The 114,669-nt window shown below is 61.3% G+C and carries 114 protein-coding genes, 1 tRNA gene and 2 riboswitches (1 of these 117 only partly in view); of the genes, 104 read left to right on the top strand and 11 right to left on the bottom strand.

The genetic code is table 11. The features are described 5' to 3' along the window. From pknB to spoVM, 4 genes are all read left to right on the top strand, one after another. Positions 1-1,716: the 3' portion of a Stk1 family PASTA domain-containing Ser/Thr kinase gene (gene pknB / locus H7C18_RS33555; protein ID WP_185133494.1), read on the top strand. 417 nt of this gene lie to the left of the window's left edge; the window shows 1,716 of its 2,133 coding nt (coding positions 418-2,133); its start codon lies beyond the left edge, outside the window; the stop codon is at positions 1,714-1,716. 16 nt (positions 1,717-1,732) lie between these two features. Next, positions 1,733-2,635 (top strand): ribosome small subunit-dependent GTPase A, encoded by a 903-nt coding sequence (rsgA, locus tag H7C18_RS33550; protein WP_185133493.1) that lies wholly within the window; start codon positions 1,733-1,735, stop codon positions 2,633-2,635. A 3-nt stretch (positions 2,636-2,638) separates the two neighbouring features. Further along, positions 2,639-3,298 (top strand): ribulose-phosphate 3-epimerase, encoded by a 660-nt coding sequence (gene rpe / locus H7C18_RS33545; RefSeq protein ID WP_185133492.1) that lies wholly within the window; start codon positions 2,639-2,641, stop codon positions 3,296-3,298. A 133-nt stretch (positions 3,299-3,431) separates the two neighbouring features. Further along, positions 3,432-3,512: a stage V sporulation protein SpoVM gene (gene spoVM / locus H7C18_RS33540; protein ID WP_019424875.1), complete on the top strand. Its 81-nt coding sequence runs from the start codon at positions 3,432-3,434 to the stop codon at positions 3,510-3,512. Between the two features lie 258 nt (positions 3,513-3,770). Here the strand turns inward: spoVM and rpmB are convergent, their stop codons facing one another. Then, on the bottom strand, positions 3,771-3,959 hold the full coding sequence (gene rpmB, locus H7C18_RS33535; protein WP_185133491.1) for a 50S ribosomal protein L28: 189 nt from the start codon (positions 3,957-3,959) through the stop codon (positions 3,771-3,773). 155 nt (positions 3,960-4,114) lie between these two features. On the opposite strand from rpmB, the gene H7C18_RS33530 reads away from it, so the two are divergent. The 5 genes from H7C18_RS33530 to H7C18_RS33510 all read left to right on the top strand — a co-directional run bounded on the left by H7C18_RS33530 (position 4,115) and on the right by H7C18_RS33510 (position 9,737). Then, positions 4,115-4,474, top strand: a complete 360-nt coding sequence (locus H7C18_RS33530) for an Asp23/Gls24 family envelope stress response protein (protein WP_185133490.1) — start codon at positions 4,115-4,117, stop codon at positions 4,472-4,474. A 66-nt stretch (positions 4,475-4,540) separates the two neighbouring features. Next, positions 4,541-6,400 (top strand): DAK2 domain-containing protein, encoded by a 1,860-nt coding sequence (locus tag H7C18_RS33525; RefSeq protein ID WP_185133489.1) that lies wholly within the window; start codon positions 4,541-4,543, stop codon positions 6,398-6,400. Positions 6,401-6,433: 33 nt separating this feature from the next. After that, positions 6,434-7,294 carry a DegV family protein gene (locus H7C18_RS33520; protein WP_185133488.1) on the top strand — a complete coding sequence of 287 codons (861 nt, stop codon included), beginning with the start codon at positions 6,434-6,436 and terminating at the stop codon, positions 7,292-7,294. A gap of 27 nt (positions 7,295-7,321) precedes the next feature. Further along, positions 7,322-9,373 (top strand): ATP-dependent DNA helicase RecG, encoded by a 2,052-nt coding sequence (gene recG, locus H7C18_RS33515; RefSeq protein ID WP_185133487.1) that lies wholly within the window; start codon positions 7,322-7,324, stop codon positions 9,371-9,373. Positions 9,374-9,449: 76 nt separating this feature from the next. Continuing rightward, positions 9,450-9,737, top strand: coding sequence for a stage VI sporulation protein F (locus H7C18_RS33510; protein WP_185133486.1), 288 nt, complete (start codon positions 9,450-9,452; stop codon positions 9,735-9,737). Between the two features lie 21 nt (positions 9,738-9,758). On the opposite strand, the gene H7C18_RS33505 is transcribed toward H7C18_RS33510, so the two are convergent. The 6 genes from H7C18_RS33505 to H7C18_RS33480 form a co-directional block, all read right to left on the bottom strand. Beyond that, entirely contained in the window at positions 9,759-10,442 is a 684-nt protein-coding gene (locus H7C18_RS33505; protein ID WP_185133485.1) for an SOS response-associated peptidase, read from the bottom strand. Positions 10,443-10,648: 206 nt separating this feature from the next. Continuing rightward, positions 10,649-11,494, bottom strand: coding sequence for a class I SAM-dependent methyltransferase (locus H7C18_RS33500; protein ID WP_185133484.1), 846 nt, complete (start codon positions 11,492-11,494; stop codon positions 10,649-10,651). After that, complete coding sequence (locus H7C18_RS33495; RefSeq protein WP_185133483.1) at positions 11,478-12,191, bottom strand: glycosyltransferase family protein; 714 nt, start codon at positions 12,189-12,191, stop codon at positions 11,478-11,480. The genes H7C18_RS33500 and H7C18_RS33495 overlap by 17 nt, the downstream gene beginning before the upstream one ends. After that, a complete protein-coding gene (locus H7C18_RS33490) occupies positions 12,184-13,818 on the bottom strand; it encodes a glycosyltransferase (RefSeq protein WP_185133482.1) in 1,635 nt (544 codons plus the stop codon). The genes H7C18_RS33495 and H7C18_RS33490 overlap by 8 nt, the downstream gene beginning before the upstream one ends. Continuing rightward, positions 13,815-14,930: a glycosyltransferase gene (locus H7C18_RS33485; RefSeq protein WP_185133481.1), complete on the bottom strand. Its 1,116-nt coding sequence runs from the start codon at positions 14,928-14,930 to the stop codon at positions 13,815-13,817. Before H7C18_RS33485 ends, H7C18_RS33490 begins: the two co-directional genes overlap by 4 nt. 95 nt (positions 14,931-15,025) lie before the next feature. Further along, positions 15,026-15,463 (bottom strand): hypothetical protein, encoded by a 438-nt coding sequence (locus tag H7C18_RS33480; RefSeq protein ID WP_185133480.1) that lies wholly within the window; start codon positions 15,461-15,463, stop codon positions 15,026-15,028. A gap of 161 nt (positions 15,464-15,624) precedes the next feature. Continuing rightward, positions 15,625-15,738, top strand: a riboswitch (TPP riboswitch). Positions 15,739-15,865: 127 nt separating this feature from the next. On the opposite strand from H7C18_RS33480, the gene H7C18_RS33475 reads away from it, so the two are divergent. The 5 genes from H7C18_RS33475 to H7C18_RS33455 all read left to right on the top strand — a co-directional run bounded on the left by H7C18_RS33475 (position 15,866) and on the right by H7C18_RS33455 (position 19,928). Continuing rightward, positions 15,866-16,966, top strand: a complete 1,101-nt coding sequence (locus H7C18_RS33475) for an ABC transporter substrate-binding protein (protein ID WP_185133479.1) — start codon at positions 15,866-15,868, stop codon at positions 16,964-16,966. Positions 16,967-17,275: 309 nt separating this feature from the next. Next, on the top strand, positions 17,276-17,581 hold the full coding sequence (locus tag H7C18_RS33470; protein ID WP_185133478.1) for a thiamine-binding protein: 306 nt from the start codon (positions 17,276-17,278) through the stop codon (positions 17,579-17,581). After that, positions 17,571-18,359, top strand: coding sequence for an ABC transporter permease (locus tag H7C18_RS33465; protein WP_185133477.1), 789 nt, complete (start codon positions 17,571-17,573; stop codon positions 18,357-18,359). The genes H7C18_RS33470 and H7C18_RS33465 overlap by 11 nt, the downstream gene beginning before the upstream one ends. Then, the gene (locus tag H7C18_RS33460; protein ID WP_185133476.1) at positions 18,356-19,150 is read left to right on the top strand and encodes an ABC transporter ATP-binding protein; all 795 of its coding nucleotides are present in this window, start codon (positions 18,356-18,358) and stop codon (positions 19,148-19,150) included. Before H7C18_RS33465 ends, H7C18_RS33460 begins: the two co-directional genes overlap by 4 nt. Beyond that, positions 19,140-19,928, top strand: a complete 789-nt coding sequence (locus H7C18_RS33455; protein WP_185133475.1) for a TatD family hydrolase — start codon at positions 19,140-19,142, stop codon at positions 19,926-19,928. The genes H7C18_RS33460 and H7C18_RS33455 overlap by 11 nt, the downstream gene beginning before the upstream one ends. Here the strand turns inward: H7C18_RS33455 and H7C18_RS33450 are convergent. Beyond that, positions 19,910-20,107 (bottom strand): hypothetical protein, encoded by a 198-nt coding sequence (locus H7C18_RS33450; RefSeq protein ID WP_185133474.1) that lies wholly within the window; start codon positions 20,105-20,107, stop codon positions 19,910-19,912. The two genes, H7C18_RS33455 and H7C18_RS33450, sit on opposite strands and share 19 nt — an antisense overlap. Positions 20,108-20,208: 101 nt before the next feature. Here H7C18_RS33450 and H7C18_RS33445 point away from each other — a divergent pair, with 101 nt between their 5' ends. The 37 genes from H7C18_RS33445 to H7C18_RS33265 all read left to right on the top strand — a co-directional run bounded on the left by H7C18_RS33445 (position 20,209) and on the right by H7C18_RS33265 (position 66,597). After that, the gene (locus H7C18_RS33445) at positions 20,209-20,874 is read left to right on the top strand and encodes an MgtC/SapB family protein (RefSeq protein ID WP_185133473.1); all 666 of its coding nucleotides are present in this window, start codon (positions 20,209-20,211) and stop codon (positions 20,872-20,874) included. A gap of 349 nt (positions 20,875-21,223) precedes the next feature. Continuing rightward, a riboswitch (FMN riboswitch) is annotated at positions 21,224-21,411 on the top strand. A gap of 352 nt (positions 21,412-21,763) precedes the next feature. Beyond that, positions 21,764-22,858, top strand: a complete 1,095-nt coding sequence (gene ribD, locus H7C18_RS33440) for a bifunctional diaminohydroxyphosphoribosylaminopyrimidine deaminase/5-amino-6-(5-phosphoribosylamino)uracil reductase RibD (RefSeq protein ID WP_238358130.1) — start codon at positions 21,764-21,766, stop codon at positions 22,856-22,858. Between the two features lie 29 nt (positions 22,859-22,887). Then, complete coding sequence (locus H7C18_RS33435) at positions 22,888-23,553, top strand: riboflavin synthase (RefSeq protein ID WP_185133472.1); 666 nt, start codon at positions 22,888-22,890, stop codon at positions 23,551-23,553. Positions 23,554-23,573: 20 nt separating this feature from the next. Next, positions 23,574-24,875, top strand: a complete 1,302-nt coding sequence (locus H7C18_RS33430) for a bifunctional 3,4-dihydroxy-2-butanone-4-phosphate synthase/GTP cyclohydrolase II (RefSeq protein WP_273388682.1) — start codon at positions 23,574-23,576, stop codon at positions 24,873-24,875. Positions 24,876-24,881: 6 nt separating this feature from the next. After that, positions 24,882-25,352: a 6,7-dimethyl-8-ribityllumazine synthase gene (gene ribH / locus H7C18_RS33425; protein WP_185133471.1), complete on the top strand. Its 471-nt coding sequence runs from the start codon at positions 24,882-24,884 to the stop codon at positions 25,350-25,352. An 87-nt stretch (positions 25,353-25,439) separates the two neighbouring features. Then, a complete protein-coding gene (locus H7C18_RS33420; protein ID WP_185133470.1) occupies positions 25,440-26,240 on the top strand; it encodes a segregation/condensation protein A in 801 nt (266 codons plus the stop codon). Beyond that, complete coding sequence (scpB, locus tag H7C18_RS33415; RefSeq protein ID WP_185133469.1) at positions 26,209-26,823, top strand: SMC-Scp complex subunit ScpB; 615 nt, start codon at positions 26,209-26,211, stop codon at positions 26,821-26,823. Before H7C18_RS33420 ends, scpB begins: the two co-directional genes overlap by 32 nt. A 68-nt stretch (positions 26,824-26,891) precedes the next feature. Continuing rightward, positions 26,892-27,584 (top strand): DUF2953 domain-containing protein, encoded by a 693-nt coding sequence (locus tag H7C18_RS33410; RefSeq protein WP_185133468.1) that lies wholly within the window; start codon positions 26,892-26,894, stop codon positions 27,582-27,584. 111 nt (positions 27,585-27,695) lie between these two features. Next, positions 27,696-30,365 carry a tetratricopeptide repeat protein gene (locus tag H7C18_RS33405; RefSeq protein WP_185133467.1) on the top strand — a complete coding sequence of 890 codons (2,670 nt, stop codon included), beginning with the start codon at positions 27,696-27,698 and terminating at the stop codon, positions 30,363-30,365. 104 nt (positions 30,366-30,469) lie between these two features. Further along, on the top strand, positions 30,470-30,976 hold the full coding sequence (gene ytfJ, locus H7C18_RS33400) for a GerW family sporulation protein (RefSeq protein ID WP_185133466.1): 507 nt from the start codon (positions 30,470-30,472) through the stop codon (positions 30,974-30,976). 234 nt (positions 30,977-31,210) lie between these two features. Next, positions 31,211-32,473 carry a D-alanyl-D-alanine carboxypeptidase family protein gene (locus H7C18_RS33395; RefSeq protein WP_185133465.1) on the top strand — a complete coding sequence of 421 codons (1,263 nt, stop codon included), beginning with the start codon at positions 31,211-31,213 and terminating at the stop codon, positions 32,471-32,473. Between the two features lie 53 nt (positions 32,474-32,526). After that, positions 32,527-33,159 carry a nucleoside recognition domain-containing protein gene (locus H7C18_RS33390; RefSeq protein WP_185133464.1) on the top strand — a complete coding sequence of 211 codons (633 nt, stop codon included), beginning with the start codon at positions 32,527-32,529 and terminating at the stop codon, positions 33,157-33,159. A 3-nt stretch (positions 33,160-33,162) separates the two neighbouring features. Beyond that, positions 33,163-33,693, top strand: coding sequence for a spore maturation protein (locus H7C18_RS33385; RefSeq protein ID WP_185133463.1), 531 nt, complete (start codon positions 33,163-33,165; stop codon positions 33,691-33,693). Positions 33,694-33,733: 40 nt separating this feature from the next. After that, complete coding sequence (locus H7C18_RS33380; RefSeq protein WP_185133462.1) at positions 33,734-34,468, top strand: pseudouridine synthase; 735 nt, start codon at positions 33,734-33,736, stop codon at positions 34,466-34,468. Positions 34,469-34,615: 147 nt separating this feature from the next. Next, positions 34,616-35,155 (top strand): redoxin domain-containing protein, encoded by a 540-nt coding sequence (locus H7C18_RS33375; protein ID WP_337914052.1) that lies wholly within the window; start codon positions 34,616-34,618, stop codon positions 35,153-35,155. Between the two features lie 132 nt (positions 35,156-35,287). Beyond that, entirely contained in the window at positions 35,288-36,973 is a 1,686-nt protein-coding gene (gene resB, locus H7C18_RS33370; protein ID WP_185133460.1) for a cytochrome c biogenesis protein ResB, read from the top strand. After that, the gene (ccsA, locus tag H7C18_RS33365) at positions 36,970-38,229 is read left to right on the top strand and encodes a cytochrome c biogenesis protein CcsA (RefSeq protein WP_185133459.1); all 1,260 of its coding nucleotides are present in this window, start codon (positions 36,970-36,972) and stop codon (positions 38,227-38,229) included. Before resB ends, ccsA begins: the two co-directional genes overlap by 4 nt. 41 nt (positions 38,230-38,270) lie before the next feature. Beyond that, entirely contained in the window at positions 38,271-38,984 is a 714-nt protein-coding gene (locus H7C18_RS33360) for a response regulator transcription factor (protein WP_337914050.1), read from the top strand. A 3-nt stretch (positions 38,985-38,987) separates the two neighbouring features. Then, the gene (locus tag H7C18_RS33355) at positions 38,988-40,409 is read left to right on the top strand and encodes a HAMP domain-containing sensor histidine kinase (protein WP_185133458.1); all 1,422 of its coding nucleotides are present in this window, start codon (positions 38,988-38,990) and stop codon (positions 40,407-40,409) included. 377 nt (positions 40,410-40,786) lie between these two features. Beyond that, positions 40,787-41,803: a LacI family DNA-binding transcriptional regulator gene (locus H7C18_RS33350; protein WP_185133457.1), complete on the top strand. Its 1,017-nt coding sequence runs from the start codon at positions 40,787-40,789 to the stop codon at positions 41,801-41,803. A 4-nt stretch (positions 41,804-41,807) separates the two neighbouring features. Continuing rightward, positions 41,808-42,680, top strand: a complete 873-nt coding sequence (locus H7C18_RS33345; RefSeq protein WP_185133456.1) for a carbohydrate ABC transporter permease — start codon at positions 41,808-41,810, stop codon at positions 42,678-42,680. A gap of 13 nt (positions 42,681-42,693) precedes the next feature. Next, a complete protein-coding gene (locus H7C18_RS33340; RefSeq protein WP_185133455.1) occupies positions 42,694-43,515 on the top strand; it encodes a carbohydrate ABC transporter permease in 822 nt (273 codons plus the stop codon). A 115-nt stretch (positions 43,516-43,630) separates the two neighbouring features. After that, positions 43,631-44,983 (top strand): ABC transporter substrate-binding protein, encoded by a 1,353-nt coding sequence (locus H7C18_RS33335; protein ID WP_185133454.1) that lies wholly within the window; start codon positions 43,631-43,633, stop codon positions 44,981-44,983. 69 nt (positions 44,984-45,052) lie between these two features. Further along, positions 45,053-46,324: an amidohydrolase family protein gene (locus H7C18_RS33330; protein WP_185133453.1), complete on the top strand. Its 1,272-nt coding sequence runs from the start codon at positions 45,053-45,055 to the stop codon at positions 46,322-46,324. Positions 46,325-46,352: 28 nt separating this feature from the next. Then, a complete protein-coding gene (locus H7C18_RS33325; protein ID WP_185133452.1) occupies positions 46,353-48,386 on the top strand; it encodes a hypothetical protein in 2,034 nt (677 codons plus the stop codon). Between the two features lie 55 nt (positions 48,387-48,441). Beyond that, a complete protein-coding gene (locus H7C18_RS33320) occupies positions 48,442-49,779 on the top strand; it encodes a sedoheptulokinase (RefSeq protein WP_185133451.1) in 1,338 nt (445 codons plus the stop codon). Between the two features lie 184 nt (positions 49,780-49,963). Further along, entirely contained in the window at positions 49,964-50,644 is a 681-nt protein-coding gene (locus H7C18_RS33315; RefSeq protein WP_185133450.1) for an aspartate/glutamate racemase family protein, read from the top strand. Positions 50,645-50,692: 48 nt separating this feature from the next. Further along, the gene (locus tag H7C18_RS33310) at positions 50,693-51,607 is read left to right on the top strand and encodes a class II fructose-bisphosphate aldolase (RefSeq protein ID WP_185133449.1); all 915 of its coding nucleotides are present in this window, start codon (positions 50,693-50,695) and stop codon (positions 51,605-51,607) included. A 56-nt stretch (positions 51,608-51,663) separates the two neighbouring features. Beyond that, complete coding sequence (locus H7C18_RS33305; RefSeq protein WP_185133448.1) at positions 51,664-54,096, top strand: alpha-mannosidase; 2,433 nt, start codon at positions 51,664-51,666, stop codon at positions 54,094-54,096. A gap of 1 nt (position 54,097) precedes the next feature. Next, on the top strand, positions 54,098-54,769 hold the full coding sequence (locus H7C18_RS33300) for a class II aldolase/adducin family protein (protein ID WP_185133447.1): 672 nt from the start codon (positions 54,098-54,100) through the stop codon (positions 54,767-54,769). Further along, positions 54,766-56,049, top strand: a complete 1,284-nt coding sequence (locus tag H7C18_RS35905) for a four-carbon acid sugar kinase family protein (RefSeq protein ID WP_185133446.1) — start codon at positions 54,766-54,768, stop codon at positions 56,047-56,049. The genes H7C18_RS33300 and H7C18_RS35905 overlap by 4 nt, the downstream gene beginning before the upstream one ends. A 37-nt stretch (positions 56,050-56,086) precedes the next feature. Next, the gene (locus tag H7C18_RS33290; protein ID WP_185133445.1) at positions 56,087-56,716 is read left to right on the top strand and encodes a D-sedoheptulose-7-phosphate isomerase; all 630 of its coding nucleotides are present in this window, start codon (positions 56,087-56,089) and stop codon (positions 56,714-56,716) included. Next, positions 56,713-57,702 (top strand): ROK family protein, encoded by a 990-nt coding sequence (locus H7C18_RS33285; RefSeq protein WP_185133444.1) that lies wholly within the window; start codon positions 56,713-56,715, stop codon positions 57,700-57,702. Before H7C18_RS33290 ends, H7C18_RS33285 begins: the two co-directional genes overlap by 4 nt. A gap of 33 nt (positions 57,703-57,735) precedes the next feature. Then, complete coding sequence (locus tag H7C18_RS33280; RefSeq protein ID WP_185133443.1) at positions 57,736-59,862, top strand: Sip1-related alpha-galactosidase; 2,127 nt, start codon at positions 57,736-57,738, stop codon at positions 59,860-59,862. A gap of 29 nt (positions 59,863-59,891) precedes the next feature. Then, a complete protein-coding gene (locus H7C18_RS33275; protein WP_185133442.1) occupies positions 59,892-63,173 on the top strand; it encodes an FAD-dependent oxidoreductase in 3,282 nt (1,093 codons plus the stop codon). Between the two features lie 9 nt (positions 63,174-63,182). After that, entirely contained in the window at positions 63,183-65,069 is a 1,887-nt protein-coding gene (locus H7C18_RS33270) for a beta-N-acetylhexosaminidase (protein ID WP_185133441.1), read from the top strand. Between the two features lie 34 nt (positions 65,070-65,103). Next, positions 65,104-66,597, top strand: a complete 1,494-nt coding sequence (locus H7C18_RS33265; protein WP_185133440.1) for an FGGY-family carbohydrate kinase — start codon at positions 65,104-65,106, stop codon at positions 66,595-66,597. A gap of 457 nt (positions 66,598-67,054) precedes the next feature. Here the strand turns inward: H7C18_RS33265 and serA are convergent, their stop codons facing one another. Next, entirely contained in the window at positions 67,055-68,647 is a 1,593-nt protein-coding gene (gene serA / locus H7C18_RS33260) for a phosphoglycerate dehydrogenase (protein ID WP_185133439.1), read from the bottom strand. Positions 68,648-68,849: 202 nt separating this feature from the next. After that, the gene (locus H7C18_RS33255) at positions 68,850-69,776 is read right to left on the bottom strand and encodes a hypothetical protein (RefSeq protein ID WP_185133438.1); all 927 of its coding nucleotides are present in this window, start codon (positions 69,774-69,776) and stop codon (positions 68,850-68,852) included. A 94-nt stretch (positions 69,777-69,870) separates the two neighbouring features. Between H7C18_RS33255 and H7C18_RS33250 the strand changes: the two genes are divergently transcribed. Together H7C18_RS33250 and H7C18_RS33245 are read left to right on the top strand one after the other, a co-directional pair. After that, entirely contained in the window at positions 69,871-70,470 is a 600-nt protein-coding gene (locus tag H7C18_RS33250; RefSeq protein WP_185133437.1) for a CPBP family intramembrane glutamic endopeptidase, read from the top strand. After that, entirely contained in the window at positions 70,467-70,772 is a 306-nt protein-coding gene (locus tag H7C18_RS33245) for a hypothetical protein (RefSeq protein WP_185133436.1), read from the top strand. Before H7C18_RS33250 ends, H7C18_RS33245 begins: the two co-directional genes overlap by 4 nt. An 83-nt stretch (positions 70,773-70,855) precedes the next feature. Here H7C18_RS33245 and H7C18_RS33240 read toward each other — a convergent pair whose 3' ends face one another. Continuing rightward, positions 70,856-71,716, bottom strand: coding sequence for a polysaccharide deacetylase family protein (locus H7C18_RS33240; protein ID WP_185133435.1), 861 nt, complete (start codon positions 71,714-71,716; stop codon positions 70,856-70,858). Positions 71,717-71,905: 189 nt separating this feature from the next. On the opposite strand from H7C18_RS33240, the gene H7C18_RS33235 reads away from it, so the two are divergent. From H7C18_RS33235 to H7C18_RS32985, 51 genes are all read left to right on the top strand, one after another. Next, positions 71,906-72,259 (top strand): hypothetical protein, encoded by a 354-nt coding sequence (locus H7C18_RS33235; protein ID WP_185133434.1) that lies wholly within the window; start codon positions 71,906-71,908, stop codon positions 72,257-72,259. 219 nt (positions 72,260-72,478) lie between these two features. Further along, a complete protein-coding gene (locus H7C18_RS33230; protein WP_185133433.1) occupies positions 72,479-73,081 on the top strand; it encodes a genetic competence negative regulator in 603 nt (200 codons plus the stop codon). A gap of 176 nt (positions 73,082-73,257) precedes the next feature. Beyond that, the gene (gene prsW / locus H7C18_RS33225) at positions 73,258-73,953 is read left to right on the top strand and encodes a glutamic-type intramembrane protease PrsW (protein WP_185133432.1); all 696 of its coding nucleotides are present in this window, start codon (positions 73,258-73,260) and stop codon (positions 73,951-73,953) included. Positions 73,954-74,037: 84 nt separating this feature from the next. Next, entirely contained in the window at positions 74,038-74,196 is a 159-nt protein-coding gene (locus tag H7C18_RS33220) for a hypothetical protein (RefSeq protein WP_185133431.1), read from the top strand. Between the two features lie 112 nt (positions 74,197-74,308). Continuing rightward, positions 74,309-75,649 (top strand): germination protein YpeB, encoded by a 1,341-nt coding sequence (gene ypeB, locus H7C18_RS33215; protein WP_337914066.1) that lies wholly within the window; start codon positions 74,309-74,311, stop codon positions 75,647-75,649. Between the two features lie 182 nt (positions 75,650-75,831). After that, positions 75,832-76,494: a PilZ domain-containing protein gene (locus tag H7C18_RS33210; protein WP_185133429.1), complete on the top strand. Its 663-nt coding sequence runs from the start codon at positions 75,832-75,834 to the stop codon at positions 76,492-76,494. 5 nt (positions 76,495-76,499) lie between these two features. Then, complete coding sequence (locus tag H7C18_RS33205; RefSeq protein ID WP_185133428.1) at positions 76,500-76,688, top strand: hypothetical protein; 189 nt, start codon at positions 76,500-76,502, stop codon at positions 76,686-76,688. Between the two features lie 124 nt (positions 76,689-76,812). After that, positions 76,813-77,517 (top strand): (d)CMP kinase, encoded by a 705-nt coding sequence (cmk, locus tag H7C18_RS33200; protein ID WP_185133501.1) that lies wholly within the window; start codon positions 76,813-76,815, stop codon positions 77,515-77,517. Between the two features lie 3 nt (positions 77,518-77,520). Further along, complete coding sequence (locus tag H7C18_RS33195; RefSeq protein ID WP_185133427.1) at positions 77,521-78,138, top strand: lysophospholipid acyltransferase family protein; 618 nt, start codon at positions 77,521-77,523, stop codon at positions 78,136-78,138. A 123-nt stretch (positions 78,139-78,261) separates the two neighbouring features. Further along, complete coding sequence (gene rpsA, locus H7C18_RS33190) at positions 78,262-79,479, top strand: 30S ribosomal protein S1 (protein WP_185133426.1); 1,218 nt, start codon at positions 78,262-78,264, stop codon at positions 79,477-79,479. A gap of 150 nt (positions 79,480-79,629) precedes the next feature. Further along, positions 79,630-80,247: a hypothetical protein gene (locus H7C18_RS33185; RefSeq protein ID WP_185133425.1), complete on the top strand. Its 618-nt coding sequence runs from the start codon at positions 79,630-79,632 to the stop codon at positions 80,245-80,247. Positions 80,248-80,334: 87 nt separating this feature from the next. After that, complete coding sequence (gene der, locus H7C18_RS33180; protein ID WP_185133424.1) at positions 80,335-81,657, top strand: ribosome biogenesis GTPase Der; 1,323 nt, start codon at positions 80,335-80,337, stop codon at positions 81,655-81,657. Between the two features lie 14 nt (positions 81,658-81,671). After that, positions 81,672-82,289 (top strand): glycerol-3-phosphate 1-O-acyltransferase PlsY, encoded by a 618-nt coding sequence (plsY, locus tag H7C18_RS33175; protein WP_185133423.1) that lies wholly within the window; start codon positions 81,672-81,674, stop codon positions 82,287-82,289. Then, on the top strand, positions 82,279-83,316 hold the full coding sequence (locus H7C18_RS33170; RefSeq protein WP_185133422.1) for an NAD(P)H-dependent glycerol-3-phosphate dehydrogenase: 1,038 nt from the start codon (positions 82,279-82,281) through the stop codon (positions 83,314-83,316). Before plsY ends, H7C18_RS33170 begins: the two co-directional genes overlap by 11 nt. Before the next feature lie 67 nt (positions 83,317-83,383). Next, positions 83,384-83,659 carry a stage VI sporulation protein F gene (locus tag H7C18_RS33165; protein ID WP_185133421.1) on the top strand — a complete coding sequence of 92 codons (276 nt, stop codon included), beginning with the start codon at positions 83,384-83,386 and terminating at the stop codon, positions 83,657-83,659. Positions 83,660-83,804: 145 nt separating this feature from the next. Beyond that, positions 83,805-84,425 carry a nitroreductase family protein gene (locus H7C18_RS33160; protein ID WP_185133420.1) on the top strand — a complete coding sequence of 207 codons (621 nt, stop codon included), beginning with the start codon at positions 83,805-83,807 and terminating at the stop codon, positions 84,423-84,425. A gap of 114 nt (positions 84,426-84,539) precedes the next feature. Then, a complete protein-coding gene (locus tag H7C18_RS33155; RefSeq protein ID WP_337914044.1) occupies positions 84,540-84,722 on the top strand; it encodes a DUF2768 family protein in 183 nt (60 codons plus the stop codon). Between the two features lie 31 nt (positions 84,723-84,753). After that, positions 84,754-85,047 (top strand): 2Fe-2S iron-sulfur cluster-binding protein, encoded by a 294-nt coding sequence (locus tag H7C18_RS33150; RefSeq protein WP_185133419.1) that lies wholly within the window; start codon positions 84,754-84,756, stop codon positions 85,045-85,047. A gap of 26 nt (positions 85,048-85,073) precedes the next feature. Next, positions 85,074-85,436 carry a 2Fe-2S iron-sulfur cluster-binding protein gene (locus H7C18_RS33145; protein ID WP_185133418.1) on the top strand — a complete coding sequence of 121 codons (363 nt, stop codon included), beginning with the start codon at positions 85,074-85,076 and terminating at the stop codon, positions 85,434-85,436. Positions 85,437-85,440: 4 nt separating this feature from the next. Then, a complete protein-coding gene (locus tag H7C18_RS33140) occupies positions 85,441-86,223 on the top strand; it encodes a hypothetical protein (protein ID WP_185133417.1) in 783 nt (260 codons plus the stop codon). 269 nt (positions 86,224-86,492) lie between these two features. Next, entirely contained in the window at positions 86,493-87,971 is a 1,479-nt protein-coding gene (spoIVA, locus tag H7C18_RS33135; protein WP_185133416.1) for a stage IV sporulation protein A, read from the top strand. Between the two features lie 368 nt (positions 87,972-88,339). Further along, complete coding sequence (locus H7C18_RS33130; protein ID WP_185133415.1) at positions 88,340-89,500, top strand: sugar ABC transporter substrate-binding protein; 1,161 nt, start codon at positions 88,340-88,342, stop codon at positions 89,498-89,500. A gap of 101 nt (positions 89,501-89,601) precedes the next feature. Continuing rightward, complete coding sequence (locus H7C18_RS33125; RefSeq protein WP_238358129.1) at positions 89,602-91,113, top strand: sugar ABC transporter ATP-binding protein; 1,512 nt, start codon at positions 89,602-89,604, stop codon at positions 91,111-91,113. After that, entirely contained in the window at positions 91,110-92,096 is a 987-nt protein-coding gene (locus H7C18_RS33120; protein WP_185133414.1) for an ABC transporter permease, read from the top strand. Before H7C18_RS33125 ends, H7C18_RS33120 begins: the two co-directional genes overlap by 4 nt. Positions 92,097-92,213: 117 nt before the next feature. Further along, positions 92,214-92,486, top strand: a complete 273-nt coding sequence (locus tag H7C18_RS33115; RefSeq protein WP_126958199.1) for an HU family DNA-binding protein — start codon at positions 92,214-92,216, stop codon at positions 92,484-92,486. 87 nt (positions 92,487-92,573) lie between these two features. Further along, positions 92,574-92,650 (top strand) — tRNA-Pro (locus H7C18_RS33110). Between the two features lie 143 nt (positions 92,651-92,793). Then, entirely contained in the window at positions 92,794-93,021 is a 228-nt protein-coding gene (gene mtrB / locus H7C18_RS33105) for a trp RNA-binding attenuation protein MtrB (protein WP_185133413.1), read from the top strand. A 124-nt stretch (positions 93,022-93,145) separates the two neighbouring features. Next, positions 93,146-93,691, top strand: a complete 546-nt coding sequence (locus tag H7C18_RS33100) for a hypothetical protein (protein ID WP_185133412.1) — start codon at positions 93,146-93,148, stop codon at positions 93,689-93,691. 98 nt (positions 93,692-93,789) lie between these two features. Next, entirely contained in the window at positions 93,790-94,668 is an 879-nt protein-coding gene (locus H7C18_RS33095) for a heptaprenyl diphosphate synthase component 1 (protein WP_185133411.1), read from the top strand. Positions 94,669-94,672: 4 nt separating this feature from the next. Next, positions 94,673-95,392 carry a demethylmenaquinone methyltransferase gene (locus H7C18_RS33090; RefSeq protein WP_185133410.1) on the top strand — a complete coding sequence of 240 codons (720 nt, stop codon included), beginning with the start codon at positions 94,673-94,675 and terminating at the stop codon, positions 95,390-95,392. Beyond that, on the top strand, positions 95,389-96,264 hold the full coding sequence (locus H7C18_RS33085; RefSeq protein ID WP_185133409.1) for a UbiA-like polyprenyltransferase: 876 nt from the start codon (positions 95,389-95,391) through the stop codon (positions 96,262-96,264). Before H7C18_RS33090 ends, H7C18_RS33085 begins: the two co-directional genes overlap by 4 nt. Next, positions 96,258-96,887 (top strand): UbiX family flavin prenyltransferase, encoded by a 630-nt coding sequence (locus H7C18_RS33080; protein WP_185133408.1) that lies wholly within the window; start codon positions 96,258-96,260, stop codon positions 96,885-96,887. The genes H7C18_RS33085 and H7C18_RS33080 overlap by 7 nt, the downstream gene beginning before the upstream one ends. Next, positions 96,874-97,725, top strand: coding sequence for a menaquinone biosynthesis protein (locus H7C18_RS33075; protein ID WP_337914040.1), 852 nt, complete (start codon positions 96,874-96,876; stop codon positions 97,723-97,725). Before H7C18_RS33080 ends, H7C18_RS33075 begins: the two co-directional genes overlap by 14 nt. 72 nt (positions 97,726-97,797) lie before the next feature. Next, complete coding sequence (locus H7C18_RS33070) at positions 97,798-98,772, top strand: polyprenyl synthetase family protein (RefSeq protein ID WP_185133406.1); 975 nt, start codon at positions 97,798-97,800, stop codon at positions 98,770-98,772. A gap of 108 nt (positions 98,773-98,880) precedes the next feature. Beyond that, entirely contained in the window at positions 98,881-99,324 is a 444-nt protein-coding gene (gene ndk / locus H7C18_RS33065; RefSeq protein WP_185133405.1) for a nucleoside-diphosphate kinase, read from the top strand. 29 nt (positions 99,325-99,353) lie between these two features. Continuing rightward, complete coding sequence (locus H7C18_RS33060) at positions 99,354-100,175, top strand: CheR family methyltransferase (RefSeq protein WP_185133404.1); 822 nt, start codon at positions 99,354-99,356, stop codon at positions 100,173-100,175. A 54-nt stretch (positions 100,176-100,229) separates the two neighbouring features. Further along, complete coding sequence (locus H7C18_RS33055) at positions 100,230-100,391, top strand: hypothetical protein (RefSeq protein ID WP_185133403.1); 162 nt, start codon at positions 100,230-100,232, stop codon at positions 100,389-100,391. Positions 100,392-100,487: 96 nt separating this feature from the next. Beyond that, entirely contained in the window at positions 100,488-101,657 is a 1,170-nt protein-coding gene (gene aroC, locus H7C18_RS33050) for a chorismate synthase (RefSeq protein WP_185133402.1), read from the top strand. Next, positions 101,657-102,772 (top strand): 3-dehydroquinate synthase, encoded by a 1,116-nt coding sequence (gene aroB, locus H7C18_RS33045; RefSeq protein WP_185133401.1) that lies wholly within the window; start codon positions 101,657-101,659, stop codon positions 102,770-102,772. The genes aroC and aroB overlap by 1 nt, the downstream gene beginning before the upstream one ends. Positions 102,773-102,774: 2 nt before the next feature. After that, positions 102,775-103,146 carry a chorismate mutase gene (gene aroH, locus H7C18_RS33040; RefSeq protein ID WP_185133400.1) on the top strand — a complete coding sequence of 124 codons (372 nt, stop codon included), beginning with the start codon at positions 102,775-102,777 and terminating at the stop codon, positions 103,144-103,146. A 405-nt stretch (positions 103,147-103,551) separates the two neighbouring features. Continuing rightward, complete coding sequence (gene trpE, locus H7C18_RS33035) at positions 103,552-105,117, top strand: anthranilate synthase component I (protein WP_185133399.1); 1,566 nt, start codon at positions 103,552-103,554, stop codon at positions 105,115-105,117. A 13-nt stretch (positions 105,118-105,130) separates the two neighbouring features. Next, positions 105,131-106,177: an anthranilate phosphoribosyltransferase gene (gene trpD / locus H7C18_RS33030; protein WP_185133398.1), complete on the top strand. Its 1,047-nt coding sequence runs from the start codon at positions 105,131-105,133 to the stop codon at positions 106,175-106,177. Further along, positions 106,167-106,979 (top strand): indole-3-glycerol phosphate synthase TrpC, encoded by an 813-nt coding sequence (gene trpC / locus H7C18_RS33025; protein WP_185133397.1) that lies wholly within the window; start codon positions 106,167-106,169, stop codon positions 106,977-106,979. The genes trpD and trpC overlap by 11 nt, the downstream gene beginning before the upstream one ends. Continuing rightward, on the top strand, positions 106,976-107,671 hold the full coding sequence (locus tag H7C18_RS33020; protein WP_238358128.1) for a phosphoribosylanthranilate isomerase: 696 nt from the start codon (positions 106,976-106,978) through the stop codon (positions 107,669-107,671). The genes trpC and H7C18_RS33020 overlap by 4 nt, the downstream gene beginning before the upstream one ends. Beyond that, a complete protein-coding gene (trpB, locus tag H7C18_RS33015) occupies positions 107,668-108,870 on the top strand; it encodes a tryptophan synthase subunit beta (protein WP_185133396.1) in 1,203 nt (400 codons plus the stop codon). The genes H7C18_RS33020 and trpB overlap by 4 nt, the downstream gene beginning before the upstream one ends. Beyond that, positions 108,867-109,703: a tryptophan synthase subunit alpha gene (gene trpA / locus H7C18_RS33010; protein ID WP_185133395.1), complete on the top strand. Its 837-nt coding sequence runs from the start codon at positions 108,867-108,869 to the stop codon at positions 109,701-109,703. The genes trpB and trpA overlap by 4 nt, the downstream gene beginning before the upstream one ends. A gap of 165 nt (positions 109,704-109,868) precedes the next feature. Next, complete coding sequence (gene hisC, locus H7C18_RS33005) at positions 109,869-110,966, top strand: histidinol-phosphate transaminase (protein ID WP_185133394.1); 1,098 nt, start codon at positions 109,869-109,871, stop codon at positions 110,964-110,966. Positions 110,967-110,969: 3 nt separating this feature from the next. Next, the gene (locus tag H7C18_RS33000) at positions 110,970-112,121 is read left to right on the top strand and encodes a prephenate dehydrogenase (protein ID WP_185133393.1); all 1,152 of its coding nucleotides are present in this window, start codon (positions 110,970-110,972) and stop codon (positions 112,119-112,121) included. 495 nt (positions 112,122-112,616) lie between these two features. Further along, on the top strand, positions 112,617-113,213 hold the full coding sequence (locus H7C18_RS32995) for an RNA polymerase sigma factor (RefSeq protein ID WP_185133392.1): 597 nt from the start codon (positions 112,617-112,619) through the stop codon (positions 113,211-113,213). After that, complete coding sequence (locus H7C18_RS32990) at positions 113,210-113,818, top strand: zf-HC2 domain-containing protein (protein ID WP_185133391.1); 609 nt, start codon at positions 113,210-113,212, stop codon at positions 113,816-113,818. The genes H7C18_RS32995 and H7C18_RS32990 overlap by 4 nt, the downstream gene beginning before the upstream one ends. Next, a complete protein-coding gene (locus H7C18_RS32985; protein ID WP_238358127.1) occupies positions 113,815-114,405 on the top strand; it encodes a histidine phosphatase family protein in 591 nt (196 codons plus the stop codon). Before H7C18_RS32990 ends, H7C18_RS32985 begins: the two co-directional genes overlap by 4 nt. Positions 114,406-114,669 lie beyond the last annotated feature (264 nt).

Here is a 114,669-nt window from a genome sequence, read left to right as displayed (position 1 = left end):
CTGATCGGCAACAACGGCCGCGTGAAGGTGACCGACTTCGGCATCGCCAGAGCGGTTACGTCTTCGACGATCACCCAGACCGGCTCGGTGGTCGGCTCGGTTCACTACTTCTCGCCGGAGCATGCCAAAGGCGTCGCGACGGGGGAGAAGTCGGACATCTACTCGCTCGGCATCGTGCTGTACCAGATGCTGACGGGAAGGCTGCCGTTCCTCGGCGAGAGCCCGATCAGCGTAGCGCTCAAGCATCTGCAGGAGCCGTTCGAGGAGCCTCGCCTCGTCAACCCGCATATTCCGCAGAGCGTGGAGAACATCATCCTGCGCGCCATGCGCAAAAACCCGCAGGAGCGCTATCCTTCGGCGAAGCGAATGCTGGACGACCTGGAGACGTGCCTGCAGCCGGAGCGGCTTCGCGAGCCGCGGGTCGAGTTCGGGTCCGAAGACGAGGAAGACGAGAAAACGCGGGTAATCCCGGCTTTGAAGCCGGATATGCGGATGTCGGGACAGGAGACGATCGCCAAGGGCGACGAAGCCAAGCGCGGGGAGGAAGACGAGGAGGAGTACGAGGACGAGCCGCGACGGCGGCGTTGGGTGCTTCCGACCGTGCTGTCCGTGCTCGCCGTCATTCTGATCGGCATCCTGATCTGGGCGGTCATGTCGCTCAAAGGCTCTCTCAGCCCGAAGGACGTTCCGGTTCCGACCGTCGAGGGCGAAATGCTGGCCGACGCCAAAGCCGATCTGACCAAAGTGGGGCTTCTGGTCGCCGATCCGCCTCTGACGGAACCGAGCGACTCCGTGGACGAAGGCAAGGTCATCCGCCAGGACAAGAAAGACATGACGGTCAAGGAAGGCGCGACGATTACGCTCACCGTCAGCACCGGGCCGGAGCTGGCCACGATGAAGTCGTTCAAAGACATGTCTTACGACGACGCCGTGCAGCAGCTTACCGATCTGGGCGTCAGCCAAGATCGCATCAAAAAGGCAGACGCGCACGACGAGAGCGACGCCGGAACGGTGATCGAGCAGGATCCGCCCGCGGACACCCAGTTCGATCCGAAGAAGGATACGGTGACGCTGACCGTCAGCCAAGGGCCGGAGAAGGTCCAAATGCCGAATCTGATCGGGATGACGCTGGATCAAGCGAAGGAAGAGCTGCAGAAGGATAACCTGGTGCTCGACGAGGCCAACCTGAGCTATGAGCCGAGCTACACGGTGCAAAATCAAGTCTTCAAGCAGTTCCCTAACGAGCCCGGCGAACAGGTGGATCCCGGTACGAAGGTCAAGCTCTGGATCAGCAGCGGCTATCCCGACAATGCGAAGAAAATAAATCCGAGCGTGACGGTCTACCCGAAGGAGGACGGCAAAGACACCTCCATTCGCATCACCGTCGACGACGCAAGGGGTCAAGACATCGAAGCCGTCAAATCGACGAAGATCAAGTCTGCGACCACTTTCTATCCGGAGCTGGTGCTGGCGCCCGGACAGGAAGGGAAAATTAAGGTTTATCAGGATAACGCTCTTCAAAGCGAGATTCCCGTACCTTATGAGGGAGACATCCCCGCCTCGACCGAGCCCGATACCGGAGCGACGGTTTCGCCGCCGCCCGATCCGAACGGCCAAACGACCGACGGAACGGGAGCTCAGACGGGCGACGGAACGGACGGCCAGCCGATCGATCCGAACAACCCGGATAACGGCGGACAGGATCAGGGAAATTGACCAAAGGAGACTTCGGATGCCCGAAGGCACGATTTATAAGGCGTTAAGCGGATATTACTACGTGGCGGACGATGCGGGCGCTTCGGTGCAATGCCGCGCTCGCGGAATTTTCAAAAAGCGCGGGGAGTCGCCTCTCGTCGGCGATCGCGTCGTTTACAGCGAGACGGAAAACGGCGAGGGCGCGGTGGAACAGATTCTCCCGCGCCGTTCGGAACTGGTTCGTCCTCCGGTGGCCAACGCGGAGCTCGCCGTGCTCGTTTTCTCGGTCGTCCGGCCGGAGCTGAACCTGCAGCTGCTCGACAAGTTCCTCGTCCATACCGAGCACGCGGGGCTGGACGCGCTGATCGTCCTGACGAAGCTGGATGCGGCGGAGGAAGCGGAAGACGGGGAGCGGCACCTTCGGGAAGCGGACGACGCGGGGAAGCTGTACGCTTCGATCGGCTACGAGACGGTGGCGACCAGCGCGCGGCGAGGAGAAGGCATCGACGAGCTGCGAAGCAAGCTTGGCGGCCGCGTCAGCGTCTTCGCCGGACAATCGGGCGTCGGCAAGTCGTCGCTGCTCAACGCGCTCGTGCCGGGTCTGGCGCTCGAAACGAGCGAGATCAGCGAAAAGCTCGGCCGCGGACGCCATACGACCCGCCACGTCGAGCTGATGCCGCTGCCCGGCGGCGGTTTCGTCGCGGATACGCCGGGGTTCAGCCAGCTGGACTTCGCCGAGCTCGGCATCGAGCAGATCGGCGATTGCTTCCGGGAATTCGCGAAGCTGGCCCCCGGCTGCAAATTTCGCGGCTGCACCCACATTCACGAGCCCGGATGCGCCGTTCTGGAAGCCAGGGAAAAGGGAGAAGTGGCGGAGAGCCGCTACCAGCACTACGTCGGCTTCATGGCGGAGTGGAAAGAGAATCGACGGAGGTACTAATCAATGACGATCATCGCACCATCCATCCTGTCGGCTGACTTCGCCCGTCTGGGCGAGGAAGTCCGCGAAGTCGAAGCGGGCGGCGCCGACTGGATTCATATCGATATCATGGACGGGCAATACGTTCCGAACCTGACGTTCGGCCCGCCGGTCGTATCGGCCATCCGTCCGTACACCAAGCTTCCGTTCGACGTGCATCTGATGGTGCATACGCCGGACCGCCTTTTCGCCGATCTGGCCAAGGCTGGAGCCGACCGCATCACCGTTCACGCCGAAGCGTGCGTGCATCTGCACCGGACGATTCACGCCATCCGCGATCTGGGGCTGAAAGCCGGGGTCGCGCTGAATCCGCACACGCCGCTGGACACCCTCGATTACGTGCTGGAGGATCTCGATCTGGTGCTGATCATGACCGTCAATCCCGGCTTTGGCGGGCAGTCGTTCATTCCGGCGATGCTGGACAAGATCCGCAAGCTCCGCGAACGGCTTCGCAGCCGAGGTCTGAACGGCGTCCATATCGAAGTCGACGGCGGCATTCAGGCGGATACGGCAGATCAGGTCGCGGAAGCGGGCGCGAACGCGCTCGTCGCCGGCCAGTTCATCTTCGGCCAGAGCGACCGTGCCGCGGCCATCGCGGCGCTCCGGTCTGCAGCCCAATCCTAAAAAGTCGCATCCCGTCCGGTATAGGGTCAAGCCTCCTCCGCATACAAATGAACCAATAGCGTACTTTCAGGCGGTCGATTCGCGTCCAGCGCTTCATTCGCGGCGCCGCCGGGGACCGGAGGAGGGTGTGGGGATGAAGTTTTATACGTTCAAACTGCCGAAGTTTCTGGGTGGATTCGTGAAGGCGATCCTGAACACGTTCCAGAAGAACTGAAGCCTCCGCGGATCCGGCGATTCCCGGAGGCTCCGGCTCAGCCGGGAACACGCATGCACGCATAGAACTTCCCCGGATGAAGCGGGATGCTTCAGCGACGGTTCCGAACGTTCCGGCGGGGACCCTTCATCGGGGCTTCGCCGCGCCTGGCTCGGCGCCTTCGGACGATCCGCGCCATGGCGGGGCAAGCCCCGGAATACGAAAAAGCACCTGGATCCCCAGGTGCTTTTGTCATCGATAGCCGTATATCGGCCGCGATTATACGCGTACGACTTTGCCGGACTTCAGGGCGCGAGCGCTCACGTACACCCGTTTCGGTTTGCCGTTCACCAAAATACGCACCTTCTGGACGTTAACCCCCCAAGAACGGCGGTTATGGTTATTGGCGTGAGAAACGTGGTTGCCGGAACCCGGTTTCTTACCCGTAATATAACATTTGCGAGCCATTCTATCCACCTCCCTACCGAAGCCTTGCAGACACTTTCACTATCATAGCACAGCCCCGGAACCGTTGCAATCGCCGTTTTCGGCTTCAATCCGCCGTTTATTTATAGTACAATGGGTTATGGTCCATAATATCAGCATAAAAGGAGTGAATTTCCATGCCTATGCAGCTCGCGACCGAAAACGGGAAAATCGACATCGCAGATCAAGTCGTCGCCGTCATCGCCGGTTCGGCGGCCGTGGAATGCTACGGACTGGTCGGCATGGTATCCCGCAAACAGCTGAAGGACGGCATCGCCGATTTGCTCGGCCGCGAGAATATGTCCCGGGGCGTGGAAGTTCGGCGAGAAGGGGAACGGACTTATCTCGATCTATACGTCGTCGTAAGCTACGGAGTCAAAATCTCCGAAGTCGCTCACAACATCCAAACGAAGGTTAAGTATGTCTTGGGAGATGTGGTCGGGCTGCGCGTCGACGAAGTCAATATTTACGTTCAAGGCGTACGCGTGTCTCGCTAGGCAACGACCGGATGCCAACTTAGAACCGACATCAACCGATCGTACCTTTCGGAAGGGGAATTCCACTTGATCAAACGCAGCTTGAACGGAACGGAATGGACGGCCATGGTTCTGGCCGGAGCGGCGTCGCTCGCGCAGCGGGCGGACCGCGTGAACGAACTGAACGTTTTCCCGGTGCCGGACGGAGACACGGGAACGAATATGGACATGACGATGAAGGCCGGGGCGGCCGAACTGGCGGCGAAGCCTTCCGACGACGTCGGGCGCGCCGCGGAGACGCTGGCCAAAGGCCTGCTGATGGGCGCGAGAGGCAACTCCGGCGTCATTCTGTCCCAATTGTTTCGCGGTTTCTCCCGCGCGGTCTCCGGCCAGCGCGAATTGACCGTGCCATTATATGCGACTGCGTTGCAACAAGGAGTTGACACCGCTTACAAGTCGGTTGCCAAGCCGGTGGAAGGAACGATTCTGACCGTGGCGCGCGAAGCGGCGCGCCACGGGATGAGCCTGTCCCGCAGAACGGCGGACATCGCCGAATGGATGGACGAGGTGTACAGGAAAGCCGTCGAGACGCTGAACCGGACGCCCGACATGCTGCCGGTGCTGAAGCAGGTCGGCGTCGTCGATTCGGGGGGGCAAGGGCTCGTTTATTTGTATGAAGGCTTTGTCCGCTACTTGACGGAGAACGGCGGAGATCACGGCGCGGGCCTCTCCGGCGCCTCTTTCGCGGCGGAACCGGTCCGCGCCGTTCCGCCGCGCAGTCCGGCGGGAATCGGGGCATCGGCCGAGACGGCCGCCGCCGGACGAACGGCGCAAGCCCGGCTTGCGACCGAGTCGATCGCATTCCCGTACGACATGGAGTTTTTTATCCGGCGTCCCCGCGTCGGCAGATCTCCCTTTCCGGAGGCGGCGTTCCGCAGAACGCTCGAGAAAGACGGAGATTCGGTCATTCTGATCGACGACGGCGACATCGTCAAGGTGCACGTTCATTCCCGCCGGCCCGGCGACGTGCTGAACGCCGCGCTGCTGCACGGCGAATTGACCGAGCTTCGCATCCTGAACATGAAGGACCAGCATCGGGAGCTGCTGTCGTCTCGCGATCACGGCCGGCCGGCCTTGAACGGCGCGCGGCAGCCGCGGCTTGACGAGCCGGAAACGCTCGGTTGGGAGGCCGCTTCCGGCTTGCCCGCGGCCGGCGGCGGACTTGCCGATCCGGCCGGGTCCGATTGGGCGGAAGAGGCGCCGAATCCCGCCGCCGACGAGCTGGCGCCATACGGCATCGTGGCGGTCAGCGTCGGAGCCGGCAACGAGGAGCTGCTGCGCAGCCTGGGCGTGGACACGGTGATCTCCGGCGGCACCAGCATGAATCCGAGCACCGAGGATCTGGTCCAGGCCGTCTCTTCGCTGGCGGCGGGGCACGTGTTCCTGCTGCCGAACCATCCGAACGTATGGATGGCGGCGAAGCAGGCCGCCGAGCTGGCGGGCCGGCCGGTGACCGTTCTTCCGTCGACCAGCGTTCCCCAGGGGATGGCGGCGATGCTGGCGTTTCGCGAAGAGGACACCGCCGAGGCCAACGAGGACCGCATGATCAAAGCGATCGGCAACGTGCTGGCCGGCCAGCTGACGAAGGCGGTTCGCGACACGAGCATGGACGGCGTGGACATTCGGTGCGGCCAATACATCGGCATCCTGAACAAGACGATCGTGACGGCGGAGGACGGCGTCGTGGAAGCGGCGCGTTCGCTTCTCGGCCGAATGCTCGCCTCGGGCGACGAGGCTGTGATGATCCTGACCGGCGAGGATGCCGACCCGGCCTGCACCGACGCGCTGCTCGGCTGGCTGGGCGAACGGTATCCGCAAGCGGAGATCGAAGTCCACGAGGGCGGTCAGCCTTTGTATCCTTACTGGTTCATGGTAGAGACGGTGTGACCGTTGCAAGGTTCTGAAGATAGGAGGAACGCGATGAGACCGATTGCGCTCGTGACCGACAGCACGGCCGACATTCCGCCGGAGATCGTCCGGGAGCTGGATATCCGCGTCGTGCCGCTCGGCGTGCATTTCGGAGAACAATCGTATTTGGACAACGTAAACCTGCAGCCGGCGGAATTTTACGAGAAGCTCGCCTCGTTCGGCGGCCTGCCGAAGACAAGTCAGCCTTCGCCGGGCGAATATTACAACGTGTACAAGCAGCTGACGGACGAAGGGAAAGCGGTGATCTCGATTCACCTGTCTTCGGCGTTCAGCGGCACGTACCAATCGGCGCTGCTGGGGCAATCGATGCTCGAAGGGGAAGGCGACGTGACGGTCGTCGATTCGAAAACGGCGTCGTACGGCTACGGCATGATGGTCGTCCAGGCGGCGGAGCTTGCGAGCCAAGGCTTGTCCAAGGAAGAGATCGTGGAGCGGGTGCTGCGCCTGAAGGCGGAGACGAAGCTTTATTTTCTGGTGGAGACGCTCGAATACTTGCAAAAGGGCGGCCGGATCGGCAAGGCGGCGGCCTTATTCGGCTCGCTGCTGAACATCAAGCCGATTCTGACGATCGACGAGGAAGGCTACGTGACCGCGTTCGATAAGGTGCGAGGCCAGAAAAAAGCGTTCATGCGCATCGTCGAGCTGCTGGAGTCGGCGTTCCCGGACGGGCCGGTCGACCTGGCGGCGGTCGTCACGCCGGGACGGACGGAGATGGCGGAGGAGTTGATCGCGCTGCTGCGGGAGAAATTCCCGATTCGGAAGTTCAGCCGCTCGGCGATCGGCCCGGTGATCGGGACGCATGCCGGTCCGGGCACGGTCGGCATCTTCATGTCGCCGGCATCCTTGTCGTAAGCGGCTTTTTGGAGAGGTTGGTTGGCCATGCTGCAAAATTTGTTCGACATTCCCGTTCAGAAACTTCGAGGCGTGAGTTCCCAGAAAGCGGGGGAGCTTCACGCCTTGGGCGTCTCTTCGGTCGGGGATCTGCTGGAATATTATCCGTTCCGCTATGAAGACTATCGGATTCGCACGCTGCAGGAGATGAAGGACGGAGAGAAGGTTACCGTACAGGGCACGGTGACGACGCTCGCTTCGCTGCAGCGCTACGGACGGACGGCCCGGCTGCTCTGCCGGGTCACGGTGGAAGGGATGCTCATTACCGCCGTCTGGTTCAATCGCGCCTTTCTCAAGGACCAGCTGACGATCGGGCGGGAGATCACGCTGACGGGCAAGTGGGACCAGCGGCGGCGGCAGCTGACGGTTGCGGAGTCGGAATTTCCCGACCGCGGCGCGGCGAAGACGGGAACGCTGCAGCCCGTCTATTCCGTCGGAGGCAGTCTGACCCAGGCGTGGATGCGCAAGAAGATCGGCGAAGCGCTGGACCAGTACGGGGACCGAATTCCGGAACTGCTGCCGGAGGAACTGCTCGAGCGGCATCGCCTCGTCCCGCGGCGAGAAGCGGTGCTTCGGCTGCACCGTCCCGAGAACACGACGGCGGGACAGGAAGGAAGGCGCCGAATGGTATACGAGGAGCTGTTCCTGTTCGAGCTGAAGCTTCAGGCGTACCGGGCCGCCAGCCGCAAGCAGCCGGACGGCATCGCGCACCCGATCAGCAGCGATGAGATCCGGTCGTTCGTCGCCGCGCTGCCGTTCGAGCTGACCGAATCGCAGAAGAAGGTGATCAACGAGATCGCCTATGACATGAAACGGCCGTATGCGATGAATCGGCTGCTGCAGGGCGACGTCGGTTCGGGCAAAACGGTCGTCTCCGCCGTCGCGCTTTATGCGTCGGTCCGCGCCGGCTATCAGGGCGCGCTGATGGTGCCGACCGAGATTCTGGCGGAGCAGCATGCGCGTTCGCTCGGCAAGCTGTTCGAGCCCTACGGCATTCAAGTGGGGCTGCTCACCGGCAGCTTGACCGACCGCAAGCGCAAGGACATCCTGGCTTCGCTGCAGATGGGGCTTACCGATATCGTCATCGGGACGCACGCGCTTATTCAGGACGACGTGGTGTTCCGGAAGCTGGGCCTTGTCGTAACGGACGAGCAGCACCGGTTCGGCGTCAACCAGCGCAGCATTCTGCGCAAGAAGGGGCTGCACCCCGACGTGCTGGCGATGACGGCGACGCCGATTCCGCGGACGCTGGCCATTACGGTATTCGGAGACATGGACGTGTCGACGATCCGGGAGCGGCCCAAAGGCCGTCAGCCGGTCAAGACGTACTGGGTGAAGCACGACATGATGGACCGGGTGCTGAGCCTCATTCGCAAGGAAGCGGAGCTCGGCCGCCAGACGTTCTTCATCTGCCCGCTGATCGAGGAATCGGAGAAGCTGGACGTGCAGAACGCGATCGACCTGCACGCGCAGCTTCGCCAGGCGCTGCCGGAGCTCGCGATCGGACTGCTGCACGGACGAATGTCGTCGGCGGAGAAAGAAGAGGCGATGGCGACGTTTGCCGCGGGTTCGACGAACGTGCTCGTGTCGACGACGGTGATCGAGGTCGGCGTCGACGTCCCGAATGCGACGCTGATGATCGTGATGGACGCGGAGCGGTTCGGCCTGTCGCAGCTGCACCAGCTTCGCGGCCGCGTCGGAAGAAGCGATCTGCCTTCTTATTGCGTGCTGATCGCCGATCCGAAGTCCGAGAACGGGCAGGAGCGGATGAAGGCGATGACGGATACCGACGACGGATTCGAGATTGCGCGGCGGGATTTGGAGCTCAGAGGACCGGGCGAGTTTTTCGGAACGAAGCAAAGCGGGGTTCCCGAATTCCGGGTGGCGAACCTGATGGAGGATTTCGAGACGCTGGAACAGGCCAGAGACGACGCGGCCGAGCTGACCGCCAAGCCGGAATTTTGGACGTCGTCTTCGTACGCCGGCCTGCGCGATTACTTGCACCGGGAAGCTTTATTCGCCGGAGAGCCGCTGGATTAGGCGGCTCTCCCGTCATTTCGCGCCAAGCTTCGGCATAGGATAATCCAGACTTTGCCGAGAGGAAGTGACGTAAAAGGTGAGCTGGCAGAAGTTCGGCATCCGGCCGGACCTGGTCGAGCGCGTCAAATTCAAACTCAAAAATCCGGCCGTCAAGGAGAAATTCAAGCAGCTGCTGGACGGAGCCACGAAATACGATCTGCAGGACCGGATCAAAGTCCGCAAGTGGGTCAAGCAGGCTTCGCGCATTCTGAACGAACCGATGACCGACATTCAGGAAGAGCAGATCGTCAACTTCGTGCTGTCGCAGAGGATCGATCCGAAGAACACGCTGCACTTGATTCGCTTATGGGCGATGTTCCGCTAACGACCGCAAGCGGGAAGCGGCTTACGGCGCTCCGCCGATCCGCTCGATATTGCCGGGGTCGTCGATCGCGACCGAGCCGACCCGGGAAGGCACCTCGTACGCCTCCATCTCCTCCGCCGGATAAGGCGCGAGCAGCTTCCGCAGCTTTCCGGGATCGCGGACTCCGCGATCGAGCCACAACGGCTCGTCCTCCCGCCGCAGGATGACCGGCATCCGATCGTGGATGCCGGCCATAAGCCGGTTCGGCTCTGTCGTCAGCACGGCGCACGTATGCAGCTTCGTGCCGTCCGGCGCCGTCCACGTCTCGTACAAGCCCGCCATGCTGAACAATCCGCCCTCCCGGAGTAGGATCCGATAAGGACGGCCTTTCTCCCCGGGCGTTTTCTTCCACTCATAGAAGCCGTCGGCCGGAATCAAACAGCGCTTGGAGCGGTAAGCTTCGCGGTAGGCCGGACGCTCCGCGGCCGTCTCCGCCCTCGCGTTGATCATCTTATTGCCGATCTTCGGGTCGTCGGCCCAAGGCGGGACAAGCCCCCACTTCAGCAAGCCGAGCCGGTTCCGGCTTCCGCCTTGGATCACGGCGGGGACCGGCTGCCCGGGCGCCACATTATACCTCGGCTCCCAGGCCGGGATGGCCGCCTGTTCCGCGAAATAATAGGCCATCAGTTCCTCGAGCGTTACCGTAATCGTGTATCTGCCGCACATTCCCGATTCCCCCCGATCGCATCTGGTTCATCCCGATTGTACCAGTTCGAGACGGCGGCGTGAAAGGGCGCAACCACAGAAAGATTCGCCGCGTCCGGCTCCGGAACGCTGCCGAGGGGATCTGCGGGCAAAGGAGGTGTTCCAAGCCGGCATCGAAAGCCGCCGCCCCCAAGCGGCGGGGACCGGCAGCGATTCTCTTTCGTCGGCTAGCTTTTTTTGCGGCACAGCGCCACGACGAACATCGGCTGAGCGTTCTTGATCTGACCGTACGGCACGAGCTCGTGGCCGCGCGCGTCGGGAGCCGGATTCGGCCGCCAAACCAGATTTCGCGCATACTGGTGCCGCAGCATGCGGTGCGCGGCGTCGTCGGCGTCCCGGACCAGGGTTTGGCCGTAAACTTCGAGCACATCGTATTCCTGCAGCAGCTCCCCGACGAATTCGGAGAAGTCGTACTCATAGAAGTGATAAGGATTTGACGGAGCTTCTTCATAATACAGGCCCGGATTGCAAGTCCGCCGGTTGGGGGTGGAGACGAGAAACAATCCGCCGGGCTTCAGCACCCGGGCGGATTCGCGGATCCAGTCCGAGCCTTGCGGGATGTGCTCGATCGTCTCGAAGGAGACGACCGCATCGAACGTTTCGTTCGCGAAGGGCAGATTCTGAATATCTGCCTGAAGATGGCGAATCCGCTCGCCCCCGTAAGCGGATCGGGCGTGCGCCAGGCACTCTTCGTCCACGTCGACGGCGGTTATCTCTTTCGAGCCGGCCATCTCCATCATTTTGGAGCCGTAGCCGGCCCCGCAGGCGGCGTCCAGCACGCTCAAGCCGCCGACGAAGCGGCAAGCCCAGTCGTAACGGAGGAGATGCTCCGCGAAGGTGGGTATCGACTTGACCTTGGAATTGATGATCAGCCGCTCTCCGGAGAAGGGGACGTAATCGTGACTGGGAGCGGCCACGGGGTGGGACAACCCCCGGGTTCCTTCAGACGACCAGCGTTCCCGATAATGCCGGACGGCTTCGTTGACGGAAGCGGGATCAAGACGGTTTGCCAATGGTCATCCTCCCTCTCAGTCGGTCCAGCAAGGGGCCGTATTCTTTGAAAAACAGCAGCTTCGCGTCCATGAACGAGCGATCGACGTAGGACACGCCGCAATCGTGCAAAACCCAGGGCTGCTTCTGCCTTGGAACGGCGACCCGATATCCCGCTTTCAGAAATTCCAGGCATTGCGAAATATCGTAATAATGCCACCCGGCCAGTACGTCCTCCCTCCACGGCAAATCGTACTGAGTGGCCATCAGCAGGCCGTCCACGGTTTCGACGAACGTGAAGTCCCCTTCGAAATCGCCGAAATTCATCAAATGAACCAGGCCGTTAATCGTGCCGTATACCTTGCCCGCCGTATCGCCGCTTTCCCACCATTTGCCGTGCATCGGAAACGTTATCGCCCCGGTCATTCCGATCAGTCCGATCTCCGGCGCGGCTTCGAACCGTTTTATCAATTCCCGGATGAACGCGCGGTTGATGATAAAGACATCTTGGTGCAAATAGACTTTGTATTTGGCATCGGTACGCTTCATTCCTTCGTTATAACCCAGGGTCATGCCGGATGCTCCCCTGACGGGAACGATGTCGATCGTAAATCCGTCGGGAACGTCCAGCGAACGAATATACAACGAGATCTCCTCGAACGCTTCCTCGTCGTTCGTGCAGCAGATGAACGCCACTTTGCGGGCGTCGGGCTCAAGCATCGGGTTGGCCTCCCAGCAGCGCGCGAATCGTTTGTTGTTCCGAGGCGGCAACGCCGCGCTCGCATAAAATCCGGGCCAGCTTGCCGGCCATTGCGGCTTTGTCCGCCACCGCCCGCTCCAGGATGCGGGCGGCATCCAGCAGGCGCGCTTCTTCCGCGAGGAAGAGGTCGGCGAGTTCCGCGGTTGTCCGGCTCGGGTCGATCTCCCATTCTAATCGGCGAACGAGCCGTTTCAGCCGGGAGTAGCCGGGGGAGTTCGGGGCGCCGGGCGAGAGGCACGTCAAGTGGCCTCTCACGATAAAATGGGAAGACATCCAATGGTCGACCATGGAGCTGCCTTCTTTTCGGGCCATCTCCCGGATCCAGTGCTCGTCTCGCGGAGATGGTTTGCCGTTCGTTTGGCCCCTGCATTCCAAGTGGTGCAGACCGGCCATCTGGAACATGCGCGTCAAGCTCGCGAGCGTGTAGAAGCGCAGCTGCGAACGGTCTTCGGAGCCGGACCACTCCCCGCGAAGCAGGTTCCGGATGACGGAGAAGTGGGCCACGTTCGACACGCGGGCGATCAGCTTGCCGTCGTCCTTCAGATAGGGAACGTATTGGCGCAGCAGGTCGACCGGATTGCCGTGATGTTCCAAGGCATCCCCGAACAGAATGTAGTCGAACGATCCGGGAGGCACCGGAACCCGAACGAATTCGGGCTCTCCCGTGATGACGGAAGCGACGAGAGAAGCGAGTTCGGCGGCGTGACCGTCCCGTTCGATGCCGAACAGCTCGGCGTTCGGATAGCGGTCCTTCAGTTCCAGCAGCGTGGCCCCGCCGGCGCATTCGAGTTCGAGGATGCGCAGCGGCCTCTCCCTCGGCTCGTCGATCCAGCCGATCATGTCATGGCGGATATGGAACACGTTCGGATTGTAGCCCCATTTTTCCGTAAAATGAACCGCGCTTCGCTGGTAGGATTGCTGATAACGATCCATATCTTGGCGGAACGTGGCGCTTCCTTCATGGTGGATGAACGTATCGGTGCACAGCATCAGGCGGTAGCCGGCCAAGCGCAGCCGGATGCAATAGTCGTCGTCCTCGAAGTTGCCCGGAGAATATCGTACGTCCAATTCGCCGACCGTTTCGTAGGCCGCCCGCTTCAGGAGCAGGCAGTAGCCGATCAACTTGGTCCGTTCTTCCCATCCGGAGGGATTCGAACGGTTGTAATCTTCCGCGAACGCAAACATCTCCTCCCGGTCGCGGTAGGAGACCTGTACGGCCGTATAATAGGACGCGCTGTTGGTGACCGGGCCGACGGCGCCGATGGTTTCGTCGCTCTCCAGGCAGGCGATCAGCTGCTCCAGCCACCGCGGGGTGACGACGGTGTCGTTGTTGAGGAGCAGCAGCCGATCGCCTGTCGCCTGCCTCATGCCTTGGTTGCATCCGCGAGGAAAGCCGACGTTCTCGCGGTTTGCGATCAGGCGAACGTCCGGCTGCTTCTTCAGCCATTCGACCGTGCCGTCGTTCGAAGCGTTGTCGACGACGATCAGTTCGTAGGGCTCAGGCGGCGTATAGCGGCGGATGCTCTCGATGCAGGCTTGGGTAAGCGCAAGCTGGTTGCGGGTGAGAATGACGATGCTCGTCGTCATGGCGCATCCCCCGCGGCTTTTGCCGATTGCTGCCGTTGTTGCTTCATGATGGCCTCCAGCTTTCCTTTGTTTGCCTGCAAGTTCGGATCGTCCGGGAAATATTCTAGCGCCTTCTCGTTATGCTCCAAAGCTTTGCTCAATTCCCCGAGCTTCCCGTAGCAGAGCGTCAGCTGCACATGGGGAACCCAGGTCCAGCAGACGAAATTCATCAGGCCGAAATAGTCGACCGGAATGTCTTGCCCTGCGGCCACTTCGTACCAGAAGGCCGCCTGCCGGTACTCGCCTTTCTGTTCGAACCAAAGCCCGATCTGGCAGCAGTAGTCCGCCCTCGGCACGTCGTATTCGAACGTTTTGAACAGGTAGCGGAGCTCTCTGTCCGTTTCTCCGCGTTCATGATACAAATGAGCAAGCATCCCGCATGCCGCGATATGGTCTTCGAAGTTCTCGACGCTTCCTTCAAGGAACGATTCGTATGCGGCGAGAGCTTCGTCATGGCGCTCGTTGTCGAACAGCTCGTTGGCCAAGTAAAATTCGGTTCGCCGCGACGGTCCGTCTTTGCGGATGTGCTCCTGCAGGATGGCCAAATTACGCGTACGGTTTCTTTTCTCCAATATCGGCGCGTGGGTGATCTCGACGGGAGAAAACAGGAGGCTGCCCCGAACGACCAGGATTTCGTGAATCGGATAGATCCATCTGGGACCGATCGAGCGCTTGACGAGCCGATTGTGGCGGGTCACGTTGTGCGGGTTGCCGGACGCATCGCGGGAGAGCACATAGTTCATGATCACGGAATCGATCCGGGGGTCCAGCGTATCCTTGAGCTCGAGAAACCGTTCCCGGTCCGGTTCAAGCAGAACGTCGTCGGCGTCCAGCCAGAAGACGTACTCTTGCGTCGCCTGATCGAACGAATAGTTGCGGGCCGCGGCGAAGTCCCGGATCCATTCGAAGTCGTAAATCCGGTCCGTGTATCGGGATACGATTTCCTTGGTACGGTCCGTGGAACCCGTATCGACGATATTGATCTCGTCCACCAAGTCGCGGACGGAATCGAGACAGCGTCCGATCGTCTCTTCCTCGTTCTTGACGATCATGCACAAGCTGACGGTGATCACGGCTTCCATCCTTTCGCGTAAAGAAAATGCTTGATTATGGAAAGAGGAAGCTGTGCGAACGAGAAAACGAACCCGTTCGCAAGCTCCCTTGACGATTAGCCTTGGGAAGCGATACCCCAGAAAGCCTCGGGTCCGACACGCGTACCCAACGGCGATCCTCCAGTAGCGACGCTGCTGACGAAGGCCGTATACTGCGTTTGCAGAGCGGCGGGAGCGAGCAGGTCCTGCGCGGAGAAGGAGACGATCTCGCCGAAGCCGGCAAGGAAAGGAATTACGGCAGTGTAAATAATCGTGCCCCCGGCAATGCTGGGGCCGCGAACGACGTTGATCGTCACCGTGGCTGCGGCGGCGAAGTTAAATCCGATTGTGCCGGTCACGTCGACGACCAGAGAGCCGTTGTTACCGAGTCCGTTGCCGGCAATTCCTTGGGTCTGCAAACCGATGTCGCCGAACAGCGCCGGAGTCGTCGTCAAGGGGACAGAGATCGTCGTGCCGGCGTTCATCGAGCTTCTTTGATCAAGGAAGCGTCCCATATGGTTCACCTCCTTTCGTTGTGCGATGCTGTAGCTTATGACGCTCTGTCCGGCCGCGAATGGACGAACCGTACAAGGAGATCGCACATTTTGCGCCGCGATGGACAATCCGCCCCGCTTTGCTATAATGAATGAAGAACGAACGAGGCTAGAAGCAATTCGAATAGTCCCGGGGGAGCTGGAGATTCGGCCGGCTGAGAGTGCATCCCGTGAAGATGCAGACCCTTTTACCTGATCTGGTTAATGCCAGCGTAGGGAGGTGGAAAGCGCGCTGTCGCCGGACAGACGCGCTCTGTCGTCCGATCTTGAGTCGGTACGCCCTCCGTATGGGGGGCTTTTTTGATTTGCTCTCGATCCTTGCGTCGTCTCGCATTCGAATGGGGAGAGGAAAGGGAGAGAAACATGGGGACAAAGCAAGCAGGCAGAAAAGTAACGGGATTGGCGGTTGTCGCCGCACTGGCCATCCTGAGCGGGTGCGGCGGCGGGAACGGAGGCAACGGAAGCGCGGCGCCGTCTTCGGCAGGCGCTTCCGCCTCCGCTTCGGCTTCGCAGCCTGCGGCGCCGTCCGGGTCGTCCGCGGCGTCGGCAAGCGGGTCGCCGAAGTCTCTCGGAGAAGCGAAAGTCGTGCTGGATTGGACGCCGAACACGAACCATACCGGGCTGTACGTCGCCGCCGCCAAAGGCTACTGGGACGAGCTCGGGCTGAAGGTGGACATCGTCCAGCCTCCGGAGAGCGGAGCGGACGCGATGGTGGCGAGCGGAGCGGCCGATTTCGGCGTCGGCGCCCAGGAGTCGCTGACGCTGGCGCGGGAGCAGAACGTGCCGCTCGTCTCGCTTGCGGCGATCATCCAGCACAACACGTCCGGCTTCGCATCGCCGGAGGAGAAGAACATCAAGGAGCCGAAAGATTTCGAGGGCCGCACGTACGGCGGCTGGGGCTCGCCGGCCGAAGAAGCGGTTATCGGTTCGATGATGAAGCAGCAGGGCGCGGACGTCTCCAAAGTGAAGATCGTCAACGCCGGGACGGCCGACTTCTTTACCGCGGTGAAGAAGGACATCGACTTCGAGTGGATTTTCTACGGATGGACGGGCATTGAAGCCGAACAGCGGGGAATGAAGCTGAACATGATCTATCTGTCCGATTTCGACAAGAAGCTGGACTACTACACCCCGGTGCTGGAGACGAGCGAGAAGATGATCCAGGGCAAGCCGGACGTCGTCCGGGCGTTTATGAAGGGCGCGTCGGAAGGCTACCAATACGCGATCCAGCATCCGGACGAAGCCGCCGACATTCTGTTGAAGGCGGAGCCGGACCTGAACGCCGATCTCGTCAAGGCGAGCCAGGAGTGGCTGAGCCCGAAATACCAGGACGACGCTCCGCGCTGGGGCGAGCAGAAGCGGGACGTATGGGCCGGGTACGGCGATTTCCTGAAAGAGCACGGCGTGCTCAAGTCCGATCTCGATTACGACGCGATGTTCACGAACGATTTCCTGCCGCAATAAACGGGTTCCGTCTCAGTGAGCGGTACGAATTCACGGCTCCTGAGCGAATTCATGCCCGAATACGGCGAATTTCCGCCCTGCTTGGAGCGAATAGGCGGAATGGCTCCTCTTACTTCTTCGGCTACCGGGTTGGCGAGCGGAAGAATGGGAGAAGCTCCCTCTATTTTTTGAGATTCTGATGGACGGAGCAGAGCTCCGGCCGCTTACGAGGAGTTTTTCCCGGTAAATGTTCGGATCGCCGGGCATGAGTCAAAATAATGGGACAGATTCCCGCTGCGAATTTGGGATGAATCAAGGGAGGAACCGACCATGGCGCAAGCGCTGCTGAGCATTCAAATTTTGCCGAGGCTGAAGGCTGGAGACAACGACATCATCCCGTACGTCGACAAGGCGATCGACATCATCAAGGCGTCCGGCGTGCCGTACCGCGTCGGCCCGCTGGAGACGACGATGGAAGGAGACCTGGACCGGCTGCTCGACATCGTGAAAGAGATGAACGCCGCGATGTTCTCGCTGGGAAGCCCTTCGGTGCTGTCGCAGATCAAGCTGTCCGTCGATGCGGCGGATGGAGCCTCGATGGCGCGGCTGCTGCAAAAATATCCCGATGGACAGTAAAACGAAGCTGAAAAAGGCGGCGCTGTCGGGCGGCACGATGATCGGCTTCGTTCTCGTTTGGCAGCTTATCTGCTCTTTCCTGCGGGTCGACCCGTGGATTCTGCCGTCGCCCGTCCGCATCGCGCAAGCGATGTGGGAGGACGGCCCGAGACTGGCCGATCAGTTGGGGTTCACCTTGCGGCTGGCGCTGGAAGGCGTCGCCCTCGGCGTCGCGTTCGGCGTGGCGGCGGCGCTTCTGTTCCATCTCATTCCGGGCGTCCGAACGGCGCTGGCTCCGCTCGTGATCGTGACGCAGAACGTCCCGCTCATCGCGCTCGGGCCGCTGCTGATCGTCTGGTTCGGCTTCGGGCTGATGCCCAAGCTCATTCTGCTCGTGCTCGTCTGCTTCTTCCCGGTCGCGTGGTCCATGCTGGCCGGCCTCGGCCAGGCAGAGCCGCACTTGCGCGAATATATGGCGATGATCGGCGCGAGCCGGTGGGAGGTGCTGCGGCGGCTGGAGCTTCCCGCTTCGCTGCCCTCTTTCTTTACCGGGCTGAAGCTGACCGCGGCCTACAGCGTCTCCGCCGTCATCGTGGCGGAATGGCTCGGAGGGAGCGACGGGATCGGACACTACCTGGTATTGAAGGAAAAGGGCTTCGACACGGCCGGCGTCTTCTCGGCGATCGTCTGCATCGTGGCGTTGGCTCTCGTCTTCTACGGGGCCGCCGTCTGGCTGGAGCGGCTGGCGATCCGTTGGCGACCTCCCCGGGCGGAAGCGAAGGGAGGGCAAGAAGCATGAGCGGAGAGACGGAGAACGCCAAGCTGGAGCTGTCGGGCATCTCCATGAGCTATTCGCGCGGCGGCCGGCGCCATCCGGCGCTGGACGGCGTCTCCCTGCGCGTGAACGAAGGAGAATTCGTCACCTTGATCGGTCCTTCCGGAAGCGGCAAGTCGACGCTGTTCCGGCTGATCGGCGGCGTCGAAAGGCCGGACGCCGGAAGCATCCGGTTCGACGGGCGCGACGCGACCGGCCGGCGGGGACTGATCAGCTATATGCCTCAGCAGCCTTCGCTGTTCCCCTGGCTGTCGGTCGAAGCGAACATCTCCTCGGCGCTGGAGTCGGCGGGGATCGGGAAGAAGGAGGCGGCGGAGCAAGCCTCGGGCTGGCTGCGCCGCATCGGGCTTGGCGACGCGGCGCGGGAATACCCGCATGTGCTGTCGGGCGGTATGCAGCAGCGGGTGTCCTTCCTGCGCGCGCTGCTTATGCCCCGCGGCGTCATGTGCCTGGACGAGCCGTTCGCGGCGCTGGACGCGCTGACGAGAGCGGACATGCAGGCCTGGCTGCTCGGCATCTGGGAGGCGGAGCGCCGGAGCGTGCTGTTCGTCACGCACAGCATCGAAGAAGCGCTCACGCTGTCGGACCGCATCTATGTGCTGTCTCCGGCTCCGGCACGGGTGCTGAGCGAGCTGACCGTGCCGTTCTCCCGGCCGCGGAGAGCCGACGTATGGAAAGAGCCCGAGTTCGTTCTTCTCAAGGAGCGGGTTTTGGCGCTTCTGCAGAAGGGAGCGGAGGAACGCCATGCTTTATGACGCGCATATTCATCTGGACGGCTATCCGCCCGAAGAACGGGACGACATGCTGAGGAAAGCTTTCGCCGGCGATGTCGGCGGGGCGGTCGCCGTCTCGACGGGGAGGGCTTCCTGCGTCGAGACGCGCGAACTCGCGCGGAAATATCCGGGACGCGTGCTGCCGGCTTACGGGCATCATCCCGAACAGCCCGCGCTGGAAGCCGGGGAGCTGGAAGAGCTGTGCGGGTGGATTCGAGAACGCCGGCACGAGCCGTTCGCCATCGGCGAGGTGGGCCTGCCTTACTACCTCCGCAAAGAGAAGGGGGCGGCTGGAGAGCCGTTTGACGAAGCGCCTTATGTTCGGCAGTTGGATCGGTTCGCCGCGCTGGCGGCGGAGCTGGACCGGCCGATCGTGCTGCACGCCGTCTACGAGGATGCGGACAAGGCGTTGGAGCTGCTGGAGCGGCATCGCGTCCGGAAGGCCCATTTTCACTGGTTCAAAGGGTCTCCCGAGTCGCAGCGACGGATGGCGGACCGCGGCTGCATGATCTCCTTCGCGCCGGACATCGTCTACGAGGACGAAATACGAGAGCTGGCTGTCGCCTATCCGCTCGGGCTGATCATGGCCGAGACGGACGGTCCCTGGCCGTTCGAAGGGCCGTTCGCCGGGCGCCGGACGGGGCCGGAGATGACGCGCGACGTCGTTCGGGCGTTGGCGGCGCTCAAAGGTCTGGATCCTCGGGAGATGGAGCGGATCGTGGAGCGAAACACGAAACATTTTTACGAATGGCCGTGGTAGCTTCCCAGCGGCTCGTTCAATACCCATTCGAGCAGCAGCATCTGCTCGTCGATTCTGCCGATCCGTTCACGGATCGCGCCGCTGCCGTCCCCTTCGGACTTTTCGAGCCGGGACTGCAGCTCTTTTTTTTGAGCGGCCAATTCGTTGAATTTCCGCTTGATCTGATCGGCTGTTCTCATCGATTCGCTCCTTCGAAGGCTTGAATAAAGGGCTTTCAAGTATTATGGTGTTAATTGTACTGCAAAAAAGCCGCGCAATCACGACGGACGGAGGTGTTGGAATGGAATTCGAATGGCTGCTTAGAGTGGTCATAGCGGGAATCTGCGGCGCATGCATCGGGTACGAGCGCAAAAACCGGATGAAGGAAGCCGGCATCAAAACGCATTTTATCGTAGCGGTGGGCGCCTCGCTCATGATGGTCATCTCCAAGTACGGCTTTCGCGACCAGCTGGGCTGGGACAATCTGACGCTGGATCCTTCGCGGATCGCGGCGCAGGTCGTCAGCGGCGTCAGTTTTCTCGGCGCGGGGATGATCTTTTTGCAAAAGATGACGGTGAAAGGGCTTACGACGGCCGCGGGCGTATGGGCGACGGCCGGAACCGGCATGGCGACGGGAGCCGGGCTGTACGCGATCGGAATCGGCGTCACGGTGATCATCCTGGTCGCGCAGACGGCGCTGCACAGTCCTCTGCGGTGGTTCTCTTCTTCGAACAAGCAGGAGCATCTGGTGTTGAAGGCCGCGAACGATCCGGGCGTAACGGAGCGAATACTCGGCTTGCTTAAGGAACGTCAGATCGCGGTCGAGCGCTTTCTGGCGGAGATGTCGGACGAGGGAGAGTGGACGCTGGAACTGTTCGTGAAGTGGCCTCCCGGCGGCGATGCCGGCGAACTGCTGGCGCTGCTGCAGCGCGCCGGCTCGGTAACTTCGGTCGAGCTGAAAGGGTAACGCCTAGCGGCCGGGCGGACGAATCGGGCGCCTGGACGCTTCGGCTTCCATGGTCATCGCGACTTCCGACACGAGCAAGGTGAGGTAGGTTCGAAGCGGGATCCGACGAATCCGGGTCATCAAGTTCGCCTCCTTCTCATCTATGCTTTCTTACCCTTCATTTACACTTATTCCCAATGGGCGAAACACCTGCCTGCCGTTTATGTTTGTCCGATTCGATCCATGAGCCTGTTTTATCTTGGCGGAAGTATTGCTTTTTTCGGCTTGGAGTGGTACGATTCCCATCAACGATGGTGTATCTTCTCGGGGAATCCCGAAGATCCCCGTCGAAATGACAAGTGAATCAGCGACTTACCTTCGGGGCGAGGTGCAATTCCTCACCGGCGGTGATCGGGGGCTCAGGGGCGGCAAGCGCCGTCCGGCTTCCGTCAGTCCGTGACCCGTCATCGTTGCTACCGGACGACCGGTGTGCGTGATGCGGTGGACCTGGTGCGAGTCCGGGACCGACAGTAACAGTCTGGATGGGAGAAGGAAGCGCAGCGCGGCCGTGCCGCGCGTGATTCGGCAATGGATCGGACGTTTCGATTCCGCGCAGGATCCGCATTATTTTGTGAACGCATCTGTATGTTCCTTTTTTCACAAAATAAAGCGGTATAGGTTCGGAGACGGAACGCCTTGGAAGATGCGAATGATGAGACCGGGATCGGCCGGCCTCGGCGGCCTTGCGCTGCCGGGCGGCTTGACGTCCTGTCGCCTCGATTTTTCGCCGTCCATGCCCGATGAACGCGCCGCATACGGTCTGTTCGATGCTGTGTGACCGCCAACCCCCGGGGAGCTTGAACCCGGGGGTTTGTTGCGTTTGTCGCGGGCTAGGGGGGAACAGCGGCGATTGGAAATTTTGAACGATGAGTATTACATGCGTCTTGCTTTGAATACGGCGAAGGGAGCCGCCGGCCAGACGGGCATCAACCCGGCGGTAGGCTGCGTCGTCGTGAACGACGGCCGGATCGTCGGCATCGGGGCTCATCTTCGGCGAGGGGAAGCGCACGCGGAAGTGCACGCCCTGGATATGGCCGGCGAGCGGGCCCGCGGCGGAACGGCTTACGTGACGCTGGAGCCGTGCAGCCACCACGGCCGCACGCCGCCCTGCTGCGAGCGGCTGATCCGCGAGGGAGTGGCCCGCGTCGTCGTGGCGACGCTCGATCCGAATCCGGTCGTCGCCGGCCGGGGCGTCGCCCGTTTGCGGGAAGCCGGCATCGCGGCGGAAGTCGGGCTGCTGGGCGACGAATCGACGCGGCTGAACGAAGCGTTCAACAAATACATTCAGACCGGGCTGCCGTTCGTGACGATCAAGACGGCGCTGACGCTTGACGGCAAGCTTGCCGCCCGTACCGGGCACAGCAAGTGGATCACCGGACCGGCGGCACGCGAGGCGGTGCACACGCTCCGCCATCGTCACGACGCGATCATGGTCGGCGTCGGAACGGTTCTGGCGGACGATCCGGAACTGACGACCCGGCTGTCGGTCCCGGGCCTGCACCCGGTCCGGATCGTGGTCGATTCGGCGCTGCGCTTGCCGGACTCGGCGCGCGTGCTCGGCGCGGAGGCGCCGACTCTCGTGCTGACGACGGCGGCAGCGCCGGCCGAACGGGCGGAACGGATTCGCGGCTTGGGAGCCGAAGTGATCGTCTGCGGAGACGGCCCGCGCGTCGATCTGGCCGCCGCGTTCGCGGAGCTTGGACGGCGGGAGATCGGCTCGGTGCTGGTTGAAGGAGGCGGACGGTTGAACGGCGCTTTGATCGAGGCCGGTTTGGCCGACAAGCTGATGCTGTTTTACGCTCCGAAGATCGTCGGAGGAGAGGCGCCGTCCGCGTTCGCGCATGAGGGGCCGGCCTCGATGGACGAGGCGCTGCGCCTTCGGGACGTAGAGATCGAGCGCTTCGGCGACGATTGGTGCGTGACGGGGTACCCGGCATGGACGTAAACCGGGTTTTCGAAGGGAGGGATGACCGTATGTTTACGGGATTGATCGAAGAAATCGGCTCGCTGCGGCGGGCGGTGCGCCAGGGCGAGGCGATGGTGCTGACCGTCGCGGCGGACAAGGTGCTGGAGGACGTCAAGCTGGGGGACAGCATCGCGGTGAACGGCGTCTGCCTGACCGTCATCTCGTTCGGCGGGGACTCCTTCGCCGTCGACGTCATGCCGGAGACCTACCGCCATACGAACTTAAGCGGCCTGCAGCCGGGGGCGCCGGTCAACCTGGAGCGGGCGATGCGGGCGGGCGACCGGTTCGGCGGCCATATCGTGCAGGGGCACGTGGACGGCACCGGCGTTATCGTCCGCCGTCAGGCGGAAGCGAACGCGGTCGTGTTCACCGTGAAGCCAAGCGACGAAGATCTGCTGCGGCTCGCGGTGCCCCAAGGCTCGGTGACGCTGGACGGCATCAGCCTGACGATCGTCTCGATCGACGCGGCGGCCGGCACGCTGACCGTCTCCATCATACCGCACACGCTGCGGGAGACGGCGCTGCAATATAAGCGTCCGGGGGATACGATCAATATCGAGAACGACATTCTCGGCAAGTACGTCGCCCGTCTGCTCGGCCGGCCGGAAGGCTCCGCCGCGCCGGTACGATTCGGCGGCCTGACCGAGTCGAAGCTTCGGGAATTCGGATTTTGAGAGAAAAGGAGAGAGACCCCATGCAAAACGACAACCCAATGGATCATGCTCTTCCGGCAGCGCAATTCGATTCGGTCGAGGCTGCCATTCAGGATTTGAAGCAGGGCAAGCTTGTCGTCGTCGTGGACGACGAGGACCGGGAGAACGAAGGAGATCTGATCGTCCTCGCGGATTACGCGACGCCGGAAGCGATCAACTTCATGATCTCGGAGGCGAGAGGCCTCGTCTGCGTTCCGATCACGCAGGAGCGGGCGGAACAGCTTGACCTCCCGCCGATGGTAAGCCACAATACGGATTATCACGGCACCGCGTTCACCGTGTCGGTCGACCATGCGTCGACGTCGACCGGCATCTCCGCTCACGAGCGCGCGGCCACCGTTCGCGGCTTGATCGATCCCGCGGCGGGCGCTTCCGACTTTCGCCGGCCGGGCCATATTTTCCCGCTGATCGCCAAGGACGGCGGCGTGCTCCGCCGGGCAGGGCATACGGAAGCGGCGATCGACCTGGCCCGTCTGTGCGGCGGCACGCCGGCGGCCGTCATCTGCGAGATCATCAAGGAAGACGGCACGATGGCCCGCCTGCCCGACCTGCTCGAATTCACGAAGCAGCACGGCCTCAAGCTGATCACGATCAAGGACCTGATCCGTTACCGGAACGAGACGGAGAAGCTCGTGAAGCGCGAAGTGGAAGCGAGGATGCCGACCGACTTCGGCGAGTTCCGGGCGATCGCCTATACGAACGCGCTCGACTCCAAGGAGCATGTGGCTTTCGTCAAGGGCGACATCGACGGAGAACAACCGGTGCTCGTGCGGGTTCATTCCGAATGCCTGACCGGCGACGTGTTCCATTCCCACCGCTGCGACTGCGGTCCTCAGCTGGAAGCGGCCTTGAGACAGATCGACGAAGCGGGCAGCGGCGTGTTATTGTATATGCGTCAGGAAGGACGGGGTATCGGCCTGATCAACAAGCTGCGCGCTTACGTGCTGCAGGAGCAAGGGCTGGATACGGTCGACGCCAACCTGAAGCTAGGCTTCGCGCCCGACCTCCGCGATTACGGCATCGGCGCGCAGATCCTGAAGGATCTCGGCATTCGCCGGATGAGGCTGCTCACGAACAACCCCCGCAAAATCAAGGGACTCGAAGGCTACGGCCTGAGCGTCGTCGAGCGGGTGCCGCTGCAGATGGCCGAGAACGAAGACAACACCCGGTATCTTCATACGAAGAAAGCGAAGCTGGGACACCTGCTTTCTTTCCAGGACGACGTCCCGCTTCAAGCGGTCGAACAAAACGAACAACCGGCTGCAGGGCCGAGGAGAGGATGACGATTCATGGCAGTTGTATATGAAGGCAAGCTCGTCTCGCAAGGATTCAAGTACGGCATCGTCGTTGGAAGATTCAACGAGTTTATCTCCTCCCGTCTGCTTGGAGGAGCGCTCGACGCGTTCAAGCGCCACGGGGCGGAGGAAGACGACGTCGAGATCGCGTGGGTGCCCGGCGCGTTCGAAATTCCGCTGATCACCCAGAAGATGGCGGAGAGCGGCAAGTACGACGCCGTCGTGACGCTCGGCGCGGTCATTCGCGGTTCGACGCCGCACTTTGACTACGTGTGCAACGAGGCGGCCAAAGGAGTGGCGGCGATCGGCCTGAAGACCGGCGTGCCGACGATCTTCGGCGTGCTGACCGTCGACAGCATCGAGCAGGCGGTGGAGCGGGCCGGCACGAAGGCCGGCAACAAAGGCTGGGAAGCCGCCGTGAGCGCCATCGAGATGGCGAATTTGACGCAGGCGCTGAAGGGCTGACCTTCGGAGCCAAGGCGGGGCGATGCAGGCCCATAGGCGCGCCGGCGCGCCTCGCGTGAACTCCGAATGGGAAGGTGACGATTCGCCGTGACGGTGCTTTACAAGCTTGAGACGTTCGAGGGACCTCTGGATTTGCTGCTCCACCTGATCGACAAGGCGGAGATCGACATCCAGGACATCTCGATCAGCGAGATAACGGATCAATACATCAGCTATCTGGAGGCCATGCAGGAGCTGGAACTGGACGTGACCAGCGAATTTCTGGTGATGGCGGCTACGCTTCTCTCTATGAAAAGCCGGCAGCTGCTGCCGAAGCCGCCCGTCACCGAAGAACCGTGGCTGACGGTGGAAGACGACGACGGGCTCGATCCGCGCGAGGAGCTGATTCGCAAGCTGATCGAGTACCGGAAGTTCAAGGCGGCGGCCAGCCAGCTGCGAGAGCAGGAGTACGAGCGCAGCCTCGTCTTTACGCGAGAGCCGGCGGATCTGGCCCCTTACGCGGCGGAGATTGCCCGGAACCCTGTCGAAGGGCTGCATGTGGACGACCTCGTGCGCGCGTTTCGCAAGGCGCTTCGCCGTGTCCAGGGACGCAACCGGATCGCCGCCATCCAGCGGGACGAGATCTCGATCAAGGACCGGATCCGCGATATTATGGATGCGCTGAAAGGCCGTTCGGAAGACGGAGACGGGAAGGTGTTGTTCTCGCAGCTGATCGGCGACGAGCCGGACCGCCAGGAGATCGTCGTGACGTTTCTGGCCATCCTGGAGCTGATGAAGCGCCGCTGGGTATCGTGCTACCAGCATCGGCTGTTCGACGAGATTGTGCTGGCTTGGACGGGGAAGGAGGGGTCGGACGATGGATTATTCGAAATTGAAATCGATACTTGAAGGACTGCTGTTCGTCTCCGGCGACGAAGGCCTCAGCGTCAAGGCGATGGCCGAAGTGGTGGAGATGGACGCGGACGTCGTGCGCGACGTGCTCAAGGATCTTCAAACGAACCTTGTCCGCGGCAAGCGGGGAATCCGCATCGTCGAGGTGGCGGGCAGCTTCCGTCTGACGACCGCCCCCGACCATGCTCCGTATTTCGAGAAGCTGGCCTATTCGCCGGCCCGCTCTTCCCTGTCCCAGGCCGCGCTGGAGACGCTGGCGATTATCGCCTACCGGCAGCCGATCACCCGCGTCGAGATCGAAGAGATCCGCGGCGTAAAGGCGGACCGTGCTCTCCACACGCTCGTCGTCAAGGACTTGATCGAGGAAGTGGGCAGGGCGGACGCGCTCGGCCGGCCGATTCTGTACGGGACGACCAAGTCGTTCCTCGATTACTTCGGCCTGGCGAGCCTGAACGAGCTTCCGGACCCGGTCGTGAGCGAAGGGGACGACGATCTCGAGGAGCGCACCCAGCATCTGTTCGAACGGATCGAAGGCCGCCAGCTCTCGATGGACGACTTGAACGCGCTGGAAGCCGATTGAAACGATGGCAAACGAATGAAGCGTCAGGATGAAAGGCCATACTATCCCAAGCGAAAGGCGGGGAAAGTATGGCTTTTTGGTTGTGGACGGGGCTGGCGGCGGCTCTGCTGCTGCTGGGCATATTGGCGCTGCTGTCGACGGTGAAAGTCCGGGTTCGGTACTCCCACAGCGGGAAGTACGATCAGCTTGTCGTCATCGTTCGGGCGGTCTACGGGATCGTTCGCATGCGCACGGTCATACCGGCCATTCTGTTAAAGGGAGGCCATCTCGTCTATAACCAGGAGCGGAACAGCCGCATGGCGGGCTTCGGCCGGAGCGCCGAGCCGGAAAAGCGGCGCTTCGGCCGGCACTCGATGCGGCGCTATCGGAAGGCGTTCGGGGCGATTCGAACGTCCACCCGGGATTTCGCCCCCTGGCTGCGGCAGACGATGAGCAAGGTGGAATGCACGCGCTGGCGGACCGACGTGCGGCTCGGAACCGGGGAAGCGGCCTCGACCGCAACGCTCTCGGGACTGCTCTGGAGCGTGATGGGCTGTTTCACCGCGTTAGCCGCGCACTTCGTTCGGCTGACCGCCCACCCCCACGGCAGCGTCCGCCCGGTCTATTCCGGGATCGAGTTCTCTTTCGTCTGGGAAGCCGATTTCCGCATCCGTGCGGGAACGGCTGTCCTTTGTTTTCTCCGGCTCGGCCGGCGAACCGTCCGCATTCGGCAAGCGTACCGGGCTTGGCGAGATTGGATGCGCCCTCCCGCGAAAGCTTAAGACAGATTCCATGATCGACCTCTTTCTTCCCCGGCTGAAGGGATTCGATTTCTGTGGTATTATGTGGAAATGAGTCGAATATCTGTTGCAGGAAGCAGGGGGAGTCGGCAATTGAGCGTTGAAGTCAACCGTCTGAACGAATTGAATGAGGAAATATACGGCCGTCTGGAACGGATTCTGAAACATTTGCAGAAGCGCCTGCATTTTAAAATGTTCGCAGCCGTTTATGACGATAAGGACGAGCCGGTGCAGATCGTTCGCGTCAAAAAAACGGTTTCGGAGCAGCGCGGCGCGGGAACCACGCAAGACAACATTCAGTCGCTGGACAACCTGTTCGTCGAACTGTACGGAACCAAGGAGACGAGGGGCGATGCCGGACATCCGGCGGGTTTGGTCCAGTTGGTGAGAGACGGACGCCAATCGGACGGCGCGGAGGCTTCGCAAGAGGAACCGATTCCGGATGCCGCGAAGATGGATTCCGATGCCAATCCGATAAGCGATTCCTCGCCATACCGGATTCCTTCGGATGTCGTTCATTACGTAGACGCTTTCCGCTATGACGATAGCAGCCGGATCTTTCATATCGTATACATACTCGAACTGCATCAAGTCGAATCGACGGTGGTTCGCCTGTATGAACGGAAGCCCGAGCTTTCTTTTTTACGCATGATTCTGGAAGATTACTTCCGAAGCTTTTACGAGAGAAACGCAAGCCATGCGCTGATCTTCGGCGAGGATGGCGGCATCCGCCGCAAATACTTGGAGGACGAGCTTCAGTTCAACCGGCGGGCGGCCCGTCTGTTCTTCGGAGGCATGCGGGATTTGCTTGCCAGGCCTGTTGCGGACGAACTCCCGGAAGGAAGCGGGAACGATCAGCCGGCAACCGGCGATTTGCTGGAGATGATCGACAAAATATCGAGCGAGACGTACGAGCGCCAAAACCCTTTCGGGACGCTGCTGCTAATGAACGAGCAGACGATCCGGATGCCGGGGCTCGTTCGGTTCATCGTCGAATTCGCGGAGTCGGAACGCATTCGCCTGGACGACTCGAAACGGATTCGCAAGCTTCTGGAGCTGACGAACAATAGCAAGCATCAATATTTGATCGCGGATTCCGAATCGATCTACGGTCTCGGCCAAGTCGATTGGATCCTGCAAGGGGAAGCGCTCGTACTGCGGGTCGATTTTCAGGGGTTGTCCAAGTACCGGCTCGTATCCGTGCGGGCGGAACCCGAGAATTCCCGGAACGGCACGATGATCGTCGGGGAGGACGGCGCTTTCTATCGGACGGATCTATTCTTGGCGGAACGGGAGCTGCTTTACCTATCGTTTAAGAATCCACGGATCGGAGAGGAGAGCTACTCCCGGGAACGGCTCCGCCAGCTGCTGGAGCAGACGTTCGGTCGAGGGAACGAAGGATGGCAGGCTAAGTTCGACAAGCTGGAGCGGATCGTCAGCCGCGCCCGAGAGCAAAAGCACGGCACGATGGTCGTCATTGCCGATTTCGATACGGCAAAGGAAGAATTGAAAAAGCTAAGTAAACAATCAACGCCGATCAAACTCCGGCAGGTCGATCCCGATACGATCCGGCATCTGACGTCGATCGATGGAGCGATCTACTTCGACGAGGATGGAAACTGCCACGGTATCGGCGTCATTCTGGACGGCATCGCAGATCCCGACCTTGGCGACGCGAGCCGGGGAGCGCGCTATAATTCCGCATACCGTTACTTGCGAAAGCTGCAAGCGAACAAGCAAAAGTGCGTCATCGCCGTCATTTCGGAAGACGGGATGGTGAATCTGATTCCGGAGCCGGAGGACCAGCCGAAGCTGATGGAACGCGCGCAAGGCGCGAGGGATCTGCTCACGCAGCCTTCCTTAAGCGAAGAAGACCGGGTCAAGCTGTCCGAGCTGGAAGGAGCTTTGCTTCAGTCGCCGATCGTAGACAGCGATTGGTTGTTCAAGCTGGGGGAAATCTATTACGGCAAAAAGGATTACGAACGGGCGATTCGTTTTTTTGAACGGGGAATCGACCGGGCGGGAGCCGAATTCGTCGCTTCCAGATATTACAGCATGAACGGGAACTGTCATCGTTATGGATTTCAGGATTTAGACCATTATCGTACGGCATTATCGATGTTCGAGAACGCGCTGCGAAATGCGGAAAACAAGGGCGGCAGGTTCGTCTATTATCTCAACTTAGCGGTTACAAGCTTTTCCATGGCCCAGCTTATTACGAAAGACAGCGAGCAAGTGAGCGAATATTGCCGCAATATCATCGAGTGGAGCAATCTCGCTCTTTCTTTGGGATCGGATCGGCAAAGCCATCAAAGGCTGGCCAGGGCCTACAATATGCGGGGCTTGGGCCATATGAATCTGGGTTTCCGCCAGCAGAAGAATTCCGAAGAACAAGACGATCTCTATCAAGAAGCGTTAAAGGATTTCACCGAAGCGATTCGGATCGAACCGGGCAATTCGATTTACTACTCCAACCGATCCTTGCTTCGAAGAAGGATGCTTCAATGGAAAGAGGCGTCTCGCGACCTGATCCATTCGGCCGTCTTGGAGACGAAGCCGGAAACGCCGAAAGAACTGAAGATCATCTTAGAAAAAATGGGTCCGGCCGACATCGCGGACGCGTTTGAGTTTTACCGAAGTCAGACGGATCAGATCAGCCGCCAAAAAGCCATCGAGGCGGTTTTCCTGAAGTTTGTCGATCCCGTGGCGGGATCCCGAGCGGAGACGGCGGCTGCGGCCGAACCCGACGAATCGGCGCCATGATTAAGCTTCCTTGAAAACGGGCACCTTATGGAGCGCATTCGGTTTCTTTCCGAAGAACCAGCCATTCCATGCGCAAAGGCATGATACAAGGGAGGATTTCAGCCATGTCCGAGCATCCGATTCAGGGCTTGATGCAGACGGCGATGGAAAACATCAAGGAGATGGTCGACGTCAACACGATCGTCGGCGAGCCGGTGCAGACGCCGGACGGCAGCGTCATCATGCCGATCTCCAAAGTCGGCTTCGGATTCGCCGCAGGGGGAAGCGAATTCCAGGGAATGTTCGAAGAAGAGCGCGACGATTCCAGGCATCAGGGGCAAGGAGCGGACGCAGGTTCGCACGCAGGCTCCCACCACAACGCTTCCGTTCAGCTTCCATTCGGCGGCGGCAGCGGCGGCGGGGTATCGATTACGCCGATCGCGTTCCTCGTCGTCGGCTCGCAAGGGGTGAAGGTCGTTCCGCTGGACAACCAAACCCACCTGCTCGAACGGCTGATCGACGCGGCCCCGCATTGGGTCGACCGCATCCAAAGCATGATTCAAAGAAGCGGAGGAACCGAAGGCGAAGCCCGCCTGTCTTCGCGCTCCTCGTCTTCGGACAATCTGATGTAACGCAGCGAGGCCGGACCGCCATCGGTTCGGCCTCGTCCGATCGTCCGGCTGCGCGGGCGACGACCCGCTGTTTCCGACCCGGCCGCAAAGGCCGTTTTTTTTCGGCCGAACCGGGCAACATGGGGGCCGGGAGCCTTGCGATTTTGCGCCGGGTAAGAATCTTTTGGGACACGCCTACATAAATTGTTATAGACACCAAGAACGATTCAGCGAGACAGAGCAAGGAGGACCAACATGATCCGCATCAAGACAAGCATCCGAAACCGCCGGCCCGCCGGGCCGCTATGGTTCAGATGGGGAATTTGCGCCGCCATCGCTCCGGCGTTGGCGCTGGGGGGCTGGACGAGCCCGGCGGCAAGCGCGGTCGTTACGGTTCCTTCGCCATCGGCAGCTTCGCCGTCTCCCGACTCCGGTTCCGCGGCCGTATCCGCTCCCGAACCGATCCGGCATCCGCCGCTGGCAGGCAAGCAGCCGTCCACGCATGCCCGGGCGGACGCGCTGATCGACGTCGCATCGGGCCGGTTGCTGGCCGGTCATAACGGCGACAAGGAAATGAAGATCGCCAGTCTGACCAAGATCATGACGGCGATCGTGGCGATCGAGAACGGACGGCTGAACGACACGGTTACGGTAAGCAAGAACGCGGCGGGCAAGGAAGGCTCTTCCCTATATTTGCGCCTGGGGGAGAAGATTAAGCTCGAAAACTTGCTTTACGGGCTCATGCTCCGTTCGGGCAACGACGCCGCGACGGCGATCGCCGAGCACGTCGGAGGCTCGTTGGAAGGGTTCGTTTATTTGATGAACCGGAAGTCGGAAGAGCTGGGGCTGACCCATACGCATTTTGCCAACCCGCACGGTCTCGACCAGCCGGAGCATTACTCGTCCGCGAACGATCTGGCCGCGCTGACCGCTTACGCGCTTCATAACGATACGTTCAAAACGATCGTTCGGACGAAGTTCCGCAAAGCGCCCAACCCGAACGATCCTTGGGACTACGAGTGGAAAAACAAAAACCGCATGCTGACGATGTACGATGGGGCCGACGGCGTGAAGACGGGCTATACGAAGCAGGCGCTTCGCTGTCTCGTCAGCTCCGCCACGCGGGGAGGCCAGCAGCTGGTCGCCGTAACGCTGAACGACGGGGACGACTGGCAGGATCATCGGAAGCTGCTCGACTACGGCTTCGAACGGTTCCCGCTCCAGCTCGTCGTCAAGAAGGGCGAACCCGTGGCGGGCAACCCGTACGTAGCCGCCGCCGATTTCCGCTATCCGTTCGAAGCGGGCGAACGGGCAGATCTCCGCGTGCGCGTCATGCCGCTGGCATCGACCGACATCGCGTACGCATTCGGCTCGCGCGGGACGCTCAGCTTTCGCTTGGGCGACAACGTGATCGGCCGCGTCGGGCTCGTGGAGGCGCCGGGTGCGGTCTCGCCGGTTGCGCCCGGCGGCAGCGGCGGGCCTGCGTCCCGGACGCCGGTCCCGGAGCATAGACCCTGAACGAAGCGGCGCTTCCGCCGCTTACCTTTTCTCAATCGAAGGAGGCGTTCCCGGTGGTGAATTGGATCTGGCTGGGCATGATCGTATTCAGCGTGGTCTTCGCCGCCGCGAACGGACGCGCGCAGCAGGTGACGGAAGCCGCGTTCGGCGGCGCGCAGACCGGGGTCACCGTCTGTTTGGGGCTGATCAGCATCCTCGTGTTCTGGCTCGGCCTGATGCGGATCGCGGAGGAGTCGGGGCTCGTCCGCAAGCTGTCCAAGCTGTTCGCGCCGATCGTCGCCCGCCTGTTCCCGGACGTGCCCCGCGATCATCCGGCTTTCGGCTATATCCTGTCGAACATGAGCGCCAACGTGCTCGGGCTCGGCAACGCGGCGACGCCGATGGGCATCAAGGCGATGCAGGAGCTGCAGACGCTCAACCCGGAGCCGCATGTCGCGACGCCGGCCATGTGCACGCTGCTGGCGCTGAATACGGCGAGCATTACGCTCATCCCGACGACGATGATCGCCATCCGGATGAACTTCGGCTCCGCCAACCCGACCGACATCGTCGTCTCGACGCTGCTGGCGACGATCGTGTCCACCGGAGCCGCCATTCTGGCGGACCGCTGGTACCGCCGAAGAAGCGGTTCGCCGCCCATCGCCTTGTCCCCTCCGAAACCGAATGCCGAGACGAAGGGAGGCTGATCCATGGTCTCCTTTCTTCATGCGCTGTCCACCTGGGCCGTGCCGATGATGATCGTCCTTATTCCCCTTTATGCGGCTTATCGCAAAGTTCCCGTATACGAAACGTTCGTCGACGGGGCCAAAGACGGATTCCAGACGGCGATCGGCATCATTCCTCATCTCGTCGGCATGATGACGGCGATCAGCATGTTCCGCGCCTCGGGCGCCATGGACGCGATGCTCGGCTTGGTCCGGCCGCTGTTCGAGCGAATCGGCATTCCCGGCGAGGTGCTTCCGCTCGGCATGCTGCGCCCGATCACGGGAGCCGGCTCGCTCGCTTACGCGACGGACCTGATCAAGACGCACGGCCCCGATTCGATGATCGCCCGAATCGCTTCCACGATCCAGGGCAGCACCGACACGACGCTGTACGTGCTGACCGTTTACTTCGGCGCCGTCGGAATCCGCAAATCCCGCTATGCGCTCAAAGTCGGCCTGTTCTCCGACGCGGTCGGCTTCTTCGCCGCCGTGGCCGTCTGCTGGCTGTTGTTTTAAGGACGCCGGCAGGGTATGATGGTCTTTGAGGTGAAATTCATTGGAACGTTTGCAAAAAATTCTCGCGGCCGCCGGCGTCGCTTCCCGGCGCAAGTGCGAGGAACTGATCGTGTCCGGCAAAGTGACGGTGAACGGAAGCGTCGTCACGGAGCTGGGCGCCAAGGCGGATCCCGCGGTCGACGCGATCGCGGTGAACGGCAAGAAAATCGCGTCGGAGACGAAAGTCTACCTGATTTTCAACAAGCCGAAGGGCGTCATCACGAGTCTCAGCGACGAGAAGGGGCGCTCGATCGTGGCCGATTATTTGAAGGACGTCAAGCAGCGCGTTTATCCCGTCGGACGGCTGGATTACGATACGGAAGGGCTGCTCCTCCTGACGAACGACGGAGATCTCGCCCATAAGCTGACGCATCCGAAGCATCACGTGCCGAAGACCTACCTGGCGACGGTCGAACGGATTCCGCACGGCGAGGCGCTGGAGAGGCTGGCGAAAGGGATCAAGCTGGACGACGGCATGACCGCGCCGGCGGATGTCGAATACCACGACGTCGATCCCGACCAGAAGCAGGCGACGATCACGATTACGATCCGCGAAGGGCGCAACCGCCAAGTCCGGCGCATGTTCGAAGCGATCCATCACCCGGTCGTCCGGCTGAAGCGGGTCACTTTCGGCGGCGTCCATCTCGGCAATCTGCAGCGCGGCAAATACCGCAAGCTGACGAAGGAAGAGCTGGATACGCTGCGCGCGGCGGCCGATGAGGCGGAGAAGGCGTGACCTGTGTCACACAATGTTCAAAACCGGAGGTCGGGACCGTTGTCCCGGGCCCCGGTATTTTCGTTATAATGAAGAAAAATGGGTATGCCTTCCGCAGGAGAGGCGACCGAAGATCGGACGAGGCGAATATTCCCCGGTGGTGAAAGCGTGAAGAAACATCGCAAACCGATTCAATACTTGATTCTGGCCTTCGCGGTGCTGATCGGCGGCTACGCGATCGGCCGTTCGTTTTTTACGACGCAGTCCGTCCTGAAGGCGGGCAGCGAAGCGCCGGCTTTCGAACTGGCCGACCTGTCCGGCCAGACGCACGATCTGGACTCCTACAAGGGCAAGCCGCTCGTGCTCAACTTCTGGGGGACGTTCTGTCCGCCCTGCCGGGACGAGATGCCCGCGCTGCAGAAGGAATACGACAAGTGGAAGGACCAGGGCTTGCAGCTGGTCGGCATCAACCTGAGCGAGGACCGCATCAGCGTCCAGCAGTTCGCCGCCAGCGTCGGCGCGAGGTTCCCGATCCTGCTCGATCGGAACAAGATTACGGAGAAGCGGTACGGTCTGAAGGAATATCCGACGACGTTCTTCATCTCGTCGGACGGACATATCCAGGAGATCGCCATCGGCGGACCGATGAGCGAGGAAGACATCGATTCGCATATCAAGCGGCTTTTCGAGACGTCGCCCAAGAGCTAGCCTACAACCGATCCATCAGCCTTCGGGCTGGCCGCCAACCGATCCATCAGCCTTCGGCTGACGATAACGGTTGCGGCTAACGATAACGGTTGCGGCTGACGATAACGGTTGCGGCGAGGAGGTTATCACCGGTTGCTTCAGTTTCAGAACACCAAATGCGAGTGCGGACACCAGAATCCGACGGGAACGGTTCTCTGCGAATCCTGCGGGAAGCCGCTCGTCGAAGATTTGCCGTTGGACAGTCCGCTGGAGATGAGATACGACGGCGTCGCGCGCCGGTCGCAGAAAGCGAACCCCGATCTTCTGGATCGGGTATGGAATTTCTTTTCTTCCGTCAAAATCGCCGTCTGGCTGATCGTCATCACGCTCATCGGAGCGTCGGTCGGCACGATCTTTCCGCAGGAAGATACTTTCATCAACCTAGACGACCCGGCGCAGTATTACAAAGATACATACGGCACATGGGGCTATATCTACCAATCGCTCGGCCTGGCCCGGACGTACGAATCTTGGTGGTTCGTCGGCCTGCTCGCCATGATCGGCACGTCGCTGGTCATCTGCAGCCTGGACCGGGTGCTGCCGCTGTACCGGGCGCTGTCGAAGCAGCAGATCCGCAAGCATCACGCGTTCCTGACGCGCCAGCAAACGGTCTACATCGGCCAGTTGGAACAGGAACCGGCCGCCTGGACTTCGTCGTTCGCGAATCAGCTGAGGCGTAAGCGCTACCGCGTGACCGCCGAGGATACGGCGCTGCTGGCGGAGAAAAACCGCTTCAGCCGCTGGGGCCCTTATATCAACCATATCGGACTGATCATCTTCCTGCTCGCCGTGCTTGCCCGGGGCATCCCTTCCTGGCATCTGGACGAGTATGTGTCCATGGACGAAGGACAGACGAAGCAAATTCCGAATACGAACTATTTCGTCAAGAACGACAAGTTTACCGTCGAGTTTTACAAGGACGAGGAACTTCCGCCGGAGCTCAAGGGAACGAACCGGGCGAAGCTGTACCGGACCGAAGCGACGCTGTACGAGTGCACGGCGAACTGCAACGATACGACCGGCAAGGATCCGGTGCTGAAGGAAGTGGCGCAGCACGACATCGAAGTGAACAGCCCGCTTTCCTATCACGGCCTGGATTTATATCAATACAATTACGAGCCGCAAGCCCGGCTGATCTCCGTCCGTCCGATGCTGGTCGATTCGCGGACCGGGAAGTCGTACGGGCCGTTCGACCTGCCGATGAACGATCCGCCATTGACTTATGAGGCCGGTCCTTATACGCTGAAATTAAGCAACGTATTTCCCGATTTTGGATTGGACGACCAGAACCGCCCCATGACCAAGACGCGGGATCCGAACAACCCGGCTTTCGTCTTTATCGTCACCGGCCCGGGCTTGTCCGAGGACGGGGAGATGTACATCTACTTCCCGCTGCCGTCGGGAGACGACAAGACGATTCAGAATCAGATCAACCAGAGCTTGCAGAAGGCGGGAAGCAACAGCGGCAGGTTCACGTTCGAAGTCGGGAAAATGGAGAACGTCTCGTTCTCGCAATACACGACGTTTCTGAACGTCCGCGTCGACCGGGCCATGCCTTTCATCTGGGTCGGAGCCGGCATCTCGATGATCGGGCTGATCATGGGCTTTTATTGGCAGCACCGCCGGATCTGGCTGCGGATCGAAGACGGCAAGCTGACGCTGGGCGCCCATACGAACAAGAACACGTACGGCATTCGCGCCGAGCTGGCGGCGGCCTTGAACAAGACGGGCGTCGCCGTCGAACCGAAGGCGCTCGATAACAGGAGGAATACACGTTGAATTGGCTCTCGATCAGCAGCAATGCGTTTATTTTCGCATTCGCGCTTTATTGCGCTTCATTTATCGGATATGCGATCGCCGTGGCGGGGCGGAGATGGAGCAACCGCGACGTGGAGGCCCATACGAAGCGCTGGAGCCGCATCGCCTTCGCGCTGGCCATCATCGGCTGGCTCGGCCATTTGACGTTCTTCCTGACGCGATGGAAGGGCGGCGGCCACATTCCGACGAGCAACATGTACGAGTTCATGACGTTCCTCGGCATGGCCATCATGTTCGCGTTCATCGTCGTCAACCTGATCTATCGCAATCCGCTTGTCGGCGCGTTCGCCACGCCGCTGGTCGTCATTATTATCGCCTACGCCTCGGTATTTCCGTCCGAAGTGCAGCCGCTCATTCCGGCGCTCAATTCGTACTGGCTGAAGATTCACGTGACGACGGCGGCTTCCGGAGAAGCGTTCTTCGCCGTAGGCTTCGCGGCGGCGCTCGTGCAGCTGCTTAGGGTCGTCGACTTCTCGCGGAAGGACAAGCTCGGCAAGCGCGAGCAGTTCTGGGTCGAAGCGGTGCTGTTCGTCGTCATCATCATCGTCGGCTTCCTGGTCTCCGTATTCTCCTTCCGGGCCGGGGGCTATTCGGCCGAATTCCAGCAGGAGAAATTCAGCATCGATCAGCAGGGCAATGAGCAGTCCAGCATTCAGAAGGTCACCTACGGACTGCCGCCGATCGTCGCGCCTTACAACAGCGAGAAGCTGTCGATGACGCCGTATCTCGGCATCGACAAGCCGCTGTTCGAGGCTCCCCATTGGATGAACGGCGTCAATGCCGGGCGCAAGCTGAACACGGTCCTCTGGTCGGTCATCTCCGGCCTTATCCTGTACGGTCTGATCCGTCTCATCCTTCGCAAGCCGATCGCTGCGGTCCTTCATCCTTACCTTGACGGCATCGACCCGGAGGACCTGGACGAGATCAGCTATCGCGCCATCGCGATCGGCTTTCCGGTCTTTACGCTCGGCGCGCTCATCTTCGCGATGATCTGGGCGCAGATCGCGTGGTCCCGGTTCTGGAGCTGGGATCCGAAGGAAGTGTGGGCGCTCATCACCTGGCTGTTCTACAGCGCCTACCTGCATTTGCGCCTGTCCCGCGGCTGGCTCGGCACGCGCTCCGCGTGGCTCGCGGTCATCGGCTTTATCGTCGTGCTGTTTACGCTGATCGGCGTCAACCTCGTCATCGCCGGCTTGCACTCCTACGCCGGAGTGTAAGCGGCGGGACGCCGCAGCCTACTAAGAAAGGGCTGATCTAGGTGAACGAATTGGGCAACCGGATCTTGGTCGTGGACGACGAAGAAAGAATCCGCCGTCTGCTGCGCATGTATTTGGAGAAAGAAGGATATGTCATCGAAGAGGCCGAAGACGGGGAGACGGCGCTTCGGATCGCGCTCCAGCACGATTTTGACCTAATCGTGCTCGACTTGATGCTGCCCGGCATCGACGGGATCGAAGTGTGCACCCGCCTGCGCCAGAGCAAGGCGACCCCGGTCATCATGCTGACCGCCAAGGGCGAAGAAGTCAATCGCGTCCAAGGGTTCGAAGTGGGGGCAGACGACTACGTCGTCAAGCCGTTCAGTCCGCGCGAGGTCATCTTCCGCATCAAAGCGATTCTGCGCCGTTCCTCGGCGACCGCGTTCCTGTCCAAAGAGCTGACGGCCAGCAACATCGTATTCCCGCATCTGGTCATCGAGCATGACGCGCACCGGGTCACCGCCGACGGCCAGGAAGTCAATCTGACGCCGAAGGAGTACGAGCTGCTGCACTATTTGGCGAGCTCGCCGGACAAGGTGTTCTCGCGCGAAGATTTGCTGAAGGACGTCTGGAACTACGACTTCTTCGGCGACCTGCGCACGGTGGATACCCATGTGAAGCGGCTGCGCGAGAAGCTGAACCGCGTCTCGGTCGAAGCGGCTTCCATGATCACGACCGTGTGGGGCGTCGGCTACAAGCTCGAGGTGGCGAAGTAAGCGATGGCCATCTGGAGAACCGTCGTCGGCAAACTGTGGCTCACCATCATCGGACTGGTCGCGGTCGTCATTTCGACGATCGGACTGTTCCTGCTGCAATACATCGACATCGCGTTCATCGACGCGGTCAAGATCAAGCATCTGTTCGTCTACGCGGGGGCTGTCGGCTTTTTGCTGACAACCTTTTTCGCGTTTTTCCTGCTGACCAAGATTACGCAGCCGCTGCGGGAGATGAAGGACGCGGCGGACCAGATCGCCCAAGGCGACTATACGGCGCGGGTGGCGATCCGCTCCAGCGACGAGATCGGGGAGCTGGCGAACACGTTCAACTCGATGGCGTCGGAGATCGATACGCTGATCCGCATTCTCGAGCACGAGCGCGACCACCTGAGCAGCGTACTTCGAAGCATGACGGACGCGGTCATCTCGCTGAACGCCGAAGGCGGCGTCATTCTGACGAACCCGAAAGGCCAGCACCTGCTCGAGCAGTGGAACGCGGCCGAATGGGACGATCCCGAGGGGGAGAGGAACGGAGAGGTTCCCGTTCCGCTGCTGGAGACGTATCGCGACGTCATTCGCACCGGGACGGAGCTGACGAATAAGATCCATGTGCAGAACGGCGTCTATTCGGTCGTCATGACGCCGCTCGTATCGTCGGACGGCATTCGCGGCGCGGTGGCCGTGCTTCGCGACGTCACCGAAGAGTTCCGCGTCGACAAGATGCGCAAGGATTTCGTGGCGAACGTCTCGCACGAGATCCGGACGCCGCTGTCGATGGTTCAAGGCTACAGCGAAGCGCTGCTCGACGATATCGCAGCGTCGCCGGAAGAGCGCCGGGAGCTCGTGCAAGTCATCCATGACGAATCGCTGCGCATGGGGCGGCTTGTCAAGGATTTGCTGGATCTGGCCCGCATGGAGGCCGGGCATCTGGAGATGAATTACCAGCGGCTCGACGTGAACGCGCTGCTGACGAGGGTGTACCGCAAGTTCGCGGCGCTGACGAAGGAACGGGGCATTTCGCTGTCCCGGTCGGACGAGCGCTCCGACCTGGTGCTTCAATCGGCGGACGGAGACCGTCTGGAGCAGGTGCTGACCAACCTGTTGGACAACGCCATCCGCCATACCCCTTCCGGAGCGTCGATCCGTCTGCTGGCGGACCGGCTATCCGGGCCTAAGGGCGACGAGATCCGGCTCGTCGTCGAGGACGAGGGGCAGGGCATCCCGCAGGAAGACCTGCCGTACATCTTCGAGCGGTTCTACAAAGCCGACAAGGCGAGGAAGCGGGGGCACAACGGGGGCACGGGTCTCGGCCTGGCCATCGTCAAAAACCTGGTGGAAGCCCACGGCGGAAGCATCGCGGTCAGCAGCGAGCCGGGCAGCGGCACGACGTTTACGATCGGGCTGCCGGTCGCAGGGAAGCGATGACATCCCGCCGGCATGCGGCGGGGGAGAAGCGAGGGTCCGGGACAGACCCTCGCTTTTTTCATGCAAATGGCTTGGATTTCTTTTGGTTTATGGGTTGACACCGCTGTTGCAAGCGCTTATTATAGGCCTATAGAATTCGTTATCAGACGTTTGGGAACGTTCCCAATCTTGTGAATCCCCGCAGAGGTTTGCCGAAAGCAAATTTCAGACGTCGCAGGCAAGACGAATTTTTCTTTTTATTCATTTTGGGAACGTTCCCACTATACGTGTCTGTTTTCCGCATTGTCCGATATCCGCTTTTTGTAAAATGGGAACGTTCCCGAAATCCGCCGATCAAACGGAGGGAGCCGATAATTCATGGAAAAGAAGGTTTGGAAATGGGCCCGACGATTCATGACGTCGCGAGACTGGCAAGCACGTCCAAAAGCACCGTATCCCGATTCCTGAACGGCCGGCAGGTCAAAAAACCGACGGAGGAAGCGATCAAAAAAGCGATCGAAGAACTGAACTTTCATCGCAACGCGAACGCGCGGCGGCTCGTGCTCAACCGGACGAACCTGATCGCCGTCGTCGTAGACGACATCTCCAACATCTTCTATTCGGGCGTTATTCGGGGGATAGAACAGGTTGCGAACGGCAAAGGCTATAGCTGCATGTTTTTCAGCTGGGCTTCCAATGCAGACAATGAAATCTCTTTCTTGAACCTGCTTTACGAAGGCCAGGTGGACGGCGTCATCCTGGTGAGCTTCTGGAAGCGGGCGCCGGAGCACCTGAAGCGGATTCGCGAGACTCCTTACCCGGTCGTGCTCATCGGCGACAGCGGCGGGAGGGACGACATTCTGTCGGTGGAAGTCGATCACGTCTCGGGCGCGGCCGACATCGTCCATTATCTGCATGGCTTGGGGCATCGCGAGATCGCCTATATCGCAGGCCCCGACAATCTGTCGGCGAACCGGGACCGGTTCAAGGGTTATTCGCAGGCCATGAGGGTATTGAATATCGAGATCAATCCCGAGTGGACCGTCCGCTCGAACTGGAGCAACCAAGGCGGTTACGAGGCGATGCGGCAGCTGCTCGCGCGCCAAGGGTTCACCGCCGTGATCGCATCGAACGACGAAACGGCGATCGGCGCTTTGCGGGCGGCCCAGGAACACGGACTGAACGTTCCCAAGCAGTTATCGATCGTCGGCTACGACGACATTACCATTTCGGACTGGGTGTATCCGTCGCTGACGACGGTGCGCCAACCGTTCCTCGACATCGGCATCAAGGCAGCCGAAGGGCTGTTTCACAAAATAGACGGCACGGAGGATCCGAACGCTATCGGACAAATCCTTCTGAAGCCGAGACTTATCATTCGCGACTCCTGCGGGCAGCGCCCGCCAACGAGGTGACACCATGGGTTCGAAAATCAACAAGTCCTATTACGGCTACTTTTTCGTAGCGCCTTTCTTCATCGGATTTGCCGTATTCGGCCTGGCTCCGATCCTGTACACGCTGTATTTGAGCTTCATGAAGTGGGACGGCTTCACCGATCCCGTCTATGTCGGAATCGCCAATTACACGCGGCTTCTGCACGACAGCTTCTTCTACCAGACGATCGGGAACACGATGATCATCTGGGTCATGTCCAACGTTCCGCAGCTCATCATCTCGCTGCTGCTCGCGCTCATCCTGAACGAGAAGTTTATCCGGGGCAAGCACTTTTTCCGGGCGGTCTACTTCTTCCCGCATATGGTGACGGCCGTCACGCTGGGCGTCATCTTCAGCCTGATGTTCGATTGGCAGACGGGCAGCGTCAACAAGCTGCTCATGGATATCGGACTGATCCACGATCCGATCAACTGGTTCAACAGCCCGTGGTGGTCCCGCACGATCGCTTCCGGCGTCATCGTCTGGCAATACTTCGGCATGAACATGATCATTCTGATCGCCGGCTTGCAGTCGATTCCGAACGAAGTATACGAGGCCGCGGAGATCGACGGAGCGACGAAGCCTCAGGTCGCGCGTTACATTACGCTGCCGATGATCCGTCAGGTCATCCTGTTCGTGTTCATCACCTCCGTCATCGGCGGCCTGCAGCTCTTCGACGCGCCCCTTATGCTCGGGGACGGACCCGGCAATTCGGTGCGGACGATGGTCATGTACCTGTACGAGATGGCGTTCAAGAACTACGACTACAGCTACGGCGCTGCGGTCGCTTACGGAATCTTCGTGATCGTCATGTTCTTTACGGCCCTGACCGCAAGAATCACCAGGACGAAGGAATAGGGGGGCTAACCGAATGTCGAAATACATTACGCGAGGGATTCTGTACCTGTTTATGATCGCGGTCGCGGTGACTTGTCTGCTTCCCTTCTACAGCATGATCATTACCTCGACGCATACGAACTCGGATATCGCGCGCAAGCTGCTGCTGATACCCGGCGATCAGTTCATGGAGAACTATTCGCGGCTCAAGGAAAGCGTGAACATCTGGCGCGGTTTCGCCAACACGGTGTTCATCGCGGTCGTCGCCACGGCCATCAACGTATACTTCGCCGCACTGGCCGGCTACGGCTTCTCGAAATTTAACTTCCGGCTTCGCAACGGGTTGTTCATGTTCGTGCTCGGCACGATGATGATTCCGGGCCAGCTGGGGATCATCGGCTTCTTCAAGCTGATGGAATCGCTGAACATGCTGAACACCTACTGGCCGCTCATCCTGCCGGCGATCCATAACGCTTTCGGCATCTTCCTGATGCGGCAGTACGCCGATTCTTCGGTGCCGACGGAAATTCTCGAGTCGGGCCGGATCGACGGCTACGGCGAATTCCAAATCTTCAACCGCCTGGTGCTGCCGATCATGACGCCCGCGCTTGCAACGCTTGCCATCTTCTCCTTCATCGGCAAATGGAACGACTTCCTGACCCCGATGATCATCCTGTTCGACAACAACCTGCAGACGCTGCCCGTCATGATCGCCAGCCTGAAGTCGCAGTTCACGTCCGATTTCGGCGCCCAATACGTCGGGATCGTGATCTCGGTCGTGCCGATCCTGGTATTCTTCGCCTTCATGTCGAAGCGGATCATCAACGGCGTGGCGGCCGGCGCGGTCAAGGGCTGATCGCCGGATGGCCGACTCCTTGAAAGAGGTGATGCCTGGACAACGTTCTTGGATACGCGGCTGAGGATTATCAGAAAGGTTTGCTAGTCATCATTTGCAAAAGGGGAGAATCGTTTTGAAAACGAAAAAATGGCTTGGCTTATCGATGACCACCGTACTGGCCGCCGGCATGCTCGCGGCTTGCGGCAGCAACAACAACGGCGGCAACGCGTCGCCCTCGGCGAGCGGCAGCGCGCCGAGCTCGCCCGCCAGCAGCGCCGGCGCCAGCCCGAGCGCAAGCGGCACCGACGCCTCGAAGCCGCTGGAAGGCAACCTGGTTCTCTGGACGTACTTCGACGGAGTCAAAGGATTGGCCGAGCAATTCATGGCCAAAAATCCGGGCGTCAAGGTCGACGTCCAAATTTTCCCGGGCGATCAATACCAGACGAAGCTGATGTCCGCGCTGCAAACCGGCAAGGAAGCGCCGGATATTCTCGACCTCGAGAGAGGCTACATCGGCAAGTTCATCGATTCGAAGTATTTGGCCGACCTGTCGTCGATGGGCGCCGAAGATCTCGTCAAGGACTACATTCCTTATGTGCAGGCGCTGGGCAGATCGTCCGACGACAAGCTGCGCGCGATCGCCGACACGTCGTCCCCGGGCGGCTTCTGGTACCTGAAGGACACCGCGAAGAAATATTTGGGCACGGACGACCCGGATCAAATCAGCGACATGGTCAGCAGCTGGGACAAGATCATCGAGCTCGGCAAGAAAGTGGCGCAGGACAGCGGCGGCAAAGAGCATCTGATGGAAAACGCCGGCGATCTGTTCGATATCGAAGCCTACAACACCCAGCCTTGGGTACAGGACGGCAAGCTGAACATCGATCCGAAGTGGAAAGACATCTATGAGACGCAGCTCAAAATCCGTCAAAACAACGTCGACGCGAAGCTGGCGTTCATGTCCGCCGGTTGGGGCAACGCCTTGAACGACGGCAGCGTCGTGCTTACCGCGATGCCCGCTTGGGCCGGCTTCATGATCGACAACAAGGACGACAAGGCCAAAGGCAAGTACGGCGTCGCCAAAACGCCGGACGGCTATTACAGCGGCGGCACGTACCACGCGATCTACGACAAGTCCAAAAACAAAGATTTGGCCTACGAATTCATCAAATTCGCCGCAAGCGAAGAATGGCAGAAATACAACCTGGATACGACCGGGAACATGCCGGGCACCAGCAAAGTGTTCGAAGCCAATATGACGACGTACAAGAACGCCTTCACCGGCGACCAAAACGTGCTGCAGCCGTTCTATGACATGGTGAAGAGCATTCCGGCGACGAAGCCCGACAAATACGGCGAAGACATTCTCAGCACGTGGAGAAAAGTGGCGTCGGACGGCGTCACCAACAACAAGAGCTACGACGATGTCGTCGCAAGCTTCAAGAAAGAAGTCAAGAACACGTTCCCCGAGTTGAAAGTCGACTAAGAGAGATGTAAGAGGCGCGACTGCTTCTGCCTTGGAAGCAGTCGTCCCTTTTGGAGGGAGATCAGCGAGATGAGCACCATTCACGACTATTTGAACCGTTTGCGGATCATTGACGGGCACGAGCATCTGGCGACGCCTCAAATCAGACAAAGAGAGAACCATGACTTTTTCCGGTTGATGCATTATTTGGATTCGGATATGATCACGGCCGGCATGGAACGCGGAGCGCTAAGCGGCAGGGGGATCAGTGACGAGGAGAAAGCTACCGTATTTCTGAAATATTGGGAACGAACAAGCAACACGACTTATGCGCGGATGCTCCGTACGGCGATGAAAGATTTGTACGGCTTTGACGATTGGACCGTGCAGGGCATTCTGGACGTAAACGAGAAGGTGAAGGCGGCGACGCACGATCCGGATTGGTATGAGAAGGTACTTAGCGACAAATCGGGAATCGATCTGGCGTTCACGCTCATTCAGACGACGAACCTCGGATACGAGCGGTTCCGTCCGATTCTATTTCTGGATTTTACGTTTAAATTGCGAACATGGAAGGATATCCGCGAGGTTTTGAACAACGCCGGGATGAACGCCCATTCGCTGTCGGGCTACCTGGACGCCGTGGATGCCTTACTGCATAGATACAAGCGGGAAGGAATGGTCGCGACGAAGCTCGGGCACGCCTATTGGCGGTCGCTCGCCTGCTCCAAGCCGACCTTCCAGGAAGCGGAGGCCGTCTTCAACCGGCTGATGGGCTGCACGCTCGAGGACGGGCTGTCGCAGCTGGAGACGGTTCCCCTGCAGGATTATTTGATTCATTTCATCATTCAGCGGTCGATCGCTTATGAGCTGCCGATTCAAATTCATACCGGCCATCATGAGACGAGCGTATCGTCGAACGGCAACATCCTCCCCCATTCGAACGTCGCGCTGCTGCTCCCGCTGCTGGCCGAATACGAGGAAGCCGACTTCGTGCTGCTGCACTGCGGGTTCCCTTATCACAGCCAATATCTGAGCATCGTCAAGAACTACCCGAACGTCTATGCCGATTTCACCTGGATTTACGTGATTTCCCCGACGGCGGGCAAGCAGATTCTGCATCAGATGATCGAGATGGTGCCGCAGACCAAGATTCAGGGCTTCGGCGGGGATTACAATCATATCGAAGGAACGTATGCGCATTTGAAGCTGACCCGCAACCTGGTGGCCGACGTCTTGACCGAGAAGGTGCAGGAAGGCGCGCTCACCGAGAAGGAAGCTTTGACGTTCGCCGACCGGATTTTCCGGGACAACCTGATCGATTTGTACAAGCTGGATCCGAAGGATTTTCCGAAAAGATAATCGAAAAAGAACGTTAGAGGTGCGAAGGATGGCATGGAAAACGGTAGAAGGCGGCAGCGGCTATGAACTGCGCGTTTTCGCGCCGGGCCCGGAAGCGGCCGAAGCTTACATGAGCTTCGATCGCTTGTTTGAAGCCTGGAGCCCGGCGAACGGGCTCATCGTTCGGGTGCCGATCCGAGAGGCGGCGCAAGAGGGCGAAGGCGGCTTGCGGACGTCCGGAGCTTCCGGTCCGTTCGAGGCGGAAGCCCGCTGGGTTCCGTTCGCGGACGGCTGCGTCGGCTACGATGTGACGCTTGAACTCGCATACCGGGGCGACGAGCCGGCGGATTACGGCTTGACGTTCGGATGCGGGCTGATCGGTTCGGGACGTCCGGACTGGATGATTCCCGGCGCGTTTTACAAGGAAAACCGGTTCGAGAAAAACTTACGGCGTTACCCCCGATACGATTACAACGGCGGGGATCCCGAGCAGATGGTGTCGGACGCTTGGTCGTTCCGCGCCGACCGGGCGGCGCTGCCGGCGGTATTCGCCTGGAACGACGGGCTGTGCGGCGCGCTATGCACGGACGAGACGTCGCCGTTGGGCTTAAGCGGTCTCGGGTTCCGGGGCAATCCGGAAGGGACGCGAATCTGGCTCAACTTCCCGTACCGGGAGGAGCCGGTGACGTTCGTCGGCGATCCGTCGCCCGTCGCGCCGGCCGATGTGACGACCTACCGGTTCGAGCCGGGACAGCGCGTGACGCTCGAGCTGAAAGTTTACGCCGCGCCGGCCGATCCGCACGCGTACGATCCGTTCGTACGCCGGATGTATGGGCTTCATGCCGAAGAGCATTCGCTTCGGCCCTGGATGGGGCTGGCGGAAGCGGCCGAGTTAACGGCCCACGGTCTGTATACTTGGCATTATAATGAAGCGGAAGGAATTCTGAACGAGACGGCTGCGTTCGACCGGGAGTTCAACAACAACGTGAAAGGGATGGGCGACCGTCCCCATATGCACGTCGGTTGGGTCAGCGGAGCGCCGTACGCTTATGCGCTGCTCGCCTACGGGCGGCGGAAAGAGACGCCCGCCTATGTCGAAGCCGGCACCCGCGTGCTGGACAAAATCGCTTCGGGCTTGTCGCCGAGCGGCGTTTTCTGGGCGTCTTGGATCGCGGGCAAAGGCTGGACCGCCGGCTGGAATCCGAACGCGAAGTGGCTGCAGGCGCGTACGATCGCGGAAGCGACGCTGTTCATGACGCGCGCAGTCGCCTTTGAGCGGGAACGCGGCGTTTCGCATCCCGAATGGGAGAAGGCGGTACGTTCCAATCTGACGTTCGCGGTCTCGCATCAGCGGGAAGACGGCAATTTCGGCTCCTATTACCATTGCGAGACCGGTGAAGTCGAGGAATGGGACGGCGCGGGCGGCGTTCTATGGATCGCCGCGCTGCTCGAAGGCGCCGCGCTGCTGGGCGAACCGTCGTTCTCCGCGGCGGCGGTCCAAGCCGGCTCCTATTATGAGCGATTCGTGAAAGACGAGTACATTTACGGAGCGCCCGAGGACGTACATCTCACGCCGACGTCGGAGGACGCTTATAACGCCGTCGTCGCTTACGTGCATTTGTACGAATTCGACAAGCGTCCCGAATGGCTTGCCCTTGCCTCGAGCGCGGCCGATTGGATGATGACGTTCCGGTGGACGTACAACCTTCGTTTCCCGCGGCATTCGCTGCTGGCGCAGTACGATTTCCGCTCGCGGGGAGCCGATCAGGCCTCGACGTCCAACCAGCACCTGCACAATTACGGCCTATTCTGCGTGCCGGAAATGCTTCGGCTCTGGAAGTATACCGGAGACCGTTACTATCTCGATCGCACCCGCGATCATATCGCCTGCTTCCTGCAGTTTATCGCGCGCGAGGACGGCGACTTCAACGCCTACAAGGGCATGGTGACGGAGCGGTTTTACAATACGAACTGCTTCCAGCCGAAAGGCATGATGCTGACGCTGTCCCATGCCTGGTGCATCGGGCTCGTTCTGTACGCCGCCCAAGAGTCGGCTCCATACGCCGAAGAACTCGGGCTGTAAAGGACGGCGACCGGAAAAGGCGTTCCATCTCGATGGGAACTGGAGGAGAACGACCATGCTGACTGTGGGGATCGACATCGGCACGACTTCCGTTTGCGTCCTCTTTGCGGATGCGGCGGCCGGAGAGACCGTCCGCGTCGTATCGCGAGACAACGACGCCGAATTATCCGGAGCGCATCCATGGGAACGGCTGCAGGATCCGGAGCGGATTCTGGAGATCGTGAGAGAACAGCTGCGGGAATGTTCGCGGGAATGGGAGGCGGCCGCGGCTGTCTGCGTCTCCTGCCAGATGCACGGAATTCTGTACGTCGACCGCCGCGGCAGCGGCGTAAGTCCGCTGTATACATGGCAAGACGGCAGAGGCGATCGGCGAATGCCGGACGGAGAGATCACGTACGCCGAACGCCTCGGGGCGATCGCGGGCCGAAAGCTCCACAGCGGATACGGGCTGGTGACGCACTTTTACAACGCGCGAAACGGGTTGGTTCCCTCCGATGCGGCGTCTTTTTGCACGATCGGCGATTACGTGGCCATGAAGCTGTGCGGCTTGAGCGAACCGGCGATCGATCCGTCCAACGCGGCCGGCTTCGGCTTGTTCTCTTTGGAGCAGCTCGATTTCGAGAGAAAGGCCGTGGAGGCTGCCGGCATGGACAGCTCCCTGCTGCCGAGAGTCGTTCGCGACGGCGGCGCGATCGGCCGGACGCCGGACGGCAAAACGGTCGTCTGCGCCATCGGAGACAATCAGGCGAGCTTCCTCGGCGCCGTCTCCCGGCCGGAAGGATCGCTGCTCGTCAACGTCGGAACGGGCTCGCAAATTTCGGTTTATACCGATCGCTGCGAGAAAGTTGCGGGGCTGGAGACGCGGCCGTTTCCCGGCGGCGGCTATTTGCTTGTCGGCGCTCCACTGAGCGGCGGCAAGTCGTACGCGCTGCTGAAACGGTTTTTCCAGGAGACGTGCCGGGCTTTCGGCGCAGAGGCCGGCGATCGCGATTTTTACGGGCGGATGAACGAAATGGCCGGGCAAGCGCTGACGGAAGGAATCGAGCCGCTCGCGTTCGATACGCGGTTCTACGGCTCGCGGCGCGATCCGTCCGCGTTGGGCGGCGTGGCGGGACTGAGCCCGCAAACGTTCACGCCGGGCCATTTCGCCGCGGGCGTGCTCGCCGGCATGGCCGACGAGCTGACGGAGTACTTCCGGCTGCTGCCGGAACCGCTCCGGGCGAAGCTCGAGTCGGCAATAGGAGCCGGCAACGGCATGCGCCGCAATCCGGTGCTGCAGCGGCTGCTCCGGGAGTGGCTGGGCCTGCCGCTGCGACTCGCCGCCGTGGAGGAAGAAGCCGCGTTCGGCGCGGCCAAACGCGCCGCGGCGGGAGCGGGCTTGCTTCCGCGGTGAACGCGGGAGAGATAAGCATCCTGGCGGCAGGAGCGGGAATGCGGTGCTTCGAGATGCTGCGAGTTATTGCGTTTCGGCACTAACTTGGCGAGCGAGGCTGCGAATTGACGCGAGTTATTGCATTTCGACACTAACTTGGTCAGAGAGAACGAAGCCCGCTTAGCCTTCGAAGGGAGCGAGTCTTATGGTAGAGGGAACCGCGGCCAAGCCGAAGCTGGCGATCATTCACACGACGCCGGTGACGGTCGAGCCGCTCAAATCGCTGGCGCTGGAGCGAATTCCGAACGTCGAAATCTTCAATCTGGTCGACGATTCGATCCTGCCGGAGCTGGCCGCCAACGGCGGACGCGTGGAAGCCGTCCGCGAGCGGTGGAGCCAATATGCGGCGATTGCGGAACGGCTCGGCGCGGACTGCATCCTGAACGCCTGCTCGTCGATCGGCGAGCTGTGCGCACGGGTTCAGCCGGGCATTGGGGTGCCGATCGTGCGCATCGACGAGGCGATGGCCGAGCACGCGGTCCGTTCGGCCGCCCGGATCGGCGTCGCCGCCACGCTGGAGACGACGCTGCAGCCGACGCAGCGGCTGCTTCGCGCCAAAGCGGAGCAAGCCGGGCGTACGGCCTTGCTGGAGCCGGTGGTGGCCGCTTCGGCCTATAAACTGCTGATGGCCGGCGACAAGGAAGGCCACGACCGGGAATTGGCCGAGACGCTGCGCCTGCTTGCGGAGCGTACCGACGTCGTCGTGCTGGCGCAGGCGTCCATGGCGCGGGTGCTGGATCGTTTTGAGCCGGAGGAACGGCGGAAGTTCCTGACGAGTCCCGGTCTCGGCATGGACCGGGTGAAGCAAGTGTTGGAGACGAAATAACGCAACTCAAGAGAAAATAGGCACTTTGGAGAAGGAGAGAAACCTGCGATGCAAACGAGACCTCATAACGTGATCACCTTAAAAAGAGCGCTGGAGACGGCCGAGACCGGCCGGTTCGCGATCGGTTCGTTCTCGCCGCGCTACACGCCGATGATCGCCGCGGTACTGGAGGCGGGACAACGGGCGGCGTCGCCGCTGATCGTGCAAATTTCGCAGAAGGAGCTGGCGCGCTACGGCATTACGCCCGCCGAATTCGGCGAGACGTTCTACGCAGAGGCGAACGCGCGGAACATTACGGTCCCCGTCGTGCTGCATCTGGACCATACGAAGGAAATGGGAACGATCATCGAGGCGATCGACGCCGGATTCACTTCGGTCATGATCGACGCGTCGGAGAAGCCGTTCGCCGAGAATGCCGCGATCAGCAAGGAAGCGGCCGACTATGCGCATGCGAGAGGCGTCTCGGTCGAAGCGGAGCTCGGCATGATCGGCACGACCGATTTCGTCGAGACCGACAAGGACGAAGAGCTGTACACCGATCCGCGGGAAGCGGCGGAATTCGTCCGCCTGACCGGCGTCGACGCGCTGGCCGTCTCGTGCGGCACGGCGCACGGCGTATATAACGTAAGGCAGCCGAAAATCGACTACGATCGCTTGTCCGCCATCCGCGCGCTGACCCCGGTCCATCTCGTGCTCCACGGCGGCTCCGGCGTTCCGGCGGAGATGATGCGTCAAGCGTTCCGTCTGCCCGGCGGCGGCGTCAGCAAGGTCAACATCGCCACCGATCTCGAGCTGTCGCTGCTGGCCGCGCTCGGCCGCGAAGAGCGGATGACGAACGCCGAGTGCAAGGCGCTGAGCCCGGACCGTCTGGCGCTTGGCCGCGAAGCGGTGACTCGGACCGTCCTCGAGAAGATCGAAGGGTTCGTCTGCAGCGCGAACGAGGCGGGACGATTCGTTTTGTAAGCCGGCGCGCGCCGCCGCATTTTCCCCAAAATTGATCACGGGAGTGAAGCTAGCCCATGAAGGATAAGAAATTGTACATGATCGGCAACGCGCATCTGGACCCGGTATGGCTGTGGCAGTGGCAGGAAGGTTTTCAGGAAGCGAAGGCGACGTTCCGCTCCGCGCTCGACCGGATGAACGAGTCGGACGATTTCATCTTCACGTCCAGCTCGGCCGCGATGTACGAGTGGGTCGAGAACAACGATCCCGGAATGTTCAAGGAGATCCGCCGCCGCGTGGCGGAGGGACGCTGGAACATCGTCGGCGGCTGGTGGATCCAGCCGGACTGCAACATCCCGGGGGGCGAGTCGTTCGTCCGCCAAGGGCTGTACGGGCAGCGTTATTTCAAAGAAAAGTTCGGCGTGACGGCCAAAGTCGGCTACAACGTCGACAGCTTCGGCCACAACGGCATGCTGCCGCAGATCCTCAAGAAGAGCGGCATGGACTACTACGTCATGATGCGTCCGATGCCGAACGAGAAGGGGCTGCCGGGACGGCTGTTCTGGTGGCAGTCGGACGACGGCTCGAAGGTGCTGACGTTCCGCATCATGTTCGAGTATTTGTCCTGGGGCAAAGACTTGGACGACCACGTGCGGCGCGCGCTCGGAGAGTTCAAGGAACCGCTGGACGACCTGATGCTGTTCTACGGCGTCGGCAATCACGGCGGCGGTCCGACGAAGGAAAATATCGAGAGCATCCGCCGGCTGAACAACGAGCCCGACCTGCCCAAGCTGGAGTTCTCGACGCCGGACAACTACTTCCGGGACATGGAAAAGTCGGGGCAGTCGTTCCCGGTCGTTCACGACGACCTGCAGCACCACGCCAGCGGCTGCTATGCCGCGCATTCGGGCATCAAGCAGTGGAACCGGCAGGCGGAGAACCGGCTGCTCGCGGCCGAGAAATACTCGGCGCTTGCATCGTGGATTACGGGCCAGCCGTATCCGAAGGAGTTCGACCGCGCCTGGAAAAACGTCCTGTTCAACCAGTTCCACGACATTCTGGCCGGCACGAGCCTCGAACCGGCCTACGAGGACGCCCGGTATTTGTTCGGCGAAGCGATGGCGATCGCCGACCGTTCGCTGAACTACGCCGTCCAATCGCTGTCCTGGAACATCGGCATCGAACAGGACGAGACGATGCTGCCGATCGTCGTATTCAATCCGCATGCGTGGGAGAGCCGCGTGAACGTGGAACTGGAAGTCGGCGGCATGAAGGACAGCGCCGTTCTTCTCGACGACAAGGGCAATCCGGTTCCGTTCCAGACGGTGAAGTCGCTGGCATCGGCGCGCGGCCGCTACCGGCTCAGCTTTATCGCCGATCTGCCTTCCCTGGGCTACCGCACCTATAAGCTCGTTCGCGAATCGGCTTCCATCAAGCCTGTGGGCGAGCCGATCCTGGCAAGCGACCTCGTGCTGGAAAATCAAAACCTTCGCCTCGAATTCGATCGCGGCACCGGCTTCATCAAAAGCTTGCGCGACAAGCGCCTGAATCACGAGGTGTTCAAGGGTGAGGGCGCGAAGCCGGTCGTCATCGACGACACGTCGGATACGTGGAGCCACGACGTGCTGCAATTCCATCGTTCCGCCGGAGAGTTCAAGGCGACGAAGGTGCACCGCATCGAGCACGGGCCGGTCAAGTCGGTCATCCGCGTCGTCAGCGAATACGGCAGCTCGAAGCTGATTCAGGACTTCGCGATGTATCCGGACCGCGATCAGATCGACGTGAACGTGACGGTGGACTGGCGCGAGAAGTTCAAAATGCTGAAGCTCGTTTTCCCGGTCAACGTCATTTTCAGCAAACATACGTACGAAATTCCTTACGGCACGATGGAACGGGAGCATAACGGCGAGGAAGAGCCGGGACAAAGCTGGATCGATTATACCGGCATCGTGCAGGACACGAACCGCGTGTACGGCCTCAGCTTGATGAACGACGCCAAATACAGCTACAGCGTTCTGAACAAGGAGCTGGCTATGACGGTGCTGCGCAGCCCGATCTATGCGCACCACGTGCCGTACGAACCCGATCCGGACGGCGAGTATTCGTTTATCGACCAAGGCATTCAGCGCTTCTCGTACTCGCTCCTGCCGCACGAAGGCACATGGGAGACGGCGGAAACGCCGCGCCGCGCGGCCGAATTGAACTGCAAGCCGGCGGCGGTCATCGAGACGTACCACGAGGGCAAGCTGCCGCAGACCGACTCTTACGCGACCGTCGACAAAAGCAATATCATCGTCAGCGCGCTCAAGCAAGCGGAGGACAACGACGACCTGATCGTGCGCTGCTACGAGACGGACAAGAAGCGGACCTCCGCCGAGATCGCGCTGCCGAAGTTCGGCCGGACGATCCGCGCCGAGTTCGCTCCCTCGGAGATCAAGACGTTCCGCATTCCTAGAAATCCGGAGCTGCCGGTGACGGAGACCAATCTGCTCGAATGGGAGCTGGAATAGCATGACGCGGCGGGACGAAGTGCTCGCGGAGCTGCGCGCGGCAGGCCGCTATATGATGGATTACGGCCTCGCCTGGGGCAACGCCGGCAACATCAGCGCCCGGACCGACGGCGACCGCTACCTCATTACGGCCAGCGGCACGTACCTGGGCGAGCTCGGCGAGGACGACTTCGCCGAGTGCTCCCTAGGGGAAGGCATACCTGCGCCATCCGCGACGCCGGGCAAGAAGCCGTCCAAGGAAGTGCCGATGCACCGGGCAATTTACGAGTCGCGGCCGGACGTGGGCGCGGTGCTGCACGCCTCGCCTTTTTACGGCACGTTGATCGCCTGCGCGGACGAGCCGCTTCCTTCCGGCCTTTTCGTCGAGACGATGTACTATCTGGAACGGGTCGAGCGCGTCCGCTACGCCGATCCCGGCTCGTTCGACCTGGGCGAGGCGGTCCGGGAAAAGGCGAAGCTCGCGAACGTGCTGCTGCTCGAGCACCACGGCGTGCTCGTCTACGACGCGAACTTGAAGGAAGCGAGAATGGCGCTGCATACGCTGGAGACGGCGTGCCGCATGGTCGTGGAAGCGCGCGGCGCCGGCATTCCGCTTGCGGAGCTGCCCGACGCGACCCGGCGCCGTTTCCTCGAGCAATCCGGCTATCGGCCGAGAAGGAAGTGGGAGACGTGATCGGCATCGTCGCGGACGATATTACCGGAGCGAACGATATCGGCATCATGTACGCCAAGGCGGGGCTTTCAACGGATGTGTATCCGCTGGAAGCGTTGGATGATGCGGCGCCAGGCCATCCGCAAGCGCTCGTCGTCGACACGAATTCGCGGCTGGACAGCCCGGAAGAAGCGTACCGCAAAGTCCGTGCCGCCACCCTCGCGCTGCGGGATGCCGGCTGCCGCCGGTTCCTGAACAAATCTTGTTCCGTTTTCCGGGGCAACGTCGGCGCCGAATTCGACGCGATGCTGGACGCGCTGGACGCTTCCTTCATGGTGATCGTGCTCGGCTTCCCCAAGAACGGCCGGACGACGCTGGACGGCATCCATTACGTGCGGGGCGTTCCGCTCGAGCAATCGGAATTCCGGCACGATCCGGTGCATCCGATGACGGAGTCGAACCTGATCGGTATCCTGCAATCGCAGACGAAGCGAACGGTCGACGGCATTCCGATCGGAATCGTCGAGCAGGGAGCGGAGGCGCTGCGGGCGGAGATTGAGCGTAAACGGTCCGTCTGCCAGTATCTGATTCTGGACGTCCGCGATCAGGATTCGCTCCGCATCATCGCCGAGGCGGTTCGGGAGGAGCCGCTGCTCGGCGGCAGCTCCGCTTTGTCCGAGGAACTGGCGCTGCTCCTGCCGAAGCCGACGGCGGAATCGGGCGAGCCGGGCCTTCCGGTGCCGGAAGCGCCCGAGGGCGTCTTTTGCGTGGCCGGCAGCTTGATGCCGCAGACGGCGGCGCAGGTCGAGGATGCGATACGGCACGGCATCGCCGCGTTCGAGCTGGATTCCTTTCTTCTGCTGGAAAAGGAAACGAGGGAACGCCACGCGGCGGAACAGGCACGGTCCGTTTGCTCGGAGCTGGCGGCAGGGCGCAGCGCCTTGCTTTACGCTTCTAATGACAAGGAGAAAGTCGCGGAGACGAAGCGGCGTGCTTCGGCGCTAGGCCTGAGCAACGCCGGGGTGTCGCGTCTTGTCTCGGCGGCTTTGTCCGATGCGGCGGCCATGGTCGTGGACGCCAGCGGAACGCGGCGGCTTCTGGTGGCCGGCGGCGAGACCTCGGCGGCCGTCTGCGCCCGGCTCGGCATCGGCGGTCTGCGCATCTTGAAGGAGATCGAGCCCGGACTGCCGTCGTGCCTATCGCTCGGCGAACCGCAGATCCGACTGGTGCTCAAATCCGGCAGCTTCGGCAGCGAGCGTTTTTTCACGAAAGCGATCGGGCATCTGAACGCATTGCCCTAATTCGGCAAGCCATTCATTCGAGAGGAAGTGTTGGGAAATGAGCGAGATTTTGAACGACTTGTTCGTCAAGTATCCCGACCTGGAACCCTGCCGCGAATCGGTCGCCCGGGCGTTCGAGGCGATAAAGCGGTCTTTCGGCCAGGGCGGCAAAATGCTGCTCGCGGGCAACGGCGGCAGCGCCGCCGACTGCGAGCATGTCGTCGGGGAATTGATGAAAGGCTTCATGTCCAAGCGCCCGCTCGGCCCTTCGGAGCGGGAGAAAATGCTGATTCACGGCGAAGAGGGCGCCTACATCGCCGACCGGCTGCAAGGGGCGCTGCCCGCGATTTCGCTGGTGAGCCACACCGCGCTGGCGACGGCCTACAGCAACGACGTGGCGGCGGATTTGGTGTTCGCCCAGCAAGTGTACGGCTACGGCCGGCCGGAGGATACGCTTGTCGTGTTCAGCACGTCCGGCAATTCGGTCAACGTCGTGCGCGCCGTGCAAGTGGCGAAGTCGCTCGGCATGACCGCGATCGGCTTCACCGGCCAGGGAGGCGGAAGGCTGAAGGAGCTGTGCGACGTCGTCATTCGCGTGCCTTATGACCGAACGCCCGACATTCAGGAGCGGCATCTTCCGATTTATCATGTGCTGTGCATGATGCTCGAGGAGGCTTTTTTTGCATGAGCGTGCTGCTGGGGGGCTTCGATATCGGCGGGACCAAATGCGCGGCCGTCCTGGGCAGGACGTCCGAAGACGGCGGCTCGGTCGAGATCGTGGAGAAGCGCGCCTTCCCGACTCCGGCGACGCCCGGGGAAGCGATCGGCAGATTCGGCGACGCATTGAGCGAGCTGCTGGAAAAGGCGGCTGCCGACGGACCGCTGCGGGCGATCGGCATCAGCTGCGGCGGTCCGCTGGACAGCCGGAGCGGACTCGTGCTGTCGCCGCCCAATCTGCCGGGCTGGGACCGCATCGACGTGGTCGGCCCGCTGCACGGGCGCTTCGGCGTGCCTGTCGCGCTTCAGAACGACGCCAACGCGTGCGCGCTGGCCGAATGGAAGTGGGGCGCGGGGCGAGGCGCGTCGAACGTGATTTTCCTGACGTTCGGCACCGGCATGGGAGCCGGTTTGATCCTGAACGGCAGGCTGTATAGCGGAGCGAACGACATGGCTGGCGAAGTCGGACATATGCGGCTTGCGCCGGACGGACCCGTCGGCTATGGCAAAGCCGGCTCGTTCGAAGGCTTCTGCAGCGGCGGCGGCATTGCTCGGTTGGCCCGACGGATGGCGGAAGCCCGTCTGGGCGAAGGCGGAGCAAGCGCTCTGGCCGAACATCCGGACCGGCTAGAGGAGATCACGGCCCAAGCCGTGTTCGAGGCGGCCGAAGCCGGCGACGAGCTGGCGCGCGAAGCGGTCGGCATCGTCGGCCGGAAGCTCGGTCAAGGGCTGGCGGTGCTCGTGGACGTTCTCAATCCCGAGCGAATCGTCATCGGCAGCATTTACGCGAGGCAGCGTGCGGTGCTCGAGCCGCTCGTTCGGGAAGAGCTGGAACGCGAGGCGCTTTCTCCGTCGCTGGAGGCCTGCGAGGTCGTTCCGTCGGGGCTCGGCGAGCACGTCGGCGACGCGGCCAGCTTGTCCGTGGCGATGCAGGCGCTCGAAGACGAGAGATCTTAAGGCTTGACCAATACATTCTCGGGGAGGCCAGTTATGTTTGAATTTGAGGCAACGGGAGCGTCCGGCATCTTCGGACCGTTAGGCGTCGCGGCACGGCTCGATGGGGAAGCGTCGGCAGTCGACCTGGCTCCGGCGGGAACGGAGCATAGCGCCGGAGAGGACGGCCAAGGGACTTACCGGCAATCGTCGTTCCATTATCGCAACGGGGACGATACCGTTCGCGTCCGTCTCGACCTCCGCAGCTATGCGAGGTTCGCGCTGGCGTTCGTCAGCGGAGAAGCGCGAAACGAGAACGCTTTCGGCCGGCAAAAGGCGTTCGCCGCCCGCAGCGGCATTGTCGTGATGCTGCGCCCGTCGGAGCCGGCCTCCGGGCTGATGGCGAATTACCAGCATAAAGACTGGTGGACGCGCCCCTTTTTCGATAAGGATTGGGCGAACTTGCCCGCCCGGACCCAATCTGTGCTGTGGAAGACGGCGTCCGGCTATTATCATCTGCTTCCGGTCGTCGGACCGGAGTGCCGCACGGAAGCCGCGGGCGCCGGGGAGAGCGCGGTCGCGCTTCACGTATCGTCTTACCAGAGCGGGCGAACCCGCTGCGAGACGCTGGCGTTCGTCCTGTCGACGGGCGAAGATCCTTACCGGCTCGTCGAGGGCAACGTCGGCGCGGCGCTGAAGGAGCTCGATTTTCCGACATGGCCGCGCGAGCGCAAGACGTATCCGGAGATCCTGGACCGTCTCGGCTGGTGCAGCTGGGACGCTTTTTATCACAAGGTGAACGAAGATGATCTGCTCGCCAAAGCCGAGGAGCTGCAGAAGCTCGGGCTGCCTGTCGGCTGGGTCATGATCGACGACGGCTGGTCGCAGGTCGAAGACGGCGAGCTCGTCTCGTTCGAAGCCGACCCCGTCAAGTTCCCCGGCGGCTTGAAGCGAGCCGTATCGGCGCTCAAAGACCGCTTCGGCATCCGCCACGTCGGCGTGTGGCACACGATCGCCGGCTATTGGGGCGGCATTCGCGAGAACAGCGGCATTGCCCATGCGCACCGCGATTCGCTCTACCGGGTACCGCGGGGCAACTTGATTCCTTATCCCGATGCAGGGAGAGGCTTCGGCTTCTGGCACGCATGGCACGGCTTCCTGCGGCGTCAGGGCGTCGACTTCGTCAAGGTGGACAGCCAAAGCGCGGTGCTCAACTACTTGCAGGAACGGCGCCCGGCGGGCGAGGCGGCGGCTGCGGCGCACGAGGCGCTGGAAGCTTCGGTCGCGCTCCATTTCAACGACACGGTCATCAACTGCATGGGCATGGCGGCCGAAAACATTTGGCACCGCCCGAAGTCGGCCGTATCGCGAAGCAGCGACGATTTCGTGCCGCAGGAAAAGCGGGGCTTCCCCGAACACGCCTTGCAGAACGGCTACAACTCTTTCTATCACGGGGCGTTCTATTGGGGCGACTGGGATATGTTCTGGACGCAAAATCACGATGACGTGCAGAACGCCGTCCTGCGCTCGGTCAGCGGCGGCCCCGTCTATATCAGCGATGCGCCGGGACGGACGGACCCGGCCAAAGTGCTGCCGCTGATCTATGCGGACGGAACGATCATCCGCTGCGACGCGGTGGCGAACCCGACCGAGGACTGCCTGCTCATCGACCCGACGGAAGCGGCGGTACCGCTCAAGCTGTGGAATACAGCCGGCGGAGCGGGCGTCGTGGCCGCGTTCCATATTCACCGGGACGCCGCGCCGGTCGCCGGAACGATCGGGCCGCGCGATGTGCCGGGCCTGAAAGGCGAGTCGTTCGTCGCGTACGAGCATTTCTCCCGTGATTGCGTGCGCATGCAAGCGGACGAACGGCGCGAGCTGCGGCTTGAGGAAGGCGGTTATGCGCTTTATACGATCGTGCCGGATCTGGGGCCGGTGACGCCGGTCGGTCTCGCGGACAAATACGTATCCGCCGCGGCGGTTCAAAGCTTTCGGATGAACGGACATTCGGCGGAAGCGATTCTTCGCGAAGGCGGCGAGTTTGTTTTCGCGGCTCGAACGATGCCTCGTTCGGTTCACGTGAACGGGGAAGAGACGGCGTTCTCGCAGGCGGGAGAAGATTTGTTTGCCGTGGATTGCCGCGGGGCCGCGGGGCCCGTCCGGATCGAGATCGCGACGGCATGAAGCATGTCGAACACGAAGGAGGGACCCGCATGCGTCTGAACACCGAAGCCGCCCAAATCCCGGTGCTGGGCGAAGCGGATACGGTCGTGGCCGGCGGCTCGCTCGCCGGCATCGCTTGCGCGCTGCGGCTGGTGAAGTCGGGACAGCGGGTGTGGCTCGTCGAGCCGCGCACCTATATGGGCCGGGAGCTGACGGCGACGCTGCGGCCTTGGCTGGAGCTTCCCGCGGACGGTCTGCCTATGCCGGAGCTGATCGAATATGTGCTGAACGCCCAAGTCCGGGGGGAAGCGCCGGAAAGCTCGGAAGCGACGGAATCGAAGCTCGCCGGATCGGGTGCGGACTTTGCCCGGGGCGATTGCGTACCGCTGTATCCGGACCGGCTGAAGCTCTCTCTCGAAGATGCGCTGGAAAAAGCGGGCGTCCGGTTCCTGTACGCCTCCCTGCCCGTCGGCTTGGAAGAGAAGGACGGCAGGATAACCGGCATCGTCATCGCCAATAAGTCCGGGCGGCAGTTGATCCGCTGCCGGCAGGTCGTCGACGCGACGGAGACGGCGCTCATCGCGGCGCTTGGCGGAGAAGACGAGAACGGATGGGTCGCCGGAGAGAAGGCGTTGTTTTACCGGACGCTGGAATTCGCGGGCGTCGATGCGGATCTCGAGCCGGGCGATTCGCGAACGCTTCCGGTGGAGGAAGAAGCGGGCGTCGCCGGCAACGCCGTCCGGCTTCGTCAAGGCTATCGCGGACGCGGCCACGTCTACGTCGAGTTCGGCCTGGAGCTGAGCGGGGCGAACGGATTGGCGGCGAATCGCGATCGGGAAGCCGAAGCCCGCGTGCGGAGCATGCGGCTCGCGATCCGGTTGCTGCAGCGAGAGGAGTCGTTCCGCAAAGCGGTGCTGAGCGCTTCCTCGCACGAGCTGTACGGCCCGTTCCCGCTGGATGTGGCGGGCTTGGGAATCAGCGAAGCGCAGGAGGAGCTTGCCGGCGAGGCGGCCGTTCGCGCGACCGGCGTCCGGTCGATTCGGCGGGATGCGGCGGGCGAGTGGTTGGATCCGCTTGGCGCCGCCTCTCTAGGCGAGCGGCTGGGGCGGGAGATGGCGAAAGAAGCGGCCAAACCGGCCGCGGCGGGGCAGTCTGAAGCAGGGATCCGGGATGCGCATCCGTCGCCTGCCGATCGGACGTATTCGTCACCTGCCGACCGTGCGCATCCGGGGCCGGCCGACGCAACCGAAGCGGACGGGGACATCGTCGTTCGAATTCCCTCGCTCGGCGAGGCGGACGGCGTTTTTCCGTTGGAAAAGGCGAGCGCCGCGTCGCTGCCGGTGCTGGAGAGCGTGGACGTGCTCGTGCTCGGAGGAGGCTCCAGCGGCGCGTGCGCCGCGATCACGGCGGCCGGCGAAGGCGTTCGGACGGCGCTTGTCGACCTCAATTCCGGATTGGGCGGGACCGGCACGTTCGGCGGCGTGGACAGCTACTGGTTCGGACGCAAGGCCGGATACGCCGCCCGGATTCAGGAAGCGGTCTTGTCGCTGGAGCGCGAGCTTCATTATAAGGGACATAAATGGAACATTGAAGCCAAGATGCACGTCCTGCTCGAACAAGCGCTGCGCGGCGGCGTGGATTTGCTGCTCAACGCGATTACGTTCGGCGTGCTGATGAGGGGGAATCGGGTGGCGGGAGCCGTCGTGGCGACGCGATGGGGACCCGTGGCGATCGCAGCCGAAGCGACCATAGACGCGACAGGCGACGGCGACGCGGCGGCCTTCGCCGGGGCTCCGTTCGTCTATGGCTCCGAGAAGGACCACGCCGTCATGTGGTATTCGCTCGCCCAGTTTACGGCGCCGAACAAAATTCAGAACAACTTCACCAGCATGGTCGACGTCTCGAACGCGCTCGACTATACGCGAGCCATTCTGGCCGGCCGCAGACGGGGGACGGACGTCCACGATCACGGCGCTTACGTGGCGACGCGCGAAAGCCGCCATATCAAGGGCGACGTCGTCATGAAGCTGACGGACCAGCTGCTGCAGCGCCGCTGGCCGGACGTCATCAACGTTCATTTCAGCAACCACGACGTCAAAGGCGTCAGCGGCGCGGATTGGGTGAACGTAGGGCTCATCCCGCCCAATCTGGAGATCGAAATTCCCTACCGGATGCTGCTGCCCGAAGGACTGGAAGGCCTTCTTCTGGCCGGCAAGGCGATCTCGGCGACGCATGACGCCCTGCCCGCCATCCGGATGCAGGCCGATCTGGAGAACCTCGGCGCGGCCGCTGCTCTTGCGGCCGTTCAGGCGGTCCGCGCGGGCGTGTCGCTGCGCGGCATCGATCTGCCCCCTCTGCAGCGCCGGCTCGCCGCCGAAGGGCTGCTGCCCGGGAACGCGGCCGATCGGACGCTTTGCCCGATCGCATACACCGACGAGGAGCTCGAGCGGCTGGTCGACTCGATCGAAGCGGACATGCCGCTGTACGAATATTCGAACATGCGGATGAACGAAATCTATGAAGGCCCGATCCCGTTCGTCGAGATTTGCTCCGTCGGTCCGCGCATCGTTCCGTTCCTCGAGCGGGCGCTAGGCCGTTCCGAGGGCACAAGACGAATCCGGCTGGCGCAAGCACTGGCCATGGTAGGCTCGAACGCCGGCGTTCCCGCCCTCGTCGAGGCGATCCTGGGCGAATGGAACGGAGCCGAACTGCCGCCCCGCACGGCGGACATCATGTACGTGCAGCTGCCGCCCGATCATGGAGCGATGCCGGACGCGGCATACTTGCTGTACTCCCTGGCGCAGGCCAAGGATCGGCGGGCGATCGCCGTCTGGCGGCGGGCGGCCGAGCTTCTCCGGCCGAGCGAGGATGATTTCAAGGACACGTGGAAAGGGCTGTTCTACTACGTGGATGCGGTTTGCCAAGGCGCCGAACGGCTGGGGGATCCGGATGCCGTACCGGTGCTGGAGCAGCTGCGCCGGATTCCCTATCTGAGAGACCAGCAGTCCGGAGAAGGCTATCAGCCGGACTATTTCCTGGAGCGCCGGGCGATGCTCGAGCTGGCGATCGGCCGGGCGCTCGCTTGCTGCGGCAGTCCGGAAGGATACGAAGTGCTGATCCGGTATTTGTCCGACGTCCGCTCGCTGCTGTCCAAGCAGGCGCTGCAGCATCTCCGGAGACTGAGCGGCGAATGCCTTCCCAAGGAGCCGGACGTTTGGACCGCATGGCTGAACGCGGCGAGATCGACGTTGCGGCTGCGGCCGTTCGACGTCCGCCTCGATATCGAGACGGCCAGCGAGACGCTGCTGCGACAAGTTTGCGAAAAGAAATGAGGAACAAGCATGAAAATTCATTTGACGGGTGACATTGCAGCCTTCGAGGCGGGAATCGGCCTGCTCGCGGAGGAACTGGGCGTCGAGCTCGCCGGCGATGGCATTGAGATCGCGGTCGAACGTTCGACGGACGAAACGATCGAAGCTTCGTGCCGGGACGGCCGGGGACGTATCCGCTGGAAGGAGCCGGTTCACTTTTTTCGGGCGCTCGGGTTGTGGGTTCAGCTCAGACGGGAAAAAGACGACTTCGAACGCATCGAGCGTCCGCGCTTCGATACGAACGGCGTTATGGCCGACGTCTCGCGCAACGCGGTCCTGAAGACCGATTCGGTGAAACGGCTGCTGCGGACGATGGCCTTGCTCGGCTTGAACCGCTTTATGCTGTACACGGAGGATACGTTCGAGGTTCCCGGGTACCCTTATTTCGGCTACATGCGCGGCCGTTATACGGCGGAAGAGCTGAAGGAATGCGACGATTACGCGGCTCTGCTCGGCGTCGAGATCGTTCCATGCATCCAGACGCTCGCCCATCTGACGGAAGCGCTCAAGTGGAACTATGCGGCGGACGTTCGCGACACGCCGGATATTCTTCTCGCCGGCGAAGAGAAAACGTACGATTTTATCCGCGACATGATTCGGGCCGCCAGCTCTCCGCTGCGCAGCAAGGCGATCCATATCGGGATGGACGAGGCGCACCAGCTCGGGCTCGGCCGGTATCTCGACCGCAACGGCTACCGCAAACGATTCGATATCATGAACGAGCACCTTCGCCGAGTCGTCTCCATCTGCGAAGAGTTCGGGCTGTCGCCGATGATTTGGAGCGACATGTATTTCCGTCTTGGTTCCGCTACGGGAGGCTACTACGATTTGAACGCGGAAATCCCGCAAGACGTCGTGGAGTCCATGCCCCGGAATGTTCAGTATGTGTATTGGGACTACTATCACGACGATCCGGCGTTCTACCGCGAGTTTATCCGCAAGCATCAGGCGTTCGGCTCGGCTCCGGTGTTCGCCGGCGGCGTCTGGACGTGGGGCAGCCTGGCGCCGAATTACGGCAAAACGATCGCGACGACGGAAGCGGCGCTGCGCGCCTGCAAAGACGAAGGCGTCCGCGACGCGTTCGCGACCATGTGGGGGGACAACGGAGCGGAGACGAGCGTCTTCGCCGGCCTGGCCGGCATCGCGCTGTTCGCCGAGCACGGCTACGCGGACGAGGTGGATCGCGCCGAGCTGGAGCGGCGGCTGAAGCTCTGCGCTTCCGCCGAGCTGGCCGATTTCCTGGCGCTGAACGAATTCGACGAGACGCCCGGAGTCTCCGCCGGCAACATGCACGAGTCCAATCCGTCCAAGTTCCTTCTTTGGCAGGATGTGTTGATCGGGCTCTACGACGTCAACGTTCGCGATTTGCCGATGAGCGGACACTATGAGGCATTGGCGGAAAAAATGGCCCAGGCGGCGCGCCGCGGCGGCCCTTGGAGCGCTCTGTTCGTTCAATACGAGAAGCTCGCTCAGGTGCTGAAGACGAAAAGCGATATCGGCATCCGGCTCAAATCGGCTTACGACGAAGATGACCGCGAGCGCCTCTCCGCCATCTCCGGCGAATTGGGCGAGCTCGGCCTCGGCATCGACGAATTGCGGAAGCTGCACCGAAAGAACTGGCTTCGCGAGAACAAACCGTTCGGATGGGAAGCGATCGACATCCGGTACGGCGGGCTGCTCTCCCGTCTGGAGACGGCGCGCGCGCGGATCGGCGATTACTTGTCCGGCGAGGCGGACCGGATCGAGGAGCTGGAGGAAGAGCGGCTTTATTACGACGCGCCGTGGGTCATGCCCCAAGGGGCGCTGGGCAGGGGCGCTTACCACCGCATCGTGACGGCCGGAGCGTTCTCCGGTTGATCCTGGCGCCGTATGGAAAGAAGGGAATCGAAGCATGCTGCTCGCCATCGACATCGGCACGACGAACCTGAAGGCGGGAGTGTTTCGGGAAGACGGCGGCGCCTTGTCGCTCGTCTCGAGGCCGAATCCGAAGACTCGGGAAGCTTCCGGCATCGTCGTCTACGAGCCTGAGCGTCTGTGGGAAACGGCTGCAAACTTGATTCGGGAGGCGGCGGAGGCGGCCGGAGGAGCGGCCGTGCGCGCAATCGGCATTACGAGCATGGCCGAGAGCGGGCTGCTGCTGGACCGCGGCACGGGCAGAGCGCGGACTCCCGTTCTTCCTTGGTTCGAGACGTTCGCGTCGGCTCAGGCCGAACGGATCGGGCAAGAGACCGACGCGCGGGAGCTCTTCGCCCAATCCGGTCTCGCTCCATCGTTCAAGCAGGGGCTGGCCAAGCTGCTGTGGCTGCAAGAGAGGCAGCCGGATGCGCTCGCCGGCGCCGTCTGGCTGTCGGTCTCCGCTTATCTGGCCTATCGATTGACCGGCCGTATCGCCGAAGATCCGACGCTGGCGGCCCGTACGCTCGCTTATCGGATCGACCGCCGCGAATGGAACGTGCCGCTGCTCCGCCATTTCGGCCTCGATCCGAAGCTGCTGCCGCCCGTGCTGCCCGCCGGCGAACCGGTCGGCATGCTCGAGGCCGCACTGGCCGGCCGGCTCGGCCTGCCCATTGGGACGACCGTCGCTCTGGCCGGCCACGACCATGTTTGCGCTTCGCTGGCCGTTCTTGGCGAAGAACAGGACGGGGCGTACAATTCGATGGGAACGGCGGAGACGCTCGTCGGCACGTTCCCCGAGCGCAAGCTCGGGGAATCCGATGCTGCGTCCGGCCTGTCTTTCGGGCTTCACCCGGTGCCGGGCCGGATGTTCTGGATGGGCGGCCATTCCTCGTCGGGCGGCGCCGTCGAATGGCTTCGCGGCTTGATCGCGGACGACGGTGCCGGTTACGACGCTCTCATGGCGCTGCTGGAGAGGACCTCGCCGGGACCGACGGGCATTGTGTTTTTCCCTTACTTGTCGGGGAGCGGGGCTCCCTATCCGGATCCGACGGCAACCGCCTCGTTCGCCGGGCTGACGTCGAGACACGGCAAAGGCGATCTGCTGAAAGCCGTGCTGGAAGGCAACGCCTATCAGCTGGAGCTGATGCGCCGGGCAGCCGAACGTGTCGGCGGTCGACCCGCCGCCGGGATGCGTGTCGTCGGAGGCGGAACGAGGAACGCCGCCTGGATGCAGATCAAAGCCGACGTCTCCGGCATCCCGCTCGCGGTACCGGGCGCCGCCGAAGCGACGCTGCTTGGCGCGGCCCTGACGGCCGGCGTCGCGGTCGGCGTTTTCGGCTCGTTTCAAGCCGCGGCCCGAGCGCTCAAAGCGTCCGATTCTGTCTCGTATGAGCCCGACAATGACCGTCATCTTGCCTACCGGCGGCTGTTCGAGGAAGATTTCCTCGCTCGCCTGCCGGCTGCCAAACGCATCGACACGCTGGGATAGAAGATGCGGCGTACTGTGCGCGACTGATCACGGCCGACCCCATCGACACTTGGCTTATAGTAGGTACGTACCCTCGTGCCCAATCCATCGCCATGCAAAAACCCGCAAACGGCACTTGCCTTCCAAGTGCGCGCTTGCGGGCTTTTCGTATTCCGACGATTGATATGAAATTCAGAGCAAGCGAATCCAGGGCATCCGTTTGCGATGCAAATCATCGCAAGGAACGAGTGAGCAGGCGGCATGAGCCCCGGATGCGATGTAAATCATCGTATCGTCGCACGATAGCGCGGAGAGAGGCGGCGTAAGGCTTCGCTTTCGATGCAAATCATCGCAAGGAGCGAGTGAGCAGGCGGCATGAGCCCCGGATGCGATGCAAAACATCACAAAAGCAAAACGGGTTCGAGGAAGCGATCGAAATCATCGCATCCCAGACCCGCAGACTTGGCGAAAGTATAGTTTAGACCAAATGAATTTCCTTGGCGGTGGTCAGCTCCGGCAGGCCCGCGATTTCGGCGAGCACTTCCTTCGGAACGGCCTTGTCGACGCCGAGCGCCATGATGGCGGCACCGCCGACGAGCTTCCGGCCGACCTGCATTGTCGCGATGTTGACGTCGTTCGTGCCGAGCAGCGTTCCGACGCGGCCGATAATGCCCGGCTTATCCTGGTGGGAGACAAGCAGGATGTGGCCTTCCGGCGCGACGTCGACCGGATATTGGTCGATCTGCGTGATGCGGGCGCCGAAGCCGTTCAGCAGGGCGCCGGCGACGGTACGCTCTTCCTTGGACGTCCGGAGCGTAACCGAGACGAGGCTCGTAAAGCCCTTGCTCGTGTGCGACTTGTTGGTGACGACGTTGACGCCGCGCGTCTTGGCCAGGTGCATCGCGTTGACGGCGTTCACTTGGTCCGAGCCGAGATGGTGGGCCAGAACGCCTTGCACCACGTAGCGGGTCAGCGGCTGGGTGTCGACGTCAGCCAGTTCGCCGGAGTAACCGACGACGATCTCTTTCACGGCTCCGTCGGCCATCTGCGACGCGAAGCTGCCGAGCTTCCGTCCGAAAGAGAAGTAAGGCTCCAGCTTGGCCAGCACGTCGGCCGGCACCGGAGGCATGTTCACCGCATTCTTGTACGGTTCTCCGCGCAGGATGTGCAGCAGCTGCTCCGAGACGTCGATCGCCACGTTCTCCTGCGCTTCCACGGTGGAGGCGCCGAGGTGGGGGGTGACGATGATCTTCGGATGGGTCAGGAACGGATGATCCGGCTTCGGGGGCTCTTCTTCGAACACGTCGAACGCCGCTCCGGCGACGATGCCGGCGTCGATCGCTTCGACCAGCGCCTGTTCGTCGATGATGCCGCCGCGCGCGCAGTTGACGAGCCTTACGCCCTTCTTGATGCGGGCGAACTGCTCTTTGCCGATCATGTGGCGGGTCTCCGGCGTCAACGGGGTGTGCACGGTGATGAAGTCGGCCTCGCGGATCACGTCATCCACCGTCGCCAGACGAACGCCCATCTTCTCGGCGCGCTCCTCGGTCAGGAACGGGTCGTAGCCGAGCACGGTCATGCCGAACGCTTTGGCGCGCGCGGCCACTTCGCTGCCGATGCGGCCCATGCCGAGCACGCCGAGCACTTTGTTGCGGAGCTCGACGCCGACGAACGACTTGCGGTCCCATTCGCCGCCGACCGTCTTCAGGTAAGCTTGCGGAATATGGCGGGCGAGCGCCATCATCATGGCGAACGTGTGCTCGCAGGTCGTGATCGTGTTGCCGTCCGGCGCGTTGATGACGACGATGCCGCGGCGGGTGGCCGCTTCGAGATCGATATTGTCGACGCCGACGCCGGCGCGGCCGATGACCTTGAGCTGCTTGCCGGCCGTCATGATCCGGTCGGTGACGCGGGTCTGGCTGCGAACGAGCAAGGCGTCATATTCGCCGATAATGGCGACCAGCTCGTCTTCGGACAAGCCGGTTTTCTTATCGATGGCGACATCCGGCGCTTCCGCCAGAAGAGAAATCCCGAGATCGCTGATCGGGTCGGATACGAGTACCTTAAACATGAAAAAGCCCCCTACTGGTTCAAGGATAATAGAAAACACCCCCAGCCTCTCCGTCGTCCGCATCCCGGCGAACAAACGGTGCGCTTAAGGGTGGTATTGCATCCGAAGCGTGCTTTACGGCATTTTTCATTTTATAGCATGGAGACAGGCAAATCAATGGCGAATTGTTCGCAATTCCTGCCGATCGTCCCGATATCTGTCGTTAATTGTCCGGGAAAAAGAACGGGAGCTGCGGAACCAGCTGCTTCGAGTAGAAGCGATCCTTGGCCCCGAGAAAGTCGCCGCCGCGCACCGCGTCGGTCTGAACGAGCAGATCGGCGACGGAAGACACGGACTTCAGCTTCATCTTCTCCGCTTGACCGGAAGCGAGGAACGTGTCGATTCTCGCGGTCAAGTCCTGGGGCAGGAATGCGCCTTGAATCGATTGCTCCTGCAAGTAAAGGGCGGAGATCCGATTTTTCAGAACGAGCGGGAGCACCTTCCAGGACGTCAATCCGAGCGAGGTGGAGCCGACGGGATTGTTCGGGATATCGATATTCACGGTGGCTGCCCACTGAACCATGGAGTCGTAGTATTGCTCTTGCGCAGCCAGTCCCAATTTTAATCCTTCTTTATAATAGGCGTCTCCGGCGATTTGTTCGATCAGCAGCGAAGCCGCTCCGTCGTTGCCCTTGGAGACGCGGTCGGACAAGGAGTCCCGGTATAGCTTGAGGCTTTTCAAATACTGGTCCTGGGATTGCTTCAGCAGCGGCGATACCGGCGGGATATAAGCAACCTTCATTTCATCGTATTTCGATTCGGCAGACTTGACAAGCTCTTTCAACGCGGAAGAGCGGTCGGTCGTGGCGTCGCCGAGCCACTTGGCTTTGGCATCCTGCCATTCGGTCACGAATTCACGATAAGGCAAAAATACGGTATGATAGAAAGATACGAGATCTTGAAGCTGATAGGCGTTCGCCGTCTGCGCTTTAACCGCGACATCGGTCGTACCGTTGGCTTGCGTATAGCGGCTTTCGGCTTCCGTTGAACCGACCTTGACGCCATAGAAAAAAGCGCCCACCGCAACGATGAGCATGAACAGGAAACCCAAGGCGAACAAAAGATCCATTCGAGACAGACGTTTTTCCATCATTTACTCCTCTTTACCGTCAATGTAGTAGGTCTAGTATAGTGAATCCGGCCTCATTCTCACAATATCAAAAATGAAGGCTAGCAGAGGGAACATGAGAAAATTCGACATCCGCAATTTGAAGGTGCGCAGCGTCTCGGCGGACCAGATCAGCGAGCGGCTGCTGCTGATCAATTTGTACGCCACGCAGGGCATTACTTTCATTATCGGCATGCTATGGGTAATTTTTCAGGGGAGAAATGCGATCCTTTTATTCAGGTTTCCGGAAGATTATCGGTTCGCGGTTTGGGCGGCGGGACTCGCATTGGCGGTCGTGCTGCTGGACCTGCTCGTCTCGCGCTGGACGCCGGAGGAAGCGATGGAAGACGGGGGCATCAACGAGCGGATTTTCCGCGGCCGCCCGATCTGGCATATCGTGCTGATCTGCGCGATCGTCAGCGTATGCGAGGAGCTGCTGTTCCGGGGCGCGGTGCAAAGCTCGTTCGGTCCGTACTGGACCAGCATTCTGTTCGCGGCGATTCACGTGCGCTACCTGCGGCATTGGATTCCGACCGGCATGGTGTTCGCCATCAGCTACGCGCTCGGTTGGGTGTACATCCATGCCGGCACGTTGTGGGCGCCGATCGCCGCTCATTTCCTGATCGATCTGATCATGGGGCTTATCATACGTTTGCGGAGGGAAATGAAGTCATGATAGACGAAGAAGGTTCTTCGGTGTGGGCCAGCTATCGGGAAGCGAAGCGTATCGCACTCGAGGAGCCGGATAGCCCGTCGGTGGAAGAAGTGCCGCTGACGATCGAGGAACTGGAACTGGCCATCGCCATGACGGCGGCCGCGTCGGGCATCCCGGAGACGGGAATGCCGCCGCGAGCCTCCGTCCATCCGTCCAGGCGCATCAAATGGTCCCGTTGGTTTTACCGGGCGCTCGTCGTGCTGTTCACGGCGCTCGTGGCGACGCTGCTCTGGTGGGGCAACAAGCTGGTTCAGCAAAACTAATCCCCCAAAAGTGAAGCGAAGCTCCGCAGCTTATACCGGTTACTTTTGGGGGAGCCCCTGAACGATTCCGTAAATACCGGCAGTTATTTCGAAGTGGCCGTGTCGATGCTCCGCGGATCGACGAAAGAGTAGCCGCGCTTCTCGAGGTCGGTTAGCAGGGCATCCAACGCGGTTCCCGTCCAGGGGAGCTCGTGCATCAGAATATTGCTGCCGGAGTGAAGCTGTTCCGAGACGTTCTTGACGATCGCGGCGGTCTTGTCCTTGATCTTGTCGCCGCTCATCTCCCAGTCGAGAGAGCCGACCGACCAGGTCATATAGAGCATGCCATACTCCTTGACGGCGGCGTGCGTATCCGCGTTCCCGGAAGCGTTGGGCGGCCGGAAGAAAACCGGCGTCTTCCCGATCGTCTCCTTTACGATATCCTGCGTCTTGCCGATCTCCTCCCGGACTTTGTCCGGCTTCTCTTTGCCGAGCATCGCATGGCTCCAAGTATGGTTGCCGACCGTCTGCCCGCGTTCGTCGATCTCCTTCAGCAGCCCGGGATGCTTTTGAACCCGGAATCCGTTCACGAAGAAGATCGCCTTGGCACGGTGCTTGTCCAGCGTATCGAGTATCGGCTTCAGCGTCGCTTCGGCCTTCGGGCCGTCGTCGAACGTGAGCAGCACGACTTTGGCGGAAACCGAATCAGGATCGATGGGCACGATATCGTAATTTTTATTCATCCGGTACAAAGGCGCGGCTTTCTTCCCGGATGCCGGAACGGAAGCTTCCGCCGCAGCCGGAGGCGTAGAGGGAAGCGGAGAAAGCGATGCCGATTCCGCAGAGGATGCGGAAGACGACGCTGACGCGACGGCGTGAGATGCGATCGGGCTCGGCCCGCTGCCGCAGGCGGGCAAAGAGAAGAGCAGGACGGGAACGGCGATGACGGCGGCAAAGCGTTTCATGCTTCGGATTTCCTCCTTGGGGGCTGCATGGTGAACAACGTCGATTTTCCTCCGATTTTATCATATCCGTTCTTTAGCGGGCACTGGCGGCGTTTCCTTATTTTGATGGCGCATGAGCGGACGCCCGGAAGCCACAATAAGAGGGCGGGCATCCCTCTGAAGGATGCATCAGAACAGGAGGGACTTCAGGTGAAAATCGGAGCTTTCGTTATGGGCGGACTGGCCGGAGCGGCGCTCGTCATGATGTGTCGGAGAAACGGCATGCTGTCGATGGCGGCCGGCCAACTGGGCAATCGCATGAGGGGAATGAAAGAGGAGTCCGTCGGACGCATGATGAGCTGGCGGTTCGGCGACGGGGATCATCAATGGAAGAAAGATCATCACGACCGGGAAGATGGCCGTGAAGGTCGGCGCGACGAGCGCAAAGCAAGCTCTTCCTCACGGGGCGGGCTTGACGAGGTCGCCCGGATCGCGTCTCAGGATTCCGACGTGCAGCGCCACGTGAACGAGATTTTGGAACAAAGCGAGCATCACCGCATCTGAGTCGGACTTTTTGTCCGAAACGGAGCGAGACCGGCAGCGGCATCGGCCCGCCTCGTGGATCGAGGCGGACCGGCGCCGTTTTTTTGCTTTTCGGTGGTTTTCCCTAGTGCATTTCAGGAAGAGAAGTGATAACATGTTGTAAAAGCACAATTGAATCACACATTATATGCCACGTCATACGCTGTTATCACCCATCGTGTGCAGAAGGAGGATCCTGTCATGAGGATGGAGCGGCTTAGCCAAGACAAGATTAGGATTTTCCTTACCTTCGACGATCTGTCGGAACGCGGGATTCAGAAAGAAGACATGTGGCGCGAAATTCCGAAGGTTCACGAGCTGTTCAGCGAGATGATGGATCAAGCTTACAACGAGCTTGGCTTCGACGCATCCGGACCGCTTGCGGTGGAAGTATTCGCGATGCCCGCGCAAGGAATGGTCGTGATCGTAACGAGAGGCAAGCTGGATCGCGACGCGGACTCGTCTTCGGACGAGGAGGCCGACGAAGAAGTGTACGAAATGGAAGTAACGCTCGAGCAGAGCGAGGCCATTATATATCGTTTCCGGGATATTGAAGACGCCATCGGGGCCGCCAAGACGCTCAACTCCCATCTGACGGGAGAAGGAAGGATGTACCGGTATCAGAACCAATGGGTTCTGTGCTTCGATCCCGCCGGACTGGAAGGAGCGACTTATCACGCGTTGATCGCCGTCTTGGCCGAGTACGGGGAGGCGACTTCCGTAACTCCCGCCGTCCTGGAGGAATACGGCGAGCTGGTGATCGCCTCCGACGCCGTGAAGGTGTTGTCCGAACATTTTGCATAAACAGAAGCTTCGGTGCCCGGTCTCCCGATTTCCGGTTTCGTAACGAACGGACATTTTGACACGAACGCCCAGCGTTCCGGCAAAATGTCCGTTTTTGCATTCGGCATCTCCATGAAACGGTGGATGTAAGCAAGCGCCCGACCATGTATAATGAGAGAAGGAAGGGGGGGAAGCGATTGCTTCTTTTTTCCGTACTGGCCGCGGCGATCGCTCCCGGCATCGCACTGCTGGCTTACTTCTACTGGAAAGACCGTTACGACGCCGAACCGCTGCCGATCGTCATCAAGCTGTTCCTGACCGGGGCGCTGACCGTGCTACCGGTCATGATCGTCCAAAGGGCGCTAACGCTATGGCTGGGAGAATCGCCTTTCGCGTTTTCCTTCCTGATCTCGGCCGGCATCGAAGAATTTATCAAGTGGTTCGTGTTGTTCCATATCATCTATAACCATACCGAATTCGACGAGCCGTATGACGGCATCGTTTATGCCACGGCCGTCTCGCTTGGCTTCGCCACGCTCGAGAACGTCCTGTACGCGTTCACCGAGACCGTAACGTTCGGCATGCTGCTTGCCCGGGCGCTTCTCCCCGTATCGGGCCATGCTTTGTTCGGCGTCTTTATGGGGTATTCGATGGGGAGGGCAAAATTCTCGTCCGGCCGAAGAAGCAAGCTTCACCTGGCATTGGCGCTGGCGCTTCCGATAGGCGCTCACGGCCTGTATGATTTTCTGATGCAGACGGTTCCGTCCCGCTGGTTGTGGATCATGGTTCCGTTCATGTTCCTTCTCTGGCTGAGGGGCATCCGCAGCGTCAATCGGGCGAACGCGATCTCGCCGTTCCGGCTCCTCAAACGGGAGGAAGAGGTTAAACCTTGACCGATCGGTCCATACTTCATGCTAGAAGACGGCGATAATAGGCCAAGAGCGTTCTTGGCCGGTCAAGCATGGAGGGAATGGGCGATGACGGCATCACGGGTAAAAGTCACCATCCGCTGCAACCGCTGCGGAGAGAAGTTCGTCCTGCGGGGACGCAGGGAACGCGGACGCATCGACACGGGCTTCAAGATGTGCCTGTGCAGCAATGCGGACGATTTCGAAATCGAAGAGAATCATGCTTGAAGCCGCCCCGGCGGCATGAATAAAGTCGGCTCCGACTTCCCACACTAACGCCGAACGGCAGTCTGGGAATGAAAGGGGTCGGCTTTTCATGTATGGGCGGTTAAGTTCGGTGATGTTTCCGATCGCGGCATTGCTGTTTATCGGAGCGATCATGTGGGGCTATCAGGAGCATCAGGAGAAGAACGCCATCCTGATCAAGGCGGAGAATCAGTATCAGCGGGCATTCCATGACTTGACCAACCATATGGGAAGGCTTCAGGACGAATTGAGCCAGACGCTGGCCGTCTCCTCGGTCTCCCAGGGCGCTCAGCGCAAAGGTCTGGTGAAGGTATGGCGCTTGACCGGCGACGCCCAGAAAGAAGTGAATCAGCTTCCGTTGGCGATGCTGCCTTTTAACAAGACCGGCGATTTCCTGTCGCGGATCTCCGATTTCTCTTACCGGACGTCCGTGCGGGATTTGACCAAGCAGCCGCTCTCCGAAAGCGAGATCAAAACGATGAAGTCGCTTTATGCCAAAGCGGTCGACATCAACAAAGACTTGGGGAAAATCCAGGATTCCGTCCTGAACGATCATCTTCGCTGGACGGACGTGGAAGTGGCGATGGCGGGGAAGGACGAGCCTCATAACAACACGATTATCGACGGCTTCAAGGCGGTGGACAAGAAGATCGGCTCTTATCCGGAGAACGATTGGGGACCGTCGATGATGTCCGCGAAGCGCGTTCGCTCGGTGAAGATGCTGTCGGGCTCGGATACGACGCCGGATGACGTCAAGCGCAAGGCGGAACAGTTCCTTAGCGTGACGAAAGGGGTAGGCCCCGTTCAGGGCGTCCAAGTGACGGAGAACGGCCAGAAAACCGATCTCCCGAGCTATACGGCGTCGGTGCAGGGAGCAGGGGGCGAAACCATTCAGCTCGACTATACCCGCAAGGGCGGAGAACTGCTGTGGTACATGGATCCGAGGCCCGTTCAGACCCGGAAGCTCGATTTCGCCGCCGCCCGCACGCAGGCTTCGCAATTCCTGCAGCGCCACGGCTACAAGGACATGACGCCCGTCTCCTATGACGAGTACGATCATGTCGCGGTGTTTACGTTCGTCGGTCTTCGCGACAATGTGCGCATTTATCCGGACAAGGTCACGGTCCGGGTTGCCCTCGACAACGGAGAAGCGGTCGGCTTGCAGGCGACGGACCATGTATTCGCGCCGAAGACACTTCCGAATATGACGCCGAAGATCAGCAAGGACGAAGCCCAAAAGGCGCTTCATTCCGACTTCCGGGTGGACAGCTACAATCTGGCCGTCATCGAGAACGAAGAGAATAAGGATGTGCTGTGCCACGAGTTCACGGGTACCGTGAACGGAGGCAAGTACCGGATCTACATCAATGCCGATACCGGCGTGGAAGAGACGGTCGAGAGCATTCCCGAGACGGTCAGGGCGCTGCTGAAGTAATCCGCTTCCTCTCGGTTTGAAGTTTCGGGCCCCGCAAAGTGCCTGAGCACGCTTCAAAGCTCAGGTCCGCTTTGCGGGGTTATTTCGCGAACCGCTGGTGTCCCAGCAGGGACGACATGGTATAATTGGGAAGAACGGCAGCGCCTGAGCGCCGTTACATGCCGCCTGTTGGAGGGTTCAGCGTGCTTCCGAAAGTGAACCAAACGATGTTTATCCAGACGCTTCACGCCTCGAGGGAAGCGGATGCAGAACACGCCGATACCTTCCGTTCGCGTATCGCGGACGTCACATCCGATTCGTTCCTGATCGAAATTCCGATGGACGAGAAAAGCGGCAAGTATCATCGTTCCCAGATGGGAGAGCCGTATCGGATTACCTATTATACGCCCGAAGGGGTCAAGCACCAGTTCGCGACGGAAGTGGTCGGGTTCCGTAAGGACACGGTGGCGCTCGTCGAGATTCGCAAGCCGTCGCCGGAGGACGTCACCCGGGAACAGCGGCGAAGCTTCTTGAGGGTTGAGGCTCAGCTTGAACTGGCGGTCCGCATCGGCGAGAAGCTTCGGTTCGTCGCCCTGACCGAAGATGTCGGGGGCGGAGGCGTCTCCTTCCGCTGCGAGCGGAAGTGGCCGATCGTTCCGCAGACGATGCTGTCATGCTGGCTGCTCGTTCCGTACCGTTCCGGAAGCGTGACGCATGCACAATTCGAAGGCGAAGTGATCCGGGTCAAGGAAGTCGAACCCCGCCACCTTGCCGTCATGATGCGCTTTAAGGAAATTTCGGAGGCCGAACAGCAGAAGGTCATTCGCTTTTGCTTCGAAAGACAACTCGATTTTCGCAAGGACTGAGAGCCATGAATCGGATGAAGGGGCTGCGCGGAGCCGAATCGCGGTTTTCGGCGATCGAGAGATGGATCGTGCGGCTGATCGGCGCGCTGGTCGCGGCGCTGTTGATATCTCAGCTTGCGCTGCGGCTGCCGGTTGTTCATGAACTGCTGACCGGTACCGAACAATGGGAAGGCGTCCGCTTTCCGGAGCGTTAGCGGACGGGCTTCCCGCGTTTTGCATCTCCCGATGGGGTGTGGTATAATTTTCTCGATCGCACGCAGGCAAAGCTTGCCTGCCTTTTTTCTTAACGGTGGTTGATTAGGAGGCTTTCTTTTTTTGATGAGTCACGACAGCGGGCATCCCATCAACATTGCGATCGACGGTCCCGCCGGCGCCGGCAAGAGCACGGTAGCCCGTCTGGTCGCAAGCGCGCTCCGATATGTGTACGTAGACACCGGAGCGATGTACCGAGCGGTTACGGCGATTGCCTTGGAACGGGGAATACCGGTCCTCGACGAAATTTCGATCGGCCGCTTGGCCGAGGAGCTGGACATCCGTCTCCAACCGGACGAGGATGGCCAACGCGTGTGGACGGACGGAAGAGACGTCACTTCCATGCTTCGAACCCATGAGGTGAACCGGAACGTCTCCCAGGTCTCTTCCTATGAAGCGGTTCGTCTTCGCATGGCGGAGCTTCAACGACGGATGGCCAAGGAGAAGGGTGTCGTCATGGACGGCAGGGATATCGGCACTCACGTGCTCCCCGATGCCGAGCTCAAGATCTTTTTGACGGCGACCCCGAGGGAACGCGCTTTGCGCCGTTTTCGGGAGCTGGGAGATGATGCGGACATCACGCTGGAGCAGCTGGAGCATGATATCGCCGAACGCGACCGAATGGACCGCGAACGGGCGATCGCGCCGCTTCTTCAGGCGCCGGATGCCAAGCTCGTCGATTCGACGGGACTGGCGATCGAGCGGATCGTGGACGACATCGCCCGGTGGGCCCGCGCGGCGTCGAGAACCATTTCGGCGGGGGAGAAGTAGATTATGTTATACCGAATTTGCCGGGCTGCCGTGCGAATGATTTGGTCTCTCTTCTTCCGTTTCGAACATCGGGGCATCTCGAACATCCCGTCATCAGGCCCTGTCATTCTGGCCAGCAATCATATGAGTAATCTCGATCCGATGACGCTCGGTCTTGCGGTTCCCCGCAAGGTTCATTATATGGCGAAGATGGAGCTGTTCCGAATACCGGGGTTCGGCCCGTTCATACGGGCCCTCGGGGCTTTCCCGGTCAAGCGGGGCGGCGTCAGCAAGGAAGCGATCCGGACGGCGCTCGCGGTTCTGGAGGAAGGCAAAGTAATGGGCATCTTCCCCGAAGGCTCGCGCAAGGGCGACAAGATCGGCGGGGTATCGATGGGCAAGCGAGGAGCGGTCAGCATGGCCGCCCGGTCGGGAGCGCAGATCGTTCCCGTCGCGCTGATCGGCGACTACCGCCTTTTCCGGAGAATGACGGCCGTTTACGGAGAGCCCATCGATCTGGCTCCATATTTGGAGAAGGGCTCGGAGGATCATGAAGCCGCTACCGAGCTGCTCATCTCGAAGATTCGCGAGATGGTCCGGACCGGCAAGCCGTCGCGGAGAGATCCGAACGCGCATGCATGAATGACTGGCGATTCCATCATACTACGGGTATTATTGGATTTATGACATGGGCAAACGCGATTTAAACGCCGCTCTGGAATGCGGGTTTAAATAAAGTTGGGGTAGAACTGAGGAGGTATTTTCATGTCTGAAGAAATTAAAGTCCAGGAAACGGCGGCCGAATCGGTCAGCCAGGATGCGTTGGAGAATGTCGTATCCTTGAAGAAAGGCGATACGGTCAAGGGCACGATCGTCAAGATCGAGGACAACCAAGCATTCGTTAGCCTTGGATATAAATACGACGGCGTCATTCCGCTGCGCGAACTATCCTCCGTCAACCTGGACAGTGCTTCCGACGCCGTGCAGATCGGCCAGGAAGTCGAAGCCAAGGTCGTTAGCATCAACGACGAGAAGGAGAGCCTCGTTCTCTCTAAGCGTCAAATCGACAGCGCACGCGCGTGGGACGATCTGCAAGCCAAGTTCGACAGCGGCGAAGTGTTCGAAGTAACCGTAGCCGATGTCGTCAAGGGCGGCTTGGTCGCCGACGTGGGCGTTCGCGGCTTCATTCCGGCTTCCATGGTCGAACGTCATTTCGTGGAAGACTTCTCCGATTATAAGGGCCGTACCCTTCGCGTCAAAGTGAAGGAAATCGACCGCGAGAACAACAAGGTTATCCTGTCCCAGAAGGACGTTCTGGAAGCCGAATACGAAGAGCAGAAGCAGAAGATCATGTCCGAGCTGCAGCCGGGCCAGGTCATCGAAGGCACCGTTCAGCGTCTGACGCCCTTCGGCGCATTCGTCGACATCGGCGGCATCGACGGACTGGTTCACGTGTCCGAGATCGCATGGCAGCACGTAGCTCATCCGGCCGACGTGGTGTCCGAAGGCCAGCAAGTGAAAGTGAAAGTGCTGAAGGTCGATCCGTCGATCGGCAAGATCAGCCTGAGCATCAAGGCGGCTCAACCGGGTCCTTGGGAGTCGGCTGCAGGCCAATTCCACAACGGCGAGATCGTCACCGGCGTCGTCAAGCGCCTTGTCAGCTTCGGCGCATTCGTCGAGATCGCTCCGGGCGTGGAAGGCCTCGTGCACATTTCCCAAATCGCCCATCGCCATGTCGTCACTCCGTTTGAAGTGCTGAAGGAAGGCCAAGAAGTGAAGGCCAAGATCCTTGACTTCAATCCGTCCGAGAAGCGCGTCTCCCTCTCCATCAAGGAGACGGAAGAAGCTCCGCCGCAAGCAGAGCGCGAGCGTGCGCCGCGCGGCGGCCGCGGTCCCAAGGAAGAGACGAATCTTCCTCCGGCCGAGTCGATGAGCTTCACGCTGGGCGAGAAGTTCGGCGACAAGCTGAGCAAGTTCAAATAAGCAATCTCGAAGCCAGCCCCCGGTTTACCGGGGGCTTTTTATTGTGCGCGGAGGTTGAAAGCGGAGATAAATTCGCTTCGAAGCATCAGGTCACTTTCGGGGAATGGTCCATACTAAGACGGCAGAACCGAGGAGGAGGTGGGAAGCGGGATGCCGTCCGGATTCATCTCGGCCGTCGCTTGGCTGACGGCTTGCATTCTATGGTGGAGCGGCTGGCGGAAGGAGCTGGCGGAATGCTTGCCGGAGCGGTTCGTCAGCTGGATGCTCATTCTTTGGCCGATCGTTTTCCGGCTCAGGATCAAATGGCCGGCAGGGGAAAGAGCGGTCGTCTGGGACGGCGCGTTCGTCTGGGGGAGCGCCGCCGCGCTGGCGGCCATGGTATGGCTGAACGCTTCGCGAAGGGGAACTGCGGGCGCGGCATCGCTGCTGATCGCAGCGGTCGTCCTGTTTCTGGACCAAATAACGGAGCATGCCCCCCGATTGGCGACCGTCGACCCGCTCTGGATCGTCTCCTTGACGGCTGCGCTGATTGCGTTGATCGTCGTCAGGAATCCGCTGGAACGGCTGGCGGCTCTCGGAATCGGCCTTTCGCTGGCGGAAGCGGCGCTCGCCCTGGGCTGGCTGGGCGGCCCGAATGGGGAAGCGGGCGGTCTCGTATGGTCCGACAGATGGTGGCTGGCGGCGGGGGAAATGCGTCTGGCGGCCTATTTGGCCGCTTGGGCATCCGATCTGGTCCGGAGGCGGGGAGGGAGCCGCAACTGGGGTTAGCCAACGCGGTATATTTTTGTTATGATGAAGATTGTGAGTTTATGATTCTTATGCATGCCAATCAGGGATATGTTGAGGAGTGAACGTATGGCAAGACCCGTTATCGCCATCGTGGGTCGGCCTAATGTAGGCAAGTCGACGATTTTCAACCGGATCATCGGCGACCGGCTGGCCATTGTAGAAGATAAACCCGGCATTACCCGGGATCGCATCTACGGATCCGGAGAATGGAACGGAATCGCTTTTAGCGTCATCGATACCGGCGGCATCGAGATCGACGGAGAGGACGGTTTGCTGCGTCTCGTGCGCATGCAGGCCGAGCTGGCGATCGAAGAGGCGGACGTCATCGTGTTCATGGTCGATGCCAAATCCGGACTGACGAACGCGGACGAAGAAGTGGCTCAGCTGCTGTTCCGGTCGCGGAAGCCGGTCGTCGTCGCGGTCAACAAAGTGGACAACCTGGGCCGGATGGACGATATTTACGAATTTTACGCATTGGGATTTGGGGATCCGGTCGCGCTGTCCGGCGCCCACGGCATCGGCATCGGCGATCTGCTCGACGCGGCGACGGCCAAGCTTCCCGCGAAGGAAGACGAGCAATACGACGAGGACGTCATCAAGGTCGCGCTGATCGGCCGTCCGAACGTAGGCAAGTCGTCGCTCGTCAACGCGATTCTCGGCGAAGAGCGCGTCATCGTCAGCGAAGTGGCGGGCACGACGCGCGACGCCATCGACACGCCGTTCGAGAAGGACGGGCAGAAGTATGTGCTGATCGATACGGCGGGCATGCGCAAGCGGGGAAAAGTGTACGAGACGACGGAGAAATACAGCGTCATGCGTTCGATGAAAGCAATCGAGCGCGCGGACGTCGCGCTGATCGTCATCAACGGCGAGGAAGGCATCATCGAGCAGGACAAGCACATCGCAGGTTATGCGCACGAGCTCGGGAAAGCGTCGATCTTCGTCGTGAACAAATGGGACATCGTCGAGAAGGACGACAAGACGATGCAGCAATTCACCAACATGATTCGAGATCACTTCCTGTTTATGACGTACGCTCCGATCGTGTTCCTGTCCGCCAAGACGAAGCAGCGCCTTCACAAGCTGTTTCCGGTCATCGACCGCGTGGCCGAGCATCATGCGATGCGCATTCCAACCCCCGTGCTCAACGACATCGTGTCTGACGCCGTAGCCGTGACGCCGCCGCCCAGCGACAAGGGACGCCGGCTCCGGATCAACTACGCCACGCAGGTGGCGGTCAAGCCGCCGACGATTCTCATTTTCGTCAATGAGCCGGAATTGATGCATTTCTCGTACGAGCGCTTTCTGGAGAACAAAATTCGCGCCGCATTCGAATTCGAGGGAACCCCGCTTCGGCTCTTCACGCGCCGCAAGTCGGATCAGGAATAGGAGAGAACCGCACCGTGACGGCATCCATTATCGCTATCGCCGCCAGTTATTTGCTTGGCTCCGTTTCATTCAGCATTTTATTCGCGCGATTGGTGCGCAAGATCGATATTCGCGATCATGGAAGCGGCAACGCCGGCGCGACGAACACGCTGCGCGTGCTGGGCAAGGGCCCGGCGGCCCTCGTTCTCGCGCTGGACATCGCCAAGGGCGTCATCGCCGTCGTGCTCGGCTACGCCCTGAAAGGCGACGGCATGGCTTGGGTCCCGGTCGCTTGCGCGCTCGCTTCGATCGTCGGCCACAATTGGCCGGTCTTCTTCCGTTTCAAGGGGGGCAAAGGCATCGCGACGACGATCGGCGCGATGATCTCGCTCGCTTTTGTTCCCGTGCTGATCGCCGGCCTTATCGCTATCGCCATCATCGCGGTTACTCGCTACGTGTCGCTCGGTTCCCTTATTTTCGCCGTGCTGCTGCCATTGATTCTGGCGATCGGCGGCTGGGACCGCTACATGGTGTGGGGGGCCGTCATCGTTGCGCTGCTTGCGCTGCTTCGCCATCGCAAAAATATCGTCAAGCTGCTGAACGGAACCGAGAATAAGCTGGGCAGCAAGAAAGGAGAGCCGCATGGAGCGTAACACCGTTGCCGTGCTGGTGGCGGGCAGCTGGGGAACGGCGCTCGCCCGGGTACTGGCGGACAACGGCCGCCGCGTCGCGCTTTGGACCCGCAATTCGGCCCAGGCCGAGGAGATCAACACGAATCGCACGAACGCTCGGTTCCTGCCGAACGCCAGCCTTCCGGAAGGGATTACCGCCACCACGGACATGGAAGCGGCTCTCGCCGGGGCGGAAGCGGCCGTGTTCGTCGCGCCGTCCGGTTCGATGCGGGAAGTGGCCCGCCAGGCGGCCAAGCATGTAAAGTCCGATGCCTTGATCGTCCATGCGACCAAAGGGTTCGAATCCGAGACGCTGAAACGAATGTCCGTCGTGCTGGCGGAAGAGCTCGGACGGCCGGAGGAGCGAATCGTCGTTCTGTCCGGTCCGAGCCATGCGGAAGAAGTGATCGATCGTCATCCGACGACGGTCGTCGTCGCCTCCGGCTCGATGGATGCGGCCGAAGCGGCGCAGGACCTGTTCATGAACGAATCGTATTTTCGCGTCTATACGAATCCCGATGTTGTCGGCGTGGAGACGGCCGGCGCGATCAAGAACATCATTGCCCTCGGAGCCGGCTTGACCGACGGTCTCGGCTTCGGCGACAACGCCAAAGCCGCGCTCATTACCCGGGGGCTCGCCGAGATCGGCCGTCTTGGCGCGGCGATGGGCGCGAATCCGCTTACGTTCGCGGGGTTGGCCGGAGTCGGCGACCTGATCGTAACGTGTACGAGCCGTCATAGCCGCAATTGGCGGGCCGGCTCGATGCTCGCCTCGGGACTTCGGCTCGACGAAGTGCTGGATCGGATGGGCATGGTCGTCGAAGGCGTCCGCACGACGAAAGCGGCGAGGGAACTGGCAACGAGATACGAAGTCGAAATGCCGATCACGAGCGAGCTGTTCAAAGTGTTGTTCGAAGACAAGGACCCTTCCGGCGCGGTCGGCGCATTGATGGGGCGCGTCCGCACGCACGAGATCGAGAATCCCGAGCTGCGACAGAGCGGCAACTGAGCAAGTGCCCGAACCGTTTCCCCCTTCTCCTCATAGGATACTAGCACAAACCCGGAGGAGGGGAAGCATGGACAAGAAACTTTCCAAAGACATCCTGAGCACCGTCAATAAGAAAACCGGCAAATCGATCACCGAAGGGTCGATCAAAAAAATCGCCGGGCAGGTGACGCCCGCGACGCTGCAGAGCGAAACCCAAATCCGCCAGCTGATCAAGCAAGTATCGGCAATGGCCGGCGTTCCGGTATCGGAGGACACGGTCAAGGAGATCGTCAGCGCGGTCAAGAAAAGCGGCATGAATCTGGATAACCTCGAAAGCTTGATGAAAATGATGGTCAAGAAATAACGGGCGATCCCGGCCGTCCCCTTCCTCTTTGACGAGGAGGGGATTTTTTTGCTTGGGAAATTTTGCGGCTTCATGGAATCCGGCCGATGGGCAACCTATACCGGACCGAAAAATTTCAATAACGCATGGGAGGTTGCCTCATCCAATGAACTCCGCCGTCTCTTCATCGCAAGAGCTGCTTGCCGCATTCAAGAACCGGCGTACGTATTACGGCATCGCCAAGGAAGCCGTTATTCCCGACGAGCGGATCGAGCAGATTGTCCGCGACGTGGTTCTGCATACGCCGTCGGCATTCAATTCCCAGTCGTCCCGGCTCGTTCTTCTGCTCGGCCGCGAGCATGACAAGCTGTGGGACCTCGTGCGGGAATCGCTTCGCAAGCTGGTGAACGACGACGAGAAATTCAAGTCTACCGAGGAAAAAATGAATTCGTTCCGCGGCGGCTACGGCACCGTGCTGTTCTGGGAGGAACAGTCCGTCGTCGAGCAATTGCAAAAAAGCTTCGAGTCGTACAAGGACCGTTTTCCCGTCTGGTCCGAGCATGCATCGGCCATGCATCAATACGCCATGTGGACGGCGCTGGAGGCGGAAGGATTCGGCGCCTCGCTGCAGCATTACAATCCGATTATCGACGATGAAGTTCGCCGAACCTGGAACCTTCCCGTCAGCTGGCATCTTGTCGCGCAGATGCCGTTCGGCAAGCCGACGTCGCAGCCGGGAGAGAAGACGTTCCAACCGGTCGAAGAGCGAATCCGCATTTTCAAGTAAAGAGCTCCGGAAGCTTCCCGCGGTGTCCCCGCCGCCGGAAGTTTCTTTTTTTTTGGCTTGGCAAATGGTATAATATTCAGCGTTTTGTAGGGCTAACGGGGAAAGGACCGACGAATGATGGATCCGATGATGAAAATGTGGGTTTCGTTCGTGGGCATCGGCTTGATGGTCGTCGCGGCTGTCATCATCATGCTGGCCCGATCGAAGACGAAAGGGGTATTGCGGGCGGCTTTGTCGCTGTTCGCTTTCGTTGCGCTGCTGGTCGGCATGCTGTGCGGGCTGATCTCCATCGTCTAGCCGCGGGAAAAACGGGGGAAGAGCAATAAACATGATAACGCTGACAGGAAGAACGAAAACGATGCAAGTGCCGCCGGCGATCGGGCAGAGCTTGCTGCAGCTGGCCCAGCGGGCCGGCGTCGATTGGCAGTTCAACTGCTCGCGGGGAACGTGCGCCCGCTGCCGCTGCCGGATCGAAGCGGGCAGCGAGCTGCTCAGCGAGCCGAACGACGCGGAATGGGACCGGCTCGGGCCGGACGAGCTGGAGCAAGGGTTTCGGCTCGGCTGTCAGGCCGTCGTCGAGCGGGAAGGCGAGATCGTGGCGGCGAACCGCACTTATTTTTAGGCTGAATCGCGAAAGGAGGGGCCGCCATGTCGGCGAAGGGAACGTGCCGGGTGACCTTTCTGCCCGGCGGCCAGCAAGCCGACGCGCGGATCGGCGCGACGCTGCTGGATACCGCGCAGCGGGCGAAGGCTCCGGTGCGCACCCGCTGCGGAGGCGTGGCCGGCTGCCTCATGTGCAAGGTGTCGGTCGCGCCGGAGCACCGCGCCGCGCTTACCGAGCCGACGGATGCGGAGCGCCGCAAGCTGGGGCCGCTGCTGGACGAAGGCATGCGCCTCTCGTGCCAAGCCCGCATTCGCGGGCCGCTGTCCGTCACCGTGCCGGAGGACCCGCTGAAGGCGGCGGTGCGGCGGCTGCTGGAGCAGCAACAGAATGAAGATGGGTGGCTGTGAACGGATGAGGAACGTGAAGCGAGGCAAATGGACGGCGGCAAGCGCCGTCCGGCGGGCATCCTTGTTGATCTTGATGGCGGTGACGGCGCTGGCCCTCTCGGGCTGTCTGTATCCGGAGGAAGAGACGCCGGGAAATAACGCCTCCGCCCGCCAGGCGGTGCTGTCCGTCCAGGACGCCGTCGATCAGTATCAGAAGGCGACGGGGCTTCTGCCGATCGTCAGCGCGGACGAATCGGTGCCTTTGTACGAGAAGTTCAAGATCGACATGGGCAAGCTGAAGCGCATGGATTATCTCGGCAGCGTGCCGAGCGTCGCCTTCGAGAGCGGCGGCAATTATCAATTTCTGATCATCGACGAAGAGACGAAGCCGACGGTCAAGCTGCTGAATATTTCCGTCTATCAAAACGCGGGAGACGTCCAGACCAAAGTAGACGCCTACATGGACAAGCATGGCGGCGAACCGCCGAAAGGGGACGAGCTTTACCCCGGATTCTGGTCGGTCAACTTCGACAAGCTCGGCATGAAGGAGCCGAAGACGAACAGCATGTATTCCGGCCAATCGCTCGGCTTCATGACGGACGCTTCGGGCCGGGTGTACGTCGATTACGGCCTGGATATCGCCACCGCCGTCGGCAAGTCGGGGACATCCCCGGCCGCGGGGGACGATCTGCGCCGCTCCCTCGTCGATCAGTCCTACTATGTGCCCGTCAAGGCGCCGGTCTATCATTGGGTGAATGGGGAGCCGCAGGCTCAACCCGACACCGCCGCTTCTTCGCAATCGAGTTAGGGAACCATACCGACGCAAGCCGTTCTTTCCGTCATAGGAAAGAGCGGCTTTTCGCGTTCCCGAGGACCAGACGGCATACAGGAGGCCTTCCTTTCATATGATCAGGAGGTATGAGTGGGCGCGGCGGCACATTCCTGGAGCGAATTTGCTCACGGGCGTCATAAATCTATCTGGCGCACATAGAATGATAGCAGTCCAAGTTCGTGTACGAGTCCGTCGCGCTGACGGATCCTCGCAGGCTTCGCGATTACGAAGGGGAGGGAATCTCATTGGAAAAAGTGGACATTTTCAAGGATATTGCCGAGCGCACCGGCGGTGATATCTACCTCGGGGTCGTCGGCGCCGTCCGGACGGGCAAATCGACCTTCATCAAGCGTTTCGTCGAGACGGTCGTGCTTCCGAACATCACGCACGAAGCGGATCGCGTTCGCGCCGTCGACGAGCTTCCGCAGAGCGCGGCGGGACGCACGATCATGACGACGGAACCGAAGTTCGTTCCCAATAACGCGGTGCAGATCAAGGTGACCGACGGACTCGAAGTGAACGTGCGGCTCGTCGATTGCGTCGGCTACGCGGTCGAAGGCGCCAAAGGCTACGAGGACGAGAACGGGCCGCGCATGATCTCGACGCCTTGGTTCGACGAGGCGATTCCGTTCCAGGAAGCGGCCGAGATCGGCACTCGCAAGGTCATTCAGGAGCATTCGACGCTCGGCGTCGTCGTGACGACGGACGGCTCGATCGCGGAAATTCCGCGCAGCGCCTACGTCGAAGCGGAAGAGCGCGTCGTCGACGAGCTGAAGGAAGTCGGGAAGCCGTTCGTGCTCGTCGTCAACTCGACCCGTCCGCGCAGCGACGAAGCCCAGACTCTTCGTAACGAGCTGGCGTCCAAGTACGACATTCCGGTCATTGCGCTCAGCGTCGCCACGATGGGCGAAGAAGAAGTGATGAGCGTGCTGCGCGAAGTGCTCTACGAGTTCCCGGTTCACGAAGTGAACGTCAACCTGCCGAGCTGGGTCATGGTGCTGAACGAGCGGCACTGGCTCCGTTCGAGCTACGAAAATTCCGTGCGCGACACCGTCAAGGACATTCGGAGGCTGAGGGACGTCGACCGCGTCGTCTCGAACTTCCTCGAATACGATTTTATCGCGAAGGCCGGACTCAGCGGCATGAACATGGGCCAAGGCGTCGCCGAGATCGACCTGTACGCGCCGGATGAGCTGTACGACCGGATTCTGCAGGAAGTGGTCGGCACGGAAATCCGCGGCAAGGACCATCTGCTGCAGCTGATGCAGGAGTTCGCCCATGCCAAGCGGGAGTACGACCGGTTCGCGGAAGCGCTGGAGATGGTCAAGACGACCGGTTACGGCATCGCCGCTCCGTCGCTGGCCGAGATGATGCTCGACGAGCCGGAGCTGATCCGGCAGGGTTCCCGCTTCGGCGTTCGCCTGAAAGCGACCGCTCCTTCGATCCATATGATCCGCGTCGACGTCGAATCCGAATTCGCGCCGATCATCGGAACGGAGAAGCAAAGCGAGGAGCTCGTCCGCTACCTCATGCAGGATTTCGAGAAGGACCCGATCAAAATCTGGGATTCCGACATCTTCGGCCGCTCGCTCCATTCGATCGTGCGGGAAGGCATCCAGGGCAAGATCGCCATGATGCCCGACAACGCCCGCTACAAGCTGCAAGAAACGCTCGGCCGCATTATCAACGAAGGTTCCGGCGGACTGATCGCCATCATTCTCTGATCGTACGAACGACGACGGATTCTAGCATAACAACGGCCGAACGGGCCGATGGAAAGAGCGCGCCTCCTCCAGGGGAGAGCGCGCTTTTTTTGTTGCTTTGGAAATTATACGATTAAATTTCCTGTGGAAATCCGGGGGCTCCCCCAAAAGTAATCGGAGTTAAATTCAGAGCATCGCGTCACTTTTGGGGGATTTTTATGCCATTCGCATAAATCATCTTGTTATTTCGACATAATTCGCATAAAATTTGATTTTGTGGGGAATTCGAACGAGAATCTCTTTAAAACCAATTGACATAGTAGGAAATAACAACTACTATTGTTCTATCCAAAAAAGAGAGACAAGCCTACCGGGGAGGAAAAAGTACGATGAAACAACGAAAAAGACTGGGCGCGGGGCTGGCCCTCATTCTGGTTCTCATGCTGGCGCTGACCGCCTGCGGCAACAAGAACGACGGCGCGAACGGCGGCAACGCGAGCGCTTCCGGTTCGGCTTCGCCGAGTTCGTCCGCCGCAAGCTCGCCGACCGCTTCGGGTTCTTCCGCCGCCGCGAGCGACGACGTCGCATCGCTGAAAGGGAAAAACATCGCGCTCTTGATGCGCCTGAACACCGGGACGTTCTCCGCCCAATACGTCGACGGGGTCAAGAAGCAGATCGAGAAATTCGGCGGCAAAGTGACCGTCATTACCGCCGACGACAAGCTGGACGTGATGGCTTCCAATCTGGATGCTGCCGTCACCCAGCACTACGACGGCATTCTGCTGGACCACGGCGACGACGGCGCTTTGTCTACGGGCGTGCAGAAGGCGCTGGCCGCGAACATTCCGGTCGTCGCTTTCGACTCCAACATCTCGGCGGCAGGCGTAACGAACATCGCGCAGAACGACCAGAAGATGGCCGAGCAGACGCTCGAGGCGCTCGCTTCCGACGCCGGCGGCAAGGGCAACATCGTCAAGATCTGGGTGGCCGGCTTCCCGCCGATGGAATCCCGCCAGATCGCGTACAAGGCTTTCCAAGAGAAGTATCCGGACATCAAGGAGATCGCGGCGTTCGGCACGGCGGACGGGCCGCAGCTCGACGCGCAGACGAAGATGGAAGCCATCCTGAAGCAATATCCGGAGAAGGGCAGCATCACGGCGGTTTGGGCCGCATGGGACGAGTTCGCCAAAGGCGCCGCCAACGCGATCAAGCAAGCCGGCCGCGACGAGATCAAAGTGTACGGCATCGACCTGAGCGACGAAGACCTCGGCATGATTCAAGACACAACGAGCCCGTGGGTCGCTTCCGCAGCGGTCGATCCGGCTTCGATCGGACAGGTTCAGGTGCGCTACCTGTACCAGAAGATCCACGGCGACACGACGCCGGCCACGGTCGAGCTCGACTCGGTATACGTCAACCGCGACTCGCTGCCGGCGGACAAGAAAGTAACGACGGCCGACCTGTCCCAGTACGTGAAGGGCTGGGGCGCGAGCGATGAAGGATCGACGGATTATTTGACGGCGCTGGAGCAAGCGGTCGCCGGCCAATAAACGAAGCAGCACGGAACAGCACGGCGCGGGGATTGACCGCGCCGTTTGCTGCTGTCTGGAAGACTGGCGGAAGCCAGCGAGAGAGAGGAGGAAGCCGCGTCATGAACGGCAATACACTGACGATGGCCGGCATCGGGAAGTCGTTCTCGGGCGTTCGGGCGCTGCAGGGCGTCGACTTCACGGTCGCCGGCGGCGAGGTTCACGCCTTGCTCGGCGCCAACGGCGCCGGGAAGAGCACCTTGATGAAGATTTTGTCCGGCGCCTACGAGACGGACGAGGGCGAGATTCGGATCAACGGCGAGCGGCTCGACATCCGCTCGCCTTCCGACGCGAAGCGCGCGGGAATCCACTGCGTGTACCAGGAGGTGGATACGTCGCTGATCGCCCACTTGTCCGTGGCGGAGAATATCATGCTCGACCGGCTCGCTTCGCCCAAGGGCAGCGCCTGGCTCCGTTGGGGCAATCTGCACCGCGAAGCCGGAGAGGCGCTGGCGCGGGTCGGCTCCCGGATCCCGACGCGCAAGCGGGCTGACGAGCTGACGCTCGCGGAGAAACAGATCGTGCTGCTCGCGCGTCTCCTGGTGGAAGAGGCGAAGTTCGTCATCCTGGACGAGCCGACCGCGCCGCTTAGCCTGGAGGAAGCCGAGCGGCTGTTCGGCATAATGAACGGGCTCAAGAAGGCGGGCATCGGCATCGTCTTCATCTCGCACCGGCTGCCCGAGGTGACCCGCGTCAGCGATCGGATCACCGTCATGCGCGACGGCCGGGTCGTGCTCAGCGAGCCGGCGGCGGGCATGCAAGCCGGCGATATCGTGCGGGCGATGCTCGGCAGAAGCTTCGAAGAAGAATTTCCGAAGACGGACGCCCCCATCGGCGATACGCTGCTGGAAGTGAAAGGGCTGACGGCCGGACATCGCGTCAAAGGCGTCGATCTGACCGTCCGGGAGGGCGAAGTCGTCGCCGTCGTCGGGCTAGTCGGAGCGGGCAAGACGGAGCTGTCGCGCCTGCTGTTCGGAGCGGATCCGGCCGACCAAGGGGAGGTCGCGCTGGAAGGCCGAAAGGTCGCCAGCGCCGCGCCGGCGGACGCCGTGCGCTCGGGCATCGTGCTCGTGCCGGAAGAACGTCGCAAGGAAGGGATTTTCGTCGGCTCGTCGGTGCTTCATAACTTGAGCCTGCCGATCCTGAAGTCGCTCGCGCGCTTCAGCTTCATCTCCGGCCCCGGCGAGCGCCGGCACGCCGAAGACATGATCGGCCGCCTCGGCATCAAGACGCCGTCGCCCGGCCAATTAACCGGCTTCCTGAGCGGAGGCAACCAGCAGAAGGTCGCCATCGGCAAGTGGATGAGCACCGACGCCAAGGTGTTCTTGTTCGACGAGCCGACCAAAGGGGTCGACGTCGGCGCCAAGCGGGACATCTTCCGGATCATCGGGGAGCTGGCGCGCCAAGGGAAAGGAATCGTCTATCTGACTTGCGAATTCGCGGAGGCGCTCGGGCTGGCGGATCGGATTCTGGTCATGTGCGACGGCCGCATCGTCAAACAATTCGCACGCGGGGAAGCGACGCAGGAGGATCTGCTTCTGTACGCCAGCGCGGGCAGGGAGGATTTGAAGTGAACCACAAAATCTCGCAGTTCTCGTTCAAGTACGGAGCGCTGATTTTCATCGCCCTCGTGCTCGTATTCTTCTCGCTATACAACGAATATTTCTTTACGTACAGCAACCTGATGGACATCCTGAGATCGATCTCGATCCTGACGTTCGTGGCGATCGGCGTCACGATCTCGCTGACCGTCGACGGCTTCGATCTGTCGGTCGGCTCCACCGTCTCCCTGACGACGGTAACAACGGCGACGATGATGATCTGGTACCAGATGCCGCTCGTTCTCGTCATCGTCGTTCCGCTCGTCATCGGCGCGCTGGTCGGCCTGCTGAACGCCTTCCTGATCGTCAAGGTGCGCATCCCCGACCTGCTGGCGACGCTCGCCGTCATGTACATCGTCAGCGGCATTCACAAGACGTATACGAAAGGCTACTCGGTCTACAACAACATGCAGTTCCAGGACGGGACGAAGGCGCCCGGCGTCATGAATCCGCACTTTCTCTGGATCGGCCAGGGCAAGCTGCTCGGCGTGCCGTTCCCGGTCATTCTGATGATCGTCGCGGTCATCGGCGCGCACATCTTCTTCAAGTACACCCGGCAGGGCCGCCAGACGACGATGACGGGCGGCAACGAGGAGGCGGCGCGCCTGTCCGGCGTCCGCGTCAAGCGGATCCGCACGTGGGCGTACGTCGCCTCGGGCGTGTTCGCCGCCATCGGCGGCATCCTGTACACCGCGCGCGTCGGCTCCGGCCAGATCGACGCGGGAGCGCCGATGCTGATGGACTCCGTCGCCGCCGTGTTCGTCGGCTACTCGGTGTTCGGCGCCGGGAGACCGAACATTATCGGAACGTTCGTCGGCGCGGTGCTGACCGGCGTGCTGATCAACGGACTGACGATGCTGCACGTGCAGTATTATACGACCGATATCATCAAAGGCGCGGTGCTCGTTCTGGCGCTGGCGGTCACGTTTATCCACCTCAGCCGCAAAAAAACGTGACATCAAACCGGTTCCGGCCGCGTCACGCTTGAAAATTCGCTTCTTCTCTGTGTATAATTTTCGATGAAACGGATAAACAGTTAACAAGCCAGTTATCCGCCCCGGGAGGTGAATGTCATGAATAAAACCGAACTGATCGCCAAAGTATCCGAATTGACGGACTTGTCGAAGAAGGACGCGACCCAAGCGGTCGACGCCGTGTTCGATGTCATCTCGGAAGCTCTCCAGAACGGAGACAAGGTTCAACTCGTCGGCTTCGGCAACTTCGAAGTGCGCGAACGCTCCGCCCGCAAGGGACGCAATCCGCAAACCGGCGTCGAGATCGAAATTCCGGCCGGCAAGATTCCGGCTTTCAAACCGGGCAAAGCCTTGAAGGAAGGCATTAAATAAGCTGCCGAATTTGCTTAGTTTTGTGAGGGGCCCAAAGGGTTGCGCTCATCTCTGTGCCTGTGCTATAATCACTCTCGTACTTTCTTACGGGGTATAGCGCAGCCTGGTAGCGCGCATCCTTGGGGTGGATGAGGCCGTGGGTTCGAATCCCGCTACTCCGACCATTACATAAGCATAACGGCGCTGCTTCAAGCTCCGCCTAGGCGAAGAAGACCACTTTCTCTTCCAGAGCAAAGTGGTCTTTTTATTGACAGAAACCGAGCCGTTGGTTCATAGTGGTAGACAGCATAAGGAGGCGATCTCATCCATGGAAGCATTGCCTACGAACGGGGATTATATCGTCGTGAAGGCGAAGGAAGGCGGGGTTCACGTCATCGGGCTTACGCGCGGACAGGACACCCGGTTTCACCATACGGAGAAGCTGGACCGCGGGGAAGTGCTGATCGCGCAGTTTACGGACCACACGTCGGCGATCAAGATTCGGGGCAAAGCGACGCTCTTCACGAGGTACGGCGTCGTGGAGACGGACGAGTAAGCGCCTGCGGCGCGGACCCGGACGTCGGCTTTCCGGCCGGAAGGGACTTTCGCAGGCATAGCCTGCCTTTTTTATTTGTACAATGGGAGAGGGGGAATCATCGCGGAGAAAGGAAGGACCCGTTATGGCGGACAGGCGGTGGGCATGGCTCATGGCGCGGCTGCTCGCAGCCGGTCTTGCGGTCGTCGTGCTGCTCGGGCAGCTGCCGCGGCTCGCGGAGCGGTCGCAGGCTGGCCGGGAGGCGAGCGCGGCGTTCACGCCGCTGCGCGTGGAGAAGCTGACGGAGGATCGGGTAGCGGACGCTTTCGCCGCGCTGCCTCTGGAAGAAAGGCTGCTGCGGGTCGGCTGGGATCATTCCATTCTGTCGGTCGATCTGAGCATCGACCGCTCCTCGGGGGCGCCGGCCGTCGTCTGGAGGGACTCCGCCAAGCTGGTGCGACTGTCGTTCGGGCAGCTGTCGAACGTCCGCAGGCTGCTGTTGCGCGTTTACGCGGCGGAAGACGGAACGCGAACGCTGCTTCTCTCGGGGGATACGACAGCCGAAGACTGGAAATCCTTGGAGGAGTTAAACGCGGGGGAGAGCGGAACGAGCCCGGCGTGGTCCGGCAAGCTGAATCCCGAATGGACGCCGATCGGCGAGCGATGGAACCGATATTTTGCGAAATCGTGAATTCCGGCCCTCTCTTATGCGGGGGCCGGATGAATATGTTATAATAATAGCCATGCCAAAGGACCTGGTGCTTCCTTTGAACGCTCGGAGGCTGAACAATGACACGTAACCATCTGGCACAAATGGCCCACCAATACATGGATTACGATATGATCGCGATCCACACGGACCTGCCGGATTTTCCGGAGGGGCGAGTCCGGCTGCTGCACCTCGTGCTGTCCCAGCAGCCGGCCGCGTCGTCCTACAAGGATCTTCTGGCCGTCGTCGCTTCGCTCGTGCAGATGGGGCTCGATACGCACGATCTGGTAGACGACGAGCCGCCTTCGGGGCGCGGCGGCACGCTCGGCATGCGGGCGCGCCAGCTTAAAGTGCTGGCCGGGGATTATTTCAGCGGCCGGTTCTACAATCTGCTCTCCCAGGCGGGCCAGATCGATATGGTTCGCCGGCTCGGTGACGCGATCTGCGACATCAACCGGATCAAAGTGCTGTTCTATACCAAGATGAAGCAAATGAGACTGGATGCGGAGGAGTATTTGCGGCACGGGGCGGAGCTTAAATCCGGCCTGTTTCTCTCGTTTACGCATCTGATGGGCGGCCTGTACGAGCGCCTCTGGCCCGAGGTGGTCGAGCGCTTCGCGCGCTGCGAGCTGCTGCTGCAGGAGAAGCTACGGCTGGAGAATCCCGGCCGGCCGACGGAAGGCTGGGGGTTCTGGCACGTGCTGCAGGAAGGTTCGGAGGAAGACCGGCGCGCGCTGGCCGATCGCCGGGACGATCCCGGAGCGGTCAGCCAGCTTATGGACAAGTATGCCGTATCCGAGAAGCTCGGCGAGCTGCTGCGGCAGGCGGTCATTCAGCTGCAGAACCTGATGCAGCGGCTTCCTTCCGAAAAGCTGGGCAAGGAGCTGCAAGCGTTGGTGCAGCCGTTTCTGAACGCGCTAGGCCCGATGCCGGCGACAGTGATGACAGAACTGGGGTGAGCGCATGGACGCCGAATCCAAACAAAGCCACGTGCATGCCGTGTTCGAGAGCATCGCACCGAAGTACGATATGATGAACGACGTGCTGAGCTTTCGGCGGCACAAGGCATGGCGCAAGTTCACGATGCGCAAGATGAACGTTCAGCCGGGCCAGAGCTCGCTCGACCTGTGCTGCGGCACCTGCGACTGGACGATCGCCCTGGCCCGGGAGAGCCGGGGCGGGCGTACGGTCGGCCTCGATTTCAGCCGCAACATGCTGGATATAGGTCAAGCCAAGGTAGACAAGCTTGACCTTGGGGGAACGATCGAGCTGATTCAGGGCAACGCGATGTCGCTTCCGTTCCCGGACAATACCTTCGACTTCGTGACGATCGGATTCGGCCTTCGCAACGTGCCGGATTACGAGCGGGTCATCCGGGAGATGAGACGCGTCGTGAAGCCCGGGGGCAAAGTCGTCTGTCTGGAGCTGTCGAAGCCGACCTGGCAGCCGTTCAAAGCGCTATATTACTTTTACTTCGAAAAGCTGCTTCCGCTGCTCGGCAAGTGGCTCGTCAAGAGATACGAGCAATACCGCTGGCTGCCGGAATCGCTCGCCTCGTTTCCCGACCTCCAGGCGCTTGCGGAGATGTTCCGGACAACCGGTCTGCGCAACGTTCGCGCCTACCCGCTAACGGGAGGCGTGGCGGCATTGCACATCGGAACGAAGGGGAACGACGGGGCATGATTCGCAAAATCAAAGTTTTTCTGGAAATGATCAAGATTGAACATACGATGTTCGCGCTGCCGTTCGCGTACGTCGGAACGATTCTCGGAGCGGTGACGGAGAACCATCATCTGCCGAGCTGGGCGCAATGCGGCTGGATCCTCATGGCGATGGTCGGCGCGCGGAGCGCCGCCATGGGGCTGAACCGGGTCATCGACCGGGCGATCGACGCCCGCAACCCGCGCACGGAGAAGCGGGCCATTCCCGCCGGCTTGCTCAAGGCGGGGGAAGTGATCCTCTTCATTCTCGCTTCGTTCGCCCTGCTGTTCTGGGCGGCTTCGCAGCTAAGCGATCTGGCGATGAAGCTGCTGCCGGTCGCGGTTTTCATGACGGTCTTCTATTCTTACACGAAGCGGTTCACCTGGCTGTGCCACGTCGTGCTTGGCCTCACGCTCGGACTGGCGCCGCTCGGAGGCTGGGTGGCGGTCACCGGCACGATCTCGCTTCCCGCCATCATCCTCTATCTTACGGTTGCGATCTGGTCGGCCGGCTTCGACATCATCTATGCGTGCCAGGATATCGAGATCGACCGGAAGGAAGGCCTTTATTCGATTCCGGCCCGGTTCGGCATCGAGAAGGCGCTGAGGATCGCCCGCGTCATGCACGCATTGACGATCGTCGGCTTCGCGCTGCTGCTCGCCACGACGGACCTGAGCTGGTGGTACTTGGCCGGCACGGTCGTATCGGCCGGGCTGCTCATCTACGAGCATCGTCTCGTATCTCCGCAAGACATGAGCAAGCTGCAGGCGGCCTTTTTCACCATGAACTGGGTCGTCAGCACGGTCGTTCTCGTCTTCACCTTCATTGATCTCGTGGTGGTGAAATCATGGTGACGGCGGAAAGGCCCGTTCGTTGGGCGGTCGGCTGGACCGGGGCAAGCGGCGCGATCTACGGCGTTCGGCTGTGCCGGGAGCTGATCTCCGCCGGCGTTCATGTCCATCTCGTCGTCTCGGAAGCAGGCTGGCGCGTGCTCAAGGAGGAGCTCGGCTGGGACGCCGCGCGCCGCAAGGAGTCGCTGCGGGCCGGGCTCGGAATCGAAGAAGGCGATCCGCGGCTGACCTATTACCCTCCCGGCGATATCGGCGCGGCCATCGCCAGCGGGTCGTTCCGCTGCGAGGGGATGGCGATCGTCCCCTGCTCGATGGGGACGCTGTCGGCCATCGCCCACGGCGCGTCGGACAACCTGATCGCGCGGGCGGCGGACGTGACGCTCAAGGAAGGAAGGCCGCTGCTGCTCGTTCCCCGGGAAACTCCGCTTAACGCGATTCATCTGGAGAACATGCTCAAGCTCGCGCGGCTCGGCGTGCGGATCGTGCCGGCGATGCCGGCTTTTTACCAAGGGCCGCAAACGCTGGACGACGCCGTCAATTTCATTGTGGGAAAAGTGATGGACGGAATGGGAATTCCGCACCGCTTGTTCCGAAGGTGGGGAGAGCCCGATGATGTCAACTTCTGATGCCCCTCTGCGCATCGGCCGCATCGATTACGCGAATGTCTGGCCGGTTTTTCACGAATTTCGCCCCGAGCGGCTCGAGTGCCGGTCGGAGCTCGTCTACGGCATGCCGGCGGAGCTTAACCGCATGCTCCGGACCGGAGAGATCGACGTCTCGGCCGTCTCCTCGTTCGCTTACGGTCTGAACGCCGACGATTACTGGCTGCTGCCCGACCTGTCGGTGAGCAGCTTCGGGCGCGTGCAGTCGCTTCTTCTGTTCGTGAAGTCCCCGATGGAGAAAGTACGCTTCGGCAAGATTGCCATGACGACGACGTCGGCGACGACCGTGAACCTGCTGAAGATCGTCATGGAGAAGTTTTACGGAGGCCGACCCGTCTACGAGACGGCCGAGCCGGACCTGGACGCGATGCTCGAGCGGGCGGACGCCGCCCTACTCATCGGAGACCATGCGATCCGCGCTTCCTGGCGGGAGCACGGCTACCGGGTGCTCGACCTTGGGGACCTGTGGCGGCTTTGGACGGGGCATGGGATGACCTACGCGGTCTGGGCCGTCCGGCGCGATTCGGCGCGCCGGCATCCGGAGGCGGTCGGCGAGATTTATCGCGCGCTGCTGGCCTCCAAGCGCAGATCGGCGGAAAACCCCGAACCGCTCGTATCCGAAGCGGTCCGGCGCATCGGGGGCACGGAGAGCTACTGGCGCTGCTATTTCGCCGGGCTCAGCCACGACTTCGGCGCCAAGCAGCGCGCGGGACTGAGCTTGTACTTTCAATACGCGAGGGAACTCGGCCTGCTTGCGGAGCCGGTGTCCCTGACGGACTGGCCCGACGCCGTCTATGCATGAAATCCTGGTAAGTTTCGGCGCAGGCGCCCTTGTTCCTCGCCGAACTTTTAATCCTAACCGAGGGTGAATCTATTGAAGCTCATGCAACTGTACGCTTCGCTCAAATCCGACTTGCAGAAGATCGAGGACCTGCTGGCGGCGAGCGTGTCGTCCGACCTGCCGCTGCTCGGCGAATCCGCCCAGCATCTGCTCAAGGCCGGCGGCAAGCGGCTGCGGCCGGTCATCGTGCTGCTGGGAGGAAAGTTCGGCCGGTATTCCCTGGACCGGATCCAATACGCCGCGGCTGCGCTGGAGCTGATCCACATGGCGTCGCTCGTGCACGACGACGTCATCGACGACGCCGATACGCGGCGCGGCCAGCCGACCGTCAAAGCGAAGTGGGACAACCGGATCGCCATGTTCACGGGGGACTACATCAACGGCAAGGCGCTCGTCGTGGCCAGCCAGCTGGAAAACCCGAGGATCCATCAGATATTGTCCGGCGCGATCGTGCAGATGTGCATCGGCGAGATGGAGCAGATCCGCGACTTTTTCAATACGAAGCAGACCGTGCGCCATTACTTGCGGCGCATTCGCCGGAAGACGGCGCTGCTGATCGCCATCAGCTGCCAGCTCGGCGGGATCGCCGCCGGGGCGCCGGAGGCCGTGTGCAATCTGCTGTACCGTTACGGATACCAGGTCGGAATGGCTTTTCAGATCACCGACGACCTGCTGGACATCTGCGGCACCGAGAAGAAGATCGGCAAGCCTCCGGGCAGCGATCTGCGCCAAGGCAACGTGACGCTGCCGGTGCTGTACGCGCTGGAGGAGCCCGGCATCCGCGAGGAGCTGCTCGCGGAGATCGCGCGCATTCGCGAGAGCGAAGACGCGGCCGATTCGTCCAGGGCGGTCAAGCTCGTCCGCTCCAGCCAGGGAGTCCGGCTCTCGGAGAAGCTGGCGGACCGTTATACCGCGAAGGCGCTGCGCGTGCTGGAGCAGCTGCCCGACATTTCGGCGCGGCGCAACTTGGCCGATATCGCCAAATTCGTCGCGCAGCGTACCTATTAGGAACCGTTAGCCGGATCGGTCCTTCGAAAGATCCGCTTGAAAATCGACAGCTTTTTTCACAGGCGCTGCGGTTTATGTTAAAATGAGGGCAAAAAAGGAGGATCGATCGTGGAGAGAACGTATTTGATGGTGAAGCCCGACGGCGTTCAGCGCGGCTTGATCGGCGACATCGTCGCCCGGTTCGAGCGAAAAGGACTGCAGCTTGTCGGCGCGAAGCTGATGCAAGTGTCGCAGGAGCAGGCCAAGCGCCATTACGCGGAGCACGAAGGCAAAGATTTCTACGACCGGTTGCTCGCCTTCATTACGTCCGGTCCGGTCTTCGCCATGGTCTGGAGAGGCGACGACGCCGTAACGGCCGCCCGCCAGCTTATCGGCAAGACGAACGGTCTGGAAGCGGCGCCCGGTACGATCCGCGGCGACTACGCCATACATACGAATTTCAATTTGATTCACGGCTCGGATTCCCGCGAGAGCGCGGAGCGGGAGATCGGCATCTTTTTCGATCCGTCGGAGCTCGCCGATTACGAGAAAGCCGTGCAAACGTGGATTTGACCGTCGCATAAGGGGAGCGGGGAACCGGCATGAGCGACCAGACAAGAGCCTTTGCGCCGGAGGGGCTGTCGCCCGAGGATGCGGATTTTGCCCGCTTCGTGGCCAATGTCCGCAAGGCGACTTCGATCGACCTGTCGCAGTATAAGGAGACGCAGATGCGCCGCAGGCTGACGACGCTGCGGATGAAGCACGGCTTCGCCGACTTCGATGCCTACTTCGCGGCATTGATGGGCGATGCCCGGCTGCGCAACGAATTTTTGGACCGAATGACGATCAACGTCTCGGAGTTCTGGCGGAACGCGAACCGCTGGCAAGTGCTGATGAACCAGTTTTTGCCCGCGCTGCTCAAAGCTTCTCCAAGGCTGAACATCTGGAGCGCCGCTTGCTCGACGGGCGAGGAGCCCTACACGCTGGCGATGATTCTGGACAAGCTGGGCGCGCTGGACGCGGCATCGATCCTGGCGACGGACATCGACGAAGGCGTCCTGGCCAAGGCGAGGGAGGGTGTCTACCTGGAACGTTCCCTCCGGGAAGTGCCGAAGGAGTTCGTGAAAGGCTACTTTCAGGAAAAGGACGGGGCCTACTGCGTCTCCGACCGGTTGAAGAAGGCGGTGAAGTTCCGGAAACACAACTTGCTGCTCGACCCGTTCGGAGAGCGATTCGACCTGATCGTCTGCCGCAACGTGATGATTTATTTTACCGAAGAGGCGAAGAGGGGGCTGTACGGCCGTTTCGCGAACGCGCTGAAAGCGGGGGGATTGCTCTTCGTCGGCAGCACGGAACAGATTTTCACGCCGGCGCAATACGGGCTTGAGACGGCGGATACGTTTTTCTACCGGCGCACGGTATGAGGATAAGCGCGCAGCGCGATACTAAGAATACCCATCTTCCTACCGGAGGCACCCATGGACAAGCGCAAAGTGATCGCCGCTTACCGCCGCGGGCTGATCTCCTCGCAGGAATGCGCGCAAATCCTCGGTCTCGACAGCGTGGATTTGCTCGGCCTCGTGCGGGAGACGCTGCCCGACCATCCGCCCGTCGCACCGAAACAGTCCGTCCGTTCGTGACGGGCTGTTTTCTTGTCAAAATCTTCGGGCCTGAGCTATAATGAGCAAAGACGTTATCGGGTTGAAGCAATAAAGCGTCGCAGGGAGGACTAACACTTGAGTTTACGTTATTTGACCGCGGGGGAAACGCATGGACCGCAGCTTACCGCTATTATTGAAGGATTGCCCAGCAACCTGGAGATCGATTTCGAAGCGCTGAACTTCCAGCTGCTTCGCCGCCAGAAAGGCCACGGCCGCGGACGGCGGATGCAGATCGAGAAGGATACCGCGCAAGTTCTCGGCGGCGTCCGGCACGGTCGGACGACCGGCGCGCCGGTCGCGCTCGTCGTCGCGAACAACGACTGGAAGCATTGGACGAGCGTCATGAACGTCGAGCCGATCGAAGGCGGCGACGAGGCGAAGCGCCGGATTCATCGGCCCCGCCCGGGACATGCCGATTTGAACGGCGGCCTCAAATACGATCTCAAGGACCTGCGCAACGTGCTGGAGCGGTCCAGCGCGCGCGAGACGGCGGTTCGGGTCGCCGTCGGCGCAATCGCCCGCCAATTGCTGGAAGCGTTCGGCATCAAAGTCGCCGGCCGCGTCGTCTCGATCGGCGGCATCGTAGCAAAGACGCCCGATCTGCCGCTGGACGAGCTGATCGCCAGAACCGAGGAATCGCCGGTGCGCGTCGCCGACGCCGAGACGGAAGCGAAGATGATCGCGCTGATCGACCAGACGAAGGCGGACGGCGATTCGATCGGCGGCGTCGTCGAGTGCATCGTGGCCGGCGTCCCGGTCGGCCTCGGCAGCCACGTGCAATGGGACCGCAAGCTGGACGGACGGATCGCGCAGGCGGTCGTCTCGATCAATGCTTTCAAAGGCGTCGAGTTCGGCATCGGCTTCGAGGCGGCGGAGCGCCCGGGCTCGCAAGTGCACGACGAGATCCTGTATTCGGAAGAGCGCGGCTACCACCGTGCAAGCAACCGGCTCGGCGGTTTCGAGGGCGGCATGACGAACGGCATGCCGATCGTCGTCCGCGGCGTCATGAAGCCGATTCCGACGCTGTACAAGCCGCTTCAGAGCGTCGATATCGACACGAAGGAGGCGTTCGCGGCCCAGGTCGAGCGGTCGGACGCCTGCGCGGTGCCGGCGGCCAGCGTCGTCATGGAGAGCGTCGTCGCCTGGGAAGTGGCGAAGGCGTTCCTGGAGAAATTCGGCGGCGATTCGATGGAAGAGATTCGCGCGAATTACGACAACTACCTGAGACAGGTGGCGGAATACTGATGGCCGGGGAGACGGAGATTCGGGAGCTGACGGTAGAGCTGGGAGAGAGGTCTTACCCGATTCGAATCGGAACCGGTCTGCTGGAGCGCGCGGGAAGCCTTTTCGAGGAATGCGGCTTCCCGAAGAAGTCGCCGATTTTGCTAGTCGCGGACGAATCGGTCGTCGGGCTGTACGCCGGCAAGCTCGAGCGCTCGCTGAAGGACGCCGGCTATTCCGTCGCGACGGCGGTCGTGCCGTCGGGAGAGCAGTCCAAATCGCTGGCTCAGTTCAACGACCTGATTACGGAGGCCTTGGAAGCCGGGCTTGACCGCCGTTCCACGGTCGTGGCCCTCGGAGGCGGCGTCGTCGGCGATCTGGCGGGCTTCGTCGCCGCCGCTTACATGCGCGGCGTTCGCTTCGTGCAGGTGCCGACGACGATTCTGGCCCACGACAGCAGCGTCGGCGGCAAGGTGGCGGTCAATCACAAGCTGGCCAAGAATATCATCGGCGCGTTCCATCAGCCGGAATTCGTTCTGTACGATCTGAATACGCTGAAGAGCCTGCCGCCTCGGGAGATCCGTTCCGGGTTCGCGGAAGTCGTCAAGCACGGCCTGATCTGGGATGCCGAATTCACGTCCTGGTGCGACCGGAACTCGGACAAGCTGCTGGCGCTGGACGACGAGGCGCTCGGCCATGCGCTGTACGAAGGCTGCCGGGTGAAGTCGATCGTCGTCTCGCGGGACGAGCGGGAGAACGACCTGCGCGCGATCCTGAACCTCGGCCATACGATCGGCCACGCGCTCGAAGCGGTCGGCAGCTACAACCAGCTGCTGCACGGCGAAGCGATCTCGATCGGCATGGTCGGCGCGGCGCGCCTGGCGGCCAAGTTCGGTTACGGCGAGGAGCTCGCGTCCGAGACGGAACGGCTGCTGCGCAAATTCGAATTGCCGGTCCGCATTCCGGCCGGCTACGATACCGATGCGATCATGAGCGCGATGCAGCATGACAAGAAGTTCACGGAAGGCGCGATGGTGTTCGTCGTGCCGAAGCGAATCGGGGAAGTGGAGATCCGAGGCGACGTTCAGGCGGCGTGGGTTCGCGACATCGTGGAACAATTGAAGGGAGAGACCGGCTAGCCATGAGCGTGAGAGGAATCCGGGGCGCCATTACGGTGGCGGCCAACGAATCGAAGTTGATATTGGATGCGGCGGAAGAACTGGTCAAAGGAATCGTCGAAGTCAACGGCATCGCTGCCGAAGACGTCGCCTGCGTTTACATTACGGTCACGCAAGATCTGGACGCCGCGTTTCCCGCCAAGGCGATTCGCGAGCTGGACGGATGGGAGTACGTGCCGCTCATGTGCTCGGTGGAGATCCCGGTCGAGGGCAGCCTGGAACGGTGCATCCGGTTTATGGTGCTCGTCAATACCGATCTGAATCAGCACGAAATGCGGCACGTCTATCTCGGCGGAGCTCAAGTGCTGCGGCCGGATTTGCTGCAGAACCGTTGACGTCGGCCGTCCGCCGGTGCTATAGTTAGGGCATGACTTGGCGCGGAACCGTCGGCCGGAGGGACGACGACTTACGCGAAAGTCTTGCGAGCAGAGACGAGATGAGCGGAGCGGCCGGACCTCGGAGCGCCTTGGGCGCTGCAGTGGAGGGAGTCGGCATCAGGAAGGCTGGCCTGTCGGAGCGGCCCTGCGGGGTTGCCAGTCCGAGAAGGCGTGACGCCTGTCCGTACCGTTGCTATCGAGCGCACCTCTGCTGCCGCGGAGGTGCTTTTTTGTTGGGCGAGTTACCATTCTTCACCGGACAACCCAAAGCCCGCTCGCATTTGATTCGGCATGGAAAATCGAGCGATCGATGACCGGCAAGCCCGCATCCCGGTGCGGCTTGGAGAGGAGAGAGAAGGAACAATGGAACAGCGCGAGCAGGAGCTTCGGCAAGTGATTCGTTTGTCCGAGCGATACAATGTCATTCCCGTGGTCCGCAAGCTGCTGGCCGACACCGAAACCCCGATACGGGTGTTTCGGCAGCTCAGCCGGGACCGCAGAGCCTTTTTGCTGGAGAGCGTGGAGGGCGGCATCAAATGGGCGCGATACTCGTTTATCGGCACCGACCCTTTTCTCGTTCTGCGGTTGAAAAAAAACAAGGTGACGCTGGAGGAAGGGGGACGCAAGACGTCGTTCGCGACGAACGAGCCGCTGAAGCTTCTGCGGGAGCGGCTGCGAAGCTATCGCAGCCCCGCGCTGGAGGAGCTGCCTCCGTTCACCGGAGGCGCGATCGGCTTTTTCGGCTACGACCTGCTCCAGTACTATGAGCGCAAGCTGCCTCCGCATTCGGTCGACGATCTGGTCATGGACGACATGCAGTTCATGTTCTGCGACCGGGTCATCGTCTTCGACCACTTGAAGCAGCAGGTGCTCGTCATCGGCAACGTGCACGTGCCGGAGGGCGGAACGGCCGCGGACATCGAAGCGGCTTACGAGAAGGCGTGCGAAGGTATCGAAGCCGACATTCGCCGCCTGCGCGGCCCATCGCCGAATACGGCGGCGGCAGGAGCGCCGCCGGCCGATCCGGATCTGGGCGACATCCGCTCCAACGTCACCCGCGAACAGTTTATCCGCAACGTCGAACAGGCGAAGGAGTATATTCGCGCCGGCGACATTTTCCAGGTGGTGCTGTCCCAGCGCTTCCATATCGAGACCGAAGTCGATCCGCTTCAGGTGTACCGGGTGCTGCGGACGATGAACCCGTCTCCGTACATGTACGTGCTGAAGCTGGACGAAGAGGTCATCGTCGGCACTTCGCCGGAGCTGCTCGTCAAGGTCGACGGCGACCGCGTCGAGACGCGGCCGATCGCCGGCACCCGTCCCCGCGGCAAGACGCCGGAGGAAGACGCGGAGCTGGAGCGGGAGCTTCTCGCCGACGAGAAGGAACGGGCGGAGCACGTCATGCTCGTCGATCTGGGCCGCAACGACCTGGGCCGGGTAGCGGCGTTCGGATCGGTCAAGTGCGACACGTACATGGAGATCGAGCGTTACTCCCACGTGATGCATATCGTTTCCAACGTCACGGGCAAACTGCGGGAGGACAAAGATTTCTTCGACGCCTTCCTGTCGTGCCTGCCGGCCGGAACGGTATCCGGAGCGCCGAAGCTGCGGGCGATGGAGATCATCTCCGAGCTGGAGAACGAGGCGCGCGGCGCTTATGCGGGCGCGATCGGCTATCTCGGCTTCAACGGCAACCTCGACACGTGCATCACGATCCGCACGATCATCTTCAAGAACGGCAAAGCCTACGTGCAGGCGGGAGCGGGCGTCGTCGCGGATTCCGTCCCCGAGAAGGAATACGAGGAGACGGTCAACAAGGCGAAGGCGCTGCTCAAGGCGATTCGCGCGGCCGAAGCGGCTTTCCCGGCGCGCGGCGACGCGAAGCTGGCGCTGGCCGGCGACCGCCGGACGAATCTGGACTATGCCTGAAGGAGGAGAGACGATGAGCGGGGACGCGATGTTGACGATGCCGCAGGCGCTGGCGAGGCTGACCGGGGGCGGCGACTTGACGCTGGAGGAAGCTCGCGGCGTGATGAGCCTTATCATGAAAGGAGAGGCGACGCCGTCGCAAATCGCCGGAGTGGTCGTCGCGCTGCGGATGAAGGGCGAGTCGGTGGACGAGATTACCGGCTTCGCGGAAGCGATGCGGTCGTTCTCGGACCGGGTGAGCACGGAGCGCGAGGACTTGCTCGATACGTGCGGAACGGGCGGTTCCGGCATTCATAAATTCAACATTTCGACGTCCTCGGCGATCATCGCGGCCGCCGCGGGCGCCCGCGTCGCCAAGCACGGCAACCGCGCGATGTCGGGCAAAGCCGGCAGCGCCGACGTGCTCGAGGCGCTCGGGGTCAACATCGGGCTGACGGCGGAGCAGGCGGCCGAATGCCTGGAACGCACCGGCATCTGCTTCATGTTCGCGCAGCTGTACCATCCGGCCCTGAAGCATGCGGCCGTTCCCCGCCGCGAGCTGGGCGTGCGGACGATCTTCAACATGCTCGGGCCGCTGGCCAACCCGGCGAACGCCGACCGCCAGCTCATGGGGTTGTACGACCGGTCCCGCACGGAGACGGTCGCGAACGTGCTGAAGCGGCTCGGCCTGAAGCGGGCGATGGTCGTCGGCAGCCACGACGGGCTGGACGAGATCAGCATCTCCGCGCCGACGCGCATCTCCGAGCTGAGGAACGGAGAAGTGACGACTTACGATATTTCGCCGGAGGAGATCGGCCTGGATACGGTCCCCCTAGGCGAAGTCAAAGGCGGAGACGCGGCGGTAAACGCCGCGATCATTCGCCGCGTGCTGGCCGGCGAGCGAAGCGCCTACCGCGACGTCGTGCTGGCCAACGCGGGCGCGTGCATCTACGTCGCCGGCCGGGCGGATTCGCTGGCGGACGGGGTGCGGGTCGCGGCCCTGACGATCGATTCGGGCAAGGCGCTGGACAAACTGCAGCAATGGATTGCGACGACGGGAGAAGTGAGCTATGTTTCTTGATCGGATAGTGGCCACCAAGCGGCAGGAAGCGGAGCGTCTCGCCGAAACGCTCGTCATCGCCGACGCGGAGCGGACGATCTCCGTCATGCCTCCGTGCCGCGGCTTTGAAGCCGCCCTGAAGGAAGGCAAGCGCAAGCGGCCGGTCGGCCTGATCGCGGAAGTGAAGAAGGCGAGCCCGTCCAAGGGCCTCATCCGGCCGGATTTCGAACCGGTCGCTTTGGCGGAGGCGTATGAACGGGCCGGCACCGATTGCATTTCGGTGCTGACGGACCGGGACTATTTTCAAGGAAGCAACGACTATTTGACCCGCGTGCGGGCGTCGGTGAACGTTCCGCTGCTGCGCAAGGACTTCACGATCGACGAACGGCAGATCTACGAGGCCCGTCTGATCGGCGCCGACGCGGTGCTGCTGATCGCGGCGATCCTGACGAAGGAGCAGCTGCGCTCGTTCCACGACCTCGCGCGTTCGCTCGGTCTCGATGCGCTCGTCGAAGTGCATAACCGCGAGGAGCTGGAGACCGTCCTGGAGCTCGGGCAAGCGTCGCTGATCGGGGTGAACAACCGCGACTTGCATACGTTCACGACCGATCTCAAGACGACGGAGGAGCTGATCGGGCTGATGCCGTCCGGCGTGACCGCGATCAGCGAGAGCGCGATCTCCACGCCGGACGACATCGGCTTCGTGCGCCGGGCCGGCGCCAAGGCGGTGCTCGTCGGGGAACGGTTCATGCGCCAGGATAATGTGGAGGAAGCGGTGAACGAGCTGCTCGGGCCGGCATCGAAGGAAGGCGACCGGCCATGACCGCGATGGAGGTCGGCGCTCGGCCGCTGGTGAAGATTTGCGGCATTCGCGAAGAAGCTACCGTCGCGGACATGAACGGCTTGCCGGTCCACTACGTCGGCTTCGTCTTCGCGAAGAGCCGCCGGCAGGTCACGGCGGAACAGGCGGCCCGGCTGCGGGAAGCGGTCGGGCGTTCGGCGATGGCCGGGGGCGCGGCGCCGCTGACGGTCGGGGTGTTCGTCAACCCGACGATGGAGGAACTGGCGGATGCCGTGGCCGCGGCGAAGCTGGACGTCGTTCAGCTTCACGGCGACGAGACGCCGGACTTCTGCCGGGAGGTCGGCAGCCGGTTCGGCGTGGAAGTTTGGCGCGCATTGTCCGTCGACGAGGAAGAGGCGGAAGAGAGCGGGACGGTTCGCGGACCCGGGCGGCTCGAAGCGTACAAGGGCGCGGTATCGGCCGTGCTGCTGGATACGGCGGGAGGCGGCACGGGCCGCACTTTCCGGTGGGAGCGGATTCCCTCTTACCTGGAGCGCGCGCACCGACTGGGGTTCAAGCTGTTCGTGGCTGGGGGGCTAAACCCGGAAAACGTGGACGAGCTTCTGTCCCGCTATGAGCCGGACGGCGTGGACATCTCCAGCGGCGTGGAGACGGACGGAGTCAAGGACATCGGCAAAATCGCCGCATTCGCAGAAAGGGTGAAACGAGGATGACGATTCAAGTACCGGATCTGGACGGACGCTTCGGCCCGTTCGGGGGGCGCTACGTTCCGGAGACGCTCATGAACGCGCTGTTCGAGCTGGAAGAGGCGTATAACCGATATAAGAACGACGCGGACTTTCAGGAGGAGCTTCGGTATCTGCTGATGCAGTACGCCGGACGCCCTTCGCCGCTCTACTACGCGGAGCGGCTGACCAAGCATCTGGGCGGGGCGAAAATCTATCTGAAGCGGGAAGACTTGAACCACACCGGCTCGCACAAAATCAACAACGCGCTCGGCCAGGCGCTGCTCGCCAAGCGGATGGGCAAAAAGAAAGTCATCGCCGAGACCGGAGCGGGCCAGCACGGGGTGGCGACCGCGACCGTCGCGGCTCTGCTCGGCATGGAGTGCAAGGTGTTCATGGGCGAGGAGGACACGAAGCGCCAGCAGCTGAACGTGTTCCGCATGAAGCTGCTCGGTTCCGAAGTGGTGCCGGTGCTGTCCGGAACGCGGACGCTGAAGGATGCGTGCAACGAGACGCTGCGCTACTGGGTCAGCCATGTGGACGATACTTACTATATTCTCGGGTCCGTGACCGGCCCGCATCCGTATCCGATGGTCGTGCGAGACTTCCAGCGGATCATCGGCGTCGAGGCGCGGGAGCAGATTTTGCAATCGGAAGGACGTCTGCCCGACGTGATCGTCGCCGCGGTCGGCGGCGGCAGCAACGCGATGGGCATTTTTCATCAGTTCGTCGGAGACGAATCGGTGCGGCTCGTCGGCGTCGAAGCGGCCGGACGCGGGGTCGACACCGACAAGCATGCGGCTACGATGACGAAAGGGCGTCCGGGCGTTTTCCAAGGGTCGATGAGCTACGTGCTGCAGGACGAAGGCGGGCAGGTGCAGGAAGCCCACTCGATCTCGGCGGGGCTTGACTATCCGGGCATCGGGCCGGAGCACGCCTACTTGAAGGACAGCAAGCGCGCGGAGTACGTGCCGATCACCGACGCGGAAGCGCTGGAGGCGCTGCAGCTGCTGTCTCGCCAGGAGGGCATCATCCCGGCGCTGGAGTCGTCGCACGCGGTCGCGCAGACGATGAAGCTGGCGCCGACGCTGCCGAAGGACGCGATTATCGTCGTCAGCCTGTCGGGCCGCGGCGACAAGGACGTCGAGGCGATCATGCCTTATATCACGGGAGGTGAAACGCGATGAGCGCAAACGCGATCGACACCGTCTTCGCCGAGCTGAAAGCGAAGGGAGAGACGGCGCTCATTCCGTTTCTGACGATGGGCGACCCCGATCTCGCCGCTTCGGTCGAGCTGGTGCGGGCGGCCGAAGCGGCCGGCGCGCACATGATCGAGCTTGGCGTGCCGTATTCGGATCCGCTCGCCGACGGTCCGGTCATCCAGCGCGCTTCGGAGCGCGCGCTGAAAAACCGGATTTCGCTGACCGACTGCATGCAGGTGGCGACGGAAGCCCGCAAGCTGGGCGTCAAAATGCCCTTTATCCTGTTTACTTACTTCAATCCGGCGCTGCAGCTCGGACTGGAGCAGTTCTTTTCCTTGCTGCAGGAGCACGGCTTCAGCGGCGTCATTATTCCCGACCTGCCGCTCGAAGAAGACGGCGAGGTCCGCGCCGTCGCGGAGCGAACCGGCATTCATCTGATTCCGCTGGTGGCGCCGACGTCCGACGCTCGGGTCGAACGGATCGCGTCGCAGGCGCGCGGCTTCGTCTATTGCGTCTCGTCGCTCGGCGTGACCGGCGTCCGGTCGGACTTCCACGCCGGCATCGATGCGTTTCTCGCCACCGTCCGCAAAGCTTCGCCGGTGCCGATCTGCATCGGCTTCGGCATCTCGAGCCGCGAGCAGGCGGAACGCTTCGCTCGGCAGTGCGACGGGGTCATCGTCGGCAGCGCCATCGTGCGCAAAGTCGAGGAGGTGCTGCCGCAGCTGACCGAGGAAGGCGCCGAGAGCCGCAAGGCCGGCATCGACGCGGTGCAATCGTTCATTGCCGGCTTGAAGCCGCGCGCCGCTGCGTCCCGCTAAAGGGGCGTTAATCCGCTCCTCGCACGGGAGCGTGGATTGAAACAAACCATCTGTACAGCCGCCCGTCCATATGTCACAATAGAATACAGCTTGCTATCTGCGGAGCGGAAACGCTCCGTTTTCGTTGTCCCCATCAAACGCAACGGCCTTACAGGAGGTTATCCGATGCAACCGAAACCGAATATCGTCCACCTGCCGGTCTACCAGCCGGGCAAACCCATCGAAGAAGTAAAACGCGAGCTCGGGCTGACCGAGGTGATCAAGCTGGCTTCGAACGAGAATCCGTTCGGGTGCTCGCCGAAGGCGGTCGAAGCGATCAAGCGCGAGGTCGAAAACGTGAGCATCTACCCGGACGGAGCGGCCGTCGAGCTGACGGAGGCGCTGGCGAAGCGGCATGGCGTCAATCCCGACCAGATTATTTTCGGAGCCGGATCCGACGAGGTCATTCTGATGATCGCGCGCGCGTTCCTGCTGCCGGGAGACGAGAATATCACGGCGGACCAGACGTTCCCGCAATACCGCCACAACATCGAGATCGAGAACGGCGTCGTCATCGAAGTGCCGCTCGTTCAAGGGACGCACGACTTGAAAGGGATGCTCGACAAGGTCGGTCCGAAGACGAAGATCGTCTGGATCTGCAACCCGAACAACCCGACCGGCACGATCGTCACCCACGACGAAGTCGAATGGTTTCTGTCGAAGGTGCCGTCCAGCGTTATGGTCGTATTGGACGAGGCTTATTGCGAGTATATCGACGATCCTTCGTTCCCGGACGGACTGGCGCTGCTGCGCAAATATCCGAACCTGGTGCTGCTGCGCACCTTCTCCAAAATCTACGGCCTCGCATCCCTGCGCATCGGCTACGGCATCGGGCGCGCGGAGCTGATCCGCTCGATCAATCAAGTGCGCGAACCGTTCAACACGTCCCGGTTCGGCCAGGCGGCCGCGCTGGCCTCGCTTCAGGACAACGAATTCATCGAGCGCTGCCGCAAGGCGAACAAGGAAGGAATCTCCTTCCTGCAGGGCGAGTTCGACCGTTTGGGACTGTCTTATTTCCCGGCATACGGCAATTTTATCATGGTCGACGTCAAGCGTCCGGCCGGCGAAGTGTTCGACGCGCTGCTGCGCAAGGGCGTCATCGTCAGGGCGGGGCACAAACATTATCCGACTTCCGTCCGCATCACGGTCGGCAGCGCGGAGCAGAACGCCAAGGTCATCGCCGCTCTGGAGGCCGTCCTTCAAGAGCTTGCCGCCCGGGTGTAGCGGATGGGAACGGACATCAGCGGTTTTAGCCGCTCGGACATAAGTACGGTACAAAGTCAGCCGGTCAAGAAGATCGCGATCTTCGGCGCCGGCCTGATCGGCGGCTCGCTCGCGCTCTGCTGGAAGGGGAAACCGGGCTACCGGATCGTCGGCCACTCCGTCAATCCGAAGTCGGCGGAGAAGTACGTGGCGCTCGGAATCGTGGACGAAGCGACGACTTCGCTGGAAGAAGCCGCCTTGGACGCCGATTTTCTTTTCGTCTGCGTGCCGGTGAGCCTATTGAACGATTATATCGATCGCCTGGCGAGCCTTCCGCTGAAGCCCGGCTGCATTATCACCGACGTCGGCAGCACGAAGGCGTCGGTCGTGGCCCATGCGGAGCGGCTGCGGCTCCAGGGCGCGACGTTCATCGGCGGACATCCGATGGCCGGGTCGGAGCGGTCGGGAGCGGAGGCGGCAAAAGCGGATCTGTTCGAGAACGCTTACTACGTGCTGACGCCGACCGCCTCGACGTCCCCGGAAGCGATCGAGTCGCTTCGGGAGCTCCTGCAGTGGACGCGCGCCAAAGTCGTCGCGATCGACGCGGATTCGCACGACGCCATCGTCGGCGCGATCAGCCATCTGCCGCACATCATCGCGGTCGCGCTCGTCAATCAGGTCGCTTCCTACAACGAGGCGAACGACCTGTACCGGCGGCTGGCGGCCGGCGGTTTCCGCGACATTACCCGGATCGCCTCCGGAGATCCGATAGTTTGGCGGGATATTCTGACCAATAACCGCGGCGTTCTGCTCGGTCTGCTGGACGACTGGCAGCGGGAGATCGACGGGTTCCGGAGGCTGCTCGAGGCGGAAGACGGCGAAGGCATCGCCGAACGGTTCCGCGCGGCGGGGGAATTCCGCAGCCAGCTGCCGGAACGGCGCAAAGGCATGATTACGTCGCTGCACGAATGCTACGTGAACGTGCCGGACCAGCCGGGCGTCATCGGCCGGATCGCGACCGAGCTCGGCCAGGCGTGCATCAACCTGAGCAACCTGCACATTATCGAGAGCCGCGAGGACGTGCCGGGGGTGCTGCGGCTGTCGTTCCGGGAAGCGGCCGATCTGGAGCGGGCCGTGGCGCTCATTCCTTCTCTGGGGTACGAGGTTTATTTTTAACGGAAAGCGCGTTGCAGCCGGACCGGGCGGGAGGCGTTTCGCTTCCCCGTCCGGCTTTTTCTTTTCGAAGGGACGCCCCGAGGCAAAAAAAAAACCACCCGAAACCGGGTGGGCGCACAGTGTGCAAGTATTGGATAGGAGTGGAGAGAAACCATACTGTGCTTTTATTATATTGTATCCGTTTCCATTCTGTCAATAAGCGCTTTCAAAAAAATGCGAGCGTTTTCTTGGGAACAAAACCAGAATTCGGATATTCCCAACCTGCATATACAGTTAAGAGCGGAGCGCGGCTGGAGAACATTGCCTGCTTTAATTTTAAAATAATTTAAGCTTTACCCTCCAGTGCTTATGTTACAATAACGATAAGTATGTAAAATACTGGACTTTTTCAAAGAATGCGCGCTTGTTCGCGCAACTTTTTCGTTTTTGGCCGGTATAACAGGTATCGCGGCCTTGAACGATCGCCCTGGTGCGGGGGGAGGATCGAGAACATTCATGACCGATTCTCAATTGATTCGGGAAATCAAGGACGGCAACGTCGAATTATATTCAACTTTAATGGCAAGATATCAGAAGAAGATTCTGTCTTTCATATATCAGATGCTTCGCAGCGCCCGGCTTGAACTGATGGCCGAAGATCTATGCTCCGAGACGTTCTACAAGGCATACCGAAGTCTGAATTCGTTCCGGGAAGTCGACGCTTCCTTCTCCACCTGGCTGTATACGATCGCCCGCAACACGGTGCTGAGCGAGCTGCGCAAGCACAAGGCGGCCCATCTCTCGCTTGACGATTCGTCGTACATACCCGCCGCTCCCATGGATGCGGCCCCCGAACAGATGCTGCTGCGCAACGAGAAGGTGACGATGGTGCGGGAGGCGATCAACAACTTGCCGGAGAAGCAGAGGTCCGCGTTGATATTGCGAGAATACGACGGATTGGACTATCAGGAGATCGCCAGCATTCTCGGACAGACGGTCAGCGCCGTTAAGTCCCTGCTGTTTCGAGCGCGCGCCAGCGTCAAGGCGCAGATGGAATCTTATATCGCCGAGCCGGCTTACTTGCAGGAGTACGAGGAGATGAAATATCGGTGAAAAGCGACTGCGGCCTTATTCAGGAGCGGTTTATCGATTACTGGGACGGAACGGCGGACAGCGCCGAGCGGCTGACGGTGGAAGCGCATTTGGCCGAATGTCCGGACTGCGCGGCGGAGTTCCGGTTGTGGGAAGAGAGCTCGAATCTCATCCGCGACATGCAGTTCGACGACGAGCTTTACGGCGACGATGCGACGGCGGCCGAGCTCAATCAGAATGTCATGAACCGGATTTACGCCGAAGAGCGCTGGTTCATGCCCGCCCTGCGCCATTCGTATTCGTTCAGCCGCGGTTTCCGCCTGAAAATCGGGGGGCTGCTGGCTTCGCTCACCGCCCTGTTCCTGGTTGGCTTCATGTACACGCTCTATGAGCGGTTCCATGCCAGTACCGCGCCGGTAACGGGCGTCATGGAGACGGCCGACGCTTATGAAGCCGGAAGCCATGTGAAGAGCTCCGTCTTCGTCGACGTTCCGGTGGCCAGCCTGAGCGATCCGATCGTGCTTCACGTCTCGCCGGCCATGCCCGAGTACTGGGTCGCCTTCTCGCTGGTCGGCGTCGTCATGACGCTGCTGATCCTCAACTGGTTTACGCGGGTGCGCGCATGAGCCGGGCGATGAGAATGGGCTGGATCCGCCATGGCGTCACTTCCTGGAACAAAGCCGGCAAAATCCAGGGGGCGACCGACATTCCGCTGAGCGCCGAAGGCGAGATGCAGGCGCAGCGGCTGGCTCATCGGCTGGCGCACGAGAGCTGGATATGGGACGGCGTCGTCAGCAGCGACCTGCAGCGCGCGGCGAAGACCGGACAGATTCTGGCCGATCGCTTGGGCCTTCCGCTGCTGAAGGACGCCCGGCTGCGGGAGCGGAGCTTCGGCGAGGCCGAAGGAACGACGGAAGAGGAGCGGATCGCCCGCTGGGGCGAGAAATGGCGCGGCAACGTCCCCGGCCAGGAGACCGATGAGCAGGTTCGGGCGCGCGGGCTCGCGTTCGTGGAACATTTCTCGGCCCGGCATGCCGGCGAGAGTTGGCTCGTCGTCACGCACGGCAGCTTCCTGGCGCAGGTGCTGCAAGCGCTAAGGACCGGACTGGACGATCTGCACATCGCCAATCTGTCGCTGACGATTCTCGACCGGGAAGGCGACGGCTGGGTGCCGATCCTTCACAACTGCACCGCCCACCTGAACGACGATTAATCGGCGCGCGGTTCGATCGCGTGTTTTCCCAAGAACATCCTGCCAAGGGTGTTCTTTCGTATTATTAGGTCAGCCAGAGATTTCTGGTTGGCCTATTTTTATGGCTGTTCTAAGATGGCGGTAGCCGGGAGAACGTGGGTGGCTCAGGGTCAAAGAACCCGTCAAAAAAACTGTTCTCCCACTACCCCCAATGACCATGTTTGAGCTGGTAGAGGCATCGACCTCGTATCACAAGCGAAGCTATGGGATTGGAGTCATCGTGGG

This window comes from Cohnella zeiphila (assembly GCF_014212055.1).
Taxonomy (GTDB): domain Bacteria; phylum Bacillota; class Bacilli; order Paenibacillales; family Paenibacillaceae; genus Cohnella; species Cohnella zeiphila.
This window is presented reverse-complemented; position numbering and strand designations above follow the sequence as displayed.

Excerpts from the sequence above, each read along its gene's own strand:
- rsgA (WP_185133493.1), top strand. The coding sequence starts at position 1,733 with ATGCCCGAAGGCACGATTTATAAGGCGTTAAGCGGATATTACTACGTG.
- rpe (WP_185133492.1), top strand. The coding sequence starts at position 2,639 with ATGACGATCATCGCACCATCCATCCTGTCGGCTGACTTCGCCCGTCTG.
- spoVM (WP_019424875.1), top strand. The coding sequence starts at position 3,432 with ATGAAGTTTTATACGTTCAAACTGCCGAAGTTTCTGGGTGGATTCGTG.
- rpmB (WP_185133491.1), bottom strand. The coding sequence starts at position 3,959 with ATGGCTCGCAAATGTTATATTACGGGTAAGAAACCGGGTTCCGGCAAC.
- H7C18_RS33530 (WP_185133490.1), top strand. The coding sequence starts at position 4,115 with ATGCCTATGCAGCTCGCGACCGAAAACGGGAAAATCGACATCGCAGAT.
- H7C18_RS33520 (WP_185133488.1), top strand. The coding sequence starts at position 6,434 with ATGAGACCGATTGCGCTCGTGACCGACAGCACGGCCGACATTCCGCCG.
- recG (WP_185133487.1), top strand. The coding sequence starts at position 7,322 with ATGCTGCAAAATTTGTTCGACATTCCCGTTCAGAAACTTCGAGGCGTG.
- H7C18_RS33505 (WP_185133485.1), bottom strand. The coding sequence starts at position 10,442 with ATGTGCGGCAGATACACGATTACGGTAACGCTCGAGGAACTGATGGCC.
- H7C18_RS33495 (WP_185133483.1), bottom strand. The coding sequence starts at position 12,191 with ATGCTTGAGCCCGACGCCCGCAAAGTGGCGTTCATCTGCTGCACGAAC.
- H7C18_RS33490 (WP_185133482.1), bottom strand. The coding sequence starts at position 13,818 with ATGACGACGAGCATCGTCATTCTCACCCGCAACCAGCTTGCGCTTACC.
- H7C18_RS33480 (WP_185133480.1), bottom strand. The coding sequence starts at position 15,463 with ATGGGACGCTTCCTTGATCAAAGAAGCTCGATGAACGCCGGCACGACG.
- H7C18_RS33475 (WP_185133479.1), top strand. The coding sequence starts at position 15,866 with ATGGGGACAAAGCAAGCAGGCAGAAAAGTAACGGGATTGGCGGTTGTC.
- H7C18_RS33470 (WP_185133478.1), top strand. The coding sequence starts at position 17,276 with ATGGCGCAAGCGCTGCTGAGCATTCAAATTTTGCCGAGGCTGAAGGCT.
- H7C18_RS33465 (WP_185133477.1), top strand. The coding sequence starts at position 17,571 with ATGGACAGTAAAACGAAGCTGAAAAAGGCGGCGCTGTCGGGCGGCACG.
- H7C18_RS33460 (WP_185133476.1), top strand. The coding sequence starts at position 18,356 with ATGAGCGGAGAGACGGAGAACGCCAAGCTGGAGCTGTCGGGCATCTCC.
- H7C18_RS33455 (WP_185133475.1), top strand. The coding sequence starts at position 19,140 with ATGCTTTATGACGCGCATATTCATCTGGACGGCTATCCGCCCGAAGAA.
- H7C18_RS33450 (WP_185133474.1), bottom strand. The coding sequence starts at position 20,107 with ATGAGAACAGCCGATCAGATCAAGCGGAAATTCAACGAATTGGCCGCT.
- H7C18_RS33445 (WP_185133473.1), top strand. The coding sequence starts at position 20,209 with ATGGAATTCGAATGGCTGCTTAGAGTGGTCATAGCGGGAATCTGCGGC.
- H7C18_RS33435 (WP_185133472.1), top strand. The coding sequence starts at position 22,888 with ATGTTTACGGGATTGATCGAAGAAATCGGCTCGCTGCGGCGGGCGGTG.
- H7C18_RS33430 (WP_273388682.1), top strand. The coding sequence starts at position 23,574 with ATGCAAAACGACAACCCAATGGATCATGCTCTTCCGGCAGCGCAATTC.
- ribH (WP_185133471.1), top strand. The coding sequence starts at position 24,882 with ATGGCAGTTGTATATGAAGGCAAGCTCGTCTCGCAAGGATTCAAGTAC.
- scpB (WP_185133469.1), top strand. The coding sequence starts at position 26,209 with ATGGATTATTCGAAATTGAAATCGATACTTGAAGGACTGCTGTTCGTC.
- H7C18_RS33410 (WP_185133468.1), top strand. The coding sequence starts at position 26,892 with ATGGCTTTTTGGTTGTGGACGGGGCTGGCGGCGGCTCTGCTGCTGCTG.
- ytfJ (WP_185133466.1), top strand. The coding sequence starts at position 30,470 with ATGTCCGAGCATCCGATTCAGGGCTTGATGCAGACGGCGATGGAAAAC.
- H7C18_RS33395 (WP_185133465.1), top strand. The coding sequence starts at position 31,211 with ATGATCCGCATCAAGACAAGCATCCGAAACCGCCGGCCCGCCGGGCCG.
- H7C18_RS33385 (WP_185133463.1), top strand. The coding sequence starts at position 33,163 with ATGGTCTCCTTTCTTCATGCGCTGTCCACCTGGGCCGTGCCGATGATG.
- H7C18_RS33355 (WP_185133458.1), top strand. The coding sequence starts at position 38,988 with ATGGCCATCTGGAGAACCGTCGTCGGCAAACTGTGGCTCACCATCATC.
- H7C18_RS33350 (WP_185133457.1), top strand. The coding sequence starts at position 40,787 with ATGGGCCCGACGATTCATGACGTCGCGAGACTGGCAAGCACGTCCAAA.
- H7C18_RS33345 (WP_185133456.1), top strand. The coding sequence starts at position 41,808 with ATGGGTTCGAAAATCAACAAGTCCTATTACGGCTACTTTTTCGTAGCG.
- H7C18_RS33340 (WP_185133455.1), top strand. The coding sequence starts at position 42,694 with ATGTCGAAATACATTACGCGAGGGATTCTGTACCTGTTTATGATCGCG.
- H7C18_RS33330 (WP_185133453.1), top strand. The coding sequence starts at position 45,053 with ATGAGCACCATTCACGACTATTTGAACCGTTTGCGGATCATTGACGGG.
- H7C18_RS33325 (WP_185133452.1), top strand. The coding sequence starts at position 46,353 with ATGGCATGGAAAACGGTAGAAGGCGGCAGCGGCTATGAACTGCGCGTT.
- H7C18_RS33320 (WP_185133451.1), top strand. The coding sequence starts at position 48,442 with ATGCTGACTGTGGGGATCGACATCGGCACGACTTCCGTTTGCGTCCTC.
- H7C18_RS33315 (WP_185133450.1), top strand. The coding sequence starts at position 49,964 with ATGGTAGAGGGAACCGCGGCCAAGCCGAAGCTGGCGATCATTCACACG.
- H7C18_RS33310 (WP_185133449.1), top strand. The coding sequence starts at position 50,693 with ATGCAAACGAGACCTCATAACGTGATCACCTTAAAAAGAGCGCTGGAG.
- H7C18_RS33305 (WP_185133448.1), top strand. The coding sequence starts at position 51,664 with ATGAAGGATAAGAAATTGTACATGATCGGCAACGCGCATCTGGACCCG.
- H7C18_RS33300 (WP_185133447.1), top strand. The coding sequence starts at position 54,098 with ATGACGCGGCGGGACGAAGTGCTCGCGGAGCTGCGCGCGGCAGGCCGC.
- H7C18_RS33290 (WP_185133445.1), top strand. The coding sequence starts at position 56,087 with ATGAGCGAGATTTTGAACGACTTGTTCGTCAAGTATCCCGACCTGGAA.
- H7C18_RS33285 (WP_185133444.1), top strand. The coding sequence starts at position 56,713 with ATGAGCGTGCTGCTGGGGGGCTTCGATATCGGCGGGACCAAATGCGCG.
- H7C18_RS33280 (WP_185133443.1), top strand. The coding sequence starts at position 57,736 with ATGTTTGAATTTGAGGCAACGGGAGCGTCCGGCATCTTCGGACCGTTA.
- H7C18_RS33275 (WP_185133442.1), top strand. The coding sequence starts at position 59,892 with ATGCGTCTGAACACCGAAGCCGCCCAAATCCCGGTGCTGGGCGAAGCG.
- H7C18_RS33270 (WP_185133441.1), top strand. The coding sequence starts at position 63,183 with ATGAAAATTCATTTGACGGGTGACATTGCAGCCTTCGAGGCGGGAATC.
- H7C18_RS33265 (WP_185133440.1), top strand. The coding sequence starts at position 65,104 with ATGCTGCTCGCCATCGACATCGGCACGACGAACCTGAAGGCGGGAGTG.
- serA (WP_185133439.1), bottom strand. The coding sequence starts at position 68,647 with ATGTTTAAGGTACTCGTATCCGACCCGATCAGCGATCTCGGGATTTCT.
- H7C18_RS33255 (WP_185133438.1), bottom strand. The coding sequence starts at position 69,776 with ATGGAAAAACGTCTGTCTCGAATGGATCTTTTGTTCGCCTTGGGTTTC.
- H7C18_RS33250 (WP_185133437.1), top strand. The coding sequence starts at position 69,871 with ATGAGAAAATTCGACATCCGCAATTTGAAGGTGCGCAGCGTCTCGGCG.
- H7C18_RS33245 (WP_185133436.1), top strand. The coding sequence starts at position 70,467 with ATGATAGACGAAGAAGGTTCTTCGGTGTGGGCCAGCTATCGGGAAGCG.
- H7C18_RS33240 (WP_185133435.1), bottom strand. The coding sequence starts at position 71,716 with ATGAAACGCTTTGCCGCCGTCATCGCCGTTCCCGTCCTGCTCTTCTCT.
- H7C18_RS33230 (WP_185133433.1), top strand. The coding sequence starts at position 72,479 with ATGAGGATGGAGCGGCTTAGCCAAGACAAGATTAGGATTTTCCTTACC.
- H7C18_RS33220 (WP_185133431.1), top strand. The coding sequence starts at position 74,038 with ATGACGGCATCACGGGTAAAAGTCACCATCCGCTGCAACCGCTGCGGA.
- ypeB (WP_337914066.1), top strand. The coding sequence starts at position 74,309 with ATGTTTCCGATCGCGGCATTGCTGTTTATCGGAGCGATCATGTGGGGC.
- H7C18_RS33205 (WP_185133428.1), top strand. The coding sequence starts at position 76,500 with ATGAATCGGATGAAGGGGCTGCGCGGAGCCGAATCGCGGTTTTCGGCG.
- cmk (WP_185133501.1), top strand. The coding sequence starts at position 76,813 with ATGAGTCACGACAGCGGGCATCCCATCAACATTGCGATCGACGGTCCC.
- H7C18_RS33195 (WP_185133427.1), top strand. The coding sequence starts at position 77,521 with ATGTTATACCGAATTTGCCGGGCTGCCGTGCGAATGATTTGGTCTCTC.
- rpsA (WP_185133426.1), top strand. The coding sequence starts at position 78,262 with ATGTCTGAAGAAATTAAAGTCCAGGAAACGGCGGCCGAATCGGTCAGC.
- H7C18_RS33185 (WP_185133425.1), top strand. The coding sequence starts at position 79,630 with ATGCCGTCCGGATTCATCTCGGCCGTCGCTTGGCTGACGGCTTGCATT.
- der (WP_185133424.1), top strand. The coding sequence starts at position 80,335 with ATGGCAAGACCCGTTATCGCCATCGTGGGTCGGCCTAATGTAGGCAAG.
- H7C18_RS33170 (WP_185133422.1), top strand. The coding sequence starts at position 82,279 with ATGGAGCGTAACACCGTTGCCGTGCTGGTGGCGGGCAGCTGGGGAACG.
- H7C18_RS33165 (WP_185133421.1), top strand. The coding sequence starts at position 83,384 with ATGGACAAGAAACTTTCCAAAGACATCCTGAGCACCGTCAATAAGAAA.
- H7C18_RS33160 (WP_185133420.1), top strand. The coding sequence starts at position 83,805 with ATGAACTCCGCCGTCTCTTCATCGCAAGAGCTGCTTGCCGCATTCAAG.
- H7C18_RS33155 (WP_337914044.1), top strand. The coding sequence starts at position 84,540 with ATGATGGATCCGATGATGAAAATGTGGGTTTCGTTCGTGGGCATCGGC.
- H7C18_RS33150 (WP_185133419.1), top strand. The coding sequence starts at position 84,754 with ATGATAACGCTGACAGGAAGAACGAAAACGATGCAAGTGCCGCCGGCG.
- H7C18_RS33145 (WP_185133418.1), top strand. The coding sequence starts at position 85,074 with ATGTCGGCGAAGGGAACGTGCCGGGTGACCTTTCTGCCCGGCGGCCAG.
- H7C18_RS33140 (WP_185133417.1), top strand. The coding sequence starts at position 85,441 with ATGAGGAACGTGAAGCGAGGCAAATGGACGGCGGCAAGCGCCGTCCGG.
- H7C18_RS33130 (WP_185133415.1), top strand. The coding sequence starts at position 88,340 with ATGAAACAACGAAAAAGACTGGGCGCGGGGCTGGCCCTCATTCTGGTT.
- H7C18_RS33125 (WP_238358129.1), top strand. The coding sequence starts at position 89,602 with ATGAACGGCAATACACTGACGATGGCCGGCATCGGGAAGTCGTTCTCG.
- H7C18_RS33115 (WP_126958199.1), top strand. The coding sequence starts at position 92,214 with ATGAATAAAACCGAACTGATCGCCAAAGTATCCGAATTGACGGACTTG.
- mtrB (WP_185133413.1), top strand. The coding sequence starts at position 92,794 with ATGGAAGCATTGCCTACGAACGGGGATTATATCGTCGTGAAGGCGAAG.
- H7C18_RS33100 (WP_185133412.1), top strand. The coding sequence starts at position 93,146 with ATGGCGGACAGGCGGTGGGCATGGCTCATGGCGCGGCTGCTCGCAGCC.
- H7C18_RS33095 (WP_185133411.1), top strand. The coding sequence starts at position 93,790 with ATGACACGTAACCATCTGGCACAAATGGCCCACCAATACATGGATTAC.
- H7C18_RS33090 (WP_185133410.1), top strand. The coding sequence starts at position 94,673 with ATGGACGCCGAATCCAAACAAAGCCACGTGCATGCCGTGTTCGAGAGC.
- H7C18_RS33085 (WP_185133409.1), top strand. The coding sequence starts at position 95,389 with ATGATTCGCAAAATCAAAGTTTTTCTGGAAATGATCAAGATTGAACAT.
- H7C18_RS33080 (WP_185133408.1), top strand. The coding sequence starts at position 96,258 with ATGGTGACGGCGGAAAGGCCCGTTCGTTGGGCGGTCGGCTGGACCGGG.
- H7C18_RS33075 (WP_337914040.1), top strand. The coding sequence starts at position 96,874 with ATGTCAACTTCTGATGCCCCTCTGCGCATCGGCCGCATCGATTACGCG.
- H7C18_RS33060 (WP_185133404.1), top strand. The coding sequence starts at position 99,354 with ATGAGCGACCAGACAAGAGCCTTTGCGCCGGAGGGGCTGTCGCCCGAG.
- H7C18_RS33055 (WP_185133403.1), top strand. The coding sequence starts at position 100,230 with ATGGACAAGCGCAAAGTGATCGCCGCTTACCGCCGCGGGCTGATCTCC.
- aroB (WP_185133401.1), top strand. The coding sequence starts at position 101,657 with ATGGCCGGGGAGACGGAGATTCGGGAGCTGACGGTAGAGCTGGGAGAG.
- aroH (WP_185133400.1), top strand. The coding sequence starts at position 102,775 with ATGAGCGTGAGAGGAATCCGGGGCGCCATTACGGTGGCGGCCAACGAA.
- trpE (WP_185133399.1), top strand. The coding sequence starts at position 103,552 with ATGGAACAGCGCGAGCAGGAGCTTCGGCAAGTGATTCGTTTGTCCGAG.
- trpD (WP_185133398.1), top strand. The coding sequence starts at position 105,131 with ATGAGCGGGGACGCGATGTTGACGATGCCGCAGGCGCTGGCGAGGCTG.
- trpC (WP_185133397.1), top strand. The coding sequence starts at position 106,167 with ATGTTTCTTGATCGGATAGTGGCCACCAAGCGGCAGGAAGCGGAGCGT.
- H7C18_RS33020 (WP_238358128.1), top strand. The coding sequence starts at position 106,976 with ATGACCGCGATGGAGGTCGGCGCTCGGCCGCTGGTGAAGATTTGCGGC.
- trpB (WP_185133396.1), top strand. The coding sequence starts at position 107,668 with ATGACGATTCAAGTACCGGATCTGGACGGACGCTTCGGCCCGTTCGGG.
- trpA (WP_185133395.1), top strand. The coding sequence starts at position 108,867 with ATGAGCGCAAACGCGATCGACACCGTCTTCGCCGAGCTGAAAGCGAAG.
- hisC (WP_185133394.1), top strand. The coding sequence starts at position 109,869 with ATGCAACCGAAACCGAATATCGTCCACCTGCCGGTCTACCAGCCGGGC.
- H7C18_RS33000 (WP_185133393.1), top strand. The coding sequence starts at position 110,970 with ATGGGAACGGACATCAGCGGTTTTAGCCGCTCGGACATAAGTACGGTA.
- H7C18_RS32995 (WP_185133392.1), top strand. The coding sequence starts at position 112,617 with ATGACCGATTCTCAATTGATTCGGGAAATCAAGGACGGCAACGTCGAA.
- H7C18_RS32985 (WP_238358127.1), top strand. The coding sequence starts at position 113,815 with ATGAGCCGGGCGATGAGAATGGGCTGGATCCGCCATGGCGTCACTTCC.